This is a genomic window from Streptomyces sp. NPDC057565 (assembly GCF_042801455.1).
Classification (GTDB): domain Bacteria; phylum Actinomycetota; class Actinomycetes; order Streptomycetales; family Streptomycetaceae; genus Streptomyces; species Streptomyces yanii.
In genome coordinates this window covers 1-85801 of record NZ_JBHVFU010000039.1, presented here as the reverse complement: position 1 = coordinate 85801, position 85801 = coordinate 1, and the positions used below count along the sequence as shown (strand labels likewise).

73 protein-coding genes and 10 pseudogenes are annotated in these 85801 nt (G+C 68.8%); 33 read left to right on the top strand and 50 right to left on the bottom strand.

Annotated features, from left to right (window positions below):
- Window positions 1–33: 33 nt before the first annotated feature.
- The 3 genes and pseudogenes from ACFU8W_RS37910 to ACFU8W_RS37900 form a co-directional block, all read right to left on the bottom strand.
- A complete protein-coding gene (locus tag ACFU8W_RS37910) occupies window positions 34–957 on the bottom strand; it encodes an IS1634 family transposase (protein WP_384047576.1) in 924 nt (307 codons plus the stop codon).
- Between the two features lie 131 nt (window positions 958–1088).
- Window positions 1089–1499, bottom strand: a pseudogene (locus tag ACFU8W_RS37905) (IclR family transcriptional regulator); the annotation flags it as partial.
- A 442-nt stretch (window positions 1500–1941) separates the two neighbouring features.
- On the bottom strand, window positions 1942–2388 hold the full coding sequence (locus ACFU8W_RS37900; protein ID WP_345509975.1) for a MarR family transcriptional regulator: 447 nt from the start codon (window positions 2386–2388) through the stop codon (window positions 1942–1944).
- Window positions 2389–2465: 77 nt separating this feature from the next.
- On the opposite strand from ACFU8W_RS37900, the gene ACFU8W_RS37895 reads away from it, so the two are divergent.
- Genes ACFU8W_RS37895 through ACFU8W_RS37880 form a run of 4 tightly spaced genes read left to right on the top strand, consistent with a single transcriptional unit; the run spans window position 2466 to window position 6255 of the window.
- Window positions 2466–3410 carry an SDR family NAD(P)-dependent oxidoreductase gene (locus ACFU8W_RS37895; protein ID WP_384047573.1) on the top strand — a complete coding sequence of 315 codons (945 nt, stop codon included), beginning with the start codon at window positions 2466–2468 and terminating at the stop codon, window positions 3408–3410.
- Entirely contained in the window at window positions 3407–4273 is an 867-nt protein-coding gene (locus ACFU8W_RS37890; RefSeq protein WP_384047570.1) for an amidohydrolase family protein, read from the top strand. The genes ACFU8W_RS37895 and ACFU8W_RS37890 overlap by 4 nt, the downstream gene beginning before the upstream one ends.
- A gap of 13 nt (window positions 4274–4286) precedes the next feature.
- Window positions 4287–5774 (top strand): long-chain fatty acid--CoA ligase, encoded by a 1488-nt coding sequence (locus ACFU8W_RS37885; protein ID WP_384047564.1) that lies wholly within the window; start codon window positions 4287–4289, stop codon window positions 5772–5774.
- Window positions 5775–5799: 25 nt separating this feature from the next.
- Window positions 5800–6255 carry a MaoC family dehydratase gene (locus ACFU8W_RS37880; protein ID WP_384047562.1) on the top strand — a complete coding sequence of 152 codons (456 nt, stop codon included), beginning with the start codon at window positions 5800–5802 and terminating at the stop codon, window positions 6253–6255.
- 439 nt (window positions 6256–6694) lie between these two features.
- Here ACFU8W_RS37880 and ggt read toward each other — a convergent pair whose 3' ends face one another.
- Together ggt and ACFU8W_RS37870 are read right to left on the bottom strand one after the other, a co-directional pair.
- On the bottom strand, window positions 6695–8554 hold the full coding sequence (gene ggt, locus ACFU8W_RS37875) for a gamma-glutamyltransferase (RefSeq protein ID WP_384047560.1): 1860 nt from the start codon (window positions 8552–8554) through the stop codon (window positions 6695–6697).
- A gap of 548 nt (window positions 8555–9102) precedes the next feature.
- On the bottom strand, window positions 9103–9825 hold the full coding sequence (locus ACFU8W_RS37870) for a VOC family protein (RefSeq protein ID WP_345509981.1): 723 nt from the start codon (window positions 9823–9825) through the stop codon (window positions 9103–9105).
- A 625-nt stretch (window positions 9826–10450) separates the two neighbouring features.
- On the opposite strand from ACFU8W_RS37870, the gene ACFU8W_RS37865 reads away from it, so the two are divergent.
- The 4 genes and pseudogenes from ACFU8W_RS37865 to ACFU8W_RS37850 all read left to right on the top strand — a co-directional run bounded on the left by ACFU8W_RS37865 (window position 10451) and on the right by ACFU8W_RS37850 (window position 16081).
- Window positions 10451–12718, top strand: coding sequence for a M4 family metallopeptidase (locus tag ACFU8W_RS37865; protein ID WP_384047556.1), 2268 nt, complete (start codon window positions 10451–10453; stop codon window positions 12716–12718).
- 420 nt (window positions 12719–13138) lie between these two features.
- On the top strand, window positions 13139–13960 hold the full coding sequence (locus tag ACFU8W_RS37860; RefSeq protein WP_384047587.1) for an APH(3'') family aminoglycoside O-phosphotransferase: 822 nt from the start codon (window positions 13139–13141) through the stop codon (window positions 13958–13960).
- A gap of 68 nt (window positions 13961–14028) precedes the next feature.
- A pseudogene (locus ACFU8W_RS37855) lies at window positions 14029–14494 on the top strand (transposase).
- Window positions 14495–14590: 96 nt separating this feature from the next.
- Window positions 14591–16081, top strand: a complete 1491-nt coding sequence (locus tag ACFU8W_RS37850; RefSeq protein ID WP_384047553.1) for a DUF1214 domain-containing protein — start codon at window positions 14591–14593, stop codon at window positions 16079–16081.
- Window positions 16082–16351: 270 nt separating this feature from the next.
- Here the strand turns inward: ACFU8W_RS37850 and ACFU8W_RS37845 are convergent, their stop codons facing one another.
- Together ACFU8W_RS37845 and ACFU8W_RS37840 are read right to left on the bottom strand one after the other, a co-directional pair.
- Window positions 16352–17464, bottom strand: coding sequence for an endonuclease/exonuclease/phosphatase family protein (locus ACFU8W_RS37845; protein ID WP_384047550.1), 1113 nt, complete (start codon window positions 17462–17464; stop codon window positions 16352–16354).
- Between the two features lie 21 nt (window positions 17465–17485).
- The gene (locus ACFU8W_RS37840) at window positions 17486–18541 is read right to left on the bottom strand and encodes an AraC family transcriptional regulator (protein WP_384047547.1); all 1056 of its coding nucleotides are present in this window, start codon (window positions 18539–18541) and stop codon (window positions 17486–17488) included.
- Window positions 18542–18710: 169 nt separating this feature from the next.
- Here ACFU8W_RS37840 and ACFU8W_RS37835 point away from each other — a divergent pair, with 169 nt between their 5' ends.
- Window positions 18711–19376 (top strand): class I SAM-dependent methyltransferase, encoded by a 666-nt coding sequence (locus ACFU8W_RS37835; RefSeq protein WP_384047544.1) that lies wholly within the window; start codon window positions 18711–18713, stop codon window positions 19374–19376.
- Between the two features lie 85 nt (window positions 19377–19461).
- Here ACFU8W_RS37835 and ACFU8W_RS37830 read toward each other — a convergent pair whose 3' ends face one another.
- Window positions 19462–19668 carry a transposase gene (locus ACFU8W_RS37830; RefSeq protein ID WP_384047541.1) on the bottom strand — a complete coding sequence of 69 codons (207 nt, stop codon included), beginning with the start codon at window positions 19666–19668 and terminating at the stop codon, window positions 19462–19464.
- A gap of 192 nt (window positions 19669–19860) precedes the next feature.
- On the opposite strand from ACFU8W_RS37830, the gene ACFU8W_RS37825 reads away from it, so the two are divergent.
- Window positions 19861–21144 carry an NAD(P)/FAD-dependent oxidoreductase gene (locus ACFU8W_RS37825; protein WP_384047538.1) on the top strand — a complete coding sequence of 428 codons (1284 nt, stop codon included), beginning with the start codon at window positions 19861–19863 and terminating at the stop codon, window positions 21142–21144.
- 111 nt (window positions 21145–21255) lie between these two features.
- Here ACFU8W_RS37825 and ACFU8W_RS37820 read toward each other — a convergent pair whose 3' ends face one another.
- Together ACFU8W_RS37820 and ACFU8W_RS37815 are read right to left on the bottom strand one after the other, a co-directional pair.
- Window positions 21256–21825, bottom strand: coding sequence for a GNAT family N-acetyltransferase (locus tag ACFU8W_RS37820; RefSeq protein ID WP_384047584.1), 570 nt, complete (start codon window positions 21823–21825; stop codon window positions 21256–21258).
- 72 nt (window positions 21826–21897) lie between these two features.
- A pseudogene (locus ACFU8W_RS37815) lies at window positions 21898–22002 on the bottom strand (IS5/IS1182 family transposase); the annotation flags it as partial.
- Between the two features lie 257 nt (window positions 22003–22259).
- Between ACFU8W_RS37815 and ACFU8W_RS37810 the strand changes: the two are divergent.
- The gene (locus ACFU8W_RS37810) at window positions 22260–22952 is read left to right on the top strand and encodes a DUF899 family protein (protein WP_384047535.1); all 693 of its coding nucleotides are present in this window, start codon (window positions 22260–22262) and stop codon (window positions 22950–22952) included.
- A gap of 227 nt (window positions 22953–23179) precedes the next feature.
- Here the strand turns inward: ACFU8W_RS37810 and ACFU8W_RS37805 are convergent, their stop codons facing one another.
- The 4 genes from ACFU8W_RS37805 to ACFU8W_RS37790 are packed head-to-tail and all read right to left on the bottom strand — an operon-like array spanning window position 23180 to window position 27095.
- Window positions 23180–24367 (bottom strand): NAD(P)/FAD-dependent oxidoreductase, encoded by a 1188-nt coding sequence (locus tag ACFU8W_RS37805; RefSeq protein ID WP_384047532.1) that lies wholly within the window; start codon window positions 24365–24367, stop codon window positions 23180–23182.
- A 54-nt stretch (window positions 24368–24421) separates the two neighbouring features.
- On the bottom strand, window positions 24422–25195 hold the full coding sequence (locus tag ACFU8W_RS37800; protein WP_345509991.1) for an amino acid ABC transporter ATP-binding protein: 774 nt from the start codon (window positions 25193–25195) through the stop codon (window positions 24422–24424).
- Complete coding sequence (locus ACFU8W_RS37795) at window positions 25192–26145, bottom strand: amino acid ABC transporter permease (RefSeq protein ID WP_384047529.1); 954 nt, start codon at window positions 26143–26145, stop codon at window positions 25192–25194. Before ACFU8W_RS37795 ends, ACFU8W_RS37800 begins: the two co-directional genes overlap by 4 nt.
- Entirely contained in the window at window positions 26142–27095 is a 954-nt protein-coding gene (locus ACFU8W_RS37790) for an ABC transporter substrate-binding protein (protein ID WP_384047526.1), read from the bottom strand. The genes ACFU8W_RS37795 and ACFU8W_RS37790 overlap by 4 nt, the downstream gene beginning before the upstream one ends.
- Window positions 27096–27356: 261 nt before the next feature.
- On the opposite strand from ACFU8W_RS37790, the gene ACFU8W_RS37785 reads away from it, so the two are divergent.
- On the top strand, window positions 27357–28295 hold the full coding sequence (locus ACFU8W_RS37785; protein WP_384047523.1) for a LysR family transcriptional regulator: 939 nt from the start codon (window positions 27357–27359) through the stop codon (window positions 28293–28295).
- 282 nt (window positions 28296–28577) lie between these two features.
- On the opposite strand, the gene allB is transcribed toward ACFU8W_RS37785, so the two are convergent.
- The 3 genes from allB to ACFU8W_RS37770 form a co-directional block, all read right to left on the bottom strand.
- Window positions 28578–29915, bottom strand: coding sequence for an allantoinase AllB (gene allB, locus ACFU8W_RS37780; protein WP_384047519.1), 1338 nt, complete (start codon window positions 29913–29915; stop codon window positions 28578–28580).
- 95 nt (window positions 29916–30010) lie between these two features.
- On the bottom strand, window positions 30011–30736 hold the full coding sequence (locus ACFU8W_RS37775; RefSeq protein ID WP_384047516.1) for an aspartate/glutamate racemase family protein: 726 nt from the start codon (window positions 30734–30736) through the stop codon (window positions 30011–30013).
- A gap of 23 nt (window positions 30737–30759) precedes the next feature.
- A complete protein-coding gene (locus tag ACFU8W_RS37770) occupies window positions 30760–32241 on the bottom strand; it encodes an NCS1 family nucleobase:cation symporter-1 (RefSeq protein ID WP_384047513.1) in 1482 nt (493 codons plus the stop codon).
- Between the two features lie 440 nt (window positions 32242–32681).
- Here ACFU8W_RS37770 and ACFU8W_RS37765 point away from each other — a divergent pair, with 440 nt between their 5' ends.
- The gene (locus tag ACFU8W_RS37765) at window positions 32682–34214 is read left to right on the top strand and encodes an ArnT family glycosyltransferase (protein ID WP_384047510.1); all 1533 of its coding nucleotides are present in this window, start codon (window positions 32682–32684) and stop codon (window positions 34212–34214) included.
- 696 nt (window positions 34215–34910) lie between these two features.
- Here the strand turns inward: ACFU8W_RS37765 and gap are convergent.
- Both gap and ACFU8W_RS37755 read right to left on the bottom strand, forming a co-directional pair.
- Complete coding sequence (gene gap / locus ACFU8W_RS37760; RefSeq protein WP_384047507.1) at window positions 34911–35909, bottom strand: type I glyceraldehyde-3-phosphate dehydrogenase; 999 nt, start codon at window positions 35907–35909, stop codon at window positions 34911–34913.
- A gap of 107 nt (window positions 35910–36016) precedes the next feature.
- Window positions 36017–36973: a GlxA family transcriptional regulator gene (locus ACFU8W_RS37755; RefSeq protein ID WP_384047504.1), complete on the bottom strand. Its 957-nt coding sequence runs from the start codon at window positions 36971–36973 to the stop codon at window positions 36017–36019.
- Window positions 36974–37170: 197 nt separating this feature from the next.
- On the opposite strand from ACFU8W_RS37755, the pseudogene ACFU8W_RS37750 reads away from it, so the two are divergent.
- Window positions 37171–37266, top strand: a pseudogene (locus tag ACFU8W_RS37750) (IS5/IS1182 family transposase); the annotation flags it as partial.
- A 101-nt stretch (window positions 37267–37367) separates the two neighbouring features.
- Here the strand turns inward: ACFU8W_RS37750 and ACFU8W_RS37745 are convergent.
- The 5 genes and pseudogenes from ACFU8W_RS37745 to ACFU8W_RS37725 all read right to left on the bottom strand — a co-directional run bounded on the left by ACFU8W_RS37745 (window position 37368) and on the right by ACFU8W_RS37725 (window position 42391).
- Window positions 37368–37856 carry a carboxymuconolactone decarboxylase family protein gene (locus ACFU8W_RS37745; RefSeq protein ID WP_384047501.1) on the bottom strand — a complete coding sequence of 163 codons (489 nt, stop codon included), beginning with the start codon at window positions 37854–37856 and terminating at the stop codon, window positions 37368–37370.
- A 264-nt stretch (window positions 37857–38120) separates the two neighbouring features.
- Entirely contained in the window at window positions 38121–40379 is a 2259-nt protein-coding gene (locus ACFU8W_RS37740; RefSeq protein ID WP_384047498.1) for a M4 family metallopeptidase, read from the bottom strand.
- Window positions 40380–40722: 343 nt separating this feature from the next.
- Window positions 40723–40926: a hypothetical protein gene (locus ACFU8W_RS37735; RefSeq protein ID WP_384047495.1), complete on the bottom strand. Its 204-nt coding sequence runs from the start codon at window positions 40924–40926 to the stop codon at window positions 40723–40725.
- Window positions 40927–41448: 522 nt separating this feature from the next.
- Window positions 41449–41790: pseudogene (locus ACFU8W_RS37730) on the bottom strand (sensor histidine kinase); the annotation flags it as partial.
- Between the two features lie 109 nt (window positions 41791–41899).
- Window positions 41900–42391, bottom strand: coding sequence for an FBP domain-containing protein (locus ACFU8W_RS37725; protein ID WP_384047492.1), 492 nt, complete (start codon window positions 42389–42391; stop codon window positions 41900–41902).
- Window positions 42392–42462: 71 nt separating this feature from the next.
- On the opposite strand from ACFU8W_RS37725, the gene ACFU8W_RS37720 reads away from it, so the two are divergent.
- Both ACFU8W_RS37720 and ACFU8W_RS37715 read left to right on the top strand, forming a co-directional pair.
- Window positions 42463–43032 (top strand): TetR/AcrR family transcriptional regulator, encoded by a 570-nt coding sequence (locus ACFU8W_RS37720; RefSeq protein ID WP_384047489.1) that lies wholly within the window; start codon window positions 42463–42465, stop codon window positions 43030–43032.
- Between the two features lie 92 nt (window positions 43033–43124).
- Entirely contained in the window at window positions 43125–44303 is a 1179-nt protein-coding gene (locus ACFU8W_RS37715) for a GDSL-type esterase/lipase family protein (RefSeq protein ID WP_384047486.1), read from the top strand.
- A gap of 29 nt (window positions 44304–44332) precedes the next feature.
- Here ACFU8W_RS37715 and ACFU8W_RS37710 read toward each other — a convergent pair.
- The 3 genes and pseudogenes from ACFU8W_RS37710 to ACFU8W_RS37700 form a co-directional block, all read right to left on the bottom strand.
- Window positions 44333–44557, bottom strand: a pseudogene (locus ACFU8W_RS37710) (Rid family hydrolase); the annotation flags it as partial.
- Between the two features lie 220 nt (window positions 44558–44777).
- A complete protein-coding gene (locus tag ACFU8W_RS37705; RefSeq protein WP_384047483.1) occupies window positions 44778–45242 on the bottom strand; it encodes a hypothetical protein in 465 nt (154 codons plus the stop codon).
- A gap of 49 nt (window positions 45243–45291) precedes the next feature.
- Entirely contained in the window at window positions 45292–46029 is a 738-nt protein-coding gene (locus tag ACFU8W_RS37700) for a helix-turn-helix transcriptional regulator (protein ID WP_384047480.1), read from the bottom strand.
- 494 nt (window positions 46030–46523) lie between these two features.
- On the opposite strand from ACFU8W_RS37700, the gene ACFU8W_RS37695 reads away from it, so the two are divergent.
- Together ACFU8W_RS37695 and ACFU8W_RS37690 are read left to right on the top strand one after the other, a co-directional pair.
- Window positions 46524–46667: a DUF488 family protein gene (locus tag ACFU8W_RS37695; RefSeq protein ID WP_384047477.1), complete on the top strand. Its 144-nt coding sequence runs from the start codon at window positions 46524–46526 to the stop codon at window positions 46665–46667.
- A 146-nt stretch (window positions 46668–46813) separates the two neighbouring features.
- On the top strand, window positions 46814–47221 hold the full coding sequence (locus ACFU8W_RS37690; protein WP_345510011.1) for an STAS domain-containing protein: 408 nt from the start codon (window positions 46814–46816) through the stop codon (window positions 47219–47221).
- Between the two features lie 143 nt (window positions 47222–47364).
- On the opposite strand, the gene ACFU8W_RS37685 is transcribed toward ACFU8W_RS37690, so the two are convergent.
- The 3 genes and pseudogenes from ACFU8W_RS37685 to ACFU8W_RS37675 form a co-directional block, all read right to left on the bottom strand.
- The gene (locus tag ACFU8W_RS37685) at window positions 47365–48678 is read right to left on the bottom strand and encodes a PP2C family protein-serine/threonine phosphatase (protein WP_384047473.1); all 1314 of its coding nucleotides are present in this window, start codon (window positions 48676–48678) and stop codon (window positions 47365–47367) included.
- A gap of 274 nt (window positions 48679–48952) precedes the next feature.
- A pseudogene (locus tag ACFU8W_RS37680) lies at window positions 48953–49122 on the bottom strand (integrase); the annotation flags it as partial.
- Window positions 49123–49185: 63 nt separating this feature from the next.
- Window positions 49186–49794 (bottom strand): ABATE domain-containing protein, encoded by a 609-nt coding sequence (locus ACFU8W_RS37675; RefSeq protein ID WP_384047470.1) that lies wholly within the window; start codon window positions 49792–49794, stop codon window positions 49186–49188.
- Window positions 49795–49890: 96 nt separating this feature from the next.
- Here ACFU8W_RS37675 and ACFU8W_RS37670 point away from each other — a divergent pair, with 96 nt between their 5' ends.
- Together ACFU8W_RS37670 and ACFU8W_RS37665 are read left to right on the top strand one after the other, a co-directional pair.
- Complete coding sequence (locus ACFU8W_RS37670; RefSeq protein WP_384047467.1) at window positions 49891–50679, top strand: MBL fold metallo-hydrolase; 789 nt, start codon at window positions 49891–49893, stop codon at window positions 50677–50679.
- A gap of 584 nt (window positions 50680–51263) precedes the next feature.
- Entirely contained in the window at window positions 51264–52904 is a 1641-nt protein-coding gene (locus ACFU8W_RS37665) for a cytochrome bc complex cytochrome b subunit (RefSeq protein WP_384047464.1), read from the top strand.
- A 9-nt stretch (window positions 52905–52913) separates the two neighbouring features.
- Here ACFU8W_RS37665 and ACFU8W_RS37660 read toward each other — a convergent pair whose 3' ends face one another.
- From ACFU8W_RS37660 to ACFU8W_RS37650, 3 genes are all read right to left on the bottom strand, one after another.
- Window positions 52914–53303, bottom strand: a complete 390-nt coding sequence (locus tag ACFU8W_RS37660; RefSeq protein WP_345510016.1) for a cytochrome c oxidase subunit 4 — start codon at window positions 53301–53303, stop codon at window positions 52914–52916.
- Window positions 53300–54943, bottom strand: a complete 1644-nt coding sequence (gene ctaD / locus ACFU8W_RS37655) for a cytochrome c oxidase subunit I (protein WP_384047581.1) — start codon at window positions 54941–54943, stop codon at window positions 53300–53302. Before ctaD ends, ACFU8W_RS37660 begins: the two co-directional genes overlap by 4 nt.
- Window positions 54944–55402: 459 nt before the next feature.
- Entirely contained in the window at window positions 55403–56839 is a 1437-nt protein-coding gene (locus ACFU8W_RS37650) for an MFS transporter (protein ID WP_384047460.1), read from the bottom strand.
- A gap of 261 nt (window positions 56840–57100) precedes the next feature.
- Here ACFU8W_RS37650 and ACFU8W_RS37645 point away from each other — a divergent pair, with 261 nt between their 5' ends.
- Window positions 57101–58624, top strand: a complete 1524-nt coding sequence (locus ACFU8W_RS37645; RefSeq protein ID WP_384047457.1) for an alpha/beta hydrolase — start codon at window positions 57101–57103, stop codon at window positions 58622–58624.
- 11 nt (window positions 58625–58635) lie between these two features.
- Here ACFU8W_RS37645 and ACFU8W_RS37640 read toward each other — a convergent pair whose 3' ends face one another.
- Entirely contained in the window at window positions 58636–58890 is a 255-nt protein-coding gene (locus ACFU8W_RS37640) for a hypothetical protein (protein WP_384047454.1), read from the bottom strand.
- Window positions 58891–59131: 241 nt separating this feature from the next.
- Here ACFU8W_RS37640 and ACFU8W_RS37635 point away from each other — a divergent pair, with 241 nt between their 5' ends.
- Window positions 59132–59647: a putative immunity protein gene (locus tag ACFU8W_RS37635; RefSeq protein ID WP_384047451.1), complete on the top strand. Its 516-nt coding sequence runs from the start codon at window positions 59132–59134 to the stop codon at window positions 59645–59647.
- A gap of 258 nt (window positions 59648–59905) precedes the next feature.
- Here ACFU8W_RS37635 and ACFU8W_RS37630 read toward each other — a convergent pair.
- Window positions 59906–60040: pseudogene (locus ACFU8W_RS37630) on the bottom strand (Tn3 family transposase); the annotation flags it as partial.
- 144 nt (window positions 60041–60184) lie between these two features.
- Here ACFU8W_RS37630 and ACFU8W_RS37625 point away from each other — a divergent pair.
- The 5 genes and pseudogenes from ACFU8W_RS37625 to ACFU8W_RS37605 form a co-directional block, all read left to right on the top strand.
- Window positions 60185–60763, top strand: a complete 579-nt coding sequence (locus ACFU8W_RS37625) for a carboxymuconolactone decarboxylase family protein (protein ID WP_384047448.1) — start codon at window positions 60185–60187, stop codon at window positions 60761–60763.
- On the top strand, window positions 60760–61626 hold the full coding sequence (locus tag ACFU8W_RS37620; protein WP_384047445.1) for an RNA polymerase sigma-70 factor: 867 nt from the start codon (window positions 60760–60762) through the stop codon (window positions 61624–61626). Before ACFU8W_RS37625 ends, ACFU8W_RS37620 begins: the two co-directional genes overlap by 4 nt.
- Window positions 61627–61827: 201 nt before the next feature.
- On the top strand, window positions 61828–62352 hold the full coding sequence (locus tag ACFU8W_RS37615; protein WP_384047442.1) for a hypothetical protein: 525 nt from the start codon (window positions 61828–61830) through the stop codon (window positions 62350–62352).
- Between the two features lie 96 nt (window positions 62353–62448).
- Window positions 62449–63312, top strand: coding sequence for an MBL fold metallo-hydrolase (locus tag ACFU8W_RS37610; RefSeq protein ID WP_384047439.1), 864 nt, complete (start codon window positions 62449–62451; stop codon window positions 63310–63312).
- 192 nt (window positions 63313–63504) lie between these two features.
- A pseudogene (locus ACFU8W_RS37605) lies at window positions 63505–63633 on the top strand (IS3 family transposase); the annotation flags it as partial.
- A gap of 604 nt (window positions 63634–64237) precedes the next feature.
- Here ACFU8W_RS37605 and sigJ read toward each other — a convergent pair.
- Window positions 64238–65179, bottom strand: a complete 942-nt coding sequence (gene sigJ, locus ACFU8W_RS37600; protein ID WP_384047437.1) for an RNA polymerase sigma factor SigJ — start codon at window positions 65177–65179, stop codon at window positions 64238–64240.
- 158 nt (window positions 65180–65337) lie between these two features.
- Here sigJ and ACFU8W_RS37595 point away from each other — a divergent pair, with 158 nt between their 5' ends.
- Window positions 65338–66207, top strand: coding sequence for a YceI family protein (locus ACFU8W_RS37595; protein ID WP_384047434.1), 870 nt, complete (start codon window positions 65338–65340; stop codon window positions 66205–66207).
- 9 nt (window positions 66208–66216) lie between these two features.
- Here ACFU8W_RS37595 and ACFU8W_RS37590 read toward each other — a convergent pair whose 3' ends face one another.
- Window positions 66217–67845: an IS200/IS605 family accessory protein TnpB-related protein gene (locus tag ACFU8W_RS37590; protein ID WP_384047579.1), complete on the bottom strand. Its 1629-nt coding sequence runs from the start codon at window positions 67843–67845 to the stop codon at window positions 66217–66219.
- A gap of 189 nt (window positions 67846–68034) precedes the next feature.
- Here ACFU8W_RS37590 and ACFU8W_RS37585 point away from each other — a divergent pair, with 189 nt between their 5' ends.
- The gene (locus ACFU8W_RS37585; protein ID WP_384047431.1) at window positions 68035–69327 is read left to right on the top strand and encodes a DJ-1/PfpI family protein; all 1293 of its coding nucleotides are present in this window, start codon (window positions 68035–68037) and stop codon (window positions 69325–69327) included.
- Window positions 69328–69692: 365 nt separating this feature from the next.
- On the opposite strand, the gene ACFU8W_RS37580 is transcribed toward ACFU8W_RS37585, so the two are convergent.
- The gene (locus ACFU8W_RS37580; RefSeq protein ID WP_384047428.1) at window positions 69693–70112 is read right to left on the bottom strand and encodes an SRPBCC family protein; all 420 of its coding nucleotides are present in this window, start codon (window positions 70110–70112) and stop codon (window positions 69693–69695) included.
- A gap of 65 nt (window positions 70113–70177) precedes the next feature.
- A complete protein-coding gene (locus ACFU8W_RS37575; protein WP_384047425.1) occupies window positions 70178–71188 on the bottom strand; it encodes an aldo/keto reductase in 1011 nt (336 codons plus the stop codon).
- A 664-nt stretch (window positions 71189–71852) separates the two neighbouring features.
- On the opposite strand from ACFU8W_RS37575, the gene ACFU8W_RS37570 reads away from it, so the two are divergent.
- Window positions 71853–72509, top strand: coding sequence for a hypothetical protein (locus tag ACFU8W_RS37570; RefSeq protein WP_384047422.1), 657 nt, complete (start codon window positions 71853–71855; stop codon window positions 72507–72509).
- Window positions 72510–72657: 148 nt separating this feature from the next.
- Here the strand turns inward: ACFU8W_RS37570 and ACFU8W_RS37565 are convergent, their stop codons facing one another.
- The 5 genes from ACFU8W_RS37565 to ACFU8W_RS37545 all read right to left on the bottom strand — a co-directional run bounded on the left by ACFU8W_RS37565 (window position 72658) and on the right by ACFU8W_RS37545 (window position 76770).
- On the bottom strand, window positions 72658–73695 hold the full coding sequence (locus ACFU8W_RS37565; RefSeq protein WP_384047419.1) for a TIGR03571 family LLM class oxidoreductase: 1038 nt from the start codon (window positions 73693–73695) through the stop codon (window positions 72658–72660).
- Between the two features lie 193 nt (window positions 73696–73888).
- Window positions 73889–74719 carry an aldo/keto reductase gene (locus ACFU8W_RS37560; RefSeq protein WP_384047416.1) on the bottom strand — a complete coding sequence of 277 codons (831 nt, stop codon included), beginning with the start codon at window positions 74717–74719 and terminating at the stop codon, window positions 73889–73891.
- 15 nt (window positions 74720–74734) lie between these two features.
- Entirely contained in the window at window positions 74735–75097 is a 363-nt protein-coding gene (locus ACFU8W_RS37555) for a nuclear transport factor 2 family protein (protein ID WP_384047412.1), read from the bottom strand.
- Entirely contained in the window at window positions 75097–75516 is a 420-nt protein-coding gene (locus tag ACFU8W_RS37550) for a heme-binding protein (protein ID WP_384047409.1), read from the bottom strand. The genes ACFU8W_RS37555 and ACFU8W_RS37550 overlap by 1 nt, the downstream gene beginning before the upstream one ends.
- Window positions 75517–75558: 42 nt before the next feature.
- A complete protein-coding gene (locus ACFU8W_RS37545) occupies window positions 75559–76770 on the bottom strand; it encodes an MFS transporter (RefSeq protein ID WP_384047406.1) in 1212 nt (403 codons plus the stop codon).
- 149 nt (window positions 76771–76919) lie between these two features.
- Here ACFU8W_RS37545 and ACFU8W_RS37540 point away from each other — a divergent pair, with 149 nt between their 5' ends.
- Both ACFU8W_RS37540 and ACFU8W_RS37535 read left to right on the top strand, forming a co-directional pair.
- Entirely contained in the window at window positions 76920–77390 is a 471-nt protein-coding gene (locus ACFU8W_RS37540; protein ID WP_345516944.1) for a MarR family transcriptional regulator, read from the top strand.
- Complete coding sequence (locus tag ACFU8W_RS37535; RefSeq protein ID WP_384047402.1) at window positions 77387–78316, top strand: NADP-dependent oxidoreductase; 930 nt, start codon at window positions 77387–77389, stop codon at window positions 78314–78316. The genes ACFU8W_RS37540 and ACFU8W_RS37535 overlap by 4 nt, the downstream gene beginning before the upstream one ends.
- 123 nt (window positions 78317–78439) lie before the next feature.
- On the opposite strand, the gene ACFU8W_RS37530 is transcribed toward ACFU8W_RS37535, so the two are convergent.
- The 6 genes and pseudogenes from ACFU8W_RS37530 to ACFU8W_RS37505 all read right to left on the bottom strand — a co-directional run bounded on the left by ACFU8W_RS37530 (window position 78440) and on the right by ACFU8W_RS37505 (window position 83906).
- Window positions 78440–78898, bottom strand: coding sequence for a MarR family transcriptional regulator (locus tag ACFU8W_RS37530; protein WP_345516942.1), 459 nt, complete (start codon window positions 78896–78898; stop codon window positions 78440–78442).
- Between the two features lie 342 nt (window positions 78899–79240).
- Window positions 79241–79541, bottom strand: a pseudogene (locus tag ACFU8W_RS37525) (transposase); the annotation flags it as partial.
- 357 nt (window positions 79542–79898) lie between these two features.
- On the bottom strand, window positions 79899–80201 hold the full coding sequence (locus ACFU8W_RS37520; RefSeq protein WP_384047398.1) for an AsnC family transcriptional regulator: 303 nt from the start codon (window positions 80199–80201) through the stop codon (window positions 79899–79901).
- A 112-nt stretch (window positions 80202–80313) separates the two neighbouring features.
- Entirely contained in the window at window positions 80314–81711 is a 1398-nt protein-coding gene (gene dctA, locus ACFU8W_RS37515) for a C4-dicarboxylate transporter DctA (protein ID WP_384047395.1), read from the bottom strand.
- 182 nt (window positions 81712–81893) lie between these two features.
- Window positions 81894–82949: a tartrate dehydrogenase gene (locus ACFU8W_RS37510; protein ID WP_384047392.1), complete on the bottom strand. Its 1056-nt coding sequence runs from the start codon at window positions 82947–82949 to the stop codon at window positions 81894–81896.
- 72 nt (window positions 82950–83021) lie between these two features.
- On the bottom strand, window positions 83022–83906 hold the full coding sequence (locus ACFU8W_RS37505; protein WP_384047389.1) for a LysR family transcriptional regulator: 885 nt from the start codon (window positions 83904–83906) through the stop codon (window positions 83022–83024).
- A gap of 713 nt (window positions 83907–84619) precedes the next feature.
- Between ACFU8W_RS37505 and ACFU8W_RS37500 the strand changes: the two genes are divergently transcribed.
- Window positions 84620–85705: a PP2C family protein-serine/threonine phosphatase gene (locus ACFU8W_RS37500; protein WP_384047386.1), complete on the top strand. Its 1086-nt coding sequence runs from the start codon at window positions 84620–84622 to the stop codon at window positions 85703–85705.
- The last annotated feature ends 96 nt before the right edge of the window (window positions 85706–85801 follow it).

Genomic DNA, 85801 nt, shown 5'->3' with positions numbered 1-85801 from the left:
ACCCCCCGGATCATCAACAACAAGGGGGGGAAGTCATGCCGGACCCGAAGGCCGGTAGCCCCGTTGCGGAGCCACGAAAAAGGTAACGGGGGGGGCGGCCAGCAGGTGGGCGTCCTTCAGGACCCGGTAGGTCTCGCGCCGTCCGGTGGGGGTGTCCTCGTCACGGGCGGGGGTGTAGTCCACAACAGCGGCCGCCTCAAGGTCGAGGGCGGCGTAGACCTCGCGGTCGACCTTGGATGCGGGGGCGGGGGCGATGAAAACGGTCCCGGCCTTGATCAGGGCGCTGACGTTGGCGTAGGAGATCAACTTGGAGTCGGCGATCAGCAGGAACTCCTTCGGCCCGGCCATCGCGCGAAGGCTGTTCATCGTGCTGGTGATCTGGGAGATCTCCGCGGCTCCGCCGTCGATAACGCGAGACAGCAGCGGAACAGCGCCGTCGTCAGTCACCGCCAGGCCGGTCTGGATCTGTTTGAGGTCGTAGCGGCGGTCCTTGGGATGGCCGTGCTTGATGCGGGGATGCTCCTCGTCCTGGTCCTCGGCCGGGTAGGCGCCGTACAGCGACATGGAGGTCATGTCCCAGTGAAATGTGGACACGTCGATGCCGAATTCGCCGATCGCCCGGGCTCCGATGCTGTCAGTGATCTCCGTCAGTTGCGGAGCGATGGCGTCCAGGGCCCGTCCCAGACGGTCATCGTTGAGTAACTCCGGTTCGATCCCGAAGACTTCTTCCACCGCCCACTCTCCAGCCCAGCGATCAACCCGCCACAAGGGTGCGGGTGCGGTCAGCCGGTTGGCCACCAGTGCCTCGATGACCTGGCCGTGCGTGAGGTGGGCGATGTCGCGGCCCGGGCACAACCGGTCGATGGTCCCGGCCACATCAAGCCGGCGCAGAAACTTGGCAGCGACAGGCAGAGCGCCCAGACGCTTTTCCACCACGGAGGTGACCACACACTCCATGCGCGGGCGCACCGTCCGCAGCCGCGGGGACCGGGAAGACTTCGTCACACCCGGTCAACACGACCACCCCCAGCCGGACACGGCCAAGCAGCAACTCCACCCGACTCAGCCACCCGCGAAGTACGGAGCTAGCCCGCGCAGTACCGGCCCTGGAGCTCGGTGGGCCCGTGCGCGAGCGGGATCAGTACGACGCCGGTCGCGTGCAGTGGCCAGCGCGCCCCGACCTGGGAGCGGACGCCCACCGCCGAACGCGAGGAGAGCCGTTCGATGTAGACGACGTCGAGCCCGTCGCCCACGGCCAGGTGGACGTTTTCGTGGGTGGCCTCGTGGAGGTCCTCCAGGAGCGGACGTGCCGCTTGCCGCAGCGCGACGCCGCGCGGGGCGAGAGCGGCCACCTCCCACAGCCTCAGTCTCACGTGGTACCGCCCCTCGTCCCGCTCCAGCGCGCCCCATGCGGTCAGTGCCGCGACAATGCGGTGCGCGGTGGGCAGCAGCAGGTCGGCGCGCCGCGCGATGTCGGTGAGCGTGAGTGAGGGGTTCACAACTGTTGGGCCGGCACATCGTTTTGGTGAACATGGGCACGATGGGGTGAACGGCGCGATGAGCTGCGGGCATGCCCGGTGGGGTGTGGGTGACGTTTTCGGTGCGATCTGGGACGCCGGGTGTGGTGTCAGCGGTCGGGGCCCCCGTGTCACCGGAGAGATGGTTCGGGGCCTCCCCGTCGCCTCTGGCCACACCCATATGGCCAGGTCGTGAGGGATTCCGCCCGCCTGGAACGGAGCGCATACGGGATATGCGTCGCTGCCCGGGATGCGAAAGCGGAGGACCAGTGCGCCCAAGACCGTTCGGGGCGTGCCGGTGAGCCAGGACTCACTCCTGCTCACTGCCCAGGAACGGTGCCTCTGCTCGAACGCCGCCAGGACGTTGAGCAGCCGGAGGCCGAGCGCGGCGCCGGCGGCCCGGGGCTCTGGCGGGACACCGGGCTCAGTCCTCGCCGCCGGGCTCCGCGATGCGCAGCAGCAGCGCGTGCAGCGTGCCGCGCTCCTCGGTGGAGAGCGGCGCGAGCAGGGCGTCGGTGACCTGGGCACCGTCCTGTTCGCTGTCGCGCAGCAGTTCCCGTCCGGCGGCGGTGAGCACGACGATGCGGTTGCGGCGGTCGCTCGGGTCGGGCTTGCGTTCGGCGAGCTCCAGCCGCTGCAGGTCGTCGAGGAGGGAGACGATCGCGCTCGGGTCATAGCCCAGGCGGTCGGCGAGCTCACGCTGTCGCGCGCCCTCGACGGTGGCAAGGTAGCGCAGCACGGCGTAGTGGCGCAGGCGCAGCCCGTGCTGCTCCAGGCCGGCGTTGAAGAGGCTGCCGGACCGCAGGCCGAGTCGGTACAGCAGGTAGCCGGTGTCCGTGTGCAGGCCGCGCATCCAGGGCTCGTCGCTCATAGCGGAGATCATGCCGCAGAATCACGGTCGGAAACAACCATTGACGAACACAATGATTGCTCCTACCTTCCATTGCCATGAGCACTGAACACCTTCGTGAATCGATCGACCTCAGTGGCAAGGTCGCCGTCGTCACTGGCAGCGGACGCGGGCTCGGGCTCGCCTACGCCACCGCCCTGGCCCGCGCCGGTGCCGCCGTGGTCGTCAACGACCTGGATGCCCACATGGCGGAGCAGGCCGCGAAGTCCATCACCGAGGCCGGCGGCCGAGCCGTCGCCGAGGCCGTCGCAGTCGGCACCGGCGAGGCGGCGCAGGCCGTGGTCGACCGGGCCGTCGCCGAGTTCGGCCGCCTGGACGTCATGGTCACCAACGCCGGCATCCTGCGCGACAAGGTGTTGTGGAAGATGACCGACGAGGACTTCGACGCGGTGATCGCCACCCACCTGCGCGCCACCTTCACCTGCGCCCGCGCCGCCGCGATCCGCATGCGCGAGCAGGGCGAGGGCGGCAGCCTGATCATGGTCGGCTCCCCGGCCGGGCAGCGCGGCAACTTCGGCCAGACCAACTACGCGGCGGCCAAGGCCGGCATCGTCGCCATGGTCCGCACCTGGTCCATGGAGCTCGCCCGCAACAACATCACCGTCAACGCGATCGTGCCGGTCGCCGCTACTGCCATGACCGAGACCATCCCCGCCTTCGCCCCCTACATCGAGGCCATGAGGCAGGGCAGCCCGCTGCCGGACTTCCTGCGCAAGGGTGAGGGCTTCGGCACCGCCGAGGACTGCGCCGCGCTGATCCCCTTCCTCGCCTCAGATGCCGCCCGCGCCGTCACCGGGCAGTGCATCGGCATCGGCGGTGACAAGCTGGCCCTGTGGTCTCACCCGCAGGAGACGGCCGTCGCCTACGCCGACGGCGGCTGGAGCCCCGAGGCCATCGCCGCGAGCTGGGCCACCTCCGTGGGCCGCGAGCCGCAGACCGTCGGCATCCCGGCGCCGGCCGTTCCTGCGGGGAGTGCCAAGTGAACGTGAGCGAGCTGACCGCCATCGACGTGCACACGCACGCCGAGGTCTCCTCGAGCGGGAAGGCCTCCCTCGCGGACGACCTGCACGAGGCGTCCAACAGCTACTTCAAGGTCGAAAGTGCCCGCAAGCCCACCCTGCCGGAGATGGCCGCCTACTACCGCGAGCGCCGCATGGCCGCCGTCGTCTTCACCGTCGACGCCGAGCACGCCACCGGCACGCCCCCGGTCCCCAACGAGGAGGTGGCCGAGGCGGCCGCCGCCAACCCGGACGTGCTGATCCCCTTCGCCTCCATCGACCCCTTCCGCGGCAAGGCCGGCGTGCGCGAGGCGCGGCGGCTGGTCGAGGAGTACGGGGTCAAGGGCTTCAAGTTCCACCCCAGCATCCAGGGCTTCTTCCCCAACGACCGCCTCGCCTACCCGCTCTACGAGGTCATCGAGGAGACCGGAACCGTCGCCCTGTTCCACACCGGCCAGACCGGCATCGGTGCCGGCGTCCCGGGCGGAGGCGGCATCCGGCTCAAGTACTCCAACCCGATGCACGTCGACGACGTCGCCGCCGACTTCCCCAACCTGAAGATCATCCTCGCCCACCCCTCCTTCCCCTGGCAGGACGAGGCCCTCGCCGTCGCCACCCACAAGCCCGGCGTGCACATCGACCTGTCGGGCTGGTCGCCGAAGTACTTCCCGCCGCAGCTGGTGCGGTACGCCAACTCGTTGCTCCAGGACAAGGTGCTTTTCGGCTCCGACTACCCGGTGCTGACCCCGGACCGCTGGCTCGCCGACTTCGACAAGCTGCCGATCAAGGACGTGGTCAAGCCCAAGATCCTCAAGGACAACGCCGCCCGGCTGCTCGGGCTCAGCTGAGAGGGCACCCGCCATGCGCAACGAGGGATTCGGCTCCTGGCCCGCCCGCCGCGCCCGGAAGACCCCGCACCGCACCGCACTCGTCCACGGTGACCGCAGCATCAGCTACGCCGAGCTGCACGAGCGCACCACCCGGCTCGCCCACGCGCTGCGCGCCGCCGGCGTCCGCCGCGGCGACCGCGTCGCCTACCTGGGGCCCAACCATCCCGCCTTCCTGGAGACATGCTTCGCGGCCGGGATGCTCGGCGCCCTCTTCGTCCCCCTCAACACCCGCCTCGCCGCGCCCGAGATCGCCTTCCAGCTCGACGACTGCGGTGCCAAGGTGCTGATCCACGCCCCGAGCTGCGCCGACCTCGTCGCCGGCTCCGGTGCCCCGATCACGGTCGAGGTCGGCCCCGCCTACGAGGCGCGGCTGGCCGCCGTCGATGCCACCCCGATCGACGAGCCGGTCTCCCTCGGCGACACCTGCATCATCATGTACACCTCGGGCACCACCGGTCGCCCCAAGGGCGCCATGCTCACCCACGGCAACGTGACCTGGAATGCCGTCAACGTCCTGGTCGACCACGACCTGATCGCCGACGAACGCGCCCTCGTCTCCGCGCCGTTGTTCCACACGGCCGGACTCAACATGCTCACCCTCCCGGTCCTGCTCAAGGGCGGCACCTGCGTGCTGGTCGAATCCTTCGACGCCACCGCGACGCTGGAGCTGATCGAGCGGCACCGGATCACCTTCGTGTTCGGCGTGCCCACGATGTACGACCTGATGGCCCGCAGGCCCCAATGGGAAACGGCCGACCTCAGCAGCCTGCGCCTGCTCACCTGCGGCGGCGCCCCGGTGCCCACCTCCCTCATCGACCTCTACCAGCGCCGCGGACTCACTTTCCTCCAGGGCTACGGCATGACCGAGGCCGCCCCCGGCACGCTCTTCCTCGACGCCGAACACGCCGTCAGCAAGACCGGCTCCGCAGGCGTGCCGCACTTCTTCAGCGATGTGCGCGTGCTCGCCCCCGACGGGTCCGAGGTCGCGCCGGGGGAGCTGGGCGAGGTCATGGTGCGCGGGCCCCACGTCAGCCCCGGCTACTGGGGCCTGCCCGAGGCATCGGCCGCCGCCTTCACCGACGGCTGGTTCCGCAGCGGCGACGCCGCCCGCGTCGACGCGGACGGCTATGTCACCATCGCCGACCGGATCAAGGACATGTACATCTCCGGCGGTGAGAACGTCTACCCCGCCGAGGTGGAGGACGCCCTGCTGGCCCTCCCCGGTGTCGCCGAATGCGCCGTAATCGGCGTGCCCGACGAGAAGTGGGGCGAGGTCGGCCGCGCCGTCGTCGTCCCCGTACCCGGCAGCGAGCTCGACCCCGAGCTCCTGCTGGCCCGGCTGGCGGGCATGCTCGCCAAGTACAAACTCCCGAAGTCGGTGCTGCTGGTGGACAGGCTGCCGCGTACCGCATCCGGAAAGCTCCGCAAGAACGACATCCGTGCCCAGCACGGCAACTGACCGACCGAAAGGCTGTCCCGTCACCATGGCACTCACCGTCAACGGACTCGACCAGCTCAAGTCTCTCGCCGGTACCGACCTCGGCACCAGCTTGTGGCTGGAGGTCACCCAGGACCGCGTCGACCTCTTCGCCGAGGCCACCGACGACCACCAGTGGATCCACACCGACCCCGGCCGCGCCGCCTCCGGCCCCTTCGGCGCCCCGATCGCCCACGGGTACCTGACGCTGTCCCTGTTCATCCCCTTCTTCACCGAGCTGCTCGAGGTCGAGGGCGTCGCAACCAAGGTCAACTACGGCCTCAACAAGGTGCGCTTTCCCGCCCCGGTGAAGGTCGGCTCACGCATCCGTCTGGCCGCCCGTCTCGCCGAGGTCGAGGAGGTGCCCGGTGGCCTGCAGATCACGGTCAACGGCACGATCGAGATCGACGGCCAGGCAAAACCGGCCGCAGTGCTGCAGAGCGTCTCGCGCTTCTACGCCTGAGCGACCGCGGAGTTACGCAGGGCGGGGCGTGTCATCGTCGGATGATGAGCACGAACAACGAAGTGGGGCGTCCCGAGGAGCAGTGCGAATCCGGCCGCGGCTGTCAGCCGGTCCCAGCCGGGGCGTGTGGTCAGGGGAACGAAGCACTGCGCCAACAGGAGCGGGTCAGGACGGATCGTCGTGGCGCGTCAGCCGATCGACACCTCCTTCACGTGACTGTTCCTACTTACGCGTAGCGACTTCGCGTAACACACCGAGCGCTGTAGTTGACAGATCTCGTCAACTACAGCGCTCATCGCGAGGCAAAGACGCGTTGCGATTGTGGACTGTCAGACCAATCCTTCTGGCGCGGGGCCGAGGAGACTGGCGCCGGAGTCAGCGATTTCGTCGTAAGCACCGAGGCCTTCCGCGAGGCCCGAGTGATGCAACGTTCGCCGGGTCAACGGCTCTCGTTCACCACCATGGCCGAGCCGCCACCTCGCCGCTTGGGTTCGGCGACCGCCGTGACCTTCCCGTCGCGCTGGAACTCCAGTGCGGCCACCGCTCCGATCTCCGGGGAGGGGGTGAAGGTCTGTGGGGCCAGGACGAAGTGTTGGCCGAGGCCTTCGAGCGCGGTCCGCTCGGGTGAGTCGAGGAAGGCGGGTTCGGCGTCGGTCGTGGTCCGGTTCCGCTGTGAGATCCTCGGAGCGGCGACCGCATCGGGCAGCGACATGCCCAGGTCGAGACGGTTGACGAGAGTCTGGAGCACCGTGGTGATGATCGTCGCGCCACCCGGCGAACCGACCGCGATCACCGGCTTTCCGTCCCGCAGCACGATCGTCGGCGACATGCTGCTGCGCGGGCGCTTGCCCGGCGCGGGCAGATTCGGGTCGGGTACCCCGGGGGTGAGCGGGGTGAAGTCGAAGTCGGTGAGCTCGTTGTTGAGCAGGAAGCCACGTCCGGGCACGGTGATGGCCGAGCCTCCGGTCTGCTCGATCGTCAGGGTGTACGAGACCACGTTGCCCCAACGGTCGGCGGTCACCAGATGGGTCGTCGAGGGCCCCTCGTAAGGCTCCTGAGTGCCCTTCCCCCGGGCACAGCCGGTTGTCGCGCCGCGCGGGTCCGCCGGGGCCAGCGGGCTGGTCAGCGTCGCGTCGGGCCGGATCAGGCAGGCCCGGTCCTTCGCGAACTCCTTGGACAGCAGTGCCTTCGTGGGCACGTCCGAGAAGGCGGGGTCGCCCACCCAGCGGTTGCGGTCGGCGAAGGCGATCCGGCTGGATTCCAGGTAGTGGTGCAGCGCCTGGACCCGGTCGGCGGACGACAGAGGGAAGTTCTCCAGGATGTTGAGCGCTTCGCCGACGGTGGTGCCGCCGGAGGAGGACGGGGCCATGGAGTAGACGTCCAGCCCGTGGTACGTGGTGCGGGTCGGGTCCCGGCGCACCACCCCGTAGTTCGCGAGGTCGCGCCGCTCCATGAGTCCGGGCCAGAACGTACGGTCGGAACCCGCGGTCACCGGCGGGTTCTGCGCGGTGCGCACCACATCGCGCCCGATCTCGCCGTGATAGAGCGCATCTGTTCCCTCGCGAGACAGCTCCCGGTACGTACGGGCCAGGTCGGGGTTGCGGAAACGGCTGCCGACCACAGGGAGTTCACCGTTCGGCAGGAACAGCTCGGAGGTCGAGGTGATGTCCCGGAAGCGGGCTTCGTTCATCGCCGTCTGAGCGCGGAATTCGTCGTTGACCACGAAGCCGTCGTCGGCGATCCGGGTGGCCGGGCGAAGTGCGCGCCCGAGCGAGACGGTGCCCCAGTCGTCCAGGGCCTTCTGCCAGGTCGCCGGAGTGCCCGGAACTCCCACGGACAGGCCGGAGTTGACCGCTTCCTGGAACGGGATGGCTTTGCCCGTGGACGGGTCGATGAAGGAGTCGGAGCGCATCCGGGCCGGGGCCGTCTCTCGGCCGTCGATGGTGTGCACCTTCTTCTTGGCGGCGTCGTAGTACACGAAGTAGCCGCCGCCTCCTATGCCTGCCGAGTACGGCTCGACCACTCCGAGCGCGGCCGCGGTCGCCACCGCCGCGTCGACCGCGTTGCCGCCGTGCCGCAGCACCTCGATGCCTGCCTGCGAGGCGTATGGGTTCACACTGGAGACTGCGCCCCCGCTTCCGGTGGCGACGGCCTGTTTGGGCGGCGGCTGGAGACGTGCGCCGGAGGGCGCTGCGGCAGCGCCTGCCGGGGATGAGCCGGCGGCTGCGGTGGGGAGGAGCAGAGGGAGAGCGAGGGCTGCCGCTGACGCGGCAGACACCAGGGCACGGCGGGTGATCATCGAGCCTCCGAGGGCCTCGGACGAGGGTGATTGCTGGCACTTTGGCAACAGTCGGCCTCATCAGCAATGGATCTTGGAGATCTTTGCGGAACATCTGAGGTTCCTCGGCAGTAACCAGCGCGGTTCAACGCCCCTGCGCCTGCCGGAATCCCCGTCCGCCCAGGTCATCCCAGTGACAGCTACGTCGGTGGGGCGGCATGATGACCGCTTGCGCTACTCCGTCTGCCCTGTCTGACTGTCACCAACGCCTTTGCCTCATCCGGCGGTCGAGTGCTGCTGACGCGGCCCTTGTGGGAACCGGTTCCGAACGTCCCTCGCTCCGGCAGGGCGAGCCCGGTGGGACGGCGCAGGTCGACATCGGACAGGCGTGCGCTTCCACGCGCTTGAAGTCGTCACTCGTGATCCCGGAAGCGTTTCATGAGAGTGTTTCAGACGTTCAGTGGTTTGCAACAACCCAAGAAACATGAAAAGCCCTGCATGATCGGCTGCGGGGGCTGTGTTTCATGAGTGTTCGCCCATGAAACACAGCCCACCCGACAACAGCCGCGCTACCGGGGCCTCTGCACGGAGAACTCGTTGCCGTCGGGGTCGAGCATCAGCATCCGGCCGCCGTCGCCCTCGCCGGTGTCGGTGCGCGTCGCGCCGAGCGAGAGCAGACGGTCGACCTCCGCATCCCAGTCAGCGTCGGCGGGGAGCGCCAGCTCGAAGTACAGCCTGTTCGTGCCCGTCTTCGGCGCCACCGGAGGACCACCCCACGTGATCTTCGTACCGCCGTTCGGCGATTGGATCGCGGTCTCCTGGTCCTGGTCCCAGACCAGCGGCCACCGCAGCGCCTTGCTCCAGAAATAGCCGACCTCCTGCGTACCGTCGCAGGCCAGCGCTCCGATGAAGCCGGTGTCGGCGAGGAACTTGTTGCCCGCCTCGATGACGCAGAACTCGTTGCCGTCTGGATCGGCGAGCACCACATGCCCTTCTTCAGGGAGTTGGCCCACGTCGATGTGCTGCCCGCCGAGTTCCAGCGCCCTGGCCACCGTCTGCTGCTGATCCGCCGGGGAAGCGCTCGTCAGGTCGAAGTGCGCCCGGTTCTGGCCGATCTTTGGCTCCTGGCTCGGCAGGAAACGGATGCGGAACCCGGCGGTATCAGGGGGCAGGATCGCGACGTCGTCGTCCGGATCGTCGACCAACTCCCAGCCAAGGAACTCGGACCAGAACCGCGCTAGGCCCGACGGCTGGGTCGCATTGAAGCAGATCGCGAACAGTTGACTTGTCATACCCCGTGCATCTCCGATCCACTGACGGTCGATACGGCGGCTCGCCCGCCCGCGAGCGCAGCCTAGTGGTGGCCGTGCGGCACCCGCAGCCGAGTTTCCGTCACGGGGGAGCGCGGTCACGCGCCGGGCCTGCCGGGGCCGTTCAGCACCTGACCCGACGAGGACGGCAACCGGTACACGGCGTCGGGATGCACTGCATCGGCGTTGGGGTTGGCGTTGAGGATGAGAACGATCCTGCTCGGATCGCCGGGTGCCCCGAAGGCGTACAGGTCGCACAGATCGATGTCAACCTGGACCGCGGCTACGACAGCGGCAACCGGCGCCCGACCACCAAAAGGCTCAAGTGACGCCTAATGCGGGGCAGTCCGACAAACACCACAGATCGATCAACGACAGATTTCGGTCAAGTTGGCGCCGCGCACATGACGAGTCCTCGTCAATGCTGGCACGCTTCTGTCCAGTCGCCGCAGAGCACCCCTACAAACGCACGGGCACCACACGATGCGGCGATCACGTCGGACACCGTCCGACCCACTCGCACCTCCAGCTCTACCGGGCGGCAACACCCCCGCCTGCCCGGCTGACTCCGGCCGTTCACACCCGGCCGCCGCAGAAGGAGTTCCGTGTGAATCGAACCCCCCGAAGAGCCGTCGCCGCGAGCGCGTTGATAGCCGGCGCCGCGATGATTGCGGCCGCGCTGCCGTCCAGTGTCGCCACCGCCGACACCATGAGACAGGCGCCGGCCAAGGCGCAGGCCCGCGCCGGCGCGATGCCAGTGCAGTTGTCGCCGTCGCAGCGTGGCGAGTTGCTGGCCGCGGCGAACTCGTCCCGGGCGGGGACCGCCAAGTCGCTGCACCTGAGGTCGCAGGAGGCGCTGATCGTCAAGTCCGTCCTGAAGGACGCAGACGGCAGCCTGCACACCCGCTACGAGCGGACTTTCGCCGGACTTCCGGTCCTGGGCGGCGACCTGGTTGTCCACACGGCCGCGAACGGCTCGGCCAAGGGCGTCACCAAGGCCACCAACGCGACCATCACCGTCGCGTCCACCACTGCCGCCAAGAGCGCCGGCTCCGCGAAGACCTTCGCGCTGGGCCGCGCCAAGGCCAAGGGCGTCGCGAAGGCGAAGGCCGGCACCGCCCGCAAGGTCGTCTGGGCCGCGTCCGGCACCCCGACCCTGGCCTGGGAGACGGTGGTCGGCGGCACCCAGGCCGACGGCACCCCCTCCGAGCTGCACGTCATCACCGACGCCAAGTCCGGCAAGAAGCTGTTCGAGTTCCAGGGCATCGAGACCGGCGTCGGCAACAGCAAGTACTCCGGCCAGGTCACCATCGGCACCACACCGGCCGACGGCAGCTACTCGATGACCGACGCCACCCGCGGCGGCCACAAGACCTACGACCTCAACGGCGGCAGCTCCGGCACCGGCACGCTGTTCACCGACCCGGACGACACCTGGGGCGACGGCACCACCGGCGACCGGCAGACCGCCGCCGTGGACGCCGCCTACGGCGCCCAGCTCACCTGGGACTACTACAAGGACGTCCACGGCCGTAACGGCATCAAGAACGACGGCGTCGGCGCCTACTCACGCGTCCACTACGGCAACGCCTACGTCAACGCGTTCTGGTCCGACGCCTGCTTCTGCATGACCTACGGTGACGGCGCCGGCAACAGCAAGCCGCTCACCTCCATCGACGTCGGCGCCCACGAGATGACCCACGGCGTCACCTCCAACACCGCGGGCCTGATCTACCGCGGCGAGTCCGGCGGCCTCAACGAGGCCACCTCCGACATCTTCGCCGCGGCCGTGGAATTCTGGGCCGACAACGCCTCCGACGAGGGCGACTACCTCGTCGGCGAGAAGATCGACATCCGCGGCAACGGCACCCCGCTGCGCTACATGGACAAGCCCTCCAAGGACGGAAGGTCCGCCGACGCCTGGTACTCCGGTATCGGCTCCATCGACGTCCACTACTCCTCCGGCCCGGCCAACCACTGGTTCTACCTGGCATCCGAGGGCAGCGGCGCCAAGACCGTCAACGGCGTGGACTACGACTCCCCGACCTCCGACGGCCTGCCGGTCACCGCGATCGGCCGGGACGCCGCCGCCAAGATCTGGTACAAGGCCCTCAGCACCTACATGACCTCGTCCACCGACTATGCCGGTGCCCGCACCGCCACCCTTCAGGCCGCCGCCGACCTGTACGGGCTGGGCAGCGACACCTACATCAACGTCGCCAACGCCTGGGCCGGCATCAACGTCGGCCCCCGCATCGTCGACGGCATCCTGCTGACCAACCCCGACCCCCAGACCAGCGCGGTCGACACCGCCGCCGGCCTTCAGATCCAGGCCACCGGCTTCAACCCCGGTGTCCTCACCTACTTCGCCACCGGCCTCCCCGACGGCCTGTCCATCAACCACGTCACCGGCCTCATCACCGGCACCCCCACCACGGTGGGCACCAGCAACGTCACCGTCACCGTCAGAGGCTCCATGCACGGCATCACCACGGCGAACTTCACCTGGTACGTCGCCAGGGGCATCGTCGAGAACACCACCGACGTGCCGATCCCGGACGCGGGCGCCACGGGCCCCGCGGTCTTCTCTGACATCGACGTCACCGGGATCTCGGGCCAGGCGCCGAGCGAGCTCAAGGTGGACGTGGACATCAAGCACACCTGGCGCGGTGACCTGGTCATCGACCTGGTCGCCCCCGACGGCACGCTGTACCCGCTGAAGAAGAGCAACGTGTCCGACTCGGCCGACAACGTGCTCGCCACCTACACGGTGGACGCCTCCAGCCAGGTCGCCAACGGCACCTGGAGGCTCCAGGTGAAGGACATGTACCGCGGCGACACGGGCTACATCGACAGCTGGAGGCTCATCTTCTAAGGGCGTCCGGCAGTAGGCGCGCACCGGCGGGCAGAAGGTGCCCCCGGACGAAGAGCAGGCACGAGCCGCGGTGATCACGGAGTTCTCTACACTCAGCGATCACCGCAGGGCTCGTGCCTGTCCTGCCATCACGCCTGCTCGGACCCCTGCGGCACCAATTCTCCGCGCTACTGCCTGAGCACTTGGACACCCATCCGCCGGGCTGCCACAAGCCGCACGTCCCCGACCGCGTCGGGATCACGCGGCGTTGATCCGCTCGGCGACGGAGAACCTCGCGCGATGACCACCACCCTCACCCCTGATCCGACAGAAACCGCCCAGGGCGTTTCGTTCGGAGCATGCCTTGCCGCAGGCCGGGGCCGTGGCAGGGGCGGGGATCATACGGGTGAGTTGGATTCCGGGCTGGCTAGAGTGGCCGCTGTGAACGATCAGTCCGGACCTCGGGCCGCGTCGCCGGCGCTGCTCGGCGTAGGTGGTGGCGACTGGCTGCGTGTCACCGCGGGCGAATCGGGCGCCTGTGTCTTTCGCAGTGCCGATGCCACCCGGTATGCCAAGTGCGTGCCTGCCGCGGATGCAGTCGACCTGAGGGCCGAGCGCGACCGGATCACATGGCTGGGCGGTCAGGGCGTACCAGGACCCCAGGTTCTTGACTGGCACTCCGGTGACGCCGGCGCCTGCTTGGTAACGAGTGCCGTCTCCGGTACACCTGCTGATCAGGTGCCTGCGGAGGACCTGCGTGCCGCCTGGGAACACATTGCGGACGCGGTCCGTCGGCTGCACGAGGTGCCCGTGTCGGAGTGTCCATTCCGCCAGGGCCTGGACTCCATGGTCGCCGTGGCGCGTGACGTCGTGGCCCGTGATGCGGTGAACCCAGAGTTTCTTCCCGTCGAGCAGCAGCACACGCCCGCCGTGGAGCTGCTGGCCGACCTCGCCCGGCAGGTCCCTCGGCGGCGGGTTCAGGAGGTCGCCGACACGGTTGTCTGCCACGGAGATCTGTGCCTGCCCAACATCGTCCTCGATCCGCGGACCCTGGACGTGTCGGGCTTCATCGACCTGGGCCGCCTCGGGCCGGCCGACCGCCACGCCGACTTGGCGCTGCTGCTCGCCAATGCGCGAGAGACCTGGGAGGACGAAGAACGGGCGCGGACCGCGGACGTGGCGTTCACCAAGAGGTACGGCATGACCCTTGACGACGAGCGACTGCGCTTCTACCGCCATCTCGACCCGCTTACTTGGGGCTGACTGCTCGTTTCAGAATGAGTTGAGCCGCAGGCCTTGCCCTCGCGGATCTTGGTCGGCAAGGTGTGCGAGTGCCTGCTGATCTTGTTCCGGACGACTTGTGGGAGCGGGTGTCCCCGCTGCTGCCACCTGCCCCCGAGCGGCGCCGCCGTTCCCCCGGGCGACGGCGTGTTCCCGACCGGACGGCACTCGCCGGCGTCTTGTACGTGCTGCGGACCGGCGTCGCCTGGCGCGATGTCCCGCGGAGAGCGTGGGCTGCTCCGGGGTGACGGCCTGTACGCCGACCGGGGCTACGACTTCGACAAGTACCGCCGCCTGCTATGGAGGTTCGGCATCAAGCCGATGATCGCCCGACGCAGCGTTGCCCACAGTTCCGGACTGGGCAAGGTGCGCTGGGTGGTAGAGCGCGCCTTCGCCTGGCTCCACCGGTCCAAACGGCTCCACATCCGCTACGAACGACGCGCGGACCTGCATCAGGGGGTGCTGGAGCAGGCTTGCAGTCTCATCCGCCTCCACAGGCTCCGCTCCCACCTATAACGCTCGATGTGGTGTCGCACAGAAACTCAATACACCTTTTGCGCTTATTGTGCGGTCACCTGTCCTGCTGGCTCGCACTCATACCCGAGGTGTCCGATGACGTCCGCACCCGACCGCTGCCAGGACCTGGCCTCGCTGCCGTTCGCCGGCGGCTACCCGACCGACGAGACGGCGCGGACGTTGGAGGACGAGCTGCTCTTCCAGCGCGCCGTCCAGGTCTACCTGTGGGCACTGCCGACGATGAACGCCTGCGCGATGCGCGACGGGCTCGGCGCGGTCTTCGGCCACGGCTACCCGGTGATGGCCGTCTTCGAACAACGGCTGAAGCCTCGGACACTGATCACCACCCCGAACTGCGACGTCATCTACGGCATGGCCTTCGCGGACCTGAGCCTGACCGGCCCGCTCGTCGTCGAGGCCCCGCCCGGCATCCAGGGACTGGTGGACGACTTCTGGCACCGCCCACTCACCGGTCCCGTCATCGACGGACGACAGTTCCTCGGCGACATCGGCCTGCCCGGCCCGGACCGGGGCGAAGGCGGCCGGTACCTCATCGTCCCCGACGGCGCCGAGCCTGAGCACGAGGGCGAGTGGGACGACTTCTTCGTCTACCGCAGCCGCACCGACAACATCTACTTCCTGCTGCGCGGCTTCTTCACCTCCGTCGACGACCTGTCACCAGGCGTCGCGGCCATCGAGGGCATCCGGTTGCACCCATTGCACGGCGACGCGGAGCCGATGCACTTCGCCCATGCCTCCGACACCCCGGCCGACGCGCTCTACTCCCGTGACGGCACGTTCTTCGACGCGCTCGACGCCTTCGTCCAAGCCGACCGGGTCGACCAGACCGACCCCTACATGCACGGCGTCCTGGCATCGCTGGGCATCCGCAAGGGCCGGCCCTTCGCCCCGACGCCGCGTCAGCGAGAACTGCTGGACCTGGCCGCGCAGACGGGCTGGAAGGCTGCCAAGACCCTGGCCGCCCGCTTCGACCGCGAGCAGGGCGCCCTGTGGTGGGCAGACCGCCAGTGGGTCGCCCACGTCAAGACCGCTCAGGACGACTTCTTCCACACCCTGCTGGACGAGGAATATCGCGACCGCGCCACCGGCCACACCGACGTGAACGCCAAAGCGCACATGTTCGTCAACCACTACTCCATGAGCACCGGCATGATCACCTCCGTAGTCGGCTTCGGCGCCAAGTTCGCGGGCGCCTACCGCGACCACGACGGCGACCTGCTCGCCGGCGAGCGCACCTACCGCATCGACCTGCCCGCCGACCCGCCGGCCCGACTCTTCTGGTCCCTCACCGTCTACGACGCCGAGACCGCCGCCCAAGTCGATGCCCAGGGCCAGACCTACTCCTCCCTCAACGGAATGGACGACATCGCCCTCAACCCCGACGAGTCGATCACCCTCCACATCGGCCCCGAGCGCCCGGCAGGCGCCGAGAACTGGATCCGCACCGTCCCCGGCCGCGGCTGGTTCGCCGTCATCCGCTGGTACGGACCCGAACAGGCCTTCTTCGACCGCCGGTACAAGCCCGGCGACTTCATCAAAACCGCCAGTGACCACAGCAACGCCTGACCGCCCGCCCGGAGCGCAATCGTGGGCTCATGACTTCTGGGCAAGCCTGCTGCGACGCACCCCGGATGAGGGTTGCACGACCGGGCCGCCGCGGGGACGACCCAGCGGCGGCCCTCCACGGTTCGCCAACGCAGGAACCCGAAGCATCGCGGAGGCCCCTCCCGCCTTCCAGCGGCGGCATCCCCACAGCCGCTGCCCATTCTCGTGAACATCGACTTCGGCCCCGAGCGAGTGCCTTGCGACGAGATGAACAATCGCTGTCGGCGGAGGTCAGGCGCTGGGACGGACGACGCCCCGTAGCATCCAATGATCGCTGAGACGGCCGATATTGTAGCTCCACGACCCGACGTAGATGGGTCGGCCTTGCACCAGGTCCCAGCCGCGGTCGCTGAAGAAGATGTAGTCGAGCTTGTCGCCGGCCGCATTGCGGCAGCCCTTGAGGTACCAGGGCCCGGTGGTGGTGCACTTCTCGTCCGAGTCGGCCTCGAAGTTGCCGCTGTAGAGGGGGCGAATAGCACTGTCGCCGGGCTTCAGGTTGAGGTCGCCGCCGATGACGGTGCGGTAGCCGCCGTTCTGCCAGCTCCGTGCCTGATTTCGGAAGTCCCGGGCGGAGGCCCTGCGCATCTGCTTGGACGGGTCCGCGTTGGCGTTGGCGAAATGACTGGTGCAGGCGAGCAGTTTGTTGCCGCGGTCCTGGAGGCACGCAGCGCCCTGCGTGTGCTTGCCTCCGGGTTCCGAGGTGCTGGTGAAGGTCATGTCCCACCCCGGTTTGCCCTGTTTGTCGTAGACCAGGTCGGTGCCCGGGAGCTTCTTCATCGCGACGGCTACGCCCGCGTCCTTCCTGCCCGTTCTGGGGCACCGGACTGGGTTGTCCGTACCGGGAGATTTTGCGGTGCGATGGCGGACCACCCACTCGCCGGACCCGGCGTGATTCAGCGCGTCCTGAAGCGGCCGGGAGTGCAGGCTCTCGCAGGCTTCTTGAATCATCACGACGGCGATCGAGCGGTCATGATTGACCCGGTCGACCAGTTCGTTGATCTTGCCACGGCTGGTTCCCGGACAGCTGGGGCTGCCGTCACGGCTGAGGGCCCCGCAGATGTTCCAGGTCAGTACGCCGACCCTGGTCGGTAGGCTGTGCGGCGTCGCATCAGCGGCCCTTGCCGATGGCGAGTGGTCGGGCGTCTGCGCGCCTGCCAGCTGTATCGGCACGAGTGCGAAGACAGCCGCCGCGCATGCCCCGCCCAAGACGGTCTTGCGGTGAGCTCCCTCCGCCTGTCCTCCTCGCTTCGGAGCACGATCGCGACGAAGTGTTCGTTCCCCCATGATTCCCCTGGTCTGTTGGTTGAATCGGCAGTTCTGTCGCCGTCCGAACCAGGCTGCCAAGGCCAGAGGCAGTCGGCCTTGTCAGTCCGCGCAGGGGTGTTGGCGATTCGCGCACGCCTTGGGCGACAGGTTCCTGTAGTCCTGCGGCGGTATCCCGTAGGTGGCCCGGAACAGGCGGCTGAAGTGTGAGGGGTGGGTGAAGCCCCATCGGGCGGCGATGGCCTGGATCGGGCGGTCGTTCAGGCGGGGGGTGGCCAAGTCGAGGCGGCAGCGTTCCAGACGGCGGCGGCGTATCCAGGCTGCCGGCGACGTGTCGTCCTCGGCGAGCAGGTGCTGGAGGTGACGCAGGGAGATGTGGTGGGCGTCCGCGATCGCCTGGGGAGTCAGGGCGGGGTCGGCGAGGTGCTGCTCGACGAACGCGCTGATCTGGGCCCGCAGGGCACTCCGGCGGGCCTCCGGAGTCAGATCCGCCTCAGCCTCCAGGCAACGGGCGAGTGTGGACGCCAGGAGGTCCAGGGTGACCGAGGCAAGAGTCGGGATGTCGGCTGAAGTGAACTCGGTGGCGCGTGCGTTGAGGTCGGCCAGCCAACGAGTGAACACCCCGCCCATACCGCTGTGCCCGTTGATCGGGACAGCGAACAGGTGCTGCACCGTCTTCTCCGGCAACGGCAGCAACCCCCGAGGAAACTGCACCGTCACATGGGACCACCTGTCCGGAACGGCACCAACACCGCCGCGGTAAGGGCGGCTGCTGTCCAGCACCACGAGGTCACCGGTGCGCAGCGTCGTGTCACCCCCGTCCACGGAGACAATCCCCTCCCCGCCGAGAAAGTAGTTGATCAGGTACACCTCAGGATCGGACTGCCGAATCAGCTTCGGCGGCCGCGCGATCTCCAAATGCGAGTAGGCCAGCGCGGACGCCTGAACATCCCCCAGGTCGAGGACGCGCATCTTGGCGCGGAAGTCCTCGTGGTCATCGCTGCGCAGCCGGTTGCGCATGTGCGACTGTGCTGTGGTTTCTTCCCACAGCGCGAACCGCTCCGGAGCGTCCACGACGTCCGTGCTGAACTCCGTCACCAGCATTCCCAGCCCCCGTAGCCGTTCCCCTGCGGCTTCGAACGTGACATGGGGAGACATACGCTGTCCAGCAGCACTTCGGTCACATGTGCCGCCACGCACCTTCCTCGTGGGCAACGAAGTCTCAAGATCAAGACGTATCGAGACCACCGGTGGCCCAGGAGAACGGGCGGGAGGGAAGCTCGTGATTCGCCGGCTTGCCTCGGCGCCAGGGACTACGGTCGTGAGTATGATCGAACACGATGCCCTCGGTGTCACCCGCGAGGCCTACGACGCTGCTGCCCCCACGTACGCGCAGCTGTTCCGCGACGAGCTGCGTGAAAGGCCTTTGGATCGCGCGATTTTGAGTGCCTTCGCCGAGGTCGTACGTGCGAGTGGGGACGGTCGGGTCGCAGATCTGGGGTGTGGGCCTGGCCATATCACCGCTTACCTGGATGAGCTGGGGCTGGCGGCGTTTGGCGTCGATGCCTCTCCCGTGATGATCGAGTCAGCTCGACAGGCCTACCCGGGCCTGCGGTTCGACGTGGGCTCGATGGCAGCGTTGAACATCGCTGACGGCGTGCTGGGAGGCGTACTTTCACGTTGGTCCATCATCCACACTCCGCCGCAAGAACTCCCCATCATCTTGGCGGAGTTCCACCGTGTGCTGGCACCTGGCGGTCACTTTCTGGTCGGCTTTTCGGCCAGCGATGATCCGTCCCACTCGACGCAGGTCTTCGATCACGCAGTCGCGCCGGCCTATCGGTGGTCGCCGGATCACCTCGCCGCGATGTTGCGCACGGCCGGTTTGGCCGAGGTGGCCCGGATGGTTCGCGAGCCTCAGCCCACCGACCGGCGGCAGTTCAAGGAGATTCACCTGCTTGCCCGCAAATCCGATGAGGGTCTGCCCAGTTGAACGCATGACCGCATCCAGCCTGCCCGAGCGCCTGCTGAACATGCGGACCGAGGGCGGCGGATGACGGCCGGGGTCTGGTAGCCCGTCAGCAGTGCGAGTTCGATGGCGGCTTCGTCGCCGGGGTGGTGACCTCACGGTCGCCGGCCAGGTCGAGAACGTCGCTGAACAGTTTCAGCGGCTCGGGCTCGTCGTTGGTGACTCGTGGCGACAGTGGGGTCTTGTCGTCGGCATCCAGCGCAAGGCCGTGGTGATGTCCCTTGCCGCTGTCGATCCCCGCCCATATCCGGCTCACCGTATTCTGACGTACGTGTTCGTGCTGTTCATGCCACGGACGACCTCTCCGGCATTGCTCTGCACAGCGAATTCTTCGCAGTCCGATCACGCATCACTCGATTCACAACTCTTGACAACTGATCATGTTCCTGACAGCACTGGCACTGCACCACTCCCATGAACGGCATACCTCGAAGGGGGCGATCAGCGCATGACCAGGCCTGAGAGCGCGGGATACGACTACGACGTCGTCATCAGCGGAGCCAGCCTCGCAGGCAGCGCCGCAGCGATCTTGCTCGCTCGACGCGGGGTTCGCGTCGCACTGCTGGAACGCCGCTCGGACCCCGAAGCGTACAAGGTGCTTTGCACCCACTCCCTCCAGGCCAGCGCCTACCCGGTGCTGGACGAACTCGGCCTCGTCCCCGCTCTTGAGGAAGCTGGAGCCGTCCGCAACGAGGCCCGCTGGTACACCCGCTGGGGATGGATCGAGCCGAGGGCTGCGCCGGCAGGCCCCGAGCTACCGTACGCGTACAACATTCGGCGTAGCACCCTCGACCCGCTCATCAGGTCCCATGCCTCGGAGACCGCTGGCGTCGATCTGCTCCTCGGTCACCATGTGACCGGACTGGTCCAGGAAGCCGGGCGAACCGTGGGGGTGCGCGCGTCGACACCACAGGGTGAGCGGGAGATCCGGGCCCGTCTGGTGGTCGGCGCCGATGGCAAGGACTCGGCCGTTGCGAAGTTCGCCGGGGTGCCTGCTCGGCTGTACGAGAACGCGCGGTTCGGCTATCTCACGCACTTCCGCAATCTTCCGCTCCACGGCGGGATCGGTCACGCCTGGTTCCTCGAGCCCGACATGGCGTACGCGTTTCCGAACGACGACGGGGTGACGGTGATCGCGGTGCTCCCGGACAAGAAGCGGCTGCCGGCCTTCCGGGAAGACCTGGAGGGCAGCTTCTTCGAATTCGTCCGCGCCCTGCCCGAGGCACCACCCATCGACTCCGCCGAGCGCATCACGAAGATCACCGGCACTGTCAACTACCCGCTTCTCAGCCGCGAGCCGACCGCACCGGGCGTCGCGTTGATCGGTGACGCCGCCCTGACCGGCGATCCCCTGTGGGGAGTGGGATGCGGGTGGGCTCTGCAGTCCGCGCAATGGTTGGCAGAGTCGGTCGCCTCGGCCGCAGCGGGTCGGGGCGACCTCAATAGGTCGCTCGTGGTGTATGCGCGCAGACACCGGCGCCGACTGCGCGGTCACCAGTATCTGGCCGTTGACTACGCCAAGGCCCGTCCGTTCAATCCCTTGGAGCGGCTGATGTTTTCGGCGGCAGCGCGCGACGAGTCGGTGGCGCGGCACCTGTATCTGTTTGCCTCCCGTCTGATCGGTCCGCTGCGTTTCTTGAACCCCGTGGCAGTGGCCAAGGCTTCGGCTGTCAACATCAAGCATCGCGGGGCGGCCGTGCCAAGCGCGCAGCTGTCGCAAACAGAGTCATGACCGGCTTCCGGAAGCTTTCGCAGGACCGCACAGGTTCAGGAGTTCAGGTACCCGGAGTTCGTCTCGTTTGGTCCCGAAGGGACAGGAGCTGAGCTCGATGGGTTCAGATATTCAGAGGCGGCGAGTGCCGTCAACGGGCGGCGTAGGGCGGTTCAGCCGCCAGACCACGTCGATCCCGCTGCCGGAGGGGGCTGCGGGCGGCCTTACCTGTTCACGCCGGACTTCGGTGAAGCCCAACCGACGCGGTATGGCGGCGCTGGAGGTGTTGGCCAGGTCGTGCGCGATTTCCAGGTACTCCACGTCCGGCAGGGTGAACATCTCGGTGACCATGGCCGCTGTCGCTCTCGTGGCGATGCCCTGGCCGGTGGCGGCAGGGTGCAGCCAGTACCCCATGCGCCGGCCCTGAGGTTCGGCCACGCGGTAGCTCTGGCACATGCCGATGAGAGTGCCGGCTTTGGCGATGGCGTAGTTGTACACGTCACCGCTTGCCCACTTCGACTCGGACTTCGCGAGGAAGTCTCGGGTGGTCTCCTCACTGTGATGGGCGACCCACGGCTCCCACGGGCGCAGGTGGTCCAGAGACTCCTCGATCAACGTGAATGCCGGAGCGAAGTCGCTCTGCCCCCGCCAGCCTCGCAGGACGAAGTCTCCGCACTCGATGATCTGCCTGGGTCGCTCCATGACGGCCATGATTGTTTGCAGAACGGCTCGTTGCAACGGGATACGGATAAACCGGTGGGCCGCCTGCCCTGCAAGGTGGCGGTAGCAGATCAGAGCGGCGGCGATGGCGCCGAAGGCTGGGAAGTGTGCGGCCTTGCGCTCGTAGCGGCGGTGCAGGCGGCACCACCCGCCGGACCAGCACCCACAACTCATCCGGCACCAACCGCTCGACGAAATCTGTCATGCACTGCTTGACAAGCGATCACGCCATAGGAAACGACGTCCTGGGAATCACCCGGCGCTCCACTTTGCGAAGTGCAGAGAAGGCTGATCCTGCGGGCGGCGAAGAGGCTGGTCGCCGTCGGCGCCGCGAATTCGCCGGGCGAGGGCCGATGACTTCCTGCCGGCCGGGGAGTCGTTACTCCCAGACAAGCACCCGATCGTCCGGAGGCACCATGTCCACCACCTCGAACGCCCTGCCGTCCGTCGTCGACGCCGCCACCTGGGACAAGGAACTGGCAGCGCTGCGCGTGCGGGAGAAGGCCGCCACCCGGGAGCTCGACGCCATCGCCGCCCAGCGCCGTCGGCTGCCGATGGTCGAGATGCCCGACTACGTACTGGAGGGAGAGGACGGTCCGGTCCGCCTCGCCGAGATCTTCGGCGAGCACCCGCAGCTGATCGTCTACAACCACATGTGGCACGAAGACGCGGAGTGGCAGTGCAGCGGCTGCACCGGCTTCACCTCGCAGTTCACCCGGCTCCTGGGCCTGGAGAAGTTCGACGCCCGGTTCGTGATCGTCACCCAGGGCCCGATCGACGAGGCGCTCGCCTACCAGCGCAAGGTCGGGAACACGATGACCTGGTACTCGACGGCGAACAGCTCGTTCGGCAGCGATGTCGGCGCCCCGCCGAACGCCGGATTCGCGGTCAACGTCTTCCTGCGCGACGGCGACACGGTGTACCGGACCTGGCACACCGACGGTCGCGGCACGGAGCAGATGAGCAACCTGTTCGGCCTGGTCGACCTGCTGCCGTACGGGCGGCAGGAGGTGTGGCAGGACTCGCCGGAGGGGTGGCCGCAGTCGCCGACCTACAGCCGCTGGGCGGCGTCGGAGGAGATCGCAGCCGCCTACGGCCATAACAGCTGACCTGCGAGATCACCAGGGTGGGTTGGCGTCGTCAGGAGCGGTCCGGATGGCGTTGCAGTCGCCGGGCCTCCGAGCCCGGTGCGAATCCGCCTGCTGACGCCCTATCCGCCGGCACCGGGGGACAGAGCGTTGCGTACCGCGTGGGAACGTCGGCCTTAGCCGCCCTGGTTCACGGATGACCCCCACCACGGTGGGGGCCATCCGTGAACCAGGGCGGCGGATCCGCCTCACGCCGCCGTGATCGCTCCCGCGCTGCTCATGACCTGCACGCTCTCGTCGAGTACGTCCGCGGCCGGGGTGCGGTCCGGGCTGTAGTCCGCCAGGTCCGGGACGGAAGCGCCGCTGATGAGTTCCTTCGCGGCGAGCAGACCGAGCGCCGGCGCCAGGGTCACTCCGCTGTGCGTGACGACCGTGTAAAGACCGGGCGTTGCCGCCGAGCAGCCCACCAGCGGCAGCCCGTCCGCGGGGACGGGGCGCACTCCCAGTCGCACGCCGGCCATCTCAGCGGCGCGCAAGGGGGCGTACACCTCACGGCCCAGACGGTGCAGGGCCTGTTCCAGCGCCGCGTCGGTCTGCCTTGCCGTGTCCGACGCACCCTCGACGTCCGGCGGCAGAACGGCGTCCACCGGCCAGGAGATCGACACGACGCGACCGTCGGGCGCGGGCCGCAGATCGACACCGGGAGTCGCCAGGATCGCACCGAGGCGGTCCTGATCCGGCAGCCGGGTGCTCTCGCCCACGAGCCCCGGCACACGGTTGAGCGGCAGCGACCCGCCGGCCAGCCCGGCGATGCGCCCCGCCTGTGGGCCCGTGCAGTTGACCACCCAGTCCGCCTCGAAACGGCGGCCCTCCGCCACCACGCCGGTGATGCGGTCGCCGGTGCGCAGCATGCCGGTCACCCGCAGCCCGTAGCGGATGTCGGCGCCGTTGAGTGCCGCGCGGTCCAGCAGGCGCCGGGTGAACAGCGGAGCGTCGTACCAGGACGCGTGCTCGTGGACGACGAGTTCGTCGGCCCGGCAGGCGTCAGGGCTCACCCCCGGGGCCAGCTCGGCCAGCTCCGACGGATCGGCCGACCGGCAGGCGTGTCCCCAGCTGCGCAGGCGCTTGGCGCGCTCCCGGATGACGAGCTGTTCCTGATCCGTGTGACCCCACTGCACGAGCGGCACGGGGTGACGCCAGTCGGCTCCGCCCAGCTCGTCGCCGAGCCGCACATGCAGTTCGGCGCTGCGCCGGTTCAACGCGTAGTAGGTGTGCGGTGTCTTGAGATGGGTGACGTCGATGGAGAAGGTGGCGCTGGATGTGCCGGCGGCCGGACCGCCTGCCTCGATCACTGTGACATGGGCGCCGGCGGCCGCCAGATGGTGCGCGACGGAGGCGCCGACCACACCGGCTCCGATGACGAGGACACGGGGCATGGGTCTTCCTTTGCGGTGCGTGGATGAAGGGTGGTGGGTGCGGCGTCGGGCCGGTCAGCGGACCTTGCCGAGGAACGCCTGGGTGCGCCCGTGGCGAGGGGAGCCAAGTACGTCCGTCGGCGTGCCGGACTCGACGACGACACCGCCGTCCATGAAGACGAGGGAATCGCCGACTTCCCGGGCGAAGCCCATCTCGTGCGTGACGACGATCATCGTCATGCCGTCGTCGGCGAGCCCGCGCATCACATCGAGGACCTCGCCCACGAGCTCGGGGTCGAGGGCGGAGGTGGGCTCGTCGAACAGCATCAGTTCGGGCCGCATCGCCAGCGCCCGGGCGATCGCCACGCGCTGCTGCTGACCGCCGGACAACTGCGAGGGATAGGAGTGCGCGCGGTCGGCGAGTCCGACTCTGGCGAGGAGTGACCGGGCGCGCTCCGTGGCCTCGGCTCTGGATTCCTTCCTGACCTGCACCGGCGCCTCCATCACGTTCTGCAGCGCCGTCATGTGCGGGAACAGGTTGAAGCGCTGGAAGACCATGCCGATGCCGCGCCGCTGCCGGGCGACCGCCGAGTCGGTCAGCTCGTGCACGCGTCCGTCGCGCTCCTCGTAACCGATCAGTTCGTCGCGTACGTACAGACGTCCCGCGTCGATGGTCTCCAGGCGATTGATGCAGCGCAGGAAGGTGGACTTGCCGGAGCCGGACGGGCCGACCAGGCACATCACCTCGCCGGCCGCGACGCTCAGGTCGATGCCTTTGAGCACCTCGGTCCTGCCGAAGCTCTTGTGCACACCTTCGGCGCGCACCACCGTCGCGGTGCTCGTCTTCATCGGTTCTCCAAGGGTGCGGGCCGAGGCTGGGCGAAGGTGCCGCGCATGCGCTGGAGCGGGGTGGGCGGCAGGTCACGGCTCGCCCCGCGCCCGTATCGGCGCTCGAGGTAGTACTGGCCGACGCTCAGGACCGATACGGCCAGGAGGTACCAGGCGCAGGCCACGGTCAGCAGAGGGATCTGTTGGAAGTTGCGGGAGTAGATGGCCTGGATCGAAGTGAGCAGCTCGGGCACGGCGATGACCGAGACCAGTGACGTGGTCTTGAGCATGGAGATCACTTGGTTGCCGGTGGGCGGGATGATGATGCGCAGGGCCTGCGGCAGCACGATCCGGCGCAGGGTCTGACGGCGCGTCATGCCGAGCGCGTTCGCCGCCTCCGACTGCCCGTCGTCCACTGAGGCGATGCCGGAGCGGACGATCTCTGCCATGTAGGCGGCCTCGTGCAGTCCGAGTCCGAGGAGGGCGGCCGAGGTCTGGGTCACCAGCTGGTTCGTGTCGAACTCGACAAAGGTCGGCCCCCATGGCACCCCGAACCCGACCCGGGGCACGACTGCGGCGAGGAAGTACCAGAACAGCAGTTGGACCAGGAGCGGTGTGCCGCGGAAGACCCAGATGTAGAGCCAGCTCAGCCGGGACAGGAGAGGGTTGTCCGACCCGCGCAGAACAGCCAGGACGACACCGCCGATGACGCCGATTGCCATCGCGGCCGCCGTCAGCCAGAGCGTGGTGCCCAGGCCCTCGAGGACGACGGGCGTAAACAGGTGGTCGCCGACGGTCGCCCACTGCATGCGCGGATTGGCAGCCCACCCTTGGAGGAGGAACACCAGGACGAACGCCAGGGCGGCCGACGCGATCCAGCGGCCCGGCCGGCGCAGCGGCACCGCGTCGATCTCCTTGCGGACCGCGGGCGTCTTCGCGATGCCGGTGGTGCGGAGAGTGGACTCGCTCATGTGGTGGTGCCGCCGTTCACCGTGGCGCGGTCCAGGGCTCCGGATTCGACATCCCAGCGTTTGAGGATCTTTCCGTAGGTGCCGTTGTCCATCACCTTCTGGAGGGCCTGCCGCACGGCCTCGACCAGCTTCTCGTCCTGCTTGTTCACCAGGATTCCGTACGGCAGGAAGCGGTACGGTTCGCCCACCTGCTTCATTTGGCCGTGGGACTGCGCGGCCTGGTAGGCGACGGTCGGGGTGCCGCCGACGAAGGCGTCGGCGCGACCGGTGGTCAGGGCCTGGAAGCAGCCGACGGAGTCGGGGAAGACGAGCGGCTTGGCGGCCGGCTTGCCCGCGGCCTTGCACTTCTTGGCCTGCGCGTCGATGTCGTCGACCTGGGCCGTGCCGTTCTCCACGGCAGCCGTCCGCCCGCACAGGTCGTCGAGTGAGCCGATGGACTCGGCGTTCTTCTGCTGGACGAGGATGGAGCTGCTGGTCTTGAAGTAGTCGACGAATGTGACGTGTTGCTGGCGTTCAGGCTTGTCCAGCATGGCCTGGATAGCGAGGTCGTAGCGGCGCGACTGCACGCCGCCGATAATGCTGTCGAAGCTCGCCTTGGAGAACTTCACCTTGACGCCGAGGACTTGGCCGACCGCCGTCATCAGCTCCGGTTCCACGCCGATCAGCGTCTTGTTGTCAGAACCGAGGGACACCAGGGGCGGATAGTCGTCGCCCGCGGCCACGACGAGCTCACTGGAATCGCGCACCCTCTGCGGCAGCAGCGCCGCGAGTTTCGCGTCCTTGTGTTGCGCGGCCGGGCCGGACCTGGCAGCGGGCCCCTTGCCGGCCGCGTCGGTCGAGGGTGAGCCGCCGCACGCCGCGAGCGGCAAGAGAAGTCCGGCCAGCGCCGCGCTGGCAGACGCGGCGCGCTTCGTCCGGCGGGCCTGGGGCCTCGGGAGCCGTATTTCCATGGCAGTGCCCTTCCCTGGGTCGGCCGGCCATGTCCTGGCCGGTCAATGCCGCTCAATCTGCGGCAGCGGGGACGGCAATACAAGATGAAGCAGAATGAACGTTGCCGCACACATCGTTCAGCTGAGCTGTTGCTTGGAAGGGAGGCGAACTCCGTTCTCACCTGCGGAGAATCTGTGGAACGGCCGACTCCACCTGCCCACAGGGAACCTCATGGGAGCGAACTCTGGCGGTGGCAGCGGGCTGGTTGTTAAGTTCTCCTGATGCTGACCCCGACGCAGTTGCAGGCGATCCGAGATGTGGTCGCCACAGGCTCACTGCGCACCGCCGCACGCCGCCTCGGCTACTCACCGTCCGCGATCTCGCAGCAGATCGCCTCGGTCGAGCGGGTCCTGGGCGTGCCCCTCTTCGAGCGCTCGCCGCGCAGTGTCAGGCCGACCGCCGCCGGCGCCCAACTCGCCCGCAGAGCAGTCAGGTTGCTCGCCGACTTGGAGGCGGCCGAGGAAGAGATGCGGTCCTTCGCGGCGGCCGAGCGCGGACGACTGCACCTCGGTAGCTTCTGGTCGGCCGGCTTTCGCCTGATGCCCGCGGTCCTCACCGACTTCCTGCGCGACCGCCCGCAGGTCGACGTCCGCTACGAGGAAGGCGACCCGCCCGTCACCCTGCCCGCCGTCACCGAGGGCCGACTGGACCTGGCGGTGATCTTTGAGTACGGCACAGTACCTCGCAACGACCCGTCCGACCTGGAGCGCACGCTGATCCTTGAGGAGCCGCTGTACGTCCTCGTCCCCAAGAAGCACCGTCTCGCCCGCCGCAGACGCATCCGGGTTGCCGACCTCTCGGCCGAGCGCTGGATCTGCTACCGCGAGGACACCGACGCGGCCCGCTCGCTGTTCCACATCTGCGCCGAGGGAGGCTTCCGCCCCGAGGTCATCTTCCGCACGAACGACTACAACCTGCCCTTCGAACTCGTACGGAACGGGCTCGGCGTCGCCATCGTGCCCGAACTCGCCCTGAGCAAGTCGGAGGACGTACACCTGATCCGCCTCGCCAACCCCACGCACGTACGGCGGGTGTTCGCCGTGCGCCGATCGGGAGACCCCAACCCGTTCCTCGACCAGGCCGTCGCGGTACTGCGCGCGGCGGCAGCCACCATTGACCGGGAACTGTCACAGACGATCGACCTGCCCACGGCGGTGTAGCAACCCGGCCTGGCCGCCGCAGAGGTTGAGAAGGCCATCGCGCCGCCTGCCGAGCCGACCATGATCGGACGCCTGGGGCGCCCCGGGGCCCGTACGAGGGCACGGCGCCGCGCGGCGCACGGACGGAGCGCTCGGCGGCGCGGCGTCCCACCACTGCGGGCCCACGGTGCCGTGCGCTCTGCGACACACGACTGCTCGGCACCACGCGCACTGCGGCCCCCGACGCGTCCGTCGGGGGTCGCAGTGCCCGCTCACCTGCCGGCGACCACGCCGGCCCCGGCCTCAGCCGTTCCTGTCGAGCAGGCGTCCGGTGGGCTCGGCGAGAGTGCCGCGGTCGGCGATGCGCTCTCCGCGGAGCCACGTGGAGGTGACGACACCGTGCAGCGTCTTGCCGGCGTAGGCGGTGACCCGGTTGCGGTGCTCCAGCTCGGCCGGGTCGACCGTGAAGGTCGCGTCGGGGTCGAGCACCGCGAAGTCGGCGTCCCGGCCGACCTCGATCGCGCCCTTCCTGTCCAGGCCCGCGAGCCGTGCGGGTGCGGTCGACATCCAGCGGACGACGTCCTCAAGGCTGCGGCCACGTCGGCGCGCCTCGGTCCAGATGGCGGGCAGGCCGAGCTGGAGGGAGGAGATACCGCCCCAGGCGGAGGCGAAGTCAGGGCTCTTGAGGTCCGCGGTCGAAGGTGAGTGGTCGGAGACGATGCAGTCGATCGTCCCGTCGGCGAGCCCCTCCCACAGGGCGTCCTGGTTGGCGGCCTCACGAATCGGCGGGCAGCACTTGAACTCGGTGGCGCCGTCCGGGACTTCCTCGGCCGTCAGGGTGAGAAAGTGCGGACAGGATTCGACCGTGATCCCGACTCCCTCGGCCTTGGCAGCGGCGATCAGCGGCAGAGCGTCCGAGGACGACAGGTGCAGCACGTGCACACGGGCCTTCAGCCGCCTGGCCTGGGTGATCAGGTTCTCGATCGCGGCGTTCTCGGCGTCGCGCGGCCGGGAGGCGAGGAAGTCGACGTACTTCCTCCCGCTCTTCTGCGGGGCCGCGGCCAGGTGGTGCGGATCCTCGGCGTGCACGATCATCAGGCCGCCGAAGTCGGCGATCTCGGCGAGGGACTTCGCGAGCTGCTCCTGGTCCAGCTCGGGGAACTCGTCCACACCGGAGGGCGACAGGAAGCACTTGAAGCCGAAGACGCCGGCGTCGTGCAGGGGTCGGAGGTCCGCGACGTTGTCGGGCAGCGCGCCGCCCCAGAAGCCGACGTCGATGTGCGCCTTGGTGCGGGCGGTCTCCTGCTTGACGCGCAGGTGCTCCACGGTGGTGGTCGGTGGGAGGGAGTTGAGCGGCATGTCGACGAGGGTCGTGATGCCACCGGCCGCGGCCGCGCGGGTGGCGGTCCAGAAGCCCTCCCATTCGGTGCGCCCGGGGTCGTTCACATGCACGTGGGTGTCGACGATCCCGGGGAGTACGACGTCGTCGCCGACGTCCTCCAGACGGGCACCGACCGGTACCTCGGCGTCGTACGGCAGCACCGCGGCGATCGTCCCGCCGGAGACGGCGATCGACGCGGGACGCGTCCCCTCGGGGGTGATGACGCGTGTCGAGCGCAGTACGAGCTGTACGTCGGGCAACGGATGCCCCTCCTCTTTCGCGGTTGATTGTGTCTTCATGAGCCGTCCGCCCGGGGCGGGGCCGGGCACCGGTCGCCTGTCGTGCGCGACCCGCTTCAGCGCACCTGCGGAGGCCAGTTGACGATCTTCTTGGGCCGGGGTGTCGCGTAGGTACGCACCTTCGACGTGGTCAGGCCGAGGCGTACGAGGGACTCGGCAATCGTCACCGCGGCACTCACGCCGTCGACGACGGGCACCCCCGTACGCTCGACGACGCGTTCGGTGAGGCCGGACATGCCGCCGCATCCCAGGCAGATCACTTCCGCCCGGTCGTCCTCCACGGCTCGGGCGGACTCTTCGACGATGGCTTCGACCGCGGCCTTCTCGTCGCGTTCCAGATCCAGCACGGCAAGACCGCTGGCGCGCACGGAGGCGCAGCGCGCACTCAGACCGGCGGCGTGGAGACGTTCCTCGATCAGCGGGACGGTGCGGTCGAGGCTGGTGACGACGGAGTAGGTGCGGCCGAGGAACTGGGCGGTGCTCGCGGCGGCCTCGGTGATGTCGACGACCGGGACGTCGAGCAGTTCCTGGAGCCCTTCGCGGCCGTGCTCGCCGTAGCCGGCCTGGATTACGGCGTCGAACGGTTCCGGGTAGGCGCGGACCGTCTCCATCACGGCGATGGCGGCGAGGTAGCTCTCGTAGTTGCCCTCGACGGACTCCGCCCCGAAGAGCGGGGTGAGCGGGACCGTCTCGGTACCGGGTGAGGCGGCAGCGGCTGCCTGCCTGCCGATCGATTCGGTGATCGACTGCGTGGTGTTGACGTTGACAACGAGGATGCGCATGCTTCGGCCTTCTGCTCGGTGGTTCATTCGGCGGCGACGGCGATGGCCTCGCCGTCCACGTCGCGGACCGGCGTTGTACGGTCCGCGATGAGCGCGTACAGCGCGGCGGCGAGGAAGGCGCCCACGAACCAGGAGAATCCGGCCACGGCGTGGAAGAAGGGCACCAGGGCGACGACGACCGCGATGGCCGCGCTGGGGGCGAAGGCCCCGACGGCGCGGGGGTTGAAGCCGCGGCGGTAGTGGTACTCGCCCTGCGGGTCGTCGGTGTAGAGGTCCGGCACGTTCACCTGGGACCTGCGCAGCAGCCAGTAGTCCGCCATGATGACGCCGAAGAGCGGTCCCAGCAGGGCTCCGAGTCCGCCGAGGAAGTAGTTCACCACGATCGGGCTGTTGTAGAGGTTCCAGGGCAGGATCGCCAGACCGACGACCGCGCTCACCACGCCCGCCCGGCGGAAGTTCAGCCGGCGCGGGAAGAGGTCGATGAGCGCGTAGATCGGCGCCACGAAGTTGGCCAGCAGGTTCACCGCGACCGTCAGGGCGATGAGGGCGAGCGACGCCGTCGCCAGGAGGAACATGTTCGGGATGGTCCGGACGATGTCCGTGGGGCTCGTGATGATGTGCCCGTCGAGCTTGAACTGCGCTCCGCTGAGGACCACCACGATGACGGCGAAGAAGATCATGTTCAGCGGGATGCCGATCACGTTGCCGCGGACGATGGAGCCGCGGCTCTTGGCGGACCGGGTGAAGTCGCAGAAGTTCAGCACGAACGTCCCGTAGATCACCACCCACAGCGCGGCTGCCTGCAGGATCTGGAGCCACATCTCGCCGCCGACGAGCGGCTCGTCGATGGACAGGGAGATCGAGGCGTCCGCCCGTACGAACATCCAGACCGCGAGGGCGCACATGGTGATGAGGGTCGTGGGCGCCGCGAAGGCCATGTACCTCCGGATCATCTGCATCCCGTAGCTCACGATGAGCAGTTGGAGGGCCCACAGAGCGAGGAAGGTGATCCAGTCGAGCGTCGACTGGCCCAGCACGGAGTTCGCGTCCATGTCGCGCAGTCCGGGGAGCATCGCGATGAGCAGGGCGCTGAGGACGGCGGAGGCCAGATAGGTCTGGATACCGAACCAGGCGATGGCGACGATTCCGCGGACCGCGGCCGGTACCTTCGCGCCCTTGATGCCGAAGGCGATGCGGCTCATGACCGGGAAGGGGACGCCCGTCTTGTGGCCCATGAACCCGGAAAGCGTCAGCAGGAGGAAGAGCAGAACCGACGCGAGCAGGAACGCGGCCAGGATGCCCCACACGTTCAGCCCGAGCGCGAAGAGGCCGATGGCGAACGCGTAGTTCCCGAGGCTGTGCACGTCGTTGGCCCAGAGCGTGAAGACGTTGTAGGCACCCCAGCGGCGCCCCGCCTTCTTCGTGGGGGCCAGATCGTAGGTGTACAGAATGGAGCTGGTCGCCCCGTTGGCCGTCGTGGGCGGCCGGTCCTCCACTGCAGTCATCGATCAGCCCTCGAGTCTTCGCTAGAGGGTCGCGACGAGGCCCGTCGGTGCCGTGCTTCAGGGAGGGCGCGCGACGTGGGCCCCGGCGACCGAGGTTCAGTAGTTTCCACAAAGCAGAAGTTGATTTCCGCGAAGCAAAACGTAGTTTTCACCAAAGGGCAGCGTCAAGGGTTACGGGCAGACGACTTCGGCATGCGGACATCGCACCCGAAAAGGCATGGAACACCCCGAGTTCAGGCGATCGCGGGTGTGCCGGGGTGGAGAGCCGGGGCGCTCGGTCCGCGCTGTTGCTCGGCCTCTCGGGGCCGTGCCCGGAAGCGCCGACCCGGAGGCTTCACCGCGCGCGGGCTGGGTGCGTAAGGTACGAGCGGCCCGGGAGCCGTGCGCGCCGGGCCGCCCCGGCCGCGCGGACGGCGCGACCGAGGGTCCGAGGACCGGGGGTGGCGGACGTGGGGCGTGCGGACGGGGTCGGGGAGGACGGCGGGCGGATCGCACCGCTGGACCGACGGGTGTTCGCCGTCGCGGGGGTGGTCCTGGGCGTGCTGATGGCGCTGTCCCCGCGCTACGGCTTCCACTGCGACGAGCTGTACTTCCTCGACTCCGCCCGGCACCTCCAGGCGAGTTATGTGGACCAGCCGGCGCTGACGCCGGTGCTGGCCCGGGTCTCGCTGTCGCTGTTCGGGGTCTCGGCGGCGGGCCTGCGGCTGTGGGCCGCACTGGCCGCGGCGGGCACGGTGGTCGTGGGCGCGCTGACCGCGCGGGAGTTCGGCGGCACGCGGCGGGCGCAGCTGCTTGCGGCGATCGCGACGGGCACCATGCCCGTGCTGCTGGGCAGCGGACACGTCGCCAACACGACGTCGTTCGAAGTGCTGGCGTGGGCGGCGATCGCGCTCGTGGTCGTGCGGATCGGCCGCACCGGAGACACGCGGTGGTGGCTCGCCGCGGGAGCGCTGGTCGGCCTCGGCTCGGAATTCAACCATCTCGCGGCGATCTTCGGGACCGTCCTGCTGGCCGCGGCGCTGCTCGGCCCGGCCCGCCGGACCGTAGTTGATCGCTGCCTGCTTGCGGGCGCGGTGATCGCCGTGCTGCTCGTGCTGCCCGACCTGTGGTGGCAGGCGCGGCACGGCTGGGCCATGTTCGCGATGACGCGGGCGCTGAACGGGGAGCACGGAGGCGCGGGGAACATCCTCACCTGGATCGTGGGGCAGCTCGGCATGTCCTGTCTGGCGATGACGGTGCTGTGGGTGGCGGGCCTGCGGTTTCTGTGGCGGTCCGGCCGGCCGCTGTGGCGGTGCCTGGTGACCGCATATGCCGTGCTGTTCGTACTGTTCGCCGTGACGACCGGAGCGCAGGTCTACTACCTGGGCGGGCTGTACGTGTGCCTACTGGCGGCAGGCGCGGTGGGACTCGACGGGTGGCTGCACTCCCGCCCGGGCCGGCTGCGCGGCCTGATGATCGGAACCGCCGTCTCGGCCGCGCTGTCCGCCGTGATCGTGCTGCCGGTGCTGCCTCCGTCTGACGTGGACTGGACGTACGGCACCAGCCCGATATCGGGGGAGACCCTGGGCTGGCCCCAACTGGTCGGCACCGTGCGGCAGGTATGGGCCGGGCTCCCGGCCGGGCAGCGCGCGAGCGCGGTGATCTTCGCGGCGGACTACAGCGAGGCCGGTGCCATCAACGAACTGGGCCGCAGCGCCGGACTGCCCACCGCCGCGGGCGCTCAGAACACCGACTGGTGGTGGGGCCCCGGCAACCCGCACGCCACGACCGTGGTGGCCGTCGCCCCCGGCCCCGACTACGCCCCCGGGTACGCCGCTCGCCTTCGCCGGTACTTCCGGCACGTCCGCGTGGCCGCCACCCTCTCCAACCCAGACGGCGTGCACAACATCGAATGGGGCGGCCACGTCTACGTCTGCACCGGCCCCCGCCGCCCCTGGGGCGTGATCTGGCCCGAACTGCGCAACTATGCGTGACGCCCGCGGGGCCGCGGTGAGGGACGGACGGCAGTCACGGCATTGGCCCGACGCCGCCCTTCCACCTCGTTGGGATCGAATCGGTGGCGGGGGCGAGGTTTCGCCCCTCCCGTACCCGCCAGTCGGCGGCGTTCGGCCCGACTCCCTGCAACCGATGTGCGCGATGTCCCGGCGGCCGAGCGACACCAGATGCCCGGGGTCCGGGGGAAGGTGCCCGGCCAGGTCCTTCGTCACGTGGTGCGCCGGCCTGGCGGCTATGGGCGCGCGGGAGCCGCAGGCGCCGTGCGCGGCCGTGACACGGGCGCTGGCCTCCGGGGCCGGCGCCGGGTCGTGCGGTTCCGTGTCGATCGAACAGTGTCCCCGGGCCTCGCCTCTTGCCTGTAGGGAAGATCGTTCGACTGAAGCCCCGCAGTACCTTTCGCCGCGTAGGCGACCGCCCTTCACGACCGCGTCTTCGCCTGTGGCCCTGGCCGGATTCCCGGCCGGGGCCACACGCGTGACTGCGGCATGGCGCACGATGGATCCTCAGCCCGCTTGAACGGATGCCACGTACCACTGAGCGCCAGGTGAGGCGAAGTGCGACGAGTCGACGCAGCTCAGCGCCGGTAGTGCCAGCCGTAGCGCGTGCAACAGGTGTGGTCATCACCGGGTTGAGCGTGACCGCTCACGCGAGACACGGTCCTGCTCGTGGACCGTTCAGCGTGTTGCGAGGAGTTCCAGCGTGTCGATCACACGGTTGGAGAAGCCCCACTCGTTGTCGTACCAGGCGACCACCTTGACGTGGCGGCCGTCGACCCGGGTGAGGGCCGCATCGAAGATCGACGAGGCGGGGTTGCCGACGATGTCGGACGACACGAGCGCGTCGTCGGAGTACTCGAGGATGCCGGCGAGCGGACCCTGCGCGGCGGCGCGGTACGCGGCCAGCACGTCGTCGCGGGTCACATCGCGGGCGACGGTGGTGTTGAGTTCGACGATCGAGCCGACCGGCACCGGCACACGGATCGAGTCGCCTGACAGCTTGCCGTCGAGGTTGGGCAGCACGAGGCCGATCGCCTTGGCGGCGCCCGTCGTGGTCGGCACGATGTTGACAGCAGCAGCACGGGCGCGGCGAGCGTCGCGGTGCGGACCGTCCTGCAGGTTCTGCTCCTGTGTGTAGGCGTGCACCGTGGTCATGAAGCCGTGCTCGATGCCGGCGAGCTCATCGAGTACCGCGGCCAGCGGCGCCAGCGCGTTGGTCGTGCACGAGGCGTTCGAGACGATCGTGTGCACGGCCGGGTCATACGTTTTGGTGTTGACCCCGTACGCGAGCGTGACGTCGGCGCCGTCCGACGGCGCACTGACGAGAACCTTGTTCGCTCCCGCGTCCAGGTGGGCGCGGGCTGCCTTGGCCGACGTGAAGCGGCCTGTCGCCTCCAGCACGATATCGACGCCGAGCTCGGCCCACGGCAACTGTGCCGGCTCCCGCTCGGCAAGCACCGTTATGCGCCGGCCGTCGACGACCAGGGCGTCCCCGTCGACGGTCACCGGACGGCCGAGCCGTCCGGCGGTGGTGTCGTAGGCGAGGAGCCGGGCAAGGGTGGCGGGCTCGGTGAGGTCGTTGACGGCGACGATCTCGAGGCCGCTGTCGCGTTCCAGCAGGGCGCGCAGCACGTTGCGTCCGATGCGGCCGAATCCGTTGATGGCGATGCGAGTCATGTGTGGTGTCCCTTCGGTTCATGACCAGCCTCGCGTGCGGGATCCGGCCATGGCCGTGGCGAGAGCGCCATGGTTCGAAAGGATCGCGCCAGGCGCCGGATGTCGGGCTACTCGCCCCGGGTGAAGGTGCGCCGGTACTCGCTGGGGGTGGTGCCGAGGATGCGCTGGAAGTGCATCCGCAGATTCGCGCCGGTGCCCAGCCCGACGTCGTTCGCGATCTGCTCGACGCTGCGCTTCGAACGCTCGAGCAGCTCACGGGCCAGGTCGATGCGGGCACGCATGACCCACTGCATCGGCGTGTACCCGGTGTCTTCGACGAAGCGCCGCGAGAACGTGCGCGGAGAGACCGCCGCGTGTTGGGCGAGGGATTCGAGGCTGAGAGGTTCGTCGAGCCGGTGCAGGGCCCATTCGCGGGTGGCGGCGAAACGTTCCCCGAGCGGCTCGGGCACGCTCCGCGGCACGTACTGCGCCTGGCCGCCACTGCGGTAGGGTGCCGCGACCAGGCGCCGGGCCGCGTGGTTCGACGCCGCCACCCCGAGGTCGCCGCGCAGGATATGCAGACACAGATCGATGCCTGAGGCGGCGCCGGCCGACGTCAGCACGCTGCCCTCGTCGACGAACAGGACGTTCTCGTCGACCCGGACCAGCGGATGCTTCTGTGCGAGCGCCCGCGCGTAGTGCCAGTGCGTCGTGGCGCGCTTGCCGTCGAGCAGGCCTGTGGCGGCGAGCGCGAAGGCGCCCGTCGAGATGGCGGCCAGCCGTGCACCTCGATCGTGTGCGGCGGTCAAGGCATCGACGACGGCCTGTGGTGGGTCGTCGCGGTCCGGGAACCGATAGCCCGGGATGAAGACAATGTCAGCCCATGCAAGCGCGTCGAGACCGTCGGTGACGTGGTAGGCCAGGCCATCGCCTCCCGTCACAGGCCCGGGTGCCGCGCCGCACACCCGCACCTCGTACGGCATGCTCGCCCGGGTCGTGAACACCTGTGCGGGAATGCCGACATCAAGCGGCTTCGCGCCCTCGAGGACTAGGACGGCGACGCGACGCAGGCGGGAAGAGGGCACGGGAAACAGGGTACGAGGGCGCGCATGACGACCGACGACGTCGCCGCCGCAAACCTGCGCGGCCTGGAGCTGCGCGAGAACGCCTGTCAGGGTGTCCGGAACCGACCCAACGACAGGTCGTGATCAAGTAGGGGCAGCCGCTGGGAAGGCCGGGAGCCGCGGGTTTGGGCCGCATCACACCGAAGAGCGCATGCAAGGACACAGCCCACGGCTCCGGACTGGGCAAGACCCGGTGGGTCGTCGAGCGCACCTTCGCCTGGCGCCACCAGTTCGAACGCCTGCGGATCCGCTACGCCGACCCTCTGAAATGATCAGTTGGTCCGGTCAACACCTCGGTGCCGCCCAGCGCAGCAATCGAGCCGCGCCCACAGGGCAAACGTTGCCTGCCACGGCGCTAGTCCCACTGCTGGTCGGCGAGGGAGGTGACGGGCTGGGGCTTGCCGATGACGGCGAGGGCGATGAAGAAGTTGATCTGGCCGATCGCGATGGTGAGGGTGGCGAGCGCCTTCTCGTCGTAGTGCTTGGCGGCTTCGGCGTAGATCTCGTCGGTGACGCGCTCGCGGCCGTGCGGTGCGGGCTGGAGGGTGGCCTCGATCAGGGCGAGGGCGGCGCGTTCGGCGTCGGTGAAGTAGGGCGCGTCCTGCCAGGAGGCGACGGCGGTGATGCGCTCCTCGGACTCGCCGGCCTTGCGCAGGAAGCTGGTGTTGAGGACGGTCAGGTAGGTGTTGTGGACGATCTGGCCGGCCCGCAGGTGGATCAGGTTGATCGTGGTGCGCGGCAGCGACTGGTTGCCGGTGGCGCGGAACAGGGCGGCGCTGACATCGTTCAGCTCGGGCACGAACTCGGCCGGGTTGGGCATCCGGGAGATCGAGGGGTTCGTCATGGCTGGTCTCCTTCGCTTCTGTGTCGCCTCGGTCGGCGTCTTCAAGGCACTGACGGACCGGCGCACGCAGATGTGACGGGAAGCCGTGAAATTCTTCAGCCCGGGCAAGGCGCAGTTGCTTCCGCTTCCCATGCGGCAGCCGGCACATGCGCCTGGCCATCGCGCTGCTCGACATGGGTGTCCACCGCGTTCGGGCCCGGCCGGTCATGGCCGGCCGGGCCCGGGCGGGAGGGGGCCCACCGCCTCAGTGTGCTGCTACTGAGGTCAGAAGGTCAGCTTCCAGCTGTTGATGAAGCCGCTGTCGCCGCGGAACATGTCCTGGACCTTGAGCTTCCATGTGCCGTTGGCGGTCTTCTTGGAGGCGTCCACGGTGTAGGTGGCGAGTACGTCGTCGGCCGAGTCGCTGATGTTGGAATCCTTGAGGCGGTACAGCGTGCCGTCAGGGGCCACCAGATCGATGGCCAGGTCACCGCGCCAGGTGTGCTTGATGTCCACGTCGACCTTGAGGGCACTCGGTGCCTTGCCGGCGATCCCGGTGACGTTGACGTCCGAGAAGACCGCGGCGCCCCCGTCCGGGATGGCGACGTCGGTGGTGTTCTCGAAGGTCTTGATCACGCTGACGACGTTCCAGGTGAACGTCGCGGTGGAGGAGGCGTTGGTCGAGTCCGTGACCGTGACCGTGACCGTGCTGGTGCCCAGCTTGGTGGGGGTGCCGGAGATCAGGCCGGTGGAGGCGTTGAGCGACAGGCCGGCCGGCAGGCCGGTGGCCGTGTAGGTCAGCGCGCCCGGGTTGGTGCTGGTGGCCTGGATCTGCAGACTCGCGGACTTCTTGACCAGCGTGGTCTGGCTGCCGGGGTCGGTGACCGTCACGCCCTCGACGATGCGGGGGCCGACGTTGATGCCGGCCCAGGCGTTGGCGGTGTTGTTGTAGGTTTCGCTGCCGAGCCCGTACAGGTCGGCGGCTGCCTGCAGGGTGGCGGTGCGGGCGGCGGCGTAGTTGGTGGAGGAGGTCATATAGGTCGACAGCGCGCGGTACCAGATCTTCGCGGCGGCGTCGCGGCCGATCGCGGTGACGGGCAGGCCGTCGGAGGTCGGGCTGTTGTAGCTCACGCCGTTGACGACCTTGGCGCCGCTGCCCTCGGAGGCCAGGTAGAACCAGTGGTTGGCCGGGCCGGAGGAGTAGTGGACGTCGATGCCGCCGATGCCGGAGTACCAGGCGTCCTTGGACCTGCCGTCCTTGCTCGGCTGGTCCATGTAGCGCAGCGGGGTGCCGTTGCCGTTGATGTCGATCTTCTCGCCGACCAGGTAGTCACCCGGGTCGGTCTCGGAGTTCTCGTAGAACTCGACGGCCGCGGCGAAGATGTCGGAGGTCGCCTCGTTGAGGCCGCCGGACTCGCCGCTGTAGATCAGGCCGGCGGTGTTGGAGGTGACGCCGTGGGTCATCTCGTGGGCGGCCACGTCGACGGCGGTCAGCGGCTTGGCGTTGCCCGAACCGTCGCCGTAGGTCATGCAGAAGCAGGAGTCGGACCAGAACGCGTTGACGTAGTTGTTGCCGTAGTGCACGCGGGAGTAGGCGCCGACGCCGTCGTTCTTGATGCCGTTGCGGCCGTGGACGTCCTTGTAGTAGTCCCACGTGGCCTGGGCGCCGAACGCGGCGTCAACACCGGCGGTCTGACGGTCGCTCGGCAGGCCATTGCCCCAGACGTCGTCCGCATCGGTGAACAGCGTGCCGGTGCCGGAGCTGCCGCCGTTGAGGTCGTAGGTCTTGTGGCCGCCGCGGGTGCCGTCGGTCATCTCGTAGGTCGAGCCCGACAGCGTAGTGCCGAGGGTCACCTGGCCGTTGTACTGGCCGGTGCCGGTGCCGGTCTCGATGCCCTGGTACTCGAACAGCTTGGCGCCGGTGGTGGCGTCGGTGATGACGTGCAGCTCGGACGGGGTGCCGTCGTGCTGCACGCCGCCGATCACGGACTCCCAGGCCAGCACGGGCTTGCCGGAGGCGGCCCAGACGACCTTGCGGACGGTGTCGGCCTTCGGGGCGGTGGTGCCCTTGGCCTTGGCGCGGCCGAGCGCGAAGGTCTTCACCGAGTCGGCGCTCTTCACGGCAGTGGTCGAGGCGACCTTCACCGTAGCCTTGGTCGCCTTGCTGACGCCCTTGACGGTGCCGTTTGCCGCCGCGTGGACGACGAGGTCGCCGCCGAGGACCGGCAGGCCCGCGAAGGTCCGCTCGTAGCGGGTGTGCACCGTGCCGTCGGCGTCCTTCAGGACGGACTTCACCAGCAGTTGCTCCTGGCTGCCCAGGCCCAGGGTTCTGGCGGTGGTGGCGACGGTGGCCTGCGCGTCGGCGAGCAGCGTGGCGCGCTCACTCGGGCTGAGCTGGACCTGCAGCGCGCCGGCCCGGACCTGCGGCTTGGGAGCGTCGGCCTGGGGGCCGGCGGTGGCGGTCGTGGGGAGCGCAACGGCGATCATGGCGGCGCTTGCTAAGAGCGCGCTCGCGGCAACAGCCTTGCGGGGGGTCTTTCTCACGCGGAACTCCTTCTGCGGCGACCGGGGTTGCGGCCGGTGACAGCCCGGGCAGGGGGTACTGCCCGAGTAGAGCTGGTGGTGCGGTGAGGAGGACATGACAGCAGCGGTGCGAGATCCCTGTGGGGAACGCCTAGCCCCGTGCGGCCGATCGAGAGCCTGCCATTGTCGACCTGTGCATGTCATGTCCTTGACGGTGTCTGGTTCCTGACATGCCGGATTCCGACAGCCCGGGTGACTCTCTCCGGTCCTGGCCGTCGCGCGCGGTGGTGCAGCGGCAGTACTCCGGCACCGCCGGATCTTCCGCACTGCCGCCCTGTGGGGCTCGGGAAGTCATCGCTGCAGGTCAAGCCGCGTAGCGGTACTCGTTGATGGCGCCGCCGAGGATGCGGATGCGCAGGAGTCGGCGGATTTCGGGCTCGTGCACGGTCGTGGGTTGCTGGTCGGCGCCGGGAGGTGGGTGGCTGCGGGCCCGGTGGAGGCGGTGTTCGTTGTAGCGCTGCTCGTAGGTGGCCAAGAGGTGCCGTGCCCCGGTCGGCGGCCCGGGCATCCGATGGACGCGACGAGCCTGCTCGACCAGCTTCGATCCGTCGGCGTTCCGGCCTGGCGCGGCCGGGCTTCAGTTATCCGCCGGCTGGTTCTTCAAGCCCCCGCACCCGTGGTCGCCCGCGTCCTCGGCCACCACGGCAGGGCCACCGCCCACCTCGTCACCGAAGCCGGCGGAACCTGGAGCCGATACGCCCCCGGCGACCACACGCGGTGACAGCAAGCCGGCCTCGCCGAGGCGTACGCGACACCACAACATGCGAGCCCACCAGTCAGGCCATCCAGCCCCTATCGGTCCAGGCCGCAGAGCACTTCGGCGGCGGCGAGCCAGTCGAGGTATCAGTCGGCGAAGTCCAGCGGAGAGCCGTCCGCGTTGCGCACTGCGCCCCAGCTTCCTCCAAGTCGGACCGGAGGTGACGAGAGGGAGGCTTGGCCGGCCTCGGCGGCCTGTTCCAGCAGGGCTCGTGCGAAGTCCGCGTAGCGCGTCGCGGTCTTCTCATGGAGCCCGCAGAACTCCGTTAGGTGGCAGACCGACCGGGACCATCACGACGGCGAGGCCGACCGGCCACCGGCGCCGCAGCCGGACCGCCGCACAGGCGAGCGCGCCGAGCGTCTGGTCGAGGACGGCGATGGAGTGCGGCAGGCCTGGTTCGTCGGGCAGAGAGTGCGCGGCCGTCAGGCCGAGGACGACGGCCGGCAGGAAGCAGGAGAAGTCGACGACCCAGTCGTGTGCGGTGCGCCGCGGCCGCTGGGCGGATGTGCGGGCGTCTGGGTCCAGCTCGTGGACCAGCGCGGACGGGAACAGCCACCGGCGCCCCGCCAGTGCCTGAGGCGCCCGCGTCGACTCGTCGGTACTCACGATCGACACAACTGACCTCGCGCTACCACGTGGCGGCCTGTCCACCGGGTGATCGCGTGAGCGAAAAATGGGAATGGTGGGGCGTCACATCCGATGTGGGCGTGCGTGGCCGGCTGCTTCATGTGGTGATCTTGGCGATGAATGCGGCGAGGTTCGTGACGGTCCGCTGGATCTTCTCTTCCAGGGTGAGGGACTCGTGGAGGCGTGCACCGGCGCCCGCGTTCTTCTTGCCTCGCACATACAGCGGGCAGGCGAGGTCGCTGCACATGTAGATGCCGACCGAGTTGCCCTGCTGCCCGGCCTTCCCGGACTTCGGCGCGACCATCAGGGAGACGCCTCCGGTGTGGGTGGTCACACACACCGAGCACATGCTTCGCCGCATCTGCCAGGAGCCCACGTCGGAGGAGCGCAGCTGGACGCCGACCGGGCGGCCGTCCAATTCGGTCACGAGGTAGGCCCGGTCGGGGGCCTGGGGGTCTCGCCAGCCCAGGAAGTCCAGGTCGTCCCAGGGCTGCTCGGTCAGGTCGCGGGGGACGTACAGGCGCTTCGCCTCGCCCTTGGTGCAGTTCACGAACACGGTACGGATCTCTTGCTCAGTCAGCGGCTTCATGAACGACACGCTAATTTGCCTAAAGCTATTAGGCAAATGCATAATGGTTGTCGTTGAATAGGAGGAAGGTTATGGTTCGAGCAGGGCTGTCCCCGGAGCGTCTGACCCGAGCGGGAGCGGAACTGGCCGACGAGGTCGGCTTCGACCAGGTGACCGTCTCGGCGCTCGCCCGGCGGTTCGACGTCAAGGTCGCGAGTCTGTACTCGCACCTGAAGAACTCCCAGGACCTCAAGACCAGGATCGCCCTGTTCGCGCTGGAGGAACTCGCCGACCGGGCCGCCGACGCCCTGGCCGGACGGGCCGGCAAGGACGCCCTGGCAGCCTTCGCGGAGGCCTACCGCGACTACGCTCGGGAGCACCCCGGTCGCTACGCCGCCGCCCGGCTCAGGCTCGACCCCGAGACGGCGGCCGCCAGTGCCGGCGTTCGGCACGCACAGATGATGCGGGCGATCCTGCGCGGCTACGACCTGACGGAGCCGGACCAGACCCATGCGGTCCGGATGCTGGGCAGCGTCTTCCATGGCTTCGTCAGCCTGGAGCTGGCCGGAGGCTTCGAGCACAGCGTCCCCGACGCGCAGGAATCCTGGGCCTGGATCGTGGATGGCCTCGACGCTCTGCTACGGAACCGGGCCACACCCTGACCAGATGAGGGCCGCACCGCCTGAGGCGGTCCGCCGCGCCGCGCGCCGGCTCACATGAACGATCCGAAGATCTTGATCAACAGGCTGAGGCAATGAACACAGGGCACGACATGATCACCACACCTGTCACCGCGGACATGCTGCGCGGTTTCCTCGATGTGGAAACGACCGCGCACGGTCTGCTGCCGCACCGGCTGCCCGCCCGGGCGCGCCGGCAGATCCCCGACGACCAACTGGCCGTGGCCGAGGCCCAGCCCTCCGGTGTGCGGTTGGCTTTCCGCACCCGGGCCACCACGATCGAACTGGACACGCTGCCCACCAAGCGGGTCTACCGAGGTTTCCCGGCCCCGGCGGACGGCGTGTACGACCTGCTGGTCGATGGCCGTCTCACTGCCCAGGCCACGGTGGCCGGCGGTAACGTGCGCACGATCACCGACATGCTCACCCAGTCCTCCGAGCTGTCGGAGGGGCCTGCCGGCACCGCCCGGTTCACCGATCTGCCGGCGGGTGACAAGGATGTCGAGATCTGGCTCCCGCATACGGAGATCACTGAGCTGATTGCCCTGCGCACCGACGCCCCCGTCGAGCCGGCGCCGGACAGCGGGCGCAGGGTGTGGCTGCACCACGGCAGTTCCATCAGTCACGGCTCGAACGCCGCGCATCCGACCGCCATCTGGCCGGCGCTGGCAGCTGCCCAGGGTCAAGTGGAGCTGGTCAACATGGGGTTCGGCGGCAGCGCGCTGCTCGACCCGTTCACCGCGCGTGCGATGCGGGACACCCCCGCGGACCTGATCAGCGTCAAGCTCGGCATCAACGTCGTCAACTCCGACGTGATGCGCCTGCGCGCCTTCACCCCTGCGGTGCACGGCTTCCTCGACACCATCCGCGAGGGGCATCCGACCACGCCGCTGCTGGTCGTGTCCGCCATCCTGTGCCCGGTCCAGGAGGACACCCCGGGCCCTCTCGCGCCCGACTTCGACGGCGCGACCCTGCGGTTCAAGGCGACGGGCGATCCGGCCGAACGCGCCGCCGGGCGCCTGACGCTCAACGTCATCCGTGACGAACTGGCCCGGATCGTCCACCAGCGGGCGGCCGACGACCCGAACCTGCACTACCTCGACGGCCGTAACCTGTACGGCGAGAAGGACTATGCCGAATTCCCGCTGCCCGACGAGGTCCACCCTGACCCTGCGGGACACCGCCGCATCGGCGAGAACTTCGCGCGGCTCGCGTTCGGCGACGGCGCCCCCTTCGCCGCCAGAACCGATTGACCGGATCGCGGTCACACAGACCGCGATCGCTACGTAGCCGCTCTGATGCCGGGGGAGTTCCCGCCCGCGCGGCCGATGCGGGCGCCGGGTTCCAAGCGCAGGCACATCAGGCCGGCTGCGTGGTGATGGCTCCCCTCGGTGATGTCTCGACGGACGGCGATCGCGGAGATCTCGACCTTCGCGTCATGCGGCAGGCGCGCGACCTCGACGGTGGCCCGGGCGGGCGGAGCGCAGGATCCGGAGAACTCGGCGTAGACGGCGTTGAAAAGCTCTCAACTCCGTTCGAGCAGGGGAGACCCCATCCAAGGCTTCCGTCCGCCTTGCGATCGCACGCACCGGACGACGCTCCGCATGGGGCAAACATTGCCGGTCACGGCACCAGCAGCCGATCGGCGTCGGCGTTCAGAAGACGGGCTCCAGTACGAAGTCCTCACTCGGGGTACCGCGGCGGCAGCGGTGCCCCGCTCATCGGGCTCAGCGCTTCGATGCGCCTTTCCCGCCGGACGCGATCGGTTCCTGGTTCGACCTGTACGGCGGACCGTGAGCGGCTTCTGCCGTTGCCGTCCCGCCCAGCCAGGTGAGGAAGGCGAGGACGAAGAGCCCCTCGACGATCAAGGACAGGGGGCCGTACGGCGGCTCCCATCCGGGTTCGTAGTAGCCGTCCGGCAGGCCTACGGTACGCGACAGCAGAAATCCGACGATCATGCCGAGGCTGGTGAGGGCCCCGGTGAGCCACGCGACGAAGGGCCGTTTCATGATGACGAGCGCCACCGCTACGACGATCATGACCGCGCTGCCCACGGAGAACAGGACACCGATGTAGAACTTCTCCTCAAGATGATCAGGGATGAGGATCGCGTGCAGCACCGCATTGCCGACGGCACAGCACGCCCCCAGTCCTCGGAGGGTGGCTTCGGCGGCGTTGGTGGAATTCATCATGGCTCCAGCTGTTCACGCGCACGATTGCAGGCCGCAGCAGGACCTCGACTCATCGCTCGCAGACGGGATTCGTCCCCTGGATGCCTCCAGTCGCACCCTCGCCCCGCAGCTCGACGCAGCACGAGCCGGGCCGCGGGGCGAGCACCGCTGTGGTCTTGTCGCTTCCGAGGCCCCGCAGATAGCCGGCCAGGAAAGCCTGGTTGACGCCGCAGACAAGTTCCGGGGCCTGCGCCGCAAGGGGATGGAAGGGGCAGTTGCGCAGCCGCAGCAGGGTGGGCGCGGCGCGCTCCGGCTCGAAACCGAATTCCTCGAGTGTCTCGGCGGCCAGACTCAGCCCCCGCTCGGCCCCGAGCCGCCCGGGCCGTAGCCGCTCGCGTTCGGCATTGCCCAGGGTCTCCCCCCGCTGGAATGCCACGCGGAGAGCAGCATCGCGGGCCGATTCGCCTTCCGCCTCGGTCAGCACGGCCTCGGTGAGGACGTCGGCCAGCATGCCGTAGCGACGCTCCGGGATGTTCACCGCGATGGCCTCGGCCACCGGTTCGTACACCTTGGGTCTGCGGCCGACCCTGCGGATGCCTGCGGGAGATTCGTAGCGGGCCTGGAACAGACCGGCCGCCACCAGCTTGTCCAGGTGGAAGGCGGCCAGTTTGCGGGAGATCCCGAGGCTGTCGGCGACCTCTTCCCGAGTGACTGGTCGACGCGCCTGCCGTACGAACTCGAACATGCGGCAGCGCGTGGCGTCACCGAGGGCGGCCAGGGCGGTCAGCGAAGCGTGATCCAGTCCCACCCCCACGAGTCTATCGCCCATAAAGTCGGGCGAAAAGAACTTTCTGTCGCATTTTCCAGGACCGATTGCGCCTGCCTGTCAATAGGAGAAACAAGAGTTGGCAAATCATGCGAACACCTGCCCGCCAACCTGAAGCGACGGAAGGAGTGAGCCCGACCAAGAGGGGGCAAGCAGCCCCGGCATTCCTGCACGCGACGTTCGTCACCCGCCTGCACCACGCCTACGCCACCACCCGCCCCACCCTCTGCCTGGCGTCCCCGAAACGCTCGCCGCACTCCGCTCGGGCGCACCATGCTCCTCGTCAATGCGCTGCCCTGGACGGCGTTGCTCCCCACCCGGCGACGGTTCATGACCGACCCTGCAGAGCCTCGACGGGTTCGCGTCACCAGTCCCCGATAAAATGGGAGAGTCGGGAACGTCCGCTTCCAGCAAGGGCACGGAGCCATCCACCTGCTCAAGGCCGAGGCGGCCGACCGATCTGGAAGGGCACCGTTATGGCCAGACAGATCACGTATCGCCGAGTTCACGAGCAAGCTGCGCCGAAGGACGGCAAGCGCGTGCTGGTCGACCGGGTCCGGCCCCGGGGCATGCGCAAGGAGGACGCGCATCCGGGCGAGTGGCTGACCAGGAGCCGGTGACCATCACGCGGGACACCAGCGGCGACAGTCTCCGTCATCCGCGCCAATCGGTCCGTGGCAGACCGTGATCGGGATGTGGGTTGATCGTCCAGGCCTCATCGTGCCGGCGGATCCTGCGCCGTCCACAGAAGTGAAGAAGGGTGGCCATGCGAACGAACATCGTCCGGCACGAGAGCATGATCGTGAGCTATGACGTGGTTGACGGCTGGACCGTCGTGGAGGTCGACGGTGAGGTGGACGCCCATACCGCGCCCATGATCCGCGAAGCGGTGATCAAGCTTCTCGATGAGGGACGCCGCCACTTCGTCCTGGACCTGGGCTTCGTCGCCTTCATGGATTCGATGGGATTGGGCGTGATCGTGGCGATCACGAAACGCATCCGTGAACACGAGGGCTCGCTGCATATCGCGTCCGTGTCGAGCCGGGTGCTCAGGATCTTCGACATCAGCGGCATGCGCGAGAGCTACGAGTTCTACCCCTCGGCAGCGGAAGCGGTGCAGTCGCCTCCCTCGCCCGGAAGCCTCGCGCACTGGCCGCATCCCACCTCCGACTGAGGAACGCGCGGCGTCGCCGAGCCGGGTGTGCCAGATGGCGGCCGACCCGTGGTGGGTTCACGGCTGCGTGTGGGGTGCGGTCTGTTCGAGCAGTGCTTTGACGTCGGCCGGGAAAGCGGTGCCGGTTGGCGGGCGCATGTCTCTCACTGCGCCGGGCTGTCCGAGGGGGTGCGCAGGGCCAGCAGGGCCACGTCGTCGTCGAACACCTTCCGGCTTCGGCTGATCAGAGTGTCGCACAGCTCCTCCAGCGGTGCCGTGGCCAGGCGGGCGGCCTGTTCGGCCAGGTCACTCAGTCCGGTGTCGATGTCCTGGTCGCGGCGCTCGACCAGCCCATCGGTGAACAGCAGTAGCGTGCTGCCAGGCGGGAGGGGGTGGTCGTGGCTGAACCGGGAGACGGACGCGTCGATGCCCACCGGGATTCCGTGACGGGCGGGCGCCAGGTAGTGCGTGCTGCCATCCGCACCGATCAGCAGCGGAGGTAGATGCCCGGCGTTGCTCCAGCCAAAGGTGTAACCCCCGCCCTCTGCACCGCCATGCTCGATGCGGCCGAGTACCAGGGTGGCCGTGGGCGGGTCGTCAAACATCGTCAGCGCGTGGTCCAGTTTTGACATGACCAGCCCGGGCGGCCCGCACCGGTCGAGGGCGAGCGCCCGCAGCATGTTGCGGATCTGTCCCATCAGCGGAGCGGCCTCCACGTCGTGACCGGTCACGTCACCCACCACGACGCAGGTGGCGCCATCGGGCAGGACCATGGCGTCGTACCAGTCCCCGCCCAGCCTCGGCAGTTCGGACGCGGGTTCATAGCGGGCCGCGGCCTCGAGCGGCGAGAGGTCGGGAAGGACAGGCAGCATGCGGCGCTGAAAGTGCTCGGCGGCGCGTTTGAGCTGTTGATACAGGCGGGCGTTTTCGAGGCTGACGCCCGCGGCACTGGCCAATGCCGTCAGCAGGCCCTCGTCATCGTCATCGAAGGGCGTGCCATCCAACTTGTCGGCGACATAGAGGTCGCCGTAGACGTTGCCGCGCACCACGAGCGGAACGCCCAACAGGGTCCGCATGACCGGATGTCGGGGCGGGAAGCCGACCGAACAAGGGTGCGTGGCCACATTCGCCACCCGCAACGGTTCCCGGTCATCGACCATGGTGTGCAGCAGCCCATGGCCCTGCGGCAGGCCCAGGGCAGAGCACAGGTGCGGATCGTCGACGCCCACGGTGATCAGGTCGATGATCTTGCCGCTCTCCGAAAGCACCCCCAGTGCCCCATAGCGCGCGGCAACCAGATCGGTGGCCGCCTCCACGATCCGGTGCAGCACGATGCGGGGGTCCATGTCGGCGCTGACCGCCCCGACCGCGCCCAACAGGCGCCGCAGTCGGTGCCGGTCCAGAGCACGCTGCGGCGGCACGGCCACGCCGCCCCGGGCCTGGCCCCGTCCCCGCTTCTGCCACGGGCTGTGCGCCATGGTGCTTCCTCTCGGCGCCATCGGGCACCGTCATCATGTCGCCCTGCCTTGTCACACTACGCGCTCACCCGGCCGGGAGCAGGCCGAAGCGGCGCGCCGTCCCTGTGCCCGCCCTCGGAGGCCACTGTGTCCGGCTCCCTTTTCTGGGCCGACCGCATGTCGGGCACGGTCAGGGCACGATGACGACGGGGCAATGTGCATGGCGAGCCATCCACGTCGGTACCGACCCAAGGGGTGGTGCAGTCGGCGCTTGGGGGCGCCGACTGCACCCGTCCCAGACTGTGGAGGTAGCACCTTCACGCCCAGCACGAGCAGCTCACCGTGCACCCTTCTGTGGCCCCGGCTGGGATTCTCGCGTGCCAGGCGCAGCACGAGGGCCCTGATCGAGGGCGCGGTCCGTGGCCTGCCCGGGCGCTTCGGTCGAGAACGGGCCGCGCGGCGGCGCGCGCCGTGCACCCCGAATACTGGCCCCCACCAGGGCGGATGAGGTATTCGGCAAGGGCAGCGTCAGTGCGAGGCGCCGCTGCGCCGAGCGTAGGCGCGGGCAGCGCGGGCGCGGTCGCCGCAGCGGGTGGAGCACCAGTGGCGTCGGCCGTGGGTGCGCAGGAGGAACCGGTCGCAGGGGGCGGAGCCGCAGGCGGCAAGGAGGTCGGCGTCGGGACCGGTGAGCAGGTCGGCGGCGTCGGCGGCGAGGGTCGCCAGTGCGTGGTTGACGGCCTGGTCGGTGGGGTGTGCCTGGATGCGGCGCAGTCCCTGGGTCCCGTCCCAGGCGAGCAGGGGGGCGGTGGGTACGGCCGTGAGTGCCTCGTTCACCGCGCACAGGGATTCCTCGGGCGGGGTGGTGCCGTCGACGCGGGCGGCAAACAGGGTCCGCACGTGTGCGCGCAGCGTGCGCATCCGCTGTGCGCACACCTCGTACAGCTGCACGCCCGGGGTGGTCAGGTCGTGGGCGGCGAGCCAGCGCATGGCGGATTCGGGGGCGGCGAGCAGGTCGTAGCTCTGGCCGGCGGGCAGGGTCGCGGCGGTGTCGGCGAAGGCCAAGGAGCGGTACCGATCGGCACCCGGAGCCGGGGGCAGAGCGGTCTGCGCCATCTCGGTGGCCAGGGTGTCGTCCATGCCTCTCATGGTAGCGCTTGCGTTTTTCCGTGATGCCCGCCTAGCTTGGAGTCACGTTAAACGGAGAGAGTTTCCGTTAGAAATGAGGGAGACGTGATGTCCCAGCTCAACGCCGAGCAGTTCCCGGTCCACACGTTCGGCGGCCCGACCGCCCTGTTCGAGTACGGCGGCCTGCGCTTCCTGACCGACCCGACCTTCGACGGCCCCGGTGACTACCCCTCGCCCGGCCCGACCCTGACCAAGACCGCCCCCTCCGCCGCCACTCCTGCAGACCTCGGCCCCATCGACGTGGTCCTGCTCTCCCACGACGAACACGCCGACAACCTCGACACCTCCGGCCGGGCTCTGCTTGCCGACGTCCCCCTCACCCTGACCACTCCCGGCGGCGGACGGCGCCTCGGGGAGAAGGCCAAGGGCCTGGCCGACTGGGAGTCGATCGAGCTGGAGCGTCCGGGTGGCGGCACGGTCACCGTCACCGGTGTTCCCGCCATCCACGGCCCCGGCCCGCGCGAGGAGGTCGAGCCCTTCTCCGGTCAGGTCGTCGGCTTCGTCCTGACCGGCGAGGGCCTGCCGGCGGTCTACGTCAGCGGCGACAACGCCTCCCTCGACGCGGTCCGGCAGATCGCCGAGCGGTTCGCCCCGGTGGGCACCGCCATCCTGTTCGCCGGCGCACCCCGCTTCCCCATGCTCTTCGACGGCAATCTGATCGTCCTGGACAGCGCGCAGGCCGCCGAGGCCGCCCGGATCCTCGGCGCCAGCCGCGTCGTCCCGGTCCACCACGACAGTTGGGCCCACTTCACCGAGGGACACGAGGAACTGGAGGCCGCCTTCACCGCCGCCGGCCTGGCCGACCGTCTGGACCAGGACTGGACGCAGCGCGTCTGAACCCGAACCGCCGTTCAGGAACCAAGACCTCGTGCCGGTCGGGGCCCGATACGCCGAGGATGTGGAACTGCTGGTGCTGCGGCGCGAGAACGCCGTCCTGCGCGGGCATATGAAGCTGTCCCAGGTGCAAGAAACGTGTCGTCGACTTCTTCGCGGGGCACGGGGGGAGCGTCGACTCCCTCCAGCTCCCCTCCGAACCGGCGGGCACGGGGTCTCTGGAGTACTCCACGCGTAGGCGCGCGTGAACCGGCCCGATCCGGATGGAATGTCGTCCGGTTGCGCAACTTGTGCGGGACCACCCGTGGGCGGGTCCGTACGTGGAGGGCAGCCGGAGTGCGCCGGAAACAGGCAAGAGAGCCTCGGCGACGGATGTCCCCCTTGCGGGGGCGGGGGCCCGTACATCGCTCGCGGGGTGGGCCCGCCGCACCGGTGCGACCCCACCCGGCACGTCAAGGTCCAGTCGGCTGATCAGGTGCCGATACCGCGATTCTGCATAGCCCCTTCGAGTAATGCGTTACCCATAAGGGGCGAACCGGAACGATAAGGGGCGCAGGCTGGCAGGGAGATCGACGGGAGAGTGGTGCATGCCCCTGCGGAGACGTAAGGCGAAGCTGAAGACCCAGGCCGGGCCGGCGACGACCAATGGGTACGGCGCGGTGGATGGGCGCCTGCCCGTCAGCGAGCTGGCCAGGCCGTTGCTGCGCAAGGCCTTTCCCGACCACTGGTCTTTTCTCCTCGGCGAGATCGCCCTTTACTCCTTTGTGGTCCTGCTCCTCACCGGCGTGTACCTCACCCTGTTCTTCAACCCGAGCATGACGGAGAGTGTCTACACCGGTTCCTATGCGCCCCTTCAGGGCGAGAGGATGACGCAGGCCTACACGACCACCCTCGACATCAGCTTCGCCGTGCGCGGAGGCCTGCTGATGCGTCAGATCCACCACTGGGCGGCCCTGGTGTTCGTCGCCGCGATCGCCGTTCACATGCTGCGGATCTTTTTCACCGGTGCCTTCCGTAAACCGCGGGAGGCCAACTGGATCGTGGGCGTGACACTGTTCGTACTCGCGCTCCTCGAAGGATTCGCGGGTTACTCGCTGCCCGACGACCTGCTGTCCGGTACGGGCCTGAGGACGGCGGCCACCATTGTGGGGTCGATCCCTGTCGTCGGAACGTACCTGGAGCTGTTCGTCTTCGGAGGACAGTTCCCGGGCGATGACGTGATCCCTCGTCTGTACCCCGTGCATGTCCTGCTCGTGCCCGGTCTGATCGTGGCGCTGATCACCGCTCATCTCATCCTGGTGGTCTATCTCAAGCACACCCACTGGGCGGGTCAGGGGAAGACCAATAAGAACGCCGTCGGCTCACCGGCGTTCCCACACTTCACCGCGAAGACCACAGGTTTCTTCTTCATGGTGTTCGGCGTACTGACCTTGCTGGGTGCGCTCGCCCAGATCAACCCCGTATGGGAGTACGGCCCCTACCGCGCCAACCAGGTATCCGGTAACGCGCAGCCGGACTGGTATGTCGGATTCCTGGAGGGCGCGCTCCGGCTGATGCCGCCATGGGAGACCGAGATCGCGGGCCACACCATCATGTGGAATGTGTTCATTCCGACGATCGTGCTGCCAGGCTTGGTCTTCACAGTGCTGTTCCTCTATCCCTTTTTCGAGAAGTGGTTGACGGGCGACCGCAGGGAACACCATCTGTGCGACCGGCCGCGCAACCGGCCGACCCGTACGGGGCTCGGCGTGGCGGCCATCGTCTTCTACGCCGTTCTCCTGGTCGCCGGCGGCAACGACGTCATCGCCTTCTCGTTCAGGGTTTCGATCGAGGCCATGATCTGGATCCTCAGAATCGCGCTGATCGCCGCCCCCGTTCTGGCCTTCGTGCTGACCAAGCGCCTCTGTCTCGCCCTTCAGATGCGGGACCGCCGACGGCTGACCGAGGGCGAGGAGACCGGCCAGGTGATCCAGTCGGTGAACGGAGACCTCTCGGAGAGCCACCGAGGCCTGAGCCCGACAGCCCGCCACCGCATCCTGATGCGTGATGTCCCGACGCCCCTTGAGCTTCCCGCGGAGGGCCCGATCTCGCGTCGGCAACGTCTTCGGACCGTGCTGAGCAGCTGGTACTACGGGGACCTAGTGGAACTACCCGCCACGGACGAGCAACGGTCCCAAATCGCAGAGCGGACGGCGCCGCCGGAGCCGGTCCGCAGGCTTGAGGACTGAGAACCGTCCTCAGGCCTGCGCACGCACGTACTGGAAGACCATTCCGAACACCCCGGCCAGGACCACGCCCAGCCCGATCAGGAAAAGCCACAGACCGAACACGACACCGAGGGCGAGCAGGGCCATCCCCGCGGCTGTCAGTGACGGCCAGATGCTGTGCGGAGGAAAGAAGCCCACCGGGCCGGACCGCTCATCGACGTGCCCGTCCCGGCGATCCTCGGGGCGCAGTCCCTTCCTCCGGTAGTTGGTGGCGAAGAAGAACATGACCAGCAACGCCATGAGGAACGAGACGGTGAGAGCTGCCGTGCCTGTCGGATCATGGGACCACACGGCATAGAGAACATCGGTCACGAGGAAGAACCCCGCGACTCCGGCGAAGAGAATGGCCTCGGTCTTCATTGGCCCGACTCCTCTTCAGCGCCCGATGCGGAGTGGGACCCGCCTCGGCCGAGGCCCGGCTTCTCCTTCTCCGGCCCGATGGAGTGGCGCAGGTCGAAGGCCGGTGAGTCTGAACGTACGGGGGGCAGAGCCCGGAAATTGTGCCTCGGGGGTGGACAGGAGGTCGCCCACTCCAGGGAACGGCCGAACCCCCACGGGTCGTCCACCTCGACCCTCGGTGCGTAACGGCTGGTGCGCCACACGTTGTACAGGAACGGCAGGGTCGACAGGCCCAGCAGAAAGGAGCCGACGGACGAGATCGTATTGAGCAAGGTGAAGCCGTCCGCCGAGAGATAGTCGGCGTAACGCCGGGGCATTCCGGCCTCCCCCAGCCAGTGCTGGACCAGGAAGGTCAGCTGAAATCCGACGAACAAAGACCAGAAATGGATACGTCCGAGGCGTTCATCCAGCATGCGTCCGGTCAACTTGGGCCACCAGAAGTAGAAGCCGCCGAACATTGCGAAGACCACCGTTCCGAACAGTACGTAATGGAGGTGGGCGACGATGAAGTATGAATCGGTGAGATGGAAGTCCAGCGGAGGTGAGGCGATCAGCACTCCGCTGAGGCCGCCGAGGAGAAATGTTACAAGGAAGCCGATCGCCCAGAGCATGGGTGTCTCGAACGAGATACTGCCGTGCCACATGGTGCCGATCCAGTTGAAGAACTTGACGCCGGTGGGCACGGCGATGATGAACGACATGGCGGAGAAGAAGGGCAGGAGAACGGCTCCCGTTGCGAACATGTGGTGGGCCCAGACAACCGCCGAGAGCATGGTGATGCTGACCGTGGCCATCACCATTCCGAAATACCCGAACATCGGCTTCCGGCTGAACGCGGGAATGATCTCGCTCACCACTCCGAAGAAGGGCAACGCGACAATGTAGACCTCGGGATGGCCGAAGAACCAGAACAGGTGCTGCCACAGCAGCGCACCACCGTTGGCGGAGTCGAAGACATGCGCCCCGAACTTCCGGTCGGCTTCGAGGACGAGCAGCGTGGCAGCGAGCACCGGGAAAGCAAGCAGCGCGAGGATCGAGGTGAACAGAACGTTCCAGGTGAAGATCGGCATTCGGAACATGGTCATACCCGGGGCGCGCAGACAGACGATCGTAGTGATGAAATTGACTGATGCCAGGGTCGTACTGATCCCCGACAGCACCAGGCCCATGGCCCAGAGGTCTCCGCCGGCGCCGGGAGAAAAGACGGAACTGTTCAGCGGGGCGTAGGCGAACCAACCGAAATGTGCCGCGCCGCCGGGCACCACGAATCCGGACACCACGATGATTCCGCCGAAGAGAAAGAGCCAGTAGGTGAGCGCGTTGAGGCGGGGGAAGGCGACGTCGGGCGCACCGATCTGCAGCGGCATGATGGCGTTCGCGAAGCCGCCGAACATCGGCGTGGCGAAGAGCAGCATCATGACGGTGCCGTGGATGGTGAACAGCTGGTTGTACTGCTCTGTGCTGACGATCTGAAGTCCTGGCCGGGCCAGCTCCGCCCGCATGAGCATGGCCATCACTCCGGCCAGCAGGAAGAACCCGAACGCGGTGACCATGTAGAGATTGCCGATGACCTTGTGGTCCGTGGTCGTCAGCCAGCCCATGAGTCTCACACCGGCATTGATGCGCCTGTTGGCCGGCTCGGCCGACGCGGCTTCGTGCAGGTCCTGCGCCATCGGTTCTCCGTCCCGCCAGGTTGACTCGATGGTGGAGCCTGCCACCGTGGACGGCCCGTACGACTGGCGGTGACACCTCGAATTTCACCGGTTCACCGATGCTCCGAACGGGTGTCCCAGGGGCCCGCCACGTCCAGGATGCCCGGGGGCATGAGTCAGACAGCTGTCAGTTCTGGTGCGAGCGACAGGGCCGACCGGTTGACGGCAGATCTGTTCGGGCGGGAATGCGCGACTGTGCTCTGGTCGCCCGGCTCGTAAAGGGAGAGGGCCGTCCGGTGCAGGTCACCCTGCACTGAACGGCCCTTCGCCGGTTCTTTGGCCTGTTGTTCTGATGGCCGGCGGCCTACGCAGCCATACATCCGCCTGCCTCAGTGGGTTCCGCCGGCGTCAGACGCCGGCCCGCTCGCCCTCCGGAGCGGCGGTGGCCTGCTGCGCCGCAGCCGCCTTGTCGCTTCGCATCGCCAGCAGGGTGATGAGTCCGCCTGCCGCAGCGATCGCGGCGGCCCAGATGAATGCCGCGCTGAAACCATCCGTCAGTGCAGGCAGGTTGCCCAGCTGACCGGCGCCCTGCGACGTGGCCACCGCGGTCAGCGCGGCGAGGCCGAGAGCCGAGCCCACCTGGTAGGTGGTGTTGACGATGCCGGACGCCAGGCCCGCCTGCTCCTGCGGGGCTCCGGACATCGCAGCCATCATCGCCGGGATGTAGGCGAGCGACATGCCGAGCGCGGCGACCAGCGAGGCCGGCAGGACGTCGACCACGAAGGTGCCGGTGGGCTCGACGGCGGACAGCCAGAACAGACCGGCGGCGAGGACGAGCAGACCGACGCCGATCAGCGGCTTGGCTCCGAACCTCGCGAGCAGCCTCGCGGTGATCGCGGTCATGAAGATCATCAGGAGGCCGGTCATCGGCAGCAGCGCGGCACCCGACGCGAAGGCCCCGTAGCCGAGGACCTGCTGGAGATACAGGTTGAGGAAGTACCACATGGGGATCCACGCGGCGCCGAGCAGAGCCATCGCGAGGTTGGCCGAGCCGAGCCGCGGGACGCGCCAGATACCGAGCGGCATGAGCGGCTCGCGCACCGTCTTCTGGATCACGAAGAAGAGCACGAGCAGCGCGGCGGCGCCGACCAGCTGAAGCACGGTGCCGGTGGAGAGCCAGCCGGCTTCCGGCGCGCGAACGATGGCGAACACGGCGAGCGCCAGGCCGGCGGTAACCGCGGCCGCTCCGAGAACGTCGACGGCACCGCGACGGCTGCCGACGGCGGGCAGGAGCCTGCTGGCGGCGAGCGTGGCAACGCCGATCGGGACGTAGATGACGAAGATCCACGGCCAGCTCAGCCACTCGGTGAATACGCCGCCGAGGAACACACCGGCCGTGCCGCCCGCGGGAGCTGCGGCGCCATAGAGCGCCATGGCCTTGCCGAGTTCCTTCGGGTCGTGCGCGAAGAGCATCATCAGCAAGGTCATGGCCGAGGGTGCGATCAGCGCACCGCCCACGCCCTGCACGGCACGGCCGACGACCTCCACCCAGGCCGTCTGCGCGGCTGCCGCGACGATCGAGCCCGCGATCAGCACGACCCAGCCGGCGCTGAATATCCTGCGCGCGCCGATCAGGTCGGACAGGCGGCCACCGAGCAGCAGCAGCCCGCCGAAGGCGATGACGTACGCATTGAAGACCCACTGCAACTCGCCCTGTGAGAAGCCGAGGTCCTTCTGCATCTCGGGGAGCGCCACCCCGATGATCGACGTGTCCATGATCACCATGAACTGCGCCGCGGCGAGCACGACGAGTGCCCACCAGCGCCTGGGATTGACGGTTGACATGGCTCCGACCCCTTTCCGTATACCCCCTAGGGGTATCTACCGGCTGCACCGTAGCATACCCCTGATGGGTATGGGAGGCCGAGCTCGATGCGGTTGATGCGGCGAGGGCGTTGACGCGGTTCTCGTGCTCGCGACGGGCTTTGCGCTGTGACGGGATGGCCGGGGTGCCGTGTGGGCTGAAGTTTCTTGGGGGACAACCCCACCCGGTTTCGGGGTTTTCCCGGAGTGTGCCGAGGTGTCTGCCGCGCCTAGCGTGCGGGCATGTCAACTTCCCGACACATCAGGGCCTTCGCGGCGTGCGCGGCGGTGCTCGCCGTCACCGCGACGAGCACCGCCGCCGCCGGCCCGGACCCGTTAGCCCGTTTCCACGGCCAGCGCGTCGACTGGCACGCCTGCGCCCTCGGCGTCGGCGACGAGGTCGGCCAGGCACTGGACGCCGCCGGCGCCGACTGCGCCGACATCACCGTGCCGCTCGACTACGCCAATCCCGGCGGTCACACAATCACCGTCGCCATATCCCGCCTGAAGGCCACCGACACCGCCCACCGCGTCGGCCCGCTGCTGCTCAACGACGGGGGACCGGCCGGCCCCAGCCTCCACATGCCACTGACCAAGTCGGAGGTGATGGGAGAGGTCGCCGACCGCTACGACCTGATCGGCATGGACCCGCGCTTCGTCGGCCGCAGCACCCCGCTCGACTGCGGTTGGAACCTCGACTCCGCCTTCCTCCGCTCGGCCGGTGCCAACCTTGCCGCGTACCACGAGGAGGTCACCGTTGCCCGCGAGCTGGCCGAGCGCTGTCAGCGAACCCAAGGTGACGTGCTGCCGCACGTCACCACCCGCAACACCGCCCGCGACATGGACGTCATCCGCGCCGTCCTCGGCGAGGAGTCCCTCTCCTACCTCGGCTACTCCTACGGCAGTTACCTCGGCGAGGTCTACACGCAGCTCTTCCCCGGCCGCACCGACCGCATGGTGCTCGACGGCGTCAATTCCCCCGAGCACTACAACCAGACACTGCTGCGCGGCGCCGAGGCGGCCAACGAGGCGGCCCTGCGCGCCTGGGCGTCCTGGGCCGCCGCACGGCACACCACCTACGGGCTGGGCGCCACGCGCGTCGAGGTCCTCGCGACGGTGGACCACATCCTCGATGCCGCCACGCAGCAGCCGCTGCGGATCGGGGAGGCGTACCTGCTGGACGAGCACGTGCTCCCCGCCCTCTTCGTCGGCGGCCTCGGCAGCGACCTCGACGAGCGGCGCGCCGACCTGGCCCGGACCGTACGCCTCCTGGCGCGCGCCGCGGACCGGGAGCCGGTCGAGCCGCCCCAAGAGCTGGCGCAGCAGCTGGAGTTCCTGCTGACCGCCGCGGGCTCGGCCCCCTCCAGCCAGATGGCGGCGATCCTCTGCGGCGACACGGCCGAGCGGCGCGGCGTCGGCAGCTACTGGCGCGCGGTCGAGAAGTCACGCGAGCGGTTCCCGCTCGCCGGGCCGCTGGCGAACAACATCACCCCCTGCGAGTTCTGGGACCGGCCCGCCGAGGCGCCGACCGTGCTCGACAACGACGTTCCGGCTCTGCTCCTCGCCGCCACCGGAGACCCCCGCACCCTCTACGCCGGCGCCGAAGCCATGCACAAGCAATGGCCGAGCTCCCGGCTCCTCACCGTGAATGGCGCCCGCCAGCACGGCTTGTATGGCGAGTACGGCAACGCCTGCGTCGACGAGCGCGTCAACACCTACCTGCGCACGGGCCGCCTCCCCACGCAGGACCCGATCTGCGAGGCGTAGCCCTGGCAGCGCTACCCGGCGTCGCGGGGGCGCACACGCCGCTGGGAGCGGTCGAGGAGAGCGTGGTGGACCGCGCGTGTGGCGTTGACGCGCCGGGCGCAGCCCTGGCTGCGCCGTACGGTCACGCCGTGGTCGAGCGCGGCCCGCCCGGCGTCGTCCAGTTCGGCGGCGCGGAGGAAGTCGGCGAGCTTGCCCGGTATGTCGAGGGCGACCGGCAGCTCCGGGACGGCAGTGTCCTCGCGGCCGGCCGCGGCATGCTCGGGCATGAGGTCGGCGACGACCGTGCGGACGGCGCCCCGGCTGACACCTGCGCCGCCCCGGCGCCCGGATTATCCGTGTTCATGCGATGCGCACGACGCCTGTTGCCCATCGATGGATTGATAACAGGACGGGGGCGGCGGCCCACCACTGAGCCGACCGCCGGGTTTGCAGGCTTTACTGTGGGCGTGCCTGGCGCACGTGCGCGCCCTTGGGTGTTGGGCGGATGCAAGGAAAGGAATGCCAACCATGATCCTCCCGAAGGTCCGGGACCCTCGGTTCGTGACGATCCGCCGCGGTGGGACCCTCACTGACTCGGATCACCACCTCCTCGCTCTTTGGGCGGCATCTTGCGCGGAGCACGTTCTTGACCTCTTCGAGTCGACTCAGCCTGGGGACCCACGGCCGCGTCAGGCGATCGAGCATGCCCGCGCATGGGCGCGCGGCGAGGTCAAGATGACCGAGGCACGCGCGGCGGGCGGCCATGCAATGGGTGCGGCCAGAAACCTGCGTGGGGCAGCACGGCATGCCGCGTACGCTGCCGGCCAGGCCGGGGCTGTTGCACACGTCGCCGCGCACGAGCTCGGTGCGGCCGCCTATGCGATCAAGGCCGCAGGCGCTGCCGCGCCGGAAGGCGAGGGCGAGGCTGCAAGGCGACTCGAGTGCCGATGGCAGCGTGACCAGCTTCCGGAGACGATTCGCGAGCTCGTACTTGACGACCAGCGGTTGCGGAACGACATCTGCTGGTTGGTGTTTGACTGCTGAGCGCACGTCGGGGCGCCAGTACCGCCCAGCAGCACAATGGAGTCCCATCCGTTTCAGCGGCGGCGCGACGTTCGCTCGGTGTCGCGCTGCCTGCTCATAGCCGTCCGGGGCGGGCGGACTGTCGCCGCGGAGCGGGCTGAAGTCGACGTCAAGGAGTGGGTTGTACGCCTCGGGCTGGATGCCGAGTTCGTGTGTGGAGTACTCGCCGAAGCGGCGGATGTGTTCGGTCAGGTATGGCGAGATGTGGGTCGGATCCGCAGGGTTGATGACGTGGCCCTCTTCCTGGAGCCGACGGACGATCTCGGTGATGTCCAGGGTGTTGTGGAAGATGACCGCGTTCGTGAGCAGCGCGTTGAACTTCGCGGTCTTCTCCTGCTCCGCACCCTCACGGATGGAGATCGCGGATAGCTTCTGTGAGCGGGTGTGGGCCTGTGTGCGCTCATGATCTGTGTGCGGTGGCGGGGGGTGTCACATCCGCGGGCCAGGTGGTGTCTTCATGACGTACTGCCGGACAGACAACCGTTCAAGGAGGACATCATGGCGCTGCGCGTACCGAAGGCGGAACTTCCCACCGAGCTCAGGGAGAACATGATCAAGCAGCTGGGCGAAGTGCCCGAGCCCGTCGAGGTGGTGTGGCACAGCCCCAAGGTCGCCACGTCCAATCTGGAGTTCTCGGGCAAGCTGGCCGAGTGGGATGCGGCCGACGCGGGCCTGAAGTCGTTCGCGCACATGGCGGTCGCCGTACAGGTCGGTTGCAGCTGGTGCCTGGACGTCGGCTACTTCCAGGCGCAGAACCAGGACCTGGACCTGGTCAAGGCGAGCCAGGTGCCGCGCTGGCGGGAGTCGGAGGTGTTCACGCCGCTGGAGCGGGACGTGCTGGAGTACGCCGAGGCCATGACGAGCACTCCGCCGACCGTCACCGACGAGTTGTACGCCGGCTTGCTGGAGCGGCTCGGCCCCGCGGCGATGGTCGAGCTCACCGCGTACATCGCCTTTGTCAACATGGCGACCAGGAACAACAACGCGAACGGGGTCACCTCGCAGGGCTTTTCCGATGCCTGCGAGATTCCGCTGGCCAAGCGCCCTGAGCCGTCCGGCGTGGCGTCGTCGGCATGACCGAGGATCCGTTCGTCGTCCATCGCAGTCTGCTGTTCACGGTCGCCTACGAGATGCTCGGATCGGCGGCCGACGCGGAGGATGTGCTGCAGGAGTCCTGGCTGCGATGGGCCGCCGTCGACCACGCCCAGGTGAGAGACCCGCGGGCGTACCTCGTCCGGGTCGTCACGCGGCAGGCGCTCAACCGGCTGCGGACGTTGTCGCGCAGCCGCGAGGAATACGTCGGCGAGTGGCTGCCGGAACCGCTGCTGACCAGCCCTGATGTCGCTGAGGACGTCGAGCTCGCGGAGAGCGTCTCGATTGCGATGCTGACGGTGCTGGAAACACTCGGGCCGACGGAGCGGGCGGTGTTCGTGCTCCGCGAGGTCTTCGATATGTCCTACGGCGAGATCGCCGAGGCCGTCGGGAAGACCGCGGTCGCGGTGCGGCAGATCGCGCGGCGGGCACGCGAGCATGTGGCGGCCCGGCGGCCGCGGGTGGAGGTGAGCCGGTCGGAGCAGCAGTCCGTGGTGGAACGGTTCCTGGTCGCGCTGCGGACCGGGCAGGTGCAGGAGCTGATGGATGTCATGTCGCCGGACGTGGTCCTGATCGCCGACGGCGGCGGGCTTGTGGCCGCCGCTCTGGAACCGGTCCACGGTATCGAGCTGGTGGCGCCGCTGCTCGCGCGCGCACACCGGGTGGTGTCCGCCTTCGACACCACGGCCGTATGGCTCAACGGTGCGCCTGCGGGCCGGATCGAGTTCGACGGCGAGCCGTCCGCGGTGAGCGTCGTGGTGGAGGTCGGGCGGATCACCCGGATCTATGTGGTGAGAAACCCGCGGAAACTGACGCGGCTGGACGAACCGGCCGAACTCGCCAGATGAGCCCGCTGCTGCTCTGGCGTCGTGAGTGTTCCGGGCGGTTCCGACCGCCCGGAACACTCACGACCGCACCGTGGTCCGACGGCGGAGTACGGGGCGAACTCGCACGGCTGCGGGCGCAGCCGCACCGGGTCGATCTCGCGCTCGACGGCGATCCAGCCGTGTCATCGGCCCGGTCCAGCCGGCTTGACGTTCAGCCGGTCCATGGCCCGCCCGGCGGTCAGGCACTACTACAACATCCTTTGGAGTGACCCGCATGACCATCCTGCCCGACTGGCCGGCGCGCACCATCGGCGTCTTGAGCACGCTGGGCGATCTGCCAGAACACGGCGCGCATGCCATCCCTGTGTCCGCGCCGGCGACAGCACGATCCTGCTCAGCCTGCACCGCAGCCGCGACACGCTCGACCGTCTCAGACGCCGGCCAAGGGTGGCACTCACCTTCCTCGCCGAGGGCAACGTTGCGTTCACCGCACGCGGAGACGCCCGGGTGATCGCCGACCCCGTGCCTGAGGCCGATGAGCATGCCGCCGTCCGGATCACCGTCACCGCGGTCGACGACCACCGACAACCCGCGTTCAGCGTCCTCGCGGGCGTGGCCCGAACCTGGATCGACGACGGTGAGAAGCAGGCCTTGGGGGCGGGCGTTGGCGTTGCGCCGACGCAGGTAGCGGTGCAGGGCCTGGGGCTGCGTGGGATGGCAACGACGGCCGAAGTTCGCCAGGGTTGAACTGCCGCAGCGGTCTGCCTCGTCGGGCCACGCACGCTTCGGGAAGAAGCCGAGTACGGTGCGCTGTTGATGCCGGGTTGTCAAGTGGTGGGGTTCATGGAGGGGCAGGTTCTGGTGTCGTCTTCGAAGCGGGTCGCGCCGGTGACGGGTATGCAGCTTCCGATCTGCTGCACCTGCGGTGTGCAGTACGGGACACTGCGCGCTGATTGCCCGATCTGCCTGGACGAGCGGCAGTACGTCGGTTGGGAAGGCCAACAGTGGACCACACTGGCTGAGTTGCGCGCCGGTGGCCGTCGCGGTCGGCTCGATGAGGAGGGACCCGGTGTGATCGGGGTCGGTGCGGTGCCGTCGGTGGCCGTCGGCCAGCGTGCGCTGCTGATCCGCTCACCGTCCGGCAACGTGCTGTGGGATTGCGTGGGGTACCTCGATGACGATCTCGCCGCCGAGATTGAGGATGTGGGTGGGATCAGCGCGATCGCCGTCAGCCATCCGCACTTCTACGGTGTGATGACCGAGTGGGGCCGGGCCTTCGACGTTCCGGTGTATGTCCATGCTGCGGACCGTGACTGGGTCGGGCGGCCCGATCCGGTGATTGAGTACTGGACGGGCGACACCCACCAGATCACGCCCGGCATGACGCTGATCAACGCGGGCACACACTTCGCCGGAGGGACCGTGCTGCACTGGGCTGACGACCCGGAGGGGCGCGGCGCGCTGTTCAGTGGCGACATCTTCATGGTGGTGATGGACCGGCGGTGGGTCAGCTTCATGTACAGCATCCCCAACTTCATTCCGGAGCGGCCGAGCACCATCCGCCGCGCGCTTGCGCTGGTCGAGCCTTTCGCCTTCGAGCGCATCTACGGGGCGTTCTGGGGACGCGTGGTCAGCGCCGACGGCGCGGCCGCGGTCCAGCGTTCCGCGGAACGATACCTGCGCTTTGCGCTGGAAAACGGCTCGTAGCGGCTCCGGGCCGGACGGGTGCGTGGTCGGGGCGGCGCCGACGGCCCGTGCGCCTCGTCGGCTGGGCGCAGGAGACAACGTACCCGGGCTCCGACGCACCACGATGCGACTGTCGGCGCGCAGGTTCCGTGGCCACGGTGATCCGATTCCGTCACGTCGAGGACCGCCTCGCCCCTCGGGGGCGCCTACGGCGTCCCACGCGGTCATGCGCAATTGCGCCGCCAGGGCCGTGCCGTCAACCGGAAGGGGGTGGGGCGGATCATGCGCGAGCGCGGTAGCGCGGTAGCGCGGGTGTCACCCGCCGTCGGCGCCGCGATCTGACCCGCCAGGCCCGTAGGCCGGTGTTCGCCCCGGACCTGCTCGAGCGCTACTTCACCGCGCCTCGCCCCGGGTTGCGGCTCGTCGGCGACATGACCAGCCTGCCGACCGCAGAGGGCTCGCGCTATCTGGCCACCGCGATGACCTGTCCACCCGCGAGGTGGTCGGGTATGCGATGGCCGACCACCACCGTGCCGAACTGCCGGTGGCCGAGCTGCGGATGGCGGTCGGACGTGGCGCCCTGGAAAGACGCAGCTCGGTGTCGCTGTCGCTGTCCCCGCCGGCCGGGCTGGTCACGGCAGGCACACTCGATTCGGCCACGACCTTGTCGCGGAGCTGGCGGGCACGACCACCAGGGCGCCACACGTGCCCTGAGCGTCCAAGGAGAGTTGGGTGAGTTCCCGCGTTCCCGGTGAGCGCGGATCGGGCCGTATCGTCGCAGGCCCCGACGGCGTGTGCCAGGCGCACGTCGGGGAACGCGTCGTCGTCCCCGGTGGCGGCGAAGTTCGTCGCGTACGGCGTCGGCGCCGGGAAGGGGCGCGGCCGATTCGCCCCTTCCCGCCGCGACGCGGGAGCTGGTGACGCTCTGCGCCGGCGAGATCAAGGGCTACGCCGTCGGGGCCGTCCAGGGCCGGAGCTTCTCGGGGTTCCGGACTGCCCAGATGCGCGTGATCCGGTCGCCTGCGACGTCGAACGCGAACACTGCCACGATGACGCCGTCCTGCTGAGCCGTCAGACCGGTTTGAGCGTTGACCGTGCGCTCCTGGATCGTCATGTCGGGGACCCTGCCGGCGAGATCGACCAGGTAGCGCGCGATCTGCTCGCCCCCTTCGACAGGGCGCGGCTCGGCGCTGACGAGGCCGCCGCCATCGCCGATTGCCGTGGCGTCGGGGGCGAGCAGGCCGATCAGCGCGTCGATGTCCTTGGCTTCCCATGCCTGTTTGAAGTCCCGGACGATGCCGGCCCGCTGAGCTGCCGGAGACGCGGGAGTCTGCGACGTGTGGAGGCGTCGGCGGGCCGAGGAGGCCAGCTGGCGGCATGCCGCCGGAGTGCGGCCGACGATCTCGGCGATGTCGGCGAAGGGGTAGCGGAAGACGTCGTGCAGGATGAACGCGACGCGCTGGGCCGGGGTCATCGAGTCGAGGACGACGAGGAAGGCCATGTTGACCGACTCGTCGAGGGTGACCCGGTCGGCCGGGTCGGCCGTGGTGTCGCCCGACCGCTCGCTGATCCACTCCGAACGTCCGGGCAGCGGTTCGGGGATCCACTCGCCCACGTAGCGCTCGCGCCGGGCCCGTGCCGAGCCGAGCAGGTCGAGGCAGATGCGACTGGCGACCTTCGTCAGCCAGGCGATGGGATGGTTGATTTCTTCCTGCTGCTCCCGGGACATCGCGTACCAGCGCGCGTAGGTCTCCTGTACGACGTCCTCGGCGTCGGCCAGCGAGCCGAGGAGCCGGTACGCCACGCCGATCAGCTGACGTCGCTCGCTCGTGATCGCGCTCAGGCCCGGATCGAGCCGATCGAGTCCCGGCTCGGACGAGGTGTTCATGGTGTTACCGACTTTCCTTGGTCGCATCTGCTCACGCCAGTACGACGAGTCACCCCCTTGGAATGTGAGGCGGCACGTCGACCTGACATTCCGGAGGGTCGTCTCGTCGTACTGCCGAGACGAACACCCGTCATCGAACAGGAAGGCTCATCGACACCATGACCGACCTTCAGGCCATCGCGGATCGCGTCGAGATCGAGGCGCTGCGCGGCGAGTTCACCGACGCGGGGGTGATGTACGACTACGACCGCTTCGCGTCGCTGTTCACTCACGACGGCGCGTGGCGGATGCCCCGCATCCCCGCCGAGTTCGTCGGCCAGGAGGAGATCCGCGCCGCGGTCGGGCGGCTGCAGGGTCACTGGGAGTACTTCGTGCCCGCTGGCGGGCTCAGCGCCTCACCCAGCGCCCGGGTCTGTCCGCGAATCGTGACCGTCCCGGAACTGAAAGATCAACCACCTGTTTCCCACCAGGAGCGACCCAACATGTCAACCATGACCCCACTCAGCGAGCTGACCGGCGACTATGTCCTCGACCCCACCCGCACGCGGATCGGGTTCGTCGCCCGGCACGCGATGGCCACCAAGGTGCGCGGGCAGTTCGAGGAGTTCGAAGGCAGTGCGCACATCGACGGCGAAGACCCGTCGAAGTGCAGCGCCCGGCTCACGATCCAGGCGAAGAGCATCCAGACCCGCAACCAGCAGCGTGACGACCAGCTGTGCGGCACCTTCCTGGACGTCGACGACCACCCGGCCCTCATCTTCACCTCGACCAAGGTGCAGCAGCTCGCCGGCACCGGCTTCAAGGTCACCGGTGACCTGACCATCCGCGGCGTGACCAAGCCGGTCACCGTGGACTTGGAGCTGACCGGCGCCGAGAACGACCCGCGGGGCGGGTTCCGGGTCGGCTTCAAGGGCGGCATCACGATCAACCGCAACGACTGGGGCGTGAACTGGAACGCCGCGACCAGGATTCTGGTCAGCCCGAAGGTGACGCTGGAGCTCGACATCGCCGCGATTATGCGGACCTGACAACCGTTCCTAGCCAGTGTGCGTGAGTGAGTCCTGGACCCACTGTTGCGTACTGGGCGCATCCCGAGCGGTGTGGGATGCGCTGGGTTCCCGCGTTCGCGTCCCGTTCGGTGACGGCCCTCCGGGGGGCCGTTCCGTTGCGGGTGGGCGGGTTCCCTCACGTCCCCGGGTGCCTGGTCCGGCCTGGGCGGTCCGATGCCCCGCACGATCGCTCCGGTCGTGCGGGGGCGGTGCCGTCCGACGCCGGACCGGGTGCCCGAGGGCGCGTCGTCCGATCGCGATACCGGCGGCATCGTGACGGGACATGGTGCGGCGGGGGGTGACCAGCGGTTTCTGCCAGTGCTGGGCACCCCACCGGGAGGTGTAGGCGGGGTCGACCGCGACAATGCTCAGGTCGTGTTCGGCGGCCATGGAGACGAGCCGGGCCTTGAGTTTCCCGGTCGGGATGCCGGAGATGAGCTGCCGGAACCGCTTCCTGCGGCCGTGCTTCTCCCGGGTCTTCTCGGCGGTGAAGTCGAGGTCTTCGATGCCGATCGCGGCGACACCGGCCTGCACCGCCCAGTGGATCAGGCGGGTCAGGGCGTGGCGGAGCTGCGCGTCGCGGTGACCGGCGGTCCCGGACAGGTCGAAGCCGAAGCGGCGCGGGTCGCCGACGGGGTTGCCGTGCCGGTCGAGCCGGTAGGCGGCGAAGTGGTCGGCATTGGTGTCGACACCGATCATGCCCCGGGCGCGGGCGGCGGACAGCGTCATGGTCGGGATGGCGGGGCGCTGCCAGAACGCGGTGAGATACCAACGGCCACGATCCACGTTCAGGTGGATGCGGTAGGCCACGGCCCGGTTCGCGCCGATGCGGTCGGCCCACTCCACACCCCGGTGCGCGAACGAGATCCGGGAGGCGAGGACGTACCGGCCGTGCCCGGCGTTGGCCAGGTGCGCGAGCGGGGCAGGCAGCCTGATGGACACTTCGCCGTCCGGGGTGACGCGGATCGTCTCGTTCCCGAACCGCTTCCCCGACTCCCCATCCGCCGCGATGAACCAGCGCCCCGCCTCCCACCGTTCCCGCCACTGCTCCTCGGTGAGCCCGGCCTCGGCGAGGTGGTGGCGGGTGTTGAGCAGACGCTTACCGCCCCGCACCACCCGCACCCGCCCGGCCTGCCACTCGGCGACAACGGCCGCATGCCGCGCCTCCAGTGCAGCCAGGCGGCGGGACTTGCAAAACCACTCGCTCTTCGACCGGTAGCCGCCCGCCGCGCGCTTGGTGCCCTTCTCCCCGATCGGGAGGGACAGGCGGTGCCGCAGCATGTTGATCCCGGCCTCCAGCGTCTGGACGTGTGCCGCCTGGCAACGCCGGGCGAGCGCCCACTGGTCGTGGGTGGCCTTGGTGATGGCCCCGGCGATCCGCGACGACGACAGCGGCGTCAGGTCCCGCTTACGCGTGGCCCACGTCTGAGCGCTGTGCTCCAGACCGTCCGCACAGCGGGCCTTGAGGTCACGCGAAGCCAGACGGCCCTGGTGCTCGCCGACCGCACGCAGCACCTTCTCGTCCTGGGAGGTGAGGTGCTTGAGCCGGTCCCGGATCGCCACCCCGCAAGGCCCGGGCACCACGAAGGGCGCGGCCAACTTCCTCACACCACCCACCGCGTCACCCCCGCCCTCAAAGGCCAGCCACCCGCTGTCCATCCCAACGAGCAGCAGCCGCCAAGGTCACCCATTCGGCCCCAGAACCTCCGTTCCCACCCCACGAACCCGCCGACAGGGCCAACTCCCGCTCACCACAACTCCCTTCAGTGCAGCAAATCGGCAGCAGCTCGCACCCCCACGGCTCGGGTGCGCGAAGCCGCGCTGTACGTCCACGACGGACGGGTCAGCACCAGTGCGGGCGTCTCGGCCGGAATCGACCTCTCGCTGTCTCTCGTCGAACAGCACCGCGGCCCGGAGCTGGCCGCCGCGGTCGCCCGTGAGCTGGTGCTGTACCTGCGACGGGACGGCGACACCGCGCAGATCAGCCCGTTCCTGCGCTACCGCGACCATCGAGCGGTACCGAAGGACCGCATCACGGTGGCAGTGGTGGTTAGCAACGAGGGCTCCGTGGCAACCGACGTCCTGGCGCCGTATCAGGTGTTCGCCGAGTCGGAGAAGTTCTTCATCTACACCGTGGCGGCCGAGCGCCGTGTCTCCCCGTTGTCCGGCGGAGCGCACCTGCTTCCTGATCACACGCTGACGGAAGTGAAGCGCGGCACGCTGCCGGAGCCCGATGTCGTGGTCGTGCCCGCGGTGACCGACCCGGTCGACGTCAAGGAGGCCCGGACGCGCCAGTGGATCGCCGAACGCCACCACAAAGGTGCGTGCGTCCTCGGCGTGTGCGCGGGCTCGGAACTCCTGGCCGCCTCCGGCCTGCTGGACGGCCACGACGCGACCTCGTTCTGGTCCGGCATCAGCTCCCTGAAGCGCCATTACCCCCAGGTGCACTGGAAGCGCGGTCAGCGGTACGTCGAGGATGGGCGGGTGACCACCACTGCAGGCATCACCTCCGGCACCGTCGGCGCCCTGCGGGTGGTGGAGGAACTGGCGGGCAAGGACGAGGCCGCCCGCATCGGGAAGACACTGTCATATCCGGGCTGGACCCTGGACGGGCCAACCGCGATCCCGGCCAACCAACTCGCCATCGGCGACGTGCCGTACGCACTGAACGCCGCATTCCCCTGGCTGCGGCCCACCGTGGGCATCGGCCTTGTAGACGGCGTCGGCGAGATCGACGCGGCTGCGGCCTTTGAAGCCTACGCCGGGGTGTCCTTCACCGCGCGAACGGTGGTGCTCGGGGCACGCGACACGATCACCACCCGTCACGGCCTGGTCCTGATCGCCGAGACAGCACGCGGTGGCGCCCACGGGGTGGACCGTTTCGCGGTGCCCGGCGTCGCAGGCACCTCGGCCGTGGACACCCCGCTGCGCACGTGGGCGCGCCGCAACGGACTGGCCGTGGAGTTGCCAGGCGGAGGACGGCGTGAGGGGAGTTCGGTTTCGACCCGGTCCTGCGCGACCTCGCCGAGCACAGCGACGTCCGTACGGCCCTGGTCACGGCGAAGTTCTCCGAATACCCCTCGTCCCATCTGGAGCTGACCGGCGCGACCTGGCCTGGGCGGCCGACTCTGCTGGCCGCAGGAGCAGTCGTGATCAGCGTTGGATTGGGGTTCGTCCCCACGGTGATCCGGCAGGCGGTGCGGCGCCGGCGCACGGCGTAACCGGTGCTTGGATCCCCGGACGCCGGCGGAGCGCGGCCAGTCACCGATCGCGGGCCGGGCACTCCTCAGAATCGGTGACTCCGGCAACCCGCCCCTGCGGGTGTTCTTCGGCACCCAAGGTAACCAGACCGGCCCCTGCCGCCCCCTCGACGGAGGGCGAGGCTGGGGTCCGGGAAAACCGCAGACCGGGCACGCGAGATGCATGTCCGGGCTGCGCGGTTTGGCCGTGTCACGGCTGTGGTGTCAGGCGGAGAGTGCCTTGTGGAGGGCGTCGAGGCCGTCGCGGTAGATGCCGGTGAAGAGGTCGACGACTTCGTCCTCGGTGGCGTTGTCGGGGTTGAAGCGGCCGGACCACTGGACCTCGGCGATGTCGTTGCGGCCGGGGACTGTGTGGACCCGGATGGTGGAGAGGTAGCCGTTGACGGGGAACGGGGCCTGGAGGATGGCGTAGCTGTAGTGGCGCTCGGTCTCGTTGAAGTCGACCAGCCGTTCGATGATCACTTCGCCGTCGGGGTTGGTCAGCCGGCGGACGCGGCCGCCTTCGAGCGGGGTGCTTTCGGGGATGTAGGGGAGCCAGTCGGGCAGGGCGTCGAAGCCGCCGATGAGGTTCCAGACCTTGTCGGGGGAGGCGGGCACTGTGCGGCTGACGGAGGTGGAGGCCATGATCTTTCTCCTGGGTCGTGGTGCTGGGGTGGGGGTGTGGGGGTGGGGGTCGGGTGCCGTGGGGGTCAGGCGCCGTTGGGCAGCGGGGCGGCGGGGCTGACCAGGCCGGCGGCGCGGAGGTCGGTCCAGAATGCGGCGGGGACGGTCTCGTTCAGGGCGGCGGTGTCCTCGGCGATGCGGCTGGGGCGGGTGGCGCCGGGGATGACGGCGGCGGCGGCCGGGTGGGCGAGGGAGAACTGGAGGGCGGCGGCCTTGATGGAGATGCCGTGCTTGTGGGCCAGGGTCTTCAGGCGGGACACCTTCTCGATGATCTCCGGCGGGGCCTGCTGGTACTCGAAGTGGGTGCCGCCGGCGAGGACGCCGGAGCTGTAGGGGCCGCCGACGACCATGTCGACGTTCTGCTCCTGGGCCGTCGGGAGCAGGCGCTGGAGGGCGTGTTCGTGGTCGAGGAGGGTGTAGCGGCCGGCGAGGAGGAAGCCGTCGGGGCGGGGTTCGTCGAGGGCGAGGGTCAGCTCGATCGGTTCGGTGCGGTTGACGCCCAGGCCCCATGCCTTGATGACGCCTTCGTCGCGCAGCCGGGACAGTACCCGGAAGGCTCCGGTGCGGGCTTCCTCGAACTTGCTCAGCCAGAGGTCGCCGTGGAAGTCCTGGGCGATGTCGTGGACCCAGACGATGTCGAGGCGGTCGACGCCGAGGCGCTTGAGGCTGTCCTCGATGGAGCGTTCGGTGGCTTCGGCGGTCCAGACGTGGAGCATCTTGTTGGGGTTGCCGTGCTCGAACAGGCCGCCCTTCTCGCCGAGGTCGCGGGCGGCGGTCTCGTGTTCGTCGAGGATGACGCGGCCGACCTTGGTCGACAGGATGTAGGCGTCGCGGGGCTTGGTGGACAGGACCTCGCCCAGGCGGGACTCGGCGAGGCCGGCGCCGTAGAACGGGGCGGTGTCGTAGTAGCGGATGCCCTGGTCCCAGGCGGCCTCGACGGTGGCGGCGGCCTCCTCGTCGGGGATCGCGCGGAACATGTTGCCGAGCGGGGCGGTGCCGAAGCCGAGCTTGCCGGGAAGGATTTCCTTGAGGGACATGATGGTGCCTTTGTGGGGGAAGGGTGGACGCCCGCGAGTGCGGCGGCTCCGCTGACGGGGCCGGGGCACCGGGGGAGGGGGGACCCACCGGGTGAGCGCCGCATATAAATGCAAACGCGTCTTACATGCAGAAACAATACTTGCATGCGCTGGTTAATGCAAGAGGTGACCTCACTCGGTGGTGGTGCCTCTGCTGTGGGCGTAGGTGGCGGCGGTCGATCCGGCCGGGAAGCGGTTGCGCTGTCCGTGATCCAGGACGGCGCGGCACGGCGACCCAGTGGCTGGGAGGCCGGTCAAGTGATGCAGACGGCTGCGGGGCCGGTCGGGCGCCTCTCTCGGGCGCCGGTTCCATGCCGGAGATATCCGCCATCGCTCGCATGGCTTGCTGGCTCCGTCGATGCGCCGTGCCGCAGTCCGGCCGGCGCGCGGATCATCGAGGGCACGGCCGTGATGGTCGTCGGCAGTGCGGTCCGCAGTGTGCGGGTCGACGATGAGTTCGTCGGCGCGGACGCCGTGATCGCGGCGGCCGGTGCCTGTTCGCCGCACCTGCTCGAACCGATCTGCGTCAAGGTGCGCATCGCGCCGCGGCGCGGCCGGATCATGCACCTGCGGCTGACGGGCGTGAAGCACTGTCGGTCCCCCCGGACTGGCAGACGCCACACGCGTGGAGACCCGCATCGGGATCCGCTCGATGGGACCCGATGTCCGGCCGCTGCTCGGCGCGGTGCCGCAGGTCACCGGGCTGATCGTGGTCAATGGCCTCGGAGTCTCCGGGCTGACGATCGGCCCGTACGCGGGTTCGGTCGCAGCACGGCTGGCCCGTCAGGCGGATCCGGGGATCGACCTGGCCGGCGGATGGGGCCGCGTCACCGCGACCGTACCGCAACAACTGTGGAGTCCTGGAGGATTCACGGCGGTCGGATGGCAGCAGCTGTGGCTGTGGCCCGCCGTGATCACTCCCGGGACCCTGACCGACCAGCTGTACTACCAGCGAGTGTTAGCCACCAAGAGAGTCTCCGACGCACGCCGTGGCCCGGGACTGTCCGGCCTGACGATGCTGATCAGCGGGGTCTACGCGGGCTGTATCGGTCGCGCGGTGCGCTCGGTGGACCCGAACCTCGCCAACCAGGAGGACGCCGCGGGCCGGCTGCTCACCCGGCTCCCGTCCTGGATGCTCGTCGTCTTCGCCGCTTTCCTGGTGGCAACGATCATGGCCACCAGCGGCGCCGCCCTCCAGGACTGCGTGCTGACCACACCACGTCTCATCGGCCGCACCGAACTCCCGCACCTTCGACCGGCGCGCTTCGCGGGGCAGCTGTGATGAACCCTTTCCAGAGGCCCTGCCGACGACAGCGCCGCCGGCAGGAGCGCGGCACCGCACTTCGGTGAATGCTTGTCCTCAGTCATGTCACACCATGCCTGAAGAAGCGGACCTGCTGACATATGCGGAGCCGGTGTGCCGCCGGTGTTCAGGAAGCGGCAACGCCGACTGCGCCGGTCCCGGTTGCCGTGCTGGGGGAGGGGAAGTGAGGCAGGACCGTCTCGGCGAGCTCGTGGAGGACCTCCTCCACGGGGCGGTCGCCGGGGCGGAGGTTGAACGAGACGTGGGCGACGCCGAGTTCGCCCATCGCCCGCAGATGGTCGATCAGGGCCCGGTGCCCGGTGCGCAGACCGAGCCGGATCGGGCTCGCCGCGGTGGACGGATCCCCGGTGAGGTCCAGCTGCATGGGCGTGAGGTACGGCTTGGGCGTGCCGGCGGTCAGCTCCTGCCACTCCCGCGTCTTGAGGCGCAAGGCCCCGAGCGGACGCGGGTAGTTGAGGGACGCGTCCGCGTTCTGTGAGATCCAGTCGGCGGACTGCTGGGCGTGCCCGGCGATGGCAAGGGGCAGGGAGGGGCCCGTCGGCTTGGGCAGGACGTCCAGATGGTGGTCGGCGCCCAGACCGAGCTCGGGCAGCTCCATGCCCGCGCCGTCGGTGTGCCGGGCCCACGCGGCGCGCAGGATCTCCACGCCCCGACGGAACGCGGCACCGCGGCTCTGGAAGTCCTCCCCGAACAGCGGGTATTCGACGGGCCGGTCCCCGCTCGCGAGGCCGAGGACGAACCGGCTGCCGGAGAGCACGTCGACGGTGGCCGCGGCCTTGGCGACCAGCAGTGGATGGCGAAGCGGCAGCACGACGGCGGCGGTACCGAGCACGGCCCGCTCGGTCACGGCCGCGAGGTGCCCGAGGTGCGTGAACGTCTCGAAGACGGAACCGGCGTCGCCGAACTGCTCCGGATCGTAGAGGGGGACGTCCCGCACCCAGAGCCCGGCGAAGCCCAACTCGTCGGCCATGCGGGCGAGTTCGGCATGACGGGTCAGGTCCGGGACGCCGAAGGGGCGGCCCGCGGCCCGGTCGGCGCGCAGCCGGGTCGTGCCCCAGTCGTTGTCGAGGGGCAGTTCGAGACCCAGAGTCGGCAGGCCCGCGGGGTTCACGAGCCGGTCCAGGGCAGTAGGAGTGGAGGACATAACCGGGGACACCTTTCAGCATCGCAACGACGCAGGGGAGGTGGGGTGGGGCGACCGGTGACGGCGCCAGGACGCGACGCACCGCCGGAAGTGGGGGCTCGCGCGGGCGGGACCTGCCATCCACGCCCGCGCGAGCCGGAGCAACCCGGCGGGACGGCGCGGTGCGTCGCCCCGCCCGGGCCGGTCGGGAGGGTCAGTTGAGCTGGTCGGGGTGCGGGCCCGTGCGCAGGTCGCGGTCGAGGGCGGTGATGGCGGTCATCTCGTCGTCGGTGAGGGTGAAGTCGAAGACGTCGAGGTTTTCGCGGATGCGGGCGGGCGTCACGGACTTGGGGATGACGATGTTGCCGAGCTGGAGGTGCCAGCGCAGGACGACCTGGGCGGGCGACTTGTCGTGCCGGGCGGCGATGGTGGTGATGGCGTCGTCCTTGAGGACGGCGCCCTGCGCCAGCGGGCTCCACGCCTCGGTGGCGATGCCGAGCCGGGCGTGTGCGGCGCGCAGCTCGTTCTGCTGCAGGCCGGGGTGGAGCTCGACCTGGTTGACGGCCGGGACGAGGTCGGTGTCGGCGATGAGGCGCTCGAGGTGCGCGGGCTGGAAGTTGGAGACGCCCGCGGTGCGGATGCGGCCGTCGGCGACGAGCTTCTCGATGGCCTTCCAGGACTCGCGGTACAGGTCGCGGGCCGGCGTGGGCCAGTGGATCAGGTACAGGTCGACGTGGTCGAGGCCCAGCTTGGCCAGGCTGGCGTCGAAGGCCTTGAGCGTGGCGTCGTAGCCCTGGTCGGCGTTCCACAGCTTGGTGGTGATGAACAGGTCCTTGCGGGCGATGCCGGAGTTGGCGAGGGCGCGGCCGACGCCGGTCTCGTTGCCGTAGATTGCGGCGGTGTCGATGCTGCGGTAGCCGGCCTCGAGGGCGGCGCTGACCGCGGCGGTGGTCTCGGCGTCGGGGACCTGGAAGACGCCGAAGCCGAGCTGGGGGATCTCGACGCCGTTGTTGAGGGTGACGGTGGGGATGACGGACGGTGCCATGGTGCGTGTTTTCCTTCAGGCGGTGCGAGCAGTACGGGTGGAGAGGGTGTAGCGGACGGTCTGGGCGCTGATGAGTCCGTCGCGGAAGACGAACGTGTCGACGCCGTCGGTGACCTCGTGGGTCGGGGTGGCGGCGGTCCACTCGAGGAACAGCACGTTCCCGGCGAACTGCGGGGTGAGCTGCCAGTCGGCGTCGGGGAGGTCGGCGAGCAGACGGCCGATGCCCTCCCGGACGCCGGCGCGCCCGGTCAGGACGCCGTCGGGGGTGACGAAGACGGCGTCCTCGGTGTAGTTCCGGCTGATCAGGTCGAGATCACCGGTGCCGAGGCGGGTGCCGTGATCGGCGAAGACCTCCTGCGGCGTGCGCGTGGCGGACATCAGGACAGCTCCTTGATGGCGGCCTGGGCGAAGCCGTGGTCCTGTTCGGGGGCGCCGCCGCCGACGCCGATGGCGCCGATGAGGCGGCCGTCGCGGTGGAGGGGGAGGCCGCCGGCGATGAAGAGGAGGGGCTTGTCGAGGGCGGTGGGGAGGGTGTGAAAGGGGCCGTCGGGCTTGACGAGGTCGACGAGGTCGGCGGTGGGGGCGTTGAGTTGGAGGGCGGTGTAGGCCTTGCGGGTGCTGGTCTCGCCGGAGATGAGGACGGCGCGGTCGTCGCGGCGGAAGGCGAGGAGGTGGCCGCCGGCGTCGAGGACGGTGACGCTGACGGTGACTCCGGCTGCTTCGGCGGCGGTGCGGGCGGCGGCCACGAGGGTTTCGGCCTCGTCTGTGGTCAGCGGGGCGATGGTGGTGGTGCTCATGAGGGGTCCTTCGCAGGGGGGTGGATGTGGTGTGGGGCCCGGTCAGTTCCGGATAGCCGCCGGGGCCCTTTCGTTCACCGTGGTCCCGGCGACGATGCGGCCGGGGGTCCGGGTGCGGCGGTCGAGGTAGGCGGCGACGAAGGCGAGGATCAGGGCGGTGCCGGAGAGGATGGCGCCGACCCAGTTGGGGGAGGTGTAGCCGAGGCCCGCGGCGATGACGATGCCGCCGAGCCAGGCCGCGAGGGCGTTGCCGAGGTTGAAGGCGCCGATGTTGGCGGCGGAGGCCAGGGTCGGGGCGGCCGGGGCCTGGTCGAGGACCCACTTCTGCAGCGGCGGCACGGTCGCGAAGCCGAGTGCGCCGATCAGCGAGAGGGTGATCGCGGCCAGCACCTTGTTGTGCGCGGTCGCGGTGAACAGGAGCAGGGCTGCGCTCAGACCGGCGAGCGCGGTGAACAGCATCGGCATCAGGCGGCGGTCGGCGAAGCGGCCGCCGATCAGGTTGCCGAGGAACATGCCGATGCCGAACAGGACGAGCAGCCAGGTCACGGCGCCCTCGGTGTAGCCGGCTACCTCGGTCATCATCGGGGTGATGTAGGTGATCGCGGCGAACACACCGCCGTAGCCCAGGACCGTCATCGCCATGGCGAGCCACACCTGGACGTTCTTGAACGCCGCGAACTCGCTGCGCACGTCCTGCGTCTTGGGCCGGCCCATCTCGGGCACGAGCTTGGCGACGCCCAGGAAGCCGATGACACCGAGCGCGGCGACGATGAGGAACGTGACGCGCCAGCCGGCGGCCTGGCCGATGGAGGTGCCGCCGGGGACGCCGACGATGTTGGCCACGGTCAGGCCCATGAACATCAGGGAGATGGCCGAGGCCTTCTTCTCGGGCGCCACCAGGTCGGCGGCGACCACCGAGCCGATGCCGAAGAACGCGCCGTGCGCGAGGGAGGCGACGACCCGGCCGACGAGCATGAGGCCGAAGCTCGGGGCGAGGGCGGAGAGGGTGTTCCCGATGACGAACAGGGCCATCAGGAACATCAGCATCTTCTTGCGGGACACCTTGGTGCCCAGCACGGTCAGCAGCGGCGCACCGATGACGACGCCGAGGGCGTAGCCGGAGACCAGCCAGCCGGCGGTGGGGATGGTGACGCCGAAGTCGCCCGCGACCTGGGGCAGCACGCCCATGATCACGAATTCGGTGGTGCCGATCCCGAAGGCCCCGATGGCCAGGGCCAGGAGCGCGAGAGGCATGGGGAGCTACCTTCCAGGTGATTGCGTGAGGCGCTTACGTTCCAACACAATAGTTGCAAGCGCTCGATAAATGCAAACGCGGTAAAAACTGGAATGAATTTGCCCTCGTGTGCAACTATGAAGGGGATGGCCCGACGAAGGAGGCCCCGATGACCGCAACCGCCCCCGCGCTCACCGCCCTGGCTCACGGCTGGCGCGCACTGTCCCTGCTGCACGACAGGATCGAGGCGCACCTGGAGCGCGTCCTGCAGGCCGAGCACGGCCTGAGTGTGCGCGAGTACTCGCTCCTCGACGTACTGAGCCGCCAGCACGACGGAGAGGGCGGTCACCTGCAGATGAAGCAGGTCGCCGAGGCCGTCGTGCTCAGCCAGAGCGCCACGACCCGCCTGGTCACCCGCCTCGAGGACCGGGGTCTGCTCATGCGCTACCTGTGCCCCACCGACCGGCGCGGCATCTACACGAACGTCTCCGACGCCGGCCTCAAGCTCCTCGAAGAGGCCCGCCCGACCAACGAGACGGCGCTGCGCGAAGCCCTCCAGGAGGCGGCCGAAGACCCCCGGCTGGAGTCCTTGGTACGCACCTTCGAGACGGTCCGCGTGCCGACGGGGGCTGCCGCATGAAGGCGATCACCCTCAACGGATACGGCGGACCGGAGACGCTGCGGCTGACCGATCTCCCGGACCCGAAGGTTGCCCCCGGCGAAGTGCTGGTCCGGGTCAAGGCCGCAGGGGTCAACCCGGTCGACTGGAAGCTCGCCGAAGGGCGCCTCGACGCGCTCATGGAGACGCACTTCCCCCTGGTCCCCGGCTGGGATGTAGCCGGAGTGGTAGAGCGGGTCGGCTTCGACGTAGAGGAGTTCGCGCCCGGCGACGAGGTCTTCGGCTACATCCGCAAGGACGCCGTCCAGTTCGGTGCCTACGCCGAACTGGTCTCCGCACACGTGCGCATGCTGGCTCTCAAGCCTGCCGCTCTCACCTGGGAACAGGCCGCGGGTGTGCCCCTCGCCGGCCTGACGGCATATCAGGCGATCAAGAGGGTCGGTGTCCGCGCCGGTGACACCGTCCTGGTGCACGCGGCCGCAGGCGGCGTCGGGTCGCTCGGCGTCCAGATCGCCGTGGCGCTTGGCGCACGCGTGATCGGCACGGCAAGTGTGCGCAATCATGACTACGTGCGACAACTGGGCGCGGAGCCCGTGACCTACGGCACTGGGCTCGTCGACCGTGTGGCGCAGTTGGCGCCCGGGGGAGTCGACGCGGCCCTCGACTTCGTCGGCGCAGACGCTGTGGACGCATCACTGCACCTTCTCGGGCGGCCGGAGCGGCTCGCGTCCGTCGCTGACCCCGGGGCGGCCGCGAAGGGCGGACACTATGTGTGGGTCCGTCCCGACCCGGTGGACCTTTCAGTCCTTGCCGACCTGGCCGAAAGGGGGAAGCTGGGTGTGCATGTCGAGAAGGTGCTCCCGCTCGACGAAGCGGCGGAAGCCTGGCGCCTGAGCAGCCAAGGGCACACGCGCGGCAAGATCGTGCTGTCCGTGGAAGGGTGCTGAGCGGCTCGGTTGCCTACGTCTGCGGCCGGCCCGGTCCAGGCTCGGCCACGGGTGTGCCGCGAGGCTGCGCCAGGAAAGGGCGGGCCGGGGTGCGCGACTCGCCCGAACCGCTCGGGTCGGCCGTCAGGCAGGCGCGGTTCCGGATTCCACGACCTGCACCAGCGGGGCCAGCTCCGCCCGCGTGTTTGCCTCGTCCAGCGCTTCGCGCAGTGCCGCGTCGTTGGTCGGGCGGGCCTCTTCGAGGAGCTTGAGGCCGGCGTCGGAGACGTTCGTGTAGATGCCGCGCCGGTCGGTGGGGCACAGGTAGCGCATGAGCAGACCCCGGTCCTCGAGGCGGGTGACCAGGCGGGTCGTGGCGCTCTGGCTGAGCACGACGGCCTCGGCGACCTGCTTCATCTGCAGGTGACCGCCCTCTCCGTCGTGCTGGCGGCTCAGTACGTCGAGGAGCGAGTACTCGCGCACACTCAGGCCGTGCTCGGCCTGCAGAGCGCGCTCGATGTGCGCCTCGATCTTTCCGTGCAGCAGGGACAGCGCGCACCAGCCCTGGGCCAGGGCGGTGAGCGCCGGGTCTGTGGCGGTCATGTGGTCCGAAGCCTCCGTGTGAGCGACTGAAGTCAAGGATAGGGCATGGCCGAAATTGCCTGCGATTGCGCATATGGCGCGCATGCAAGGTACTGGCTATGCATGTAAGGCGCGCCCGCATGAGTTGAGTCGCCCACTCACGCGCATCGGAGAAAGCCATGCCTGATGTGCCCCGGCTTACGTGGAATCGAGTTGTTGGAGTCCAGGAACTGTCCGGCCGATCACGTTCGAAGCCATAAGGCGAGGGCTGCTGCGGTGACGGTGCCGAGGAAGACGTAGCCCCGCTTGTCGTGGCGAGTGGCGAGTGGCGAGTGGCGCGGTGGGCGCGGGCGGCGGGTCGGTGCGGGCGCCGGCCGCGTGCTGGTGTGCCCGCACGGTGGTGGAGTCGACCGATACGTCCCAGTCGATCTCACCCGCCGCGTCGGACCGCGGACTGGACCTGCTGAAGCAGACGTTCTCAAGTGCCGTCCGCCGACTACAGCCGGTGGCGCTCACAGACCGTCTTCCACGGTCTGAACCGCTCCGGAAGGTCACGCCATTGAACGCCGGTCCGTACCCGGTGCAGGATCCCGTCGATCACCTGCCGGTGATCACACCACCGCCCGCATCGCCCGTTGCGCACCGGCAGGAACGGCCGCCACAGCTCCCACTCCGCGTCCGACGGATCGGCGCGCCCATCCCGCCCCCTGCCGTCAAGTGTCAGTCACCTGATCAGCTCGGACATCTCCCGGACGCCCAGTCGCACCGGAGATCGGGGTACCGAACCTACTGCGGCGGAATCAACGTGTAGTTGGGCACCGGCCTCTCGCGTTGCGCGTCGTCCCAGCTCCAGATCTTCCCGGCCTCCGGCTTAGGGCAATTCCCGAGATGGATTCCTTGGAGGCACGCACTGCACCAGAGTGCGGCCATGACGTTCACAGAGGACGACTTCGGCATGGTGAAGACCAGGTTGAGGTCAGCTCGTCCACACTCTGGGCACAGCTGCCCTGCCAGCGTGGAATCATCGATCCACGCCTCCTCGTAGATGTTGAGCCATCGTAAGAAACTCACCGAACCACCCATCGACGCCGTCACCCGAGGGCCAGGAAGTCCGACCCCCCGCGCTGGACATGCAGTTACGAAGCCGCCCCGCATCGCCGTGCCGCGCAGCCGCGAGTGTATGACCGTCCCGACGCATGGCCGACCGGACGGCAGGGCTCAGGCCGACCAGGGCGGCCGGCTCCGCGTTGCTCAACCGGCCATCCTGCGAGAGGTGCAACAAAATTGCTCGGTCAGCGGCATCGAGGCTGCGTACGTTGCTCATATGGTGCGCAGGCCCGACCGGAACTCCCGGCCGGGCCTGCGGAGGCGTACACGTCTGGCGTACGCCCTGCCCGGGCTCCGGGCGCGACAGGACAGAGCCCGGGGGCGTGTGATCAGGGGCTGTCAAAAGCCCCTGCGGGTTGCGCCTTGGTGAGATTGGCCGACGGGGTGGGGTCGGTTTCCTTCTTTTCCGGCGCGGCCGGTATGGCAGGGGACTTGCCGTGCAGCACGGCGTTGACGTGCGCGGTGTCCAGGACGCGTTCCCAGCGGGCGACGACAAGGGTGGCGACGCTGTTGCCGGCGAGGTTGGTGAGGGCGCGGCACTCGGACATGAACTTGTCGATGCCGAAGATCAGCATGATGCCGGCCGCGGGGACGGTGCCGACCGTGGACAGGGTGGCAGCGAGTGCGATGAAGCCGGCGCCGGTGATGCCGCCCGAGCCCTTGGAGGTGAGGAGCATGACGGCGAGAAGGCCGAGTTGCTGGGTGATGCTGAGGGGCGTGTCGGTGGCCTGGCCGATGTAGACGGCGGCCAGGGAGAGGTAGATGGAGCTGCCGTCAAGATTGAAGGAATAGCCGGTAGGGACGGTGAGACCCACGATGTCCCTGCGGACGCCGAGTCCTTCGAGTTTGGTCATCAGGCGGGGCAGGGCGCTCTCCGAGGAGGAGGTGCCGAGGACAAGCAGGAACTCCTCGCGCAGGTAGCGCAGCAGCCGGAAGATGTTGATTTTGAGGAGCGCCGTGACGCTGCCCAGAATCACGATGACGAAGAACGCCGAGGTGCCGTAGAAGAGGCCGATGAGCTGGCCCAGGCTGGTGAGAGTGGATACCCCGTACTTGCCGATGGTGTAGGCCATCGCCCCGAACGCGCCGACGGGGGCGGCCAGCATGACGTAGTGAAGGATCTTGAAGATCACTGCGCTGAGCCGGGTCACGCCGTCCACGATGGGTTCACCGATCGGACCGACGGCCTTGAGCGCGATACCGAAGAGCACGGAGAAGAAGATGACTTGGAGGATGTTGCCCTCGGCGAAGGCGCCGACGGCGCTCTCGGGCACCAGGTCGGTGATGAAGTGCCACCAGCTCTGTCCCTGCCCGTCCTTCACGTACTGGGCGGCGTCGCCCTGCAGGTGGAGGTCGCCCGGGTGGGCGTGGACGCCGGCGCCGGGCTGGAACACATTGACCGCGATCAGCCCGACCAGGAGCGCGACGAGGGTGCCTGCCTGGAAATATGCAAGGGATTTCAGCCCTACCCGGCCGACCCGGCCGAGGCTGTCGACACTGCCGATGCCCGCCACGATGGTCAGGAAGACGATCGGGGTGATGAGCATCTTGATCGCCGCGACGAAGGTGGTGCCGACCGGCTCGAGGGCCACTCCTGCCGACGGCCACAGCCAGCCGGTCAGGATGCCGGTGGCGATCGCGGTCAGGACCCAGAAGTAGAGCTGCAGGTACCACGGCTTGGATGCCGTGTGGGTCTGGGATGGTGCGGAGGACGCGGGTGCTGCCATGGCGTTTCTCCTCATTGAGGAACGGGCGCAGCCGGGACGCAGGCGCGGTCCCGCGGGGGCGGGGCCGGTGGGGGAGGAACGCGGCTCGGAAGCAGACAAAAAGGGGTGCCCAACGAAAGGGCGGGAGAGTGGGCCGGGACGGCATCGTCCGTGCCGTCCCGGCCCACGGCACACAGTTCAGCTCACAGGAGTTCGAGGAGCTTTTCGGTGAACTCGGCGGTGCTGGCGGTGCCGCCCAGATCTGGAGTCCGGACGTCTGTTTTCGCCAGAACCGCCGCGATGGCGTCGGTGACGTCCTTACCGGCCTCGGGGTGGCCGAGGTGATCGAGCATCATGGCGGCCGACCAGACCGCGCCCAGGGGGTTGGCGATGCCTCGTCCGGCGATGTCGGGAGCGGAACCGTGCACCGGTTCGAACATCGAGGGAAACTCGCGTTCGGGGTTCAGATTGGCGGCCGGCGCGATGCCGATTGAGCCGGCCACGGCGGCCGCCAGGTCACTGAGGATGTCACCGAAGAGGTTGGAACCGACCACCACGTCGAAGCGGGCGGGGTCGAGGACGAACTTGGCGGCCAGCGCATCGATGTGCTCCTGATCCCAGGTCACAGTGGGGTGGGCTGCGGCGCGCTCGGCGACCAGCTCGTCCCAGAACGGCATCGTGTGCACGATGCCGTTCGACTTGGTGGCCGACGTGACCTTGCCGCCGCGCCGAGCGGACAGGTCGAAGGCATAGTCAAGGACGCGGGTTACCCCGGCCCGGGTGAACACGGCCTCTTGTACCGCCATTTCTTCCGGGAAGCCGCGGTTGAGACGTCCGCCGATCTCGCTGTACTCGCCCTCGACGTTCTCCCGGACGACGACGAAGTCGACCTCTCCGGCCACAGCGCCACGCACCGGGCTGTCGATGCCCTCGAAGACACGGATCGGGCGCAGGTTGACGTACTGGCGGAAGCCGCGGCGGATCGGGATCAGCAGCCCCCACAGGGAGACATGGTCGGGCACGCCCGGATAGCCGACAGCGCCGAGCAGGATGGCGTCCTTGTCACGAAGCTGGTCCAGGCCGTCCTCGGGCATCATCGCGCCGTCGCGCAGGTAGCGCTCGCAGGACCAGTCGTACGTGGTGTAGGTGAAGCCGAATCCGTGGCGACGGCCGATGGCATCGAGGACCTGCTGCGCCGGGGGCAGCACCTCGGCGCCGATGCCATCGCCGGGGATCAAGACAATGCGGTGGTTCGTCATGCGTCGATTGCAGCAACGGAGCGGTAACGGCGTCCAAGACGCAATTTCAATCTGGCTTATAAGCTGCACTTATCAAGAGTCTGTCGCGGGCAGGACAGTACTCAGGAAGGCCTCGGCGGCCGGTGACAGTCCGGTGCGGCGACTGATCAGTCCGACGCTGAGGGTGCTCTTGGGTTCGATGTCCAGCACCCGCGCTCCGGCACGCTCTGCCAGGGCTCGCCAGGACTCCGTCACCACGGCCAGACCCACCCCCGCCAGGACCAGCGGCAGGATGGCCACTCGGTGCTCGGTCTCGACGGCGATGGCGAACGTGATCCCGCGCTCGACCAGACCGTCGACGTAAGCCCGCATGCCGGTTCCCCGCTGTCCGACGATCAGCCGCTGCCCCGCCAGCTCCTGGCAATCCACGGACTGTCGTCCGGCGAACGGCCCGTCGGGCGGCACCACGAGAACGAAGCGCTGCTCGCCGACGAGGTGGGAAGCCACTTCCTTGTCCGGCAGCGGCCCGGCGGCGGCCAGCAGCCCCAGCTCGACGGCACCGGTGCGTACCATGTCGATGACGTCCTGGCGGGTGAAAGCGGCCTTGATGGCTACCGCCACCCCCGGCCAGCGGCCGCTGAAGGACCGGATCATCGACGTCAGCGGCTCCACCGCCTGCGACGGCATCGCCGCCACGTCGAGCCGGCCCTCGCGCAGCTCATGTACGGCGGCGACGCTGGCACGGGCCGTCTCCAGACTCCGGACGGCGGCGCGGGCAGGCTCGATCAGCGCTTCACCGGCCTCGGTGAGTACCGCCCGGCGGCCGATCCGGTGGAAAAGAGCGCTGCCCAGGTCCCGCTCCAGCGACTGGACCGTCTGGGACAGCGCGGGCTGTGAGACGTACAGGGCCGACGCCGCCCGGGTGAACCCGCCCTGATCCACAATGGCGAGGAAGTGCTCCAGCTGCCGGATGTCCATGGCGCTATCTTCCCCCTCGCCGAAGCCAGGGAGTCTGGCGCCTCAGCTTGGACGTCCCCGCGCCGTTCGCCGTTTCGAGGGGCAGGAGCGGCGTACCGAAGGCGGCAGTAGCCGGCATCGACGGGCGTCCACAGGTCGAGCTGCACCGCATCCCAGCTTCTGCGTGCCGCGTCTTGCTTCTCGCCCGTCTTCTCTCCGTCGTCGGGGATCATTGCCGGGTCCCGTTCCAGCGTCCGGATGTTGCCGTACGGCTGCGTGGACTGCCTGCGCAGGCGCGTCCAGGTTTTGTGCACGGTCGCCGACCTTGCCCGAAGCACCGCCATTCCCCGGGCGAGGAGACTCCGTCCTTCGGGAACCGGTGTCGTTCACCACTCACACCTGCGGACGTACCACGGCCACCGGCCGGCGGGCCGACCCCGCACAGAGGTTCTGACATGCCATTGGCTGGAGCAATGGCCGACCCGGAGCGCCGCGGCACAGCAAGATGGACGCCCTGACCACCTCATGTGCCAGGAGTCCCGCGTGTACAGGCTGTGTGAGTGGAGCCGCCAGGAGCGCCGTCCGCGTGCAGGCCGCACGGTAGCTTCGTCCTCCGACCGGGCAGTGTCCGTATGCGCGCCGCTCACTCCGCGACGGAGTGAGCAGTGAGGTGGCCGGGCCGCCTCGGGGCGGCGAGCGACTCGGCAGCGCGGCCTGGCGGTGGGGGCCCGCAGATGCCGGCCGCGCCCGCATGGATGCGCTGGCTGCCCGCCTTCTACATCGCGGGCATCCTGGTGCTCGAACCCATTACGCCCGTGCAGTGGCCGGTGAGCTTCCTGCTCATCGCCCTCCCCGTGATTGCCGCCTTCGCTCACGGCCCCGTTACAGTCGCTGCGCTCACCGTGTTCGCGATCGCCTTTGAAGCGGTTCTGGCCGGCACCCCGTGCTGCGCGGGCCGCCCGGTGGAATACGTGTGGGAGCGCCATTACGTGGCCGCCTACTTGTGCACAGCTCTGGTCGGCGTCCTTGGAACAATCCTGGCTGCCCACCGCATCCGCCGGGAACGCACTCTCGCCACCGTGCGTTCCGTGGCCGAGATCGCGCAGCGTGTCCTGCTCAGCCCGGTCCCTCACCGCATCGGACCCATTCTGGTGGAAGACCTCTACCTCTCCGCCGCCGCGGAAGCACGCATCGGCGGTGACCTGTATGAGGCCGTCCCCACTACCTACGGACTCCGCCTTGTCATCGGCGACGTCCGCGGCAAGGGACTCCCTGCCGTGGAGACTGCCGCCACCCTCCTCGGCGCCTTTCGCGAGGCTGCCCACGACGAACCCGATCTCGTCGCCGTTGCCCGCCGGGTGGAGGTCAGCATGAACCGCAGGGCCGCCCACCTAGCCGGAAACGACATGGGCGAGCGTTTCGTCACGGCCGTCTTCGCGGAGATCCCCCGCCGCCACGTGGTTCGCATCGTCAACTGCGGCCACCCGCCGCCCCTCCTCATCCGCCCCGACGGAGTCACTGAGCTGGAGACGGCCGACCCCGCACCGCCCCTCAACCTCGGCATGCTTCTCTCGGAGGCCTACCACGTCGACGAATACCCCTTCCGCCCCGGCGACCAGTTGCTGCTCTACACCGACGGCGTCACCGAAGCACGCGACCCCACCGGGACCTTCTACCCCCTCCGCCAACGTGTCCTCTCCTGGGGCCCCCTCCAGCCCCGGGAACTCCTCGATCGTCTCCATCACGACCTGCTCATCTACAGCAACAACCGCCTCCACGACGACACCGCGGCCCTCGCCGTCTATCACCTGCCCGACTAAGCTTGATCTTTAAGCCTCCTCCTCGGCTCCGCTGCGTCGAGGTCTGTCCACTTTGCGTTGTTTCCTGCCGACTGGGTGGCGGGGTGCGGGGGTGGA

Coding starts and splice junctions, on each gene's coding strand:
- ACFU8W_RS37885 (WP_384047564.1), top strand. CDS start 4,287: ATGCGCAACGAGGGATTCGGCTCCTGGCCCGCCCGCCGCGCCCGGAAG.
- ACFU8W_RS37545 (WP_384047406.1), bottom strand. CDS start 76,770: ATGCCTCTCGCGCTCCTGGCCCTGGCCATCGGGGCCTTCGGGATCGGC.
- ACFU8W_RS37910 (WP_384047576.1), bottom strand. CDS start 957: ATGGAGTGTGTGGTCACCTCCGTGGTGGAAAAGCGTCTGGGCGCTCTG.
- ACFU8W_RS37695 (WP_384047477.1), top strand. CDS start 46,524: ATGGCCAGACAGATCACGTATCGCCGAGTTCACGAGCAAGCTGCGCCG.
- ACFU8W_RS37785 (WP_384047523.1), top strand. CDS start 27,357: ATGCTGACCCCGACGCAGTTGCAGGCGATCCGAGATGTGGTCGCCACA.
- ACFU8W_RS37530 (WP_345516942.1), bottom strand. CDS start 78,898: ATGACCGCCACAGACCCGGCGCTCACCGCCCTGGCCCAGGGCTGGTGC.
- ACFU8W_RS37725 (WP_384047492.1), bottom strand. CDS start 42,391: ATGAAGCCGCTGACTGAGCAAGAGATCCGTACCGTGTTCGTGAACTGC.
- ACFU8W_RS37850 (WP_384047553.1), top strand. CDS start 14,591: ATGACGTCCGCACCCGACCGCTGCCAGGACCTGGCCTCGCTGCCGTTC.
- ACFU8W_RS37770 (WP_384047513.1), bottom strand. CDS start 32,241: ATGACTGCAGTGGAGGACCGGCCGCCCACGACGGCCAACGGGGCGACC.
- sigJ (WP_384047437.1), bottom strand. CDS start 65,179: ATGAACACCTCGTCCGAGCCGGGACTCGATCGGCTCGATCCGGGCCTG.
- ACFU8W_RS37500 (WP_384047386.1), top strand. CDS start 84,620: ATGCCGGCCGCGCCCGCATGGATGCGCTGGCTGCCCGCCTTCTACATC.
- ACFU8W_RS37840 (WP_384047547.1), bottom strand. CDS start 18,541: ATGTCTCCCCATGTCACGTTCGAAGCCGCAGGGGAACGGCTACGGGGG.
- ACFU8W_RS37550 (WP_384047409.1), bottom strand. CDS start 75,516: ATGAGCACCACCACCATCGCCCCGCTGACCACAGACGAGGCCGAAACC.
- ACFU8W_RS37670 (WP_384047467.1), top strand. CDS start 49,891: ATGTCCCAGCTCAACGCCGAGCAGTTCCCGGTCCACACGTTCGGCGGC.
- ACFU8W_RS37735 (WP_384047495.1), bottom strand. CDS start 40,926: ATGCCCGGGCCGCCGACCGGGGCACGGCACCTCTTGGCCACCTACGAG.
- ACFU8W_RS37790 (WP_384047526.1), bottom strand. CDS start 27,095: ATGGAAATACGGCTCCCGAGGCCCCAGGCCCGCCGGACGAAGCGCGCC.
- ACFU8W_RS37620 (WP_384047445.1), top strand. CDS start 60,760: ATGACCGAGGATCCGTTCGTCGTCCATCGCAGTCTGCTGTTCACGGTC.
- ACFU8W_RS37575 (WP_384047425.1), bottom strand. CDS start 71,188: ATGTCCCTCAAGGAAATCCTTCCCGGCAAGCTCGGCTTCGGCACCGCC.
- ACFU8W_RS37685 (WP_384047473.1), bottom strand. CDS start 48,678: ATGGCGCACAGCCCGTGGCAGAAGCGGGGACGGGGCCAGGCCCGGGGC.
- ACFU8W_RS37660 (WP_345510016.1), bottom strand. CDS start 53,303: ATGAAGACCGAGGCCATTCTCTTCGCCGGAGTCGCGGGGTTCTTCCTC.
- ACFU8W_RS37800 (WP_345509991.1), bottom strand. CDS start 25,195: ATGAAGACGAGCACCGCGACGGTGGTGCGCGCCGAAGGTGTGCACAAG.
- ACFU8W_RS37900 (WP_345509975.1), bottom strand. CDS start 2,388: ATGAGCGACGAGCCCTGGATGCGCGGCCTGCACACGGACACCGGCTAC.
- ACFU8W_RS37795 (WP_384047529.1), bottom strand. CDS start 26,145: ATGAGCGAGTCCACTCTCCGCACCACCGGCATCGCGAAGACGCCCGCG.
- ACFU8W_RS37690 (WP_345510011.1), top strand. CDS start 46,814: ATGCGAACGAACATCGTCCGGCACGAGAGCATGATCGTGAGCTATGAC.
- ctaD (WP_384047581.1), bottom strand. CDS start 54,943: ATGGGCTGGCTGACGACCACGGACCACAAGGTCATCGGCAATCTCTAC.
- ACFU8W_RS37535 (WP_384047402.1), top strand. CDS start 77,387: ATGAAGGCGATCACCCTCAACGGATACGGCGGACCGGAGACGCTGCGG.
- ACFU8W_RS37820 (WP_384047584.1), bottom strand. CDS start 21,825: ATGGAGCGACCCAGGCAGATCATCGAGTGCGGAGACTTCGTCCTGCGA.
- ACFU8W_RS37520 (WP_384047398.1), bottom strand. CDS start 80,201: ATGAGCAACGTACGCAGCCTCGATGCCGCTGACCGAGCAATTTTGTTG.
- ACFU8W_RS37675 (WP_384047470.1), bottom strand. CDS start 49,794: ATGGACGACACCCTGGCCACCGAGATGGCGCAGACCGCTCTGCCCCCG.
- dctA (WP_384047395.1), bottom strand. CDS start 81,711: ATGGCAGCACCCGCGTCCTCCGCACCATCCCAGACCCACACGGCATCC.
- ACFU8W_RS37540 (WP_345516944.1), top strand. CDS start 76,920: ATGACCGCAACCGCCCCCGCGCTCACCGCCCTGGCTCACGGCTGGCGC.
- ACFU8W_RS37720 (WP_384047489.1), top strand. CDS start 42,463: ATGGTTCGAGCAGGGCTGTCCCCGGAGCGTCTGACCCGAGCGGGAGCG.
- ACFU8W_RS37805 (WP_384047532.1), bottom strand. CDS start 24,367: ATGCCCCGTGTCCTCGTCATCGGAGCCGGTGTGGTCGGCGCCTCCGTC.
- ACFU8W_RS37560 (WP_384047416.1), bottom strand. CDS start 74,719: ATGGCACCGTCCGTCATCCCCACCGTCACCCTCAACAACGGCGTCGAG.
- ACFU8W_RS37555 (WP_384047412.1), bottom strand. CDS start 75,097: ATGTCCGCCACGCGCACGCCGCAGGAGGTCTTCGCCGATCACGGCACC.
- ACFU8W_RS37505 (WP_384047389.1), bottom strand. CDS start 83,906: ATGGACATCCGGCAGCTGGAGCACTTCCTCGCCATTGTGGATCAGGGC.
- ACFU8W_RS37775 (WP_384047516.1), bottom strand. CDS start 30,736: ATGCGCATCCTCGTTGTCAACGTCAACACCACGCAGTCGATCACCGAA.
- gap (WP_384047507.1), bottom strand. CDS start 35,909: ATGACTCGCATCGCCATCAACGGATTCGGCCGCATCGGACGCAACGTG.
- ACFU8W_RS37880 (WP_384047562.1), top strand. CDS start 5,800: ATGGCACTCACCGTCAACGGACTCGACCAGCTCAAGTCTCTCGCCGGT.
- ACFU8W_RS37715 (WP_384047486.1), top strand. CDS start 43,125: ATGAACACAGGGCACGACATGATCACCACACCTGTCACCGCGGACATG.
- ACFU8W_RS37580 (WP_384047428.1), bottom strand. CDS start 70,112: ATGGCCTCCACCTCCGTCAGCCGCACAGTGCCCGCCTCCCCCGACAAG.
- ACFU8W_RS37610 (WP_384047439.1), top strand. CDS start 62,449: ATGGAGGGGCAGGTTCTGGTGTCGTCTTCGAAGCGGGTCGCGCCGGTG.
- ACFU8W_RS37870 (WP_345509981.1), bottom strand. CDS start 9,825: ATGACAAGTCAACTGTTCGCGATCTGCTTCAATGCGACCCAGCCGTCG.
- ACFU8W_RS37895 (WP_384047573.1), top strand. CDS start 2,466: ATGAGCACTGAACACCTTCGTGAATCGATCGACCTCAGTGGCAAGGTC.
- ACFU8W_RS37565 (WP_384047419.1), bottom strand. CDS start 73,695: ATGTCCTCCACTCCTACTGCCCTGGACCGGCTCGTGAACCCCGCGGGC.
- ACFU8W_RS37835 (WP_384047544.1), top strand. CDS start 18,711: ATGATCGAACACGATGCCCTCGGTGTCACCCGCGAGGCCTACGACGCT.
- ACFU8W_RS37645 (WP_384047457.1), top strand. CDS start 57,101: ATGTCAACTTCCCGACACATCAGGGCCTTCGCGGCGTGCGCGGCGGTG.
- ACFU8W_RS37625 (WP_384047448.1), top strand. CDS start 60,185: ATGGCGCTGCGCGTACCGAAGGCGGAACTTCCCACCGAGCTCAGGGAG.
- ACFU8W_RS37510 (WP_384047392.1), bottom strand. CDS start 82,949: ATGACGAACCACCGCATTGTCTTGATCCCCGGCGATGGCATCGGCGCC.
- ACFU8W_RS37615 (WP_384047442.1), top strand. CDS start 61,828: ATGGCCCGCCCGGCGGTCAGGCACTACTACAACATCCTTTGGAGTGAC.
- ACFU8W_RS37650 (WP_384047460.1), bottom strand. CDS start 56,839: ATGTCAACCGTCAATCCCAGGCGCTGGTGGGCACTCGTCGTGCTCGCC.
- ACFU8W_RS37595 (WP_384047434.1), top strand. CDS start 65,338: ATGACCGACCTTCAGGCCATCGCGGATCGCGTCGAGATCGAGGCGCTG.
- ACFU8W_RS37640 (WP_384047454.1), bottom strand. CDS start 58,890: ATGCCCGAGCATGCCGCGGCCGGCCGCGAGGACACTGCCGTCCCGGAG.
- ACFU8W_RS37635 (WP_384047451.1), top strand. CDS start 59,132: ATGATCCTCCCGAAGGTCCGGGACCCTCGGTTCGTGACGATCCGCCGC.
- ACFU8W_RS37825 (WP_384047538.1), top strand. CDS start 19,861: ATGACCAGGCCTGAGAGCGCGGGATACGACTACGACGTCGTCATCAGC.
- ACFU8W_RS37705 (WP_384047483.1), bottom strand. CDS start 45,242: ATGATGAATTCCACCAACGCCGCCGAAGCCACCCTCCGAGGACTGGGG.
- ACFU8W_RS37810 (WP_384047535.1), top strand. CDS start 22,260: ATGTCCACCACCTCGAACGCCCTGCCGTCCGTCGTCGACGCCGCCACC.
- ACFU8W_RS37665 (WP_384047464.1), top strand. CDS start 51,264: ATGCCCCTGCGGAGACGTAAGGCGAAGCTGAAGACCCAGGCCGGGCCG.
- ACFU8W_RS37745 (WP_384047501.1), bottom strand. CDS start 37,856: ATGACGAACCCCTCGATCTCCCGGATGCCCAACCCGGCCGAGTTCGTG.
- ggt (WP_384047560.1), bottom strand. CDS start 8,554: ATGATCACCCGCCGTGCCCTGGTGTCTGCCGCGTCAGCGGCAGCCCTC.